Source organism: Exiguobacterium sp. BMC-KP (assembly GCF_001275385.1).
In the GTDB taxonomy this organism is placed as follows: Bacteria; Bacillota; Bacilli; order Exiguobacteriales; family Exiguobacteriaceae; genus Exiguobacterium_A.
Genome location: NZ_LGIW01000015.1, coordinates 1,826,302 through 1,941,644 on the forward strand (window position 1 = coordinate 1,826,302; position 115,343 = coordinate 1,941,644).

Sequence of the window (115,343 nt, forward strand, 5' to 3'; positions counted from 1 at the left end):
CTGCATTGTATGCATGCTGGTATTGAATCATCATCGTCATCTCTTCATCGAGTGAGACCGCTGAGACTGACATTCGGCGTTGATCGGCGTTATCCATTAAAACGCTGGCATTTTTTCCGAGGTCAATCGTTTGGCTTGTCGCTACCCCCATGTCACCGATGATCGATTGATAAAACGAACCGATTGTTGCCCCAAGACCAGAAAGTGTTTTTGTTTTAATGTCGGCAAGCGCCTGTGCACCAGACCCATCCCCGATATTGCCATCTTTTGAGACGATGATATTCGAGAGACTAGACCAAATCTCACTTCCAACAGCTATATTTTTCGCTGTAATCTCAGTACCGCTCGAGGCAATAAAAAACTTATCTGTTCCTTTTGTCGTGACCGTCGCTTTTGTTACTGGATCTTCTGTGACGATAGCGTGTGAACTATGTTGTGTATTAAAGCTTTCAGCAAATTGCTTAGCCATCTTATCCAGATTATCGAGCATCTTAGGATATTCACCTGTCAATGTTGTTTCACCACTGTTTTGGTAACCATGCATTTGTAATAAGGCCCAGAGTTTCCCGTTTGAAAAACCTTTCGTAGGTGTAAATAAAACAGGAGTAGTATCTGTTTGATACCCAGTAATCGCTTTTGTCGTAGGATCCGTTGTGAATTCGATCGAACGTGCTTTTGTATCCGTCTTCATATTGACGACCTCAGAAGTGACTCCGCCAGGCATGATCAACTTTACGTTCACACGACCTTCCGCAATCTTCGCCGCATTCCCCATGTTACCTGAGACGATGTCCGATGCATCGATTGATTCCTTTTCAAAATCCACATATGTCGATAATTCATCGAAGTAACGATCGCGTTCATCGTACAAGTCGTTTGGTAAGACACCAATCGGTTCGATTTCATGAATTTGTGTATTGACGTTATAGATTTTCTGCAGAAGATCATTTACTTTTTTCGTTGAGACATCCAGTTCATTTTTTAAGTCTCCTTGCACCTTCGTTAGCGAAGTCGCTAGATAGTTGAACGTCTTCGATACGGTATCCGCTTGCTGACGAACGACGCTTCGCGCACCTGAGTCTTGCGGATTTTTCGACAATCCCTGTAAAGATGCCCAAAAACTATCGAGTGTTTTCGCAAGACCCGTTTCAGACGGTTCATTGATGATATCTTCCATTCGACCGAATGCTGCTGCTTTCGTTGAATAGTATGCATACTTCGTTGATTCGTCACGATATTGTTTATCGACCATCACATCACGTAATCGCTCGACCAATTCTCCGCGGACACCAGTTCCGAATTGAACGTTTTTTCCGCCGCCTAGGGAGACCGAAAGTTGTTCCGTCGTCGCTTGGACGAGACGCTGTCTTGAAAATCCTGCCGTTCCGGCATTTGATACGTTATTTCCTGTCGCTTGTAACGCCCATTGACTCGTCGTCAGCGCACGGCGTCCCGTTTCAAGCCCCATGAATGTTGAACCCATTCGACTTCCTCCTTATGCATTTCGATTGAAGTGTGTCCGGTCAAACGTCGATTGACCATATGTAAAGTCATCCGCTTCCGGTACGAGCAATTGCAAATGCCATTCGATATAATGTAACGATTGTTCTAATAACTCTGCGTTCAGCGCATTCGCTTTTCGCAGTTGCCCCATCGTCGATAAGAGCGCACGAAGCGTTTCAACATCTTCAGGGTGTGACGCGATCCACTCCGTCATCGTCACTGTTCCCATGTATTCGATGCGCTCTTGCTCTAATGTCGCGATGCGTTTCAGCAAAACGGGTTCTTCCTTGACGATTTTCGAAAGGCGACTCATGTCGTTTTGAATCAATGCCTCTTTTTTTGAAAAGGCGAGCGCTAATAATGCTTCATGCGCCTCCGTCAACTGTCGGATGATTTCCATATCGTGTTTGCTCCTTTTATCATGAGTCCCACTACTTTACTACCTTGCTATCGTTTCATATAAAAAGCGACCCGCGCATCCGTGCCCCGAGTCGCTTCTAATGTCAGTTTCATTCACCTTATTACAAGTTCAAGAAACGTTCCGCGATTTTGTTCGCATCCGGTTTATAGGTTCCATCCTGAATGGCTTGTTTAAGGGAGGCAATTTTATCTGCCCGCGATGAAGTCGTTCCTTCGAAGCGCACGCGTGCTTCTTTTGAAATCGTCACTTCGTCTGTTCGATTCATTCGTTTTGTTTCGGTTCCTTCTACGGGTTGATTTCTTTCATACGTCTTGGGCATGTTCACCCATTTAGTCGAATCAATTCGCATGTGAACACCTGCTTTCTAGATTACGAGATTCTTGATTTAAGTTCGATACGTTCTCGGTTTCGAAGGGTCCACAGAATCTTGCATCGCTTGGGCGAGGTCACGTCGCAATTTTTCACGACAGTCAGCACAAATCGTCCCTTCATGAGAGGTTTTTCCGCAACTCTCACACGTGATTTCCATTTGAGAAATCTCAGAAATCAACAAGCGCCCTTCCTTGATATAACGAAAGACGGTCTCGCGTTTGACTCCTGTTTGTACCTCGACATCATTCGGTGAAGTTCGGACTTTTCGCCGCTCTCGCAAGAATTCGCGTACCTTTTCGAAATTCAGATGATCCTGACGCATACACGTCGGACAGAGATCAGAAGATTGTTTCATGAAAATTTTCCCACAAGATTTGCAGTTTACTACATCCATTTCCTTCACCTCATTCAGAGTATCGGCAGGAATGACGAAATATTAAATACTCCGAAATAAAGTTACTGCAGAAATTTCACTTGCGCCTGCTTCCTTGAGACGCACCATAGCTTGCCGGAGTGTCACTCCTGTTGTATAGACATCGTCGACCAGCAAGATATTTTTTCCTGCAACTTCTTTCGTGACATGAAATGGATTCGATCGTTTAAGACGTTCTTCTCTTGATTTCTTACTCTGTGGTGTTCCTTCGTCGCGCTTTAAAGCTAAGGTGACCTTCCCATTCATTTGTTTAGCGATCTCTTCTGCTTGGTTAAACTTTCGTTCAGACAGGCGGTCACGGCTAAGCGGAATTGGAACGATCCATCCTCTCCTCATTTTTACCTTCTTCAACTCATTGGTAAACATCTGAATTAGGACAGTATCTCCTAAAAATTTATAATGATGCATGAATGTTTTAGCTTCTTCATTGTAGAGATACATCGTACGCGTATGAAGTGCTAAGCCAAGATTTTTCCACCGTTGACAGTCTTGACAGAGGTCTACATCTGGTTTGCCACAATCTGCGCATCCACCACTTTTTACAAATTTCATTTTACAGGGAGTACAAACGCTTTGGCTAGTCCACATATTGCTCAGTTCCCAGCTAGGTATAAAGTCATGCTGACAGAACAAACACTTCATGTGCTAGTCCATCGATTCGCTTTTTGGATCTGATGGACGGCATAAAATAGGGCATCCGACCGATCATTGGCGAAAAATGAGATGTCTCCATTTGGATTAGCCGCATCACGCCCTACACGCCCACTAATTTGAATCAAGGCTTTCGTACTAAATCCTTGATCGGCATCAAGAACCGCCACTTGTACATTAGAGATCGTCACGCCTCGCTCTAAAATCGTCGTCGTTAGCAAAATACCGTTAGTCGTACGAAACGATTGGATTTTCTCAATTCGTTCCGGGTCTTCCGCGTGGACGGTCGTCACATAAATGCCAGCTTTCTTTAATCGTTCTTGCCATGCTTCGAGTGCTGAGATGCGTGGAACGAATACGAGACGCGGTTGCTGTTCATGCTGACGTAGCCAATCCAGAATCGTCTGTGTCGTAAACGGTGACTTCAGGCGGGGAACCGGTAAGGGATGTCCATGATAACGCCGCATCAGTCGTACTGTCGGATAGCGATGATGCCATATCGATGGCGTCGCACTTAATAAAATCAGTGCTGCTTTTGGCGTCATCGCTCGTTTGACGTAGCGATGTAGCGTCCAGTTCAGATGGAAAGGAAAGGCATCGACTTCATCCAAAATGACGACATCAAAACAGGATCGGTAATGAATCAGTTGATGCGTTGTACTGACTGTGATTTCACCTAAGAGAAGACGATCCGCTGATCCACCATATAAAGATACGACGTGAGCAGTTGGAAATGCCTGATTGATATGATGTGTTAATTCACGGACGACATCCGCACGTGGTGCCGTGACGAGGACACGTTTTCCGCTCGCTAATGCTTTTTCGATGCTAGGAAAAAACATCGGTGTTTTTCCTGCTCCGCAAACTGCATGAACGAGTAGTCTCCCACCCCGGATGATTGTCTGCTCGATTGCTTCCGCAACAGTCGTTTGAGCAGGTGTCAATCGAATCGGTTGATGCTGTGCTGGACGTACAGGATCAAGTGGTCGTGTATCGGTGATGAGCTGATCACACGTACGCAACTTCCCATATGCGATACACCGTCGACAATAATAGCAACGCTTTCCGCACGTGCAAGGTCCTTTAACAGGAAAAGCTCCACATCGCTGACACGTTAACGTCACAGCTGGAATGAGTTGATGCGTCGACAATCGGATTTCAATCTGTTTTGCTGAAATCCATCTCCCGCGTATATCCATTGCTTCACTTCCTTCGTTTCCCATTTGCTTCATCTTGACTGACAGATGGGAAAATCAGCAATGTATGCTGTATAAAAGATGTATGTATGGAATACGCGATTTCTCAAAAAAAAGTTTTGCTATCCTATGTATCTAGACAAGAAAAAACACATTGACGATAGACTCCGTCAATGTGTTTTCATCTTATTTTTTGTACCATGTGATACCAATCGCGCCCGGTCCAAGGTGTGTACCAATGACAGGACCAAATACACTCATCTCGATTTTAGCATTTGGAAATTTCGTCTGTAAGGACGCAATTTCTTGTTCTGCTTTCGTAGAGTCTTCTGCATGAATGACGCCGATCGTATACCCAGTTCCGTCTCCGTCGATATCTTCTTGCATCATCTCTTCGATTCGGTTGACGGCTCGCTTGAACGTCCGAATTTTTTCGAACGGAACGATTTTTCCATCAACGAAATGGAGAACGGGTTTAATCTTTAAGAACGAACCCACGAATGCTTGAGCGACACTGAGACGTCCTCCGCGTTGGAGGTGTTCGAGATCATCCACGACAAAATACGCACGAATGCGCTCCTTTAACTCTTCTAAATGATGGACGATCGTTTCCGCCGTGGCTCCTGCATCTCGCAAACGAACCGCTTCTTGGACGAGAAACGCTTGCGGCATACAGGAAATACGTGAGTCGATAGGATGGACGTTCACATGATCAATCATCATATTGATCGTGTGCAACGCTTGATATGTCCCACTGATCCCGCTTGAGAGGGTGATGCCAATGATATCTGTTCCTTCTGGCAGTTGTTCGAACGTCGCAACGAGATCTCCAATATTCGGCTGTGAAGTTGTCGGAAGGCTACCCGTCCGAATCCGTTCATAAAAATCAGCAACCGAAATATCAAACCCTTCCCGATAAGCATCTCCTTCAAAGATGACACTAAGCGGTGCGACATGTACTTGATGTTCTTCACAATACGTTGTTGGCAGATAGGCAGTGCTATCCGTTACGATCACAATCTGACTCATCCGTGATTTCCTCGCTTTTATAGTTCCGTCGTGACATAAGTCTCCATATATCACAATCGTTTATAAGTGTAGCACTTCTGAGTGGATAAAAAAAGGAAGACGGGAGCCCTGCTCCTGTCTTCCTTTTCCGTTCATACGACGACGACCCACCCGCGGCGAATCGCTTCGACGACTGCACCGGTTCGGTCCGGTACATTCATCTTTCGAAGAATCGAAGATACGTGGTTTTTGACTGTTTTTTCACTGATATATAACGTATCGCTAATCGCCCGATTTGAGAATCCATCTGCTAGTAGCTGCAAAACTTCACATTCTCGCCGTGTCAATACATGCAGTGGTGCTTCAGCTACCCGGCGTTCAACGGGCTGAGATGACATCGTTTGTTTCATCTTCATGAGACGTCTGTATTCTTGAAGTAGATTAGGTGTTACTTTCGGATGTACATATCCACCTTCACGATAGACGGAACGAATCGCGTTGACGAGTTCATCCGTCGCCATCTCTTTCAATAAATACCCGACAGCTCCAGCTCCTAAAGCGTGCATGACATACGTCTCATCATCGTGGATCGATAAGATGATGACCCGAACTTCCGGGTGTACTTCCATTAAACGTTTCGTTGCGTCGACACCGTTGACTTGTGGCATGTTAATATCCATCAATACGATGTCTGGTTGGTGTGCTTCGACGAGAGGAATGACATCTACGCCACTCTCTCCTTCCGCTACGACTACGAACTCCTCCTCGAAATCAAGGATTCGCTTTACTCCCTCACGGAATAACTGATGATCGTCAATGATGACTACTTTCACTTGCTCGTTGTTCACAGTGTTTCCCCTCTCGCTTCGGATTCCTCGATCGGAATCTTTACCTTGATGACCGTCCCGCCCCCAGGGTACGTTTCGACCTCGAATTCTCCATCGATCAATTCAATACGTTCACGCATTCCGATCAATCCAAATGACTCGTCATGTGAATCGACGATTGAGTCAAAATCAAAACCGACTCCATTATCCTTTACGTGAATGCGAATGGAATGTTGATATTGTTCTATGATAATACGAATGTCCTTTGCATTGGAATGCTTCACTGCATTTTGAACAGCTTCTTGAACGATTCGGAAGACCGCGACCTCATAGGTGGAATCGATTCGTTCGCCACCGCCTAGATATTTAAATTGAATCTCAATATTCGAAATTTCTTGCATATGTCGTAAATACCGCTCAAGCGTCGGTACGAAACCAAGATCGTCCAACGTCATCGGACGAAGATCATAAATGATCCGACGAATATCCGCTAAGCCATCTCGAATTAAGACACGAAGACGATGAATTTCCTCAAAGGCCGCTTCTGCTCCATTGTGTTGATGAATCTTCTCGATCAAATCTGCCCGAATTAATACGTGCGCTAATGTCTGTGCAGGACCATCATGCATCTCGCGAGATAACCGTCGCCTCTCGTTTTCAGCAGATTGAAAGACTTTTAAGCCCATTTCCTGTTTTTGCATCGCTTTTTCGTACTTTTCGTTCATGACTTGCATATCGTCCGTCAAAAAATTCAAGACGACGGAGACACGTCCAATCAACATATCTGCTCGTTCAATCGTTTCGTCTAACTGAACGAGACGACGTTCCAATTCATCACGTCGCTTCCGACAATTCATCTCATCCCGTTGATTGATGAACGACTCAAGTTGTAGTGAATTCGCCGTTTCATAGGCTTTTCGAACATCTTGTTCCGAATAGCTTTCGAAATTTTTGCTGACGATGACTAGTCGTGTCTTGGCATCCTTAATATGACGTTCTAGTCGCTCGGCTTCTTTTATATAATCATGGACACGAACTTTCAAGTCGCGCAATTCTTGCTGGATTTCAGCATATTGCTCTCTCGAATCCTCCGTGATCCGAACGATTTCTTCGCGACTTTCCTCTACGACACCAATGATGTTTTGTACGATATCATTCAACGACAGTCGCTCCTTCATTTCATGCGTCATCGTGACTCCCTCCGGTCCTTACCACTCAAATGGTTGTCTCTCTCTCTGAACGTCGTTATGCTAGAAAGAACTAGTCAACGAGGAGGACATTAATAGTATGACATTATCTCATTATTATACAGTAAAAGAAAACGGTTTCCACGAAATCATTATTCAAAAGTCTCGATTCATTACATATATTTCTCGCATCTCTTCAGAAACAGAGGCGCAGGACTTCATTGCGCAGATTAAAAAGAAGCATCACGATGCCAATCATAACTGTTCTGCGTATGTCATCGGGGAACAAAATCAAATCCAAAAAGCAAGTGATGATGGTGAACCTAGCGGAACGGCAGGAGTCCCGATGCTTGAAGTACTAAAAAAAAGAAATTTACGTGATACCGTTGTTGTCGTCACGCGTTACTTTGGCGGTATTAAGCTCGGTGGCGGTGGATTAATTCGTGCCTATGGCTCAAGCGTCTCGGAAGCATTGAATGCAATCGGTATCGTTGAACGCATTCAACATCAATTGGTAGAAGTGCACATTGACTATACATGGCTTGGGAAAATCGAGAATGAACTTCGCTCAAGCATTCATCCCATTGATCAGATTCATTATCTGGATCAAGTCCAAGTCGATGTCTTGGTTAAAACGGCAGACGTCCCTGCCTTTATTGAATGGATGACAGACCTGACGAATGCGCAAGCCCAGTTCCAAGAAGGTGCTTTTCGCTACCTCGAACGTGACATTCTTTCCTGACCTGCTATACTGATTGTAAAGATTCCGAAAGTTTTTTAATAATTCTGTTAAGTAAGGAGTACTTGAAATGGATGAACCGATACGATCACGGTCAAAGAAAAAAAAGAAGCGTTCTTGGTTCAAGCGTCTTGTTTTTTTATTTTTGATCATTTTAGTAACCGGCGGTGCAGCATTCGCTTACGTCGCCAATAAGACCCTTCAAACGGCTAATGAGACAAAGGTCGACTTAGCACGCGGAGACAAGTCAGAAAAACGGGAAGCTGCAATCGACTTGACGAAGGACCATTTCTCCGTCTTGCTTGTCGGAACGGATGAACGTCCAGGAGACACGTCTTCCCGCGCTGATACGATGATTATCGCAACGTTCAATAAAACAGATCAGACCGTAGACATGGTTAGCATTCCCCGAGATTCTCTCGTCCAAATCCCTTCTGTCGGATATGAAGATAAAATTAACCATTCGTACGCTTATGGAGGAATCGATTCGACGATCGAGACAGTCGAAACGTTATTTGATATTCCTGTAGACTACTACGCCTCCATCAACTTTAATGGTGTCGTTGCTATCGTCGATGCGCTCGGCGGTATTGATGTCGACGTCAAACTACCGATCGACACGCTCGACTCTTCAGACAAACGAAACAGCATTAAACTCGAGCCTGGTCAACAGACACTTAACGGAGAAGAAGCCTTAGCTTACGCTAGAATGCGTTATGAGGATCCTGAAGGCGACATCGGTCGAACGAAGCGACAACAACAAATCGTTCAAGCGATCATCGAACAGTCGACTTCTTTTGGTTCGATTACGAAGCTCAATGATTTAATGGATGCTACAGGAGACAACTTCAAAACGAATATGTCATTAACGGAAGCCTTCCAACTGCAACCGTTCGTTAAATCACTCGGATCCATTAATCGCATTGATTTAACGGGTTCTGATACGAAAATCAATGGCGTTTATTACTATCAAATCGATCCCCTTTCACTTGCCGAAGCTAAAACGACATTAAAAGAACAACTCAATCTACCTGCTGATGACGCCACCGATATGACGACATCTGAAGAGGCAACAGATGATACGACGACTACGATCAACTGATCATCCGGCTTTGTTAAAACTTCAACGTCTCGCTTATCAAGTCGAGGCGCGTCTACTTGAGACGACAAACTTTCCACCTTTATCGGAAACAATTGATGACATCGAAGCGGAGCAGCCGAAAGGGTTCGTTTATCTCTTGCATGATAACGTAGTCGGTGCAATCACATATGATGATAGGACGATTACTCGCCTCGTTGTTGATCCGGCATACTTTCGTCAAGGCATCGCACAATCCTTACTGCAATATCTGCTCCAGCATGATCATGTGAAGCACGTCCTGACTGGTGCGCGTAATCTTCCCGCCATTACGCTCTACGCTCGTTTTGGCTTTACGGAAGTCCAACGCGAGTGGCGCCAAGATGTCGAACTTGTCTTTTTGACTCGAATCTAAAGCTTCATTAAGCGAAAACAAAGGAGCAGCAGACCCATGTCTGCTGCTCCTTTGTGCAGTTTAAAAGAACAGGAATCCGAGAACGGCTCCAATCAACACGATCCGTAACGGCGACTGTTTATAAAAACGCAGTAAACAGAATAATCCGAAGGCAATCAAGAAATCAAGACCACTCTTAATACTTGAAGTAAAAATCGGGTCATACAGAGCAGCAAGTAAGATACCGACGACGGCAGCGTTGACGCCAATCAAGATCCGACCGACTGCCTGATTTTTTCGAATACGATCCCAGTACGGTAAAACACCGATGACGAGTAAGAAACCGGGCAAGAAAATGGCGAGTGTCGCAAGAATTCCCCCGGAAATACCGGAGATGATCGTACCGAGATACGTCGCGAATGTAAACAGTGGTCCCGGTACCGCTTGTGCTGCGGCATATCCAGCAAGGAACGTATCCGTGTTCATGAGTCCAGGTACGAGCATTTGTTCAAGAAACGGTAAAACGACATGTCCGCCACCAAAGACGAGGGCCCCGGCACTGTACATGATACTTGTCAGCTGGATCGTTCCAGTCGTCACTTGAGCGAGAAACGGGGTGACAGCGAGTAAAACAAAGAATAAGACGAGTGCTGTGACGCTAAGTAAGCGTGGGACGCGAATCGACAAGGACCCACCCTTCTCTGACTCCTCTTTAAACCAGAAGAACGCAAGCAGACCTGCTAGTAATAAGACACCGACTTGCGCTAGTGGATGCGCAATCAAAAGGACGCCTGCTAGCGCCAGTAGCATCAACGTCATCCGTTTGACTCCCGTTGCAAGCTTCATTCCCATACCAAGAACGGCGTCAGCAACGATCGCAACCGCAACGAGCTTCAAGCCATGAATGAATCCAGCTTCTGCGACATCGAACTGCGTTGCAAGAATGGCGAATAGAATCAAGGCGATACTCGACGGTAACGTGAAACCAATGAAAGAAATAATCGCACCTGATACCCCACCACGGATCAGACCAATCCCCATTCCGACCTGACTCGAAGCAGGACCAGGAAGGAATTGACAGAGCGCCACTAAATCAGCATATGCTTTTTCATCAATCCATTTTTTTCGTTTGACATATTCTTCATAAAAGTACCCAAGGTGGGCGACCGGACCGCCAAACGACGTTATTCCGAGCTTAAACGATACAAGAAAGATTTCAATTAAACGATGCATGTTTCACCTCCATCTTTCATTTTACAAAAAAGATGTTAAGTTCCTGTGAACTTCAACGTTTTTTATTACCATATGTTCCTTTTCGCCACAATTTCTCCATGGGACCTTGTGGATGATGCTGGAGATATCTGTTCGAAGTAACCCCTTGTGTAATCAAAAGCAGGAATACAAGTAACAGTCCTTGCCATAACGGCGTCGTTCCATGTTGTCCACTGAAGAAGATGAACACAGTAAAGACGAGCGTATGCATCAAATAATTCGTCAATGCCATCCGTCCGAGTCCAGCAAACCATTGCATACGCCCAGCACGAACGAGTAACGCGACGGCACACGCATAGGTGATCGCAAGTGTGCGTCCGGAAAGCCAGACGTAAAATAGATTGATCGATCCGTCTGGTACGTCAGCATGCGCTTGAATGATTCCTGCGAACGATGGAAGTGTCAGCACTAAACTGATTCCAAGCGTCCACCATAGGAAACGATTCGTTGGGGGTGCTGCACTAAAGCGTTCCATTAAATAAGCTCCAATCAAAAACAACGATAGAATCTCTGGCCAAATGACACCTGAATTCATAAGGGCTTCCGGTAATTGAACCGTCACGTGATGAGACAAAAATCCGAGAATATCGCGCGACGTTACGAAAGACTGGAGTGTCTTATCTAGCTCGACGACGGGCGCATCACCGAATTGACGAGCCCCAAAAAAAATAAGTAAGTAGAGCAGAACAGCATAGATTTGAAATGCTACCGCAAACAACAATTTCGTAATCGGTTTTGCTTTTACGAATAATAACAAGATAAAACCAGTGAACGCGTACGTATGTAAAATGTCACCCTGCCAAATGCATAAGTGTACTAGTCCAATGACAAGGAGAATCCCAAGCCGTCGCGCAAAAATCGTCTTTGGTAATCCTTTTTGCTGCAAACGCTGGATGAACAGATAAAAACCCGCTCCAAACAAGACACTAAACAGCGTATAGAATTTCGTCTGGATGAACAGATCAAACACTAAACGAATCGCTTGATCGACATCCCCCATCATTGCATTCGGTCGATCGCCAAGAAAACTCGGCATGTTGACAAATAAAATGCCACACAAAGCAAATCCCCTCAACACATCCAAGTACTGAATGCGTTCATTCTTATTGATTTCTTGCATTTTCTCATCTCCCTTAAAAAAAGACCGCACATTGAGATGAGCGATCTTTTTAAATCATTTAGTTGTAAGACGTTCTAATAGTTTGAGAATCGGTCGATATTTATCCCCTAGCAATCCTAACGATTCGACTAAAATATCAAGTACGATCAATAGAATGACGAGTGAAATGAACGCACCGAGAGAGTTCGTTTGTGAAAAGAGGATTGCCGTCATTCCGAACACACCACAAAGTCCGTAGATGACTAAAACGGCTTGTCTCATCGTAAATCCTAAATCAAGTAGACGATGATGCAAATGCTCTTTATCGGGTGCGAACGGTGGTCTCCCTTGTAACATACGACGCAAAATAGCGAACAGCGTATCTGAAATTGGGATCCCGAGCAAAATGACCGGTACAGCAAGTGAGAATAAAGTTACATTTTTGAATCCAAGCAGGGAAAGTACGGCCAACATATATCCAAGATACAGCGAACCCGTGTCTCCCATGAAAATCTTTGCCGGATAAAAATTATGAAACAAGAAACCGAGCGTACTCATCAGCAAGAGAATCGCAACGATCGTCACGTAGACGTTCCCTTGAATCACAGCCAAACTAATTAGCGTCAACAAGACGATACTCGATACGCCAGCAGCTAGTCCGTCTAAACCATCAATCAAATTGACGGCATTCGTGATACCGATGACCCACAAGAAGGTCAATGGAACACTCCACCAGCCGAGATACAGCTGTTGATCAAACGGCAAATTGATGAATTCGATTCGAATCCCACCATTTAAAACGATGACTGCCGCTACGATTTGTCCCATTAACTTCAGCCTAGCATTCAGTTGAAAACGATCATCCAACATACCGGTCATGATGATCACGAAACTACCGACTAATATATGAGTCGCATATGGACTCGATGGTTGTAAGATAAAGTATCCGATCATGAATGAGATGTATATCGCAAGTCCACCTAAACGTGGCATGATTCGAACATGTACTTTTCGTGCATCCGGACTATCCACCGCGCCCACTGCAATGGCAAAACGTTTGACAACGGGGGTAATCAGCAATGCAGCGATGAAACAGACAATGGACGCCGTCCATAACATAATAACATCACGCTCCTGCGCGAATTATACCACATTCTTCTTCCAAAAATCGTTCGTTCCCATTCTGTAAACAAAAAGCATTGACTTACGCTTGTGCGACTCGGAATTGTAGAACTTCTTGGTCTTGCCACTCCGTCGCGTCTAGGACGACTTTGATTGCACGTGTCGTTTTAGCTTCAATAGGAGACGTTAACGCTACCTGTAACGTCTGCAAGACTTGCTCTCCGTTTGTAAGTTGTAACGGTAGCGTTCCGAGTTGAATCGTCTGGTCGTATCCATTGCGAATCAAAAACAATCCTGTCATCTTATTTTCTGTTTTATCGTTCCAGACATTCATGACATTGACTTCCTCATTCTTCAACGTCGGGGTGGAATAGAACATCTGACGTACACGTCGCGCTTCCGTATCAAGGAAGTCTGTTGAAACCTCGAGGTCATGCGTCTCTTCTAAACTAAATAAGAGGCGAATGTTTTCCGGAAAGCTTTCTTCTTCTGTTAAGAACAATTCTTCCTCGGAAAAATCTAGCCAACATGGCATACTACTCATCGGTACGAACTCCGGAATATCTTCCGTCGTCAGGACTTTTCTGCCAATCAGACGATTGGCTTCGTCCAACACGAGTATAGGAAGACCGTCTATATGAAAACTGTTTTCTAATGTGTTCCGAAATAAGGCGACGATAGAAATCGGCGAAGATGATAGGTCGACTTGAAGTGCTTCGACGGATAATTGATTTAACTCCAAGTCCGGCAATTGATTGGCATGATAACGGAAAAGGTATTCATCTTCCTTCTCGATCAACATATCTTCCGTAAAGATCAATCGCGGCTTGTACAACCCTGTGTTTTCTGGTGCCTCTGCTTCTAAAATGATTTGTTTTCTGCGATTAAACATCTAACTCCATCTCCTCGATTTCTTCATCTAGCATGATATATTCAGACAGTCGTTGTAATACATAGGCGACAGGATACTCGATTTCAGCAATCGTGTAGTTGAAGATTTCAAAGCCTTCTTTTTCATACATCCGAACCGGCTGTTCCTGACCGTAACTCCGAAGATGAATGCCTTCTTTTAACGTATTCATCGTCGTCAAATGTTCCGTCCAGTGTTCTTCAATGGACGCTAGTAGCTGATCTCGGATCAACTCGTCTACCGCAGGATTCTTTAGTTCTTCCATCAATTGTTCACGACGAGCGGAGACAATGTTGACATAATATGCTTTGACCTCTTCCGGTTGTTCTAACTCCTCCGGAAGCGGCACTTCGTCGTGTAATAATTCATTCATCGCAAATTGGAACTCTTCCTTTGGCCATTCTTCAGGTACAAGTTCTGCAGAAAGGTAACGATCTACGATACGTTCGACCGTCCGCTCGACCATCGGTAACACCATATCTTGAATGTCCTCTGCATCTAGCACTTGGTTACGGATTGCATAAATGACGAGGCGGTGCTGATGAAGGACGTCATCTAGCTTAACAAGTTCCTCTCGAATCGAGTAACCCGTCCCCTCGCATGTTTCTTGAGCGTAACTCAATAACGCTTGCGCTTCTTTTAACGTAACGGGTTCATGCTGACTAGTCTTTACTTTTTTCAAGACTTTCTCGAGTCGATCCTTTGCAAAGCGTCGAACAAGGTCATCTTCGAGTGATACGATGAACTGACTTTTACCCGGATCTCCTTGACGTCCTGAACGTCCTCTTAGCTGGTTATCGATCCGAACCGACTCATGACGTTCTGTACCGATGACGAATAATCCACCTGCTTCTTTCGCAATCTCATCCAATGTAATATCTGTTCCACGACCTGCCATGTTCGTCGCAATCGTGATGCGTCCATGTCGACCTGCATCCCGGATGATATCTGTCTCTTGATCGACCGTCTTTGCATTCAGGATTTGATACGATAACTGATGCGTATCTAAAGCTTCAGCTACAGCAAATGACTGTTCAATGGACGTCGTTCCGATCAATACGGGTTGCTGTCTTGCATGAGCTTCTTTTGTCGCACGTGCCACAGCCTCATATTTTTCCTCTTTTGTCGCATAAATGATGTCAGAAGAATCTTCTCGGAGTTTTGGACGATTGGTCGGGACTTGTACGACATCCATTCCGTAAGTTTTTAGAAGCTCTTGTCTTGAAGTTTGAGCAGTACCTGTCATACCCGAAACGAGTTCGTACATCCGGAAATAATGTTGGATCGTGACTTGAGCCGTCGTTTTATTTTCTTCCGTGATGGCGATGCCTTCTTTTGCTTCGATGGCTTGATGGAGCCCATCCGACAAACTTCGTCCTTCCATGATACGTCCTGTAAATAAATCAACTAGCTCGATTTTTCCATCTTTTACGATGTAATCAACGTCTCGTTTCATGACGATATGGGCACGCAATGCTTGAACCATGTAATGATAAAGCACCTGATGCTCAGCTGCGAAGAGATTATCGATCGCAAAGTTCTCTTCGATGATTGCAATCCCTTTATCCGTCAGCGAGACCGCTTTGATTTCTTCATCGAATTCGTATGCGTCTGTAGGGAATTTTGATACGATCAGCTTCGCGACGGTTTGTAGCCCTTCATGCACCGAACCCTTTCCTGCCATGATGAGTGGTGTTTTCGCTTCGTCGATTAAAATACTATCGACTTCATCGATGATGGCAAAATGATGTTTTCGTTGCACACGGTCTTCTTTCCGATTGACGAGATGATCGCGCAAGTAGTCGAACCCAAATTCTGTACCAACTCCATACGTGATATCTGCGCCATAGGCAGCACGTTTTTCGTCAGGCGAAAGATCGGGAACGTTTAGTCCGACTGTCAGACCAAGAAAACGATGGATTTCTCCGATCTGATCCACATCTCGTCGAGCCAAGTAGTCGTTGACGGTGATGACGTGAACCCCTCTACCGCTTAATGCTTTTGTAAAACTCGGCAGTGACGCTACTAACGTTTTTCCTTCACCCGTCGCCATTTCCGCGATATGACCGTCTAGTAAAGCAAGACCGCCGATCAATTGAACATCATAATGCCGCATCCCTAATGTACGAACACTTGCCTCTCGGACAAGAGCAAATGCTTCCGTCTTCAGTTGATCAATCGTCTCACCAGCTTCGATGCGTTCTTTCAGGTGGATCGTTTGACTTTTTAATTCATCATCCGTCATCGCTTGATAGCGACTTTCTAACGTATTGATTTCTTTTACGATTTTCATATAGTTCTTCAGTCGCTTAGACTGTTCGTTGAATGTATTTTTTACGAGTTGAAGCACTGTTTTTCTCCTCTCCCCACGTCCACGTGACGTCAGGTCCGACAATTTTTTCATCTACGCATACATTATATCAGTTAAAAAATGGAACAGAAGAGATAAAACCCATTTTTAAGAAAATCATTTACTTATTTTAAAAATAAATCTTTATTTTGGAATTCATTCAACAAAAAAAACGCCTTTCTTTAAAAAAGAAACGACGTTTTTTGAAAAAACTACATAAAAATCGGAACTTCTGCCGATGAATCATATGTATAGATTCCACGACCCACTTTTTGAATCGCCGGGTTTGCCTGTTCGACTTTTGCCATGAGTTGATAAATGTTACTGATTTGATGACGATAACGAAGTTCGAGTTCCATCTGAATATCTCGTGCAGACATTGATTCGCGTTCGCGCATCAAATCACTGATTTGGTGTACGTAAACTTCTAGTGGGTACCGCTGATTCACTCTTCGTTGTTTAAGTGGACGTTCTAGCGCAACAGAAACTTCCTGTGCATGATCCTGATTCGTGCGACTTAACTCGGCTACTAAGTACTCTGCTCTTCGTTGAAGACGACGATATTCTTCTTCGATTTCCATCAGCTCTCTGTAAATATGTTCATTCGGATCCATACTATTTACCTTCTTTCTTGGATTGATGACACAATAATATTTCAATTATGTTTCAATTGTATGTTTTTTGAAATAATATTACCATTTATTTACCTTTTTGTTATATGATTTCTATGTTATTTTAATTTTTTTGTAATATTGGCAATTTTTTATGTGTTGCTGATTTCCATTTTTATCTTAACAGAAAGGAGCGAACCTAGAACAGAAAATTATTGTTTTTAATATATAATTTTAAATCTTTCTTCATTTTGTCATTTTTATATCCTGTTTTACAATACTAAATTTAAAAGGAGAGCACACTATGCCTACTAAAACTTCCGTCTTCATCGCAAGTATTGCTTCGGCCGTACTTTTCACGGTAGCCGCCCCAACACCCGAGGCATCTGCTGCTTCTATCGCGAAAGCTACTTATCAAACAACAGATGCATTGAACCTTCGCTCCTCTGCTACTACTTCCTCTAAGAAATTGTTGACGATTCCTAAAGGGAAATCAGTTGTTTCTTCGTATAAAACAGGAAACTGGTACAAAGTCTCTTACAGTTCTAAGACAGGTTACGTCTCAGGAAGCTACTTGAAAAAGAAAGCGGCCGTCAAGGCTAGTACTGTTGGTACATCATTTACCAAAACGAACTATACAACATCGGATTCGTTGAGCTTACGCAAATCTGATTCTGCTACTTCGACTAAATTATTGACGATTCCTAAAGGAACAACACTTTCCTCTTCATACAAAAAGGGAAGCTGGTACAAAGTTTCTTACAAATCTAAAACAGGCTATGTTGCTGGCTCTTACTTGAAAAAGAAAGCGGCCGTCTCAACAAGTTCTGTCGGTACGACATTTGCGAAAACGAACTACATTACGTTGGATGCATTGAATTTACGCACATCGAATTCTGCTACCTCAGCTAAACTGTTAACGATTCCTAAAGGAAAGATCGTTACCTCTTCGTACCGAAAAGATAACTGGTACCAAGTGTCTTACGGTAGTAAAAAAGGATATGTCTCAGGAAGTTACTTAAAGAAAACGACATCTTCTTCCGCTTCTTTACCACCTGTCGGATCTGCAGCTGATTATTCAGGTACGACGATGTATGTTCTCGTTCCTTTTAATGATTCCTTGACATTACGGTCTGGTGCAAGTTCAATCAGTCCTTCTATCGGTACACTGCCACGTGGTTCAGTTGTCACGGTAACGAATGCTTTACATAAGACAAAAGGATTCGTCGCTGTCAAAACATCTGATGGACGTTATGGATATGTCGAAGCGACGTATCTCTCGCTCTTCCAGCCTTCTATGTCTTCTCGTCCACTCGTCGTCTTAGACCCAGGTCATGGTGGTCATGATGTCGGTGCCGCACGATACGGTATTTATGAACGTGATATCGTCATGTCAGTAGCTAAACTCGTAGCCGAACGACTTTCCAAAACAGTCGACGTGAAGTTGACACGTTACACGAATGATTACTACCCTTCGTTAACGGATCGTAGCGTCATCTCAAATGCCCATAAGACAAACATCTTCGTCAGTATTCATATTAATGCTGCGTCTTCAACAAGTGCTTATGGCGCTGAAAACTTCTATTACAGAGGCAACGCATCTGTTGCTTTATCACGAAATCTTCAAAACAATCTCGTTAACTCGATTGGATTACGTGACCGTGGTATTAAATTCGGTAACCTTGCTGTCCTTCGTGGTACGAATGCACCCGCTACGTTAACGGAACTTGGATTCCTATCTAACGCCAATGACCGGGCGAAACTCGTTTCTCCTTCTTATCAGCAACGATATGCGGATGCAGTAGCAAACGCGATTCTTTCTTCCCTTTAACCAAAAAATAACGCTCAGCCGTATGATGCGGCTGAGCGTTATTTTTTTGAAAAAGAAGAGATTCAGGGAAATCACTTCTTTTTCTTACACATAAAAGAAAAGAAAAGAGAGGTTGATCGAGATTCAGTCATCAGGGAATGAATCAATCTCAGTTAGCGACTAGCGAGTATTTGCTCAAGGGAAAGCAAATCTGTCGAATCGACACGATAGTCTGCCTCATGGAGCGCCGATTCCGGTCCTACGCCGACGGCATACATACCGGCGGCATGGATGGCAGTGATGCCCGCTGTCGCATCTTCTACACCGATGCAACGACTCGGCTCGACGTCGAGTGCTTCCGCAGCACGGAGAAACACTTCAGGGTGTGGTTTCGATTGTGCAACGGTTGCAGCATCTACGATGTCATCAAAATAATGTCGAACCTTTAATGCCTCGACGACCATCAGCGCATTTTTAGAAGCGGACGCCATCCCGATTTTCAGCCCAGCGCTTCGGATTTCATCGAGGAATGCAGTGATTCCAGGAAGAAGATCCTGTTCAGAGATATGCTGGATCAATGTGACGTAGTGTTCGTTCTTCTTCGCAGCGAGCGCTAGCTTCTCATCCTCCGAAAAAGCATCCTGTTTTCCACCGAGCGCAAGGATACGCTCGAGTGAATCCATTCGGCTAACACCTTTTAATGTCTCATTAAATTCCCGGTCGAACGGGATATTTAGATCCTCTCCTAATTGTTTCCACGCTAAGTAGTGATACTCTGCTGTATCCGTGATTACGCCGTCTAAATCAAAAATGACCGCTTCGATCGTTGGTGCCATCCGACATCCATCCTTTCATACATCGTCCATGAAAGGCAAGAAATCGAATGACACGTTGTGCAAACGATTGCACTTGCCTCACGAATAATTTTACTAATTCTCTCATCTCTTTGCAAGCGTTATCAAATGTTTTACTTAAAAAGAAAAACACCTTGCGATTTCAGCAAAGTGTTTTTCGTACTGTTATCCTTTTAAGAGACCAATCACTCGGACGTTGATTGCTTTCGGCTGGAACGCTAACATGTTCTCCATGTCTTGTGCAATCCGCTCCTGCACTTTCCCCGCCGTCTTGATGATCGACATCCCGTACTTGATATGAACAGACAAACTGACTGTAATCTCGCCGCCGACATCTTCGACCTTCACGAGTTTAACCATCTGTTTCTCTTGCAATTTTGAATCGTCTGCTGTGAAGGCGATCCCTTCCGTTTCTTGAACGGCTACGCCTGCTATGACCTCGATGACTTGTTGCGAGACGTTCACAACACCGTCTGCGTTATTTAAATTATATGACATTCCTTCCACGCCCTTCGTCTTGTAATCCATCTACCTTAAAGTGTAAAGCATTCCGTCTTATTTTGAAAGGTCTTCCCGCTTCTCAACGATTGGACGAATATCAATCTCAATCAAAGGACGGAGGACACGGACGACGAGCGGGTGTATGATGATACCGACGATCAACAAGGCAACACCGATCATGATTAACAACGCTAGCCACGGTTGCGGTACGAACGCATCCGTCACATACTGGCGCCACGCCATGACGAAGAAGACGTGGAGCAAATAGACGTAGAGGCTGAGTTCTCCAGCGCGCGTGATGAGCGGTAAGCGGCGCATCGGAATCAACATCATGAACCCAAGAGAAGCCGCAATCGATAAGAAATAGATGACGCTGTGTTTGATGACACCTAACCAGGCATCACTATCGTATTGTTCGACATATGGGAAACGATGCTTAAACGCATTCGCGAAGTCGACGATTTCCTGCGGTGTATCGCGCCACGCTTCAAATAATAAGAAGCCCATGACGGCTGCGAAAGTGATACCGCCGATTAGGCGGACGTTCATCCGTCGCTTGAAGTTTTTCGGCATTTCAAAGATCCGGATGAATTCGTGTTCTGATAAATAGTTACCGAGTAAGAAGTACGGATAGAACATAATCAACTTACGAAGTGCTAAGAACCCTGTATTCTCAAGCTCAAAACCATACAGCAGAGCAAACGCGAGACCGAACCAGACGTAGCCGCGTAAATGAACGACGTAAGGTGTCACGATATACCAAACGACCATGACGAACAAATACCAAAGTGCCCAGTAGGGACGTAATAAATGTGTTCCAATATTTTCTCCTGAGAAAATCGGATTTCCTTCTCCCAAAGTCGCCCAAGATCCGATTAAGATTTGCCAGACACAATATACCGCAAAGAGCTGGATGACACGTAAATACTTGTTTTCGCGGAAGAAATAACCGCTTAAAATAATGAATAATGGCATATGAAACGAATAAATCAATAGATAGACCGTTTCGAGTAATTTTCCATCATAATCAAACCGTAAATCCGTCAGCATGTGACCAATGACGACGAAAATGACAAGAAAACCTTTAATATTATCAAACCACGGATTCCGATTCATGTTACACTACCCCTTATACTCCCTCGAAAGGAACGAATGTTTATGAAAAAGACACTCCTGATTCTATCTGTCGTCGTAAACGTCGTTCTCCTTGCATTGTTACTGGGACGTAAACCGCTCGAAATGTTCGAAAGCGTCTTACCTGCAACGAGTACGACTCCAATCACGACCTTCCAATACGATAAGAATCCGAACTATGTCCGTTTGAATAGTCTATTCCATACTTATCAATACCCAAAATCGGCAAACGCTGTCATGTTAGGTGACTCGATGACGAATTTTGCAGATTGGCGGATTTTGATGAAAGATCCTACAATCGTTAACTTCGGTATTCCAGGTGATACGACCGAAGGATTTTTGACACGTCTCGACCTCATCATTGAGATGAAACCAAAGCGTGTTTTCTTGATGGGTGGCATCAATGATATCCGTCACTTCACTCCAATTCCTCAGATTACGGAGAACATGACGACGATCGTGACGACACTTCGAAAAAATAACATCGATGTCGTCATTCAGTCAACCGTTCCTGTGGCACCGAAATATTCGGATTCCGTCCGAATCAACCGAGATGTCGAAGCATTGAATCGAAATTTACAAAATCTTGCTCAGTCAATTGATGTACCGTTCGTCGATTTAAGACCTGTTTTGACAAACAAACAAGGGTATCTTCAAAATCGACTGACGTATGATGGTCTTCATCTTGTCGGTGGTGGGTATCTTCGCTGGAACGATGCGTTAAAGCCATATGCAACGAAGTCCAATCTGACTGCGACAAAATAATCCATATTAAAAAGTGGCTCACTCTCATCGTTAGAGTAAGCCACTTTTTTTCTTGATTAATCTTCTTGGTTTTTAACACCCATATACGCTGCGACGCTCGATGCTGAAAAAACAGCAACGGCAACGATTCCGACAGCAATCCAGACAACTTGATCCATCATGACGTGATATCCCCCTTTTATGTAACCGCTCACTTCTACATTTAGCGTACACGAATTTCGTCAAGAAAGAAACACATTTTCCGTGTCTAATGACTAGACGATTCGGGAAAAGTTAACTATAGTAGAAGGACAACTACAAATTGTCAGAAAATTCGATTATTTAACAAGGAGGTGTTTCTGATGGCCACTTCATTGATTACGCCGAAAGTAACGTTACGACATCGAAGTACGCTCAACTTTGGATATTGGCTTGTCATCGGATGCATAGGGTGGGTAATGCTTGCTCTCGTCACGGATGTTGGCACCGTTCTTGGACGTCTTCCTTTATATGAAAGCATTCCCCTCGCCATCCTTGTACTTGGGCTTACAGGTGTCGTACTGAAAATGGCACGTGACGAGTGGTGGATTCATTATCTTGAACGTCAGACCCAGTATTACATCGGACACGAGACCGTTACGGGTTGGTGTACGACGATTGATAGCATGTGGTTGATTCGCAAGACGATGCGTCGTGAACTTCGTCTGCTCTATCGACAACTTGCCCAGACGAAAGCATCGGAAGAAGTGAAACAAACGCTCGCCCTCCAACTTGTCGAGCGCGGTGTGCTGATTGTCTATTCTCGCCCAAAAAGTGATCACCCTGCTTGAAACGAAAAGAGGACTGCCCCATCGCCTTCTATAAGAGAAGCAGATGGGACAGCCCTTTTTTAGTGTTTTAACCAACCCGTTGCTGCTTCAATCGTTGGCATGACGAGTTGATGACCATAATTCGACCACGTGACGTCGACTGATGCACCGGCCTCCGTCAAGAGTGCTGACAACTCTTCCGTTTCCTGAGCCGGACAAATCGGATCATTGCTGCCAGCACCGATGAAGACACGAACGTTCGATAAGTTAGGTAACGCCACTCCGCGACGCGGTACCATCGGATGGAGTAGAATTGCTTGTTTAAAGAGCGCTTCTTCAAACATCATATTCGCCGCAATATTTGCTCCGTTCGAATAGCCGACCGGGATCAGACGATCAATGGCAAAATCACGTTCTGTTGCTTGCTCGCGTAAAAATTGAATCAATCGTGCTGTTCGTAAAGCGAGGTCTTCTTCATCGAAGACACCTTCAGCGAGTCGTTTGAAGAACCGTGGCATTCCGTTTTCCGAGACTTCCCCGCGAACGGACAAGTAACCTGCTTCTGGGTTTAACAAAGAGACAAGTCCAACAAGATCTTGTTCCGTCCCTCCTGTTCCGTGTAATAATAAAAAAATTGGTGCGTCTGCTGTTTTTGGTGCTTGATATAAATGAATCATACGAGTCTCCCCTTCGGTACAGTAATAGGTGTTACATGATTCGTGATCGCTGTGCGATGGTCTTCGAATTGTTCCGGTAGCTTCAAGTCTTCTCCGAGCGTCTCGAAATTTTCATCGATCGCGAATCCTGGATTGTCGGTCGCGATCTCATGGAGAATTCGTCCGCGATCATGGAAATAAATCGAAGTGAAATAATTACGATCCTTTACTTCGGTCGTCATCAAACCAAATGCGTTAATCTCTTTCATCCAGTCCAGTTGCTCGCGTTGATCGGTCGCCCGCCACGCGATGTGGTGAACAGTCCCGGTCCCCGGACGCCCAGCTGGAATATGATCGTGGACGACGTCGACGACATTTCCGAACTCACCCTCTGCGATGTAACGATCGACGGTTTCCGTCCGTTTGCTAAGTGTCAGTCCGAATGTGTCTGTCAGTAACTTCGCTGTATCCACCGGATCTCGTGACAGTAACGTCGCTCCCGCAAATCCTTTGATTGCGACGTCTCGCGTGATGCCATCGATTTCATAACGACTATTTGGTCCCGCCTCGCGTTCGACGAGTTCAATCTGAAGACCGTGTGGATCTTCAAAGGCAATTTGTTGCTCTTCGAACCGAACCGTTTCTTCAAACGAGACATTTTTTTCTACGAGTCGCGCTTTCCAGAAATCCGCTGCACCGATTGGAATCGCATAAGCCGTCGTTCCGACTTGCCCGGCACCGACTTGTCCTTTCGGCATACCTTCAAACGGAAAGAAGGTAATGATTGTTCCTGGCGCTCCCGACTCGTTTCCGAAGTAGAAGTGGTACGTTCCTGGATCATCGAAGTTGACTGTTTTTTTGACGAATCGTAGCCCGAGAATCGTTCCGTAAAAATCGAGATTTTCTTGTGGATCTCCGACCATCGAAGAGATGTGATGGATGCCTTGTGTTTTCATCTGACGCGTTCCTCCTTTAAGATCGTCTTGTTAACACAATAATAGTAACTAATGTACAAAAAGTAAACTAATAAGCCTTTCATCGTTCTTTTCTGGAACCTTTACCCAATTTAGAGCGTAGGACACTAGGTAACAATGTTACACTTGTCGTGCAACAGACGTCTTTAAAGGAGGTTCATATGTTAGAAATCAAACAAATCACGAAGCGTTTCGGCGATTTTACGGCCGTAGATGCTCTGACGATCGAGGTGCCACGCGGGCAAATCTTTGGTTTGCTTGGTGCGAACGGTGCTGGGAAGACAACAACCTTCCGGATGCTACTCGGTCTACTGCAACCGACCGAAGGGTCGATCACCTGGAACGGAGAGCGCATCCCGACTTCAAAAATCGGATACCTTCCAGAAGAACGGGGACTCTATCCAAAAGTCCGTGTCGACGAACAATTGCTATTCCTCGCAGAACTCCGCGATATGAAACGGAAAGATGCGAAACTAGCATTGACGGAATGGCTCGAATACTTCCAAATTCCACAGTATGAAAAAATGCGCGTCGAACAACTCTCGAAAGGCAATCAACAAAAGATCCAGTTGATTTCTGCCGTCCTACATAAGCCAGAACTTTTGATTTTAGATGAACCGTTCAGCGGACTCGATCCGGTCAACGCGGAACAATTGAAACGTGCTGTCAAAAAGTTGACCGTCGATGGAACGACGATCGTCTTCTCAAGTCACCGAATGGACCACGTCGAAGAACTCTGCGAACACGTCGCGATTCTCGATCATGGAAAACCCGTCGTTGCCGGCTATCTCCCTGACATCAAAGCAAGTTACGGAAAAACACGTGTCCTCTTGACGACAGATGCTCCACCACTCCTCTGGGATAGCTTGCCAGGTGTCCTCCAAGTCGAGTCAGATAACAACGGTCACGTCGTCCAAGTCTCTTCGAAAGAGACAGCTGATCAACTTCTCCAACACATCGTCAGCCAAGGACATCACGTCGATCGATTCGTCTGGGATCAGCTATCGCTACAGGATATCTTCATCGAGGAGGTCGGAAAACGCTATGAACCGTAAATTCCTGACTTTATATCGCTTCAATTTACTCCAAAAATTGCGTGCTAAAAGCTTTTTGATTTCGACAGTCCTGATGGTTCTGTTTCTCGTCGGCTTTGGTAATATCGAGCGGATTCTCGACTGGTTTTCGGGTGACGATCCGAAAGTTGCTCTCGTCAGTGAATTATCGACGGACCTTCGTCCTGCCTTGAAGAAGGCTGGTGTCACTTCAGATATCACGACGAAGAACTATACGGTCGCTGAAGCACGAAAAGCAGTTGATCGCGGTACATTTGATGCCGTAGCAATCGTTCAGGATTCCTATGACGTGACACTCGTCAGTGCTAGTCCTGAATCTGAATTACAAACACAGGTCGCAACGGTCGTCAAACAAGTCCGTGATCAAGCCGTCATCACGGACGCTGAAATCGATCCGAACGTCCTTGCTTCACTCGCTAAACCTGTTCCTGTCAAACAAGAGTTGACGTCGACAGGTGGAAAAAGTGAGGATGAACTCTTTGCTGCTTCTGCTCTTGTCTACGTGTTGTTGTTCTTGATGTATTTCACGATTGCCATCTACGGCGGTATGATCGTCACAGAAATCGCGAATGAAAAATCATCCCGTGTCATGGAGTTGTTGATTTCAGCAGCAAGTCCAATCCAACATATGCTCGCGAAGATTCTCTCGATCGCAACGGTCAGTCTCGTGCAGTTATCGATTCTCGTTGGCGTCGGATACTACAGTGCCCAAAGTAGTAGCTTATTTGATCAGTTATCACTCGATTCCTTAAGTGCACGGACGATCATTTATCTGTTCGTCTTCTTCTTGCTCGGATACTTCCTATATGCCACGTTACTCGCAGCACTCGGTTCACTCGTCAGCCGCGTCGAAGATGCACAACAAGTCACGTTACCGGTCATCTTATTGATCGTCGCTGCCTTCATGATCTCGATGTTTAGTCTGAATGCTCCAACGAACCAAGCCGTCGTCGTCTTATCGTTCGTTCCGTTCTTTACACCGATGGTCATGTTCCTACGTGTCATGTTAACCGATGTACCAGTATGGCAAGTTTCGATTTCGCTCATCTTGATGCTGATCAGTATCACACTTGCCCTGTTCGTCGGAACGAAATTCTATCGGGGTGGCGTTTTATTCTATGGATCGAACCCACTCAAACAACTCCGTCGAATCTTAAGCGGTCGCCGGTAACAGTTTACAAGACGAATCGTTTCCGCTATCGTTAGGTGAGAAAAAGTCCTGAGGAGGAACTACGTTATGCGGTCTCGTTTTTGGGCAGCAATTCTTTTCACAGCTGCTGCCATGGTCTCGTCTCTTGTCATGTTCACGAAATTTCCGCAGGCGAGTGCAACATGGGAACTCGTCCTTGCTTACGGTGGTATGACATTCGTCGCCAGTCTCTTTTGCTGGTCCTTCGTTGCGGTCCGCCGCCAGTCTTCCCGTTTATACGGTAGCTGGATTGGTGTCTTCATCGCTGGGCTGACTGTCCTGCTCGTCTGCATCGCTCGCTTCGTCTTGCGCGGTGATATGATGATGATTTTCAAATGGCAAGCGATGCTTGGTAGCTTGACCCTCAATTTTGGCTATGTCGGTTGGGTACTTGTCATTGCAAATGCGATCATCGGATTCATCATTGGTCGGACACGTATTAAAAATCCACGTTTACGTCAAATGTCACAACATAATACGCGTTAAAAAAAGTCGCTGTCTTCTGAACGTCAATCAGAAGACAGCGACTTTTTATTTTCGGTGATAGCGGGACCGACTTTTTCGATCACTGTAATCAGCGTAATACGTTGAACGAGCTAACGATACACCTTCTGTCATCCGGTCAAGATACTCGTCGAGTTGCATCATGGATGGCAGTTTATCCTCAAACAGTTCATACGTCTCTTCTGCTTGATCCCGTTGTAACTCTCCTGCCTCCATCACAGCTTCGACCAGTTCGTGAAAGATGCGCTGTTCCGTAGCACTCATTGTCTGTTCAATTCGTTTGACGTCTTCATCATACATTAAATCAAACAGACGCATTCGCTCTTCCAGCTGTTCTTCGACCCACGTCCCGTCCTGTCCGAGTGTCTGTTCATAAGCAAGCTTCATCTCTTCGAGCGGCGTTTTCTGTTGCATGATGAATTTCAACGATTCTCCTGTCCAAATATGACGAGCCAAATAACTTGGATCGATGTTCAGAGCATCAGCCAGTGCCTCGATGTATGGTTTTGTTGGATAGACTTCGCTGAGTTCCGTCCGACGAATGAAATACGGTGCGACGCCAAGTCGTTCTGCCAGCTGTTCGATCGAAATACCGGAACGCTCCCGTAGAATACGAATCCGGTCACCGTAACCCCGATATGGTGAGTGGTCTAGCATACGTTTCCCTCCCTTGTTCCTATGGTATCATCATACCCTTGAATTCGGTGTTGGATACATCGAACTTTCGGATGATTTCCGGAAGAGATGGCGCGGGTAGCGTAGCCAAATTGGTAAGACACTCAAAAAGTATCCGAAGGTAACGATACTGATCCAAAAAACGGCAAGATTAAGAAAAGGTTCCATCTCTAGTCCGGCTTGTGTCACGACGACTTGGAATAGCAAAAAGGCATGAAAGACGGAAATCAGATACGGAATGAGCAAGACAGCCCCATACTTCATTAATAAGTAGCGGCGGATGTTACTGGAACCAAATCCTAGTGCGAATAATGTCTTCATTCGTTTTTGTTCTTGTTCCGCTGTCATTTGCATCCACACATGCAAAAAACTCGCATTGATGACGAACAACCAGATGGTGAGGAGAATGACAACAAACGTGACGAGGCGTACGATTCGAATGCCATCAATTTCATCTTCCGTCTCATTGATCAGCTGATACGGAACTGGCTGCTTCTCATCCAGCTTTGCTGCTGATTGGATGTTTCGGACGATCTTCATCCATTGTTTCCAATCTTTCGTTCCATAATCGTGATAGGCTGGTGTATCGAATACGACGATTTGACGAACAGGTTGTTTGAGTGTTTGAAAAGCGGCATCACTGACGACGAATATTGTCTCGATCTGATAGTTGTAGCCGAATACTAAATCATGGGAAGCCGGCGGTAGCAGTTCAAAATCATCTTGTTTCATTGCCTGTTCTGCCTTTTTCATCGTCGGTGTTTTCTCTTCGAGTTGTACCGGACGTGCCGGAACGAAGAAACTCTGTCGTCCCTTGACCGTTCGTTCCTGTAGTTGTAGCTGACGCATCATTTTATTGTAAGCAGAGATTGGCAAAAAGATACGTGTCTTTTCCGCCTTCACTTCAATATCCTGCTGATAGCGATTCGGAAAAGATTCCGTCATCGTCTGTTTGATGTCCTTCAGTCGTTTCGTCGGCTGCGCCGATTCTTCATAATAGACAAGACCAAACTGATTTTGGGACGACAAGTCGAGTCCGATTAATTGAAATAAGAAAACGAGTCCGACAGCTGTTAACGCACACGATGTCAAAATCGTTCCAAGGGCAATCAATGTACTATTCGTCTGTAACTGATTCGCAATCTCCGAAACAATTAGCTTTCGAAGTGACAACCGGCACGGGCGATACAATTTAATTAACCATGGCAAGATATATCGACAGATAAAGAAAGAGCCGATGAAGATGACGAGCGGGAAAAACATATAAAATCCATACGTTCGAACGAACGCAAGGACATATCCGTAAATCAAAAGCAGTAAAGCGGCGACTTGTGTCAAAATCCAAATCCTTCTTCGAAAAAGCGAACGCGAACGGACTGGTCGATCTGGACGAAAGCGGTAGATGGCCAGAACGGTGGCAATCAGTAAAACAAGGAAGGCTCCACCAATCAAGGCGAGAATCGCATAAAACGATAGTTCAAACTCGATCGGCGGCAAGAACATGATTTTGACAACAGATAATAACAACATCTTCGTCAAGACATTTCCAAGTACCATCCCCGCTGTGATGGCTAGACCACCAACGATCAAGACCTCAATTAAAAAATATTTCAGGAAGTGTGACAATCCACTACCGAGTGTCCGCATCGTCCGGAGATCATTCTTGCGATGCTCAAGCATCGTATACGTCGTCGAGTAGATGAACAGGATACTAAAGAATAAGATGATCAGTTCCGCGATGAATACGAATAATATCGTCATCTCGATGACTTGGTTCAATTGACTGAGTATCTTCGCAACGTTTTGAAACGATCCGTTCGTCAACAAGTTCCAATAACTCGTGACGATCGTCATCGCGATAATAATCGTCAAAGCATACCCATAGTACAATCGCTGGTAGCGTCGGATGTTACGTAGGGCGTATTGCAGATAATTGATGCTCATCCCCTCCTAACAGCGATAGTGATTCAATGACGCGTTGGAAAAAGACACGACGTGGCTCATCGCGGAATAACTCGGTTTGCACACTACCGTCTTTTAAGAATAGGACATGATTACAATACGAGGCGACTTGCGGATCATGCGTCACGATCACCATCGTCATCCCCGTCGCGTTTAGCTCAGCTAACACATCCATGACATGTTTCGTCGCTTGGAAATCAAGCGCTCCCGTCGGTTCATCTGCGAGCATCAGACGAGGTGTATGAATCAAGGCGCGACCGATCGCCGTCCGTTGTCGTTGTCCGCCACTGACTTCATCGACCTGCTTATCGAGCAGATCATCAATTTGTAAGCGCCGTGCCAATTCCTCCATCTCTTCGCGTGCAAGTTTTGCTTTCTTCCCAGACAACATCAATGGAACAAGCATATTCTCACCAAGCGTCAAGGAGTCGAGTAAATTAAATTCCTGAAAGATGATCCCAAGCGTCTCGCGTCGAAAACGCGTCATCTCTTTTCGCTTGAATGTCGCCGTATCGACACCATCAATCAGAATCGATCCCCAGCTTGGCTCATCAAGTGTCGCAAGCAAGTTGATTAGTGTCGATTTGCCACTACCGGATGGACCCATGACCGCGACCATCTCGCCTTCTTCGACTCGAAAATTCACATCCGTCAGCGGTTGCTCCGTCACCTTTCCGGGATACACCTTCCCCAATTGTTTGACCTCAATCATGTGTGCGACCTCCTACTAATCGAATCCGGCATGTCGTGCCGACACCTTCCTCACTTTCAAGTTCAATCTCGTGCCCAAGCTTCAAGCAGACTTGCTGTACGAAATACAATCCCATCCCGGTCGATTCGCCGTAACGTCGTCCGTTCTCACCAGTAAAGAACGCATTGAAAACGCGTGGTACGTCTCGTTTAGGGATACCGACGCCGTCATCCCGAATCGAAAGAACGACTTGTCCTTTTATCTCTTCTGCTGTCAGGACGACTTCTCGTCCGTGTCCCGTCGTATACTTAATCGCGTTCGTCACGAGTTGTAAGACGAGGAAACGAAACCACTTTGCATCCGTATAGACATACACATCCTCTGCGATGTCGAGTTTCGGAAAGACCTGATTTTTAACGAACAATCGCTTTTCCTGATTGATGATGCTCGTGATGAGCGGCTTTAATGACAATTGCTCTGCCTTCAAGTCCGTCTCGATTGCTTCTAAACGCGACGAATAGAGCATCTGATCGAGTCCACTGCGCAACCGATCGACCTCTTGCCGTAAATCCGCTTGATAGTTCTCCCCAGGATGTTCGAGGATCAGCTCGATGACGGATAAGGGCGTCTTCATCTGATGAATCCATTGATCCACATACCGATGCCGCTCCTTTTCCTTGCGGCGCTCAGCGAACAAACTGTTCCGGAACAGTGTCTGTTGTCGCTCTAAAAATTGTTCAACGGCAACGGAAATCGGTTCTTCGCTATCACTGCGAATCGGTTCTGCAACCGACTGAACAGGCTGTTGCATTCGTCGAAGCAGCGGTAGCATGCTGAAGAAACGATAACTGAGATAAATCAACAGACCGATACTGTTCAAGAGCACGATATAGAAGAAGGCTGCCGGACGATACAGATCATAGAGCCATAAGACGGCATATAAAATCAGCATCTGTCCGGTAAAGAAGATGATGCCTGGTATCGCGTGCCGTAAAAAGAGCTTCATTGCTCAAGAACCAGTTTGTAGCCGACACCCCGAACGGTCTCGAGACCCCCGACACCAATCTCAGCGAGTCGTTTGCGGACGCGCGTGATATTGACGTTCAATGTATTCTCATCGACGAATGCCTCGTCATCCCAAATTCGTTCGAGTAAATCTCCCCGACTGACGATCCGTGGACTTGCCGTCAACAACATCTCAAGAATCAATCCTTCTTTTTTCGACAGTTCGATCGATTGTTCTCCATACTCGACGATATAACGGTCTAAGTACAGCGTGACACCCTCTTTCGTCACCGTCCGTTCATCCGTTTCATTCGATAAGGTACCATATGCCCGGCGAATCTGACTTTTAATTTTCGCAATGACGACTGCACCTTGGAACGGTTTGACAATATAGTCATCGGCACCATATTCGAGCGCCATAACTTGATCCATTTCCCCGACCCGTGCCGAGATGAACAGAATGGGTGCTCGTGTCTTCATCCGCAATTGTCGGCACCAATAGAAGCCGTCAAACTTCGGTAAGTTGACGTCTAGTAGAATGACGTCTGGATTCGCCTCCTCATACGTCGCCACGACGTCCCCTCGTCCATCTTCAACGACTACTCTAAAATCGTAACGTTCAAGCAGTTCCTTCAATAATGTAGCAATCTTCATATCATCTTCGACTAATAAAATCGTATGCATCGTTCATGTCAACTCCTTCTCTCCTTATCATAACGAACTCAAAAAGGACTGGAAACGATTATTCCGTTTCCAGTTTCTTTGAAGTATCTAGTTGGTTACGTGACGATACGGCGGTACGCGCGAACAGTCACGATGTAATAGATGAAATAGACGATCGTATAACAGATGATCGCAAGCAACGTCGGACGGACGATATTGTAGTTCAACAGTTTCTGCAAGACTTGCATCGCAACTACACTATGAACGAGTCCGAGGACGTACGGTAAAGAGAAGACGAAGCCAACGAGACGACGGATGATACCGGTCTGTTCCTTCTCATCCACACCGATTTTCTGGATGATTGCAAACCGTTGTTTCGATTCTTCCGCTTCTGCGAGCATCTTGAAGTAGATGATTGAACCGGTTGCAAGCAAGAAGACAAGACCAAGGAATCCGGCAGCGAACGCGAGTAAGCCAGTCGTCGCTGTCGTCATTGCATAGACAGGATAGTATGCTGCCATCTCCGTGTCCGCTTGTTTTCCATAAAGTTGCGTCAACTGTTTCATCAGCCCATCGTCATGACGTTCGTCCGAGAACTGATAATTCGTCAGCGTAAAGCCTTTTTCCGGCATCTTCGCAAAGGCATCATCGTTCACGACGAAGGCAAGCCGCTGTTTCTCATAAAGTTGAGCGATCGGTAAATTCGTCGCAGCGGTGATGCGAAAGGACTCATGTACATCCTTGATTTCGACACCAATCGGTGATTTGACTTTCATCTTCAATAAGTCATTTCCTTTGAATGTCTCAAGGACGATCGCTTCGCCTTGTTTTGGCTCTGCGATGACTGATTTCCCATTGGCTTTTGCGAGCTTCACGTAATCCGAGTAATTGACGTAGCTAAATTGTCCTGGCTGATCTTCATAGGCATACGTCTGATAATAGCGTGTAAACATCAGCGGATTCGGAAGTTCCATCTGTTGATCGACGTTCTTGACGTTGACCATCGTCCGACTTTCAATCTTTTGGTCGGACTTGGCAATCAGCTTTTCCGCTTCTGCTTGTTTACTCGCAATCGACAGACTATATGGCATTTGTTCCTCAACAGTCTGATCGATGAAGTAATAGATCGACGTCGCCGTGCCAACTGTCGTCAGTGTCACAGCGGTAATGACTGTGATCGTTGACAGCATGACGGCATTCGATTTGATCCGTGACAAGAGTTGCCCATGTAAAATTAAGTTCGTTCCTTTGAAATGTCGTGCTTGATTACTTAAGAGACGTAATAAGAAAATCGTGAAGTAACTCATCGTCCCAAATGTTCCGAGAATGACACAGAGCATCAAGATCGGTGCAACGATCGTGAAGTGATCCATCAATGGTTGCCCTGTCAAATAGTATCCGACGCCGATCAATCCAACGGATAGCACCGCAAGAATCGGATGCACTTTCGGGAGTGATTCTGCTTGTTGCTCTGCCTTAAACAGTTCAATCAATGTAAAACGATAAATCGTCCGTGCTGAACGTAAGGCGATGATTAGGAAAATCAACAAGAAGACGCCAATCGTCTGACCAACGGAAGCAAAACTGATCGTAAACGTCGCGTCAACTTGCATCACCATGACAGAAGCCAGCAACTGAACGAAATATTTTGAAGCAACCGTCCCGATTGCGATTCCGAGAATCAGACCAATCAGACCATACCCCATCGTTTCAAGGAAAATTAAGCGTGCAATCTGTCCTCGTTCTAGACCGAGCAACGCATAGAGTCCAATTTCTTTCTTACGGCGACGTAAGAAAAAGTCACTCGAATACCAGATGAAGATAGCTGAGAAGAGCGCTAAGATGATGCTTGATCCTGTAAAGACCGTTCCTAATTTTCCGTACATTTCGTTCGCCTGAAGCATTGCTTCATTTGATCGAATCGCAAGGAACGTATAATAAATCAGAATCGCGAATGTGACTGCACCGAGGTACATCACGTTTTGGCGAATGTTCTTTAGATTTTGAAACGCTAGTTTAGACAAGCTCACGGACGGCACCTCCGAGTTCGCGTTGGACTTCCATGATCTGTTCGAAAAACTCTTTCTGTGAACCGAAACGATGGACTTCCTTGAACAGCTCCCCGTCTTTGACGAACAAAATGCGTTCTGCGTACGATGCTGTCATTGGATCATGCGTTACCATCAAAATCGTTGCGCCTTCGTCGTTGAGTGCCTGCATCGCCTCAAGTAATCCTGTCGCCGATTTCGAGTCGAGCGCACCGGTCGGTTCATCCGCTAAAATGAGTGACGGATCGTGGATGATGGCTCGAGCAGCCGCCGTCCGTTGTTTTTGTCCGCCTGATAGTTCGACAGGACGTTTATCGAGTAAGTCGTTAATACCTAGCTGACGCGCGACACGCTCCACTCGCTCGAGAATCATTTTTTTATCGACGTTCGCGAGTGATAAGGGTAATGCGATATTCTCTCGGACCGTCATCGTATCGAGTAAATTGAAGTCCTGGAAGATGAAGCCAAGTTGTTCCCGGCGGAAACGTGCCAATTGTTTTTCCTTCATCGCCGTCACGTCTGCCCCATTGATTAAAATCGATCCGTCTGTCGGCTGATCGATCGTCGATAGTAAGTTGAGTAACGTCGATTTCCCAGCACCAGACGGTCCCATGATGCTGACGAACTCTCCTTCATGGACACTGAGCGTCGTCGGACGTAACGCTTCATGCCGCGCTGTTTTCGTTTGATAGGTTTTTGAGATTTGATTTGCTTGTAAGATTGCTTTCATTTGTAATGCCTCCTGTGTTTGATTCGTTACACTCAGTCTAGTACGAGTGCTCGTTTCTCAAAATGGACTTTACTTTCACTTCTCTTACAAAACGGTAAGACAAGGGAGGAGACAACAAAAAAAAGCCTCCATCCGAAAGGGATGGAGACTAGTCGTATCTTATTTATGTGTTGCTTTGAAGAGCTCTGTGTCTCCTGCAACAACAGAAGTTCCTTCAGCTGGTACAGCTGAAAGCGTGAATTGATCGTGGTTCGTTACGATGATCGGTGTGATCGTCGATGGTGCGTTCGTACGGATGTAGTCAAGATCGAACTCGACGAGGACATCTCCTGCTTTGACTTTATCACCTGACTGGACGTGAGCTGTGAAGCCTTCGCCTTTGAGGTTGACTGTGTCAAGACCAACGTGAATCAACAGTTCAAGACCATCTTCACCTTTTAAACCGATTGCATGTTTTGTTGGGAAGATCGTTTCGACCGTCGCGTTGATTGGCGAGACGACTTTACCTTCTGTTGGTTCGATCGCGACACCGTCGCCCATCATTTTTTGAGAGAAAACTTGATCGGGTACGTTCTCGATGTTGACGATTTTACCTGTAAGTGCAGAAGCGATTTTCGCGTTTCCTGCGTCGTTACCACCAAACAATTTTTTTAAGAATCCCATGATACTATCCCTCTACTTTCTCGATCGTTATTCTTCCAAGTGGAAGTTTCGATTTTTTATAGGAGTAAGCTGTTAGACAGCTCGCTCACGTTCTCACAAAAAGCATACGTTTGTCCCTCTGGTTTTGCAAGTATTTTTGTGTGATAATAGTTAGAAATCAAAAGGAGGCGCTTACATGTTACCATTTTCAGAAATTACATATGTCCGCCCTGATCTTGCCTTACTTGAAACGTCCATGAATCAAGCAATCGCTCGATTAACGGAAGCCACACAGGTAGATGAAGCAAACGCAGCCATCACTGAGATTAATACCCTCAGAAACCAATTTGAAACGGCAAGCCAGCTCGTCGAGATCCGTCATACGATCGATACACGCGATACGTTCTATGAAACGGAGCAAGGGTTCTTCGATGAAGCGAGCGCAATTTATCAAGGATATGTCTCAAGTTATTATCAGGCATTAACGACACATCCACTCCGCAGTGAACTCGAACAGACGCACGGCAAACAGTTATTCTTGATTGCTGAAGCAAGCTTGAAGACGTTCTCGGAAGAGATCATTCCGAAGCTTCAAGAAGAGAACCGTCTATCAAGTGAATATACGAAACTGATGTCTTCCGCTCAAATCGAGTTTGATGGTAAGACGTTGAACTTATCGCAGTTCGGTCCCTACCTTCAATCACCAGACCGCAACGTCCGTAAAGCAGCTTCTGAAGCACGCTACGGTTACTTAAACGAACATGGTGAAACCATTGATACGATCTACGATAAACTCGTCCGTATCCGTACAGAGATTGCGAAAACACTTGGTTTCCCGTCGTTCGTTGAGCTCGGATACGCACGGATGCTCCGCGTCGATTACAATCAATCGATGGTCGAACAATACCGCGAACAGATTCGTGAAACGATCGTTCCTCTCGCAACAGAGCTCAAAGAGCGGCAACAACGACGCATTGGCGTCGATCACTTGTATTACTACGATGAAGGATTTGCCTTCAAGTCTGGTAACGCAACACCTAAAGGGGAAGAGTCGTTCATCATCGAAGGCGGCAAGAAGATGTACGCCGAGATGTCACCAGAGACGAACGAGTTCTTTAACTATATGCTCGACCGGGAAGCACTTGATTTAACGGCGAAGCCTGGTAAAGCCGGCGGTGGATATTGTACTTACATCGCAGACGAAAAACTCCCGTTCATCTTCTCGAACTTCAACGGGACAGCTGGCGACATCGATGTCTTGACGCACGAAGTCGGACATGCGTTCCAAGTCTATGAGAGCCGTCACCTGACTGCTCCAGAGAGTGCTTTCCCGACGTATGAAGCGTGTGAGATCCACTCGATGTCAATGGAGTTCTTCGCTTATCCGTGGATGGAGGAATTCTTCGGCGAAGAGACAGCGAAATACAAGTTCAATCACCTCGCGGGTAGCGTCACATTCCTACCATACGGCGTTGCGATTGATGAGTTCCAACATGTCATCTATAACCAACCTGAACTGACACCAGCGGAACGTCGTCAGGCATGGCGGACGATCGAGAAGAAATACTTGCCACATCGTGATTACGAAGCGAACGATTACCTCGATTCTGGCGCATGGTGGCATCAGCAAGGACACGTCTTCGGCAGTCCGTTCTACTACATCGATTACACGCTCGCTCAAGTCTGTGCTTTCCAGTTCTATGCCTGGATGGAACAAGACCGGGAAGCGGCGTGGAAGTCATATCTCGAACTTTGTCGTGCTGGTGGATCAGAGAGTTTCCTCGCACTCGTCGAACGCGCTGGATTAAAATCTCCGTTCGCACCCGGAACAGTCGAAGCAGCGGTTGCACCGGTTAAAGCGTATCTTGAACAAGCCGACGACCTCGTACTCGACCGTGTCTAATCGCTCGATGACGTCACTGAAGTAAGGACATCCCTTTACTTCAGTGGCGTTTTTTTGTTTTCACGAAAAAAGAATCCCCGTAGCGTAAATTGGCTACAGGGATTCTTTCATTAAGACTGAAGCGCTTCATGATACTTTCCGTACCAGATGCGAAACTCGTCTGCAGGAATTGGTCTCGAATAATAAAAACCTTGGGCATATTCACAGTCAAGCATGCGTAAATGATCCGCTTGTTCGATCTCCTCGATTCCTTCCGCGACGACATCATATTTTAACGTATGTGCCAGTTTGATGATCGTCTCAATCAGCGGTGCGTTCGAACACGCATCTGGACCACTGATGAACGAGCGATCAATTTTAAGTCGTTGAATTGGCAATCGACTCAAATAGGACAAGGAGGAATATCCTGTACCAAAATCATCAATAGCAAGGCGATAACCCATTTGATGTAGTGTTTGTAAGGCATCAAACACACGCGTGTCCGAAAAGACACCGAACGATTCCGTAATCTCGAGCTCCATCCGTTCTTCAATCCCAGGATGAATTTCTCGAATACCAGTCAGGTAATCGACAATCCGGCCAGAGACGAGCTCTTTTACAGATAAGTTCGCTGAGACGCGAAGTACCTCAAGCTCCGTTTCCTTCCACTCCTCGACTTGCCGAACCGTTTCGGCAACGACCCACATACCGATTTCTTCAATCAACATCGATCGCTCAGCAATCGGAATGAAAATCGCCGGACTAATCATCCCACGTTCTGGATGGAACCAACGTAAGAGTGCTTCACAACCGTCTACTTTTCCTGTTGCAAGATTAATTTGTGGCTGATAGAACAGTTGCAATTCATTTTTTTCAATTGCGTCTCGTAATTCCCCTTCGAGAACGACTGATTCTAGATATTCAGCACTCATCCACGGTTCGAACCAGACTGGTCCACCTTCCGTCTGTTGTTTCGCATGTTGCATCGCGATATCGACAGAGGATAATAAAGAGGTGACAGCTATCGCATCGTCCGGATAACGAACCATACTCATACTGATGCTGACATTCACGAATTCTCCATTGATTTCATAAACATGTTCGATGACTTGCTTCAATTGCTGGTAATCAACGATATCCTGCTGCGCGACTAACACAGCGAATTCATCTCCTCCAATCCGTGCCGCTTGTCCGGTTCCGATGAAGTGATGTTTGAGTCGATTCGCGAGATCCTTCAAAATCTGATCTCCTGCCCCATGACCGTAGATATCATTGATTCGGCGGAATTGGCGAATGCTGATGGTAACAAGCTCACCTGGTTGTGGTGCCTTTAGTGCATCTGTCATTTTTTGTTCAAAACCATTTCGATTCAGTAACCCTGTCAACATATCAAAAAGCGCGAGTTGTGTAATGCGTTCTTCTCGTCGAAACTGATCCGTCTCATCATGACAAGACAGATACAAGGCAACACCTGTTTCATCTTCTTTGTTCGGAACGTGAATGATGTTGACGAACATATTTAAAATATCTTCATCAAATAACATTTTACAGCGGATCGTCTGACTGTTTCCTTCGATTGCCTGCTGCAGCGCTCGCCGCATTCGATTCAAATCAGCCGGATGTACCAATTCTTCAATCGTCCAATCCGATGTTGCATGCGTTAACTGTCGAAAACGATCATTTCCACTTAAAATCGTATAATCCGATGATAAAGCAAGAATCGGATCTGTATTTTGAGAAAAGAGTGATTCGATTTCGGCTTTCTTCTGCTTGATCTCTTTTGTTTTCGCATCACTATGATCGAGTAGCCCAGCGATGATGGCTGTCATCGTTCGAAAGGCTTGAACAACCGGCTTGAAATCGTTTCTTTCATGTACATGGTACCCAGATTGTCGCCGATCCTCAGCAAACGTATTCGCTTCGTTTTGTAGTAAGGAAATATCTTTTCGAAAAGCACGTAATAATAACCAATTAAGTATTAATAATGCCGTAATGACAAGAATGATTGTTGCAAATAGCAACCAAGCATTTTGAATGATTTGCGATCCTCGTTGCTCCATTTCTTGTTGTACTTGTTTTAATTTTTGATTGTATATCTTATACATACTTGTTTCATACTGTTTAGACTGCTCAGCTAATTTTGCATAATTTTTATCATTTGATGTACTCAGCAATTCATCTAGCGTTTCTGTGTAATTTCGCATCTGACTTCTCATGTTGGCAATTTCCTGTCGCCCTGCGTCGTCTTTTAACGAAACTACACCATATAAGGCATTCATGAGCGATTGTTGGCGTATTGGCAAGTCGATCCGCATTTGTTGGATGCGTAAGCGATCAATTGAACTGATTTCGTTGTCCCGACGTGCTTCTCGTAGAATCTGTGCCGATTTTCCAAGTTGCTCTTCCATCATGATAAGATGCGAGAACACATCATAATATGAACCGGTCTCTTTACTTAAGACAAGTTGATTAAAAATCACTTCACTTTTAAAGTTCGTAGAGACCGTGAAAAAGCGATGATTGGAATCATATCCTTGACGCTCTAATTTCGTGATTTCTTCCAGCAACTCTTTACGTGCTGGTCCAGTCACTGGTTCTTCCTTTAGTTGTTCATATAAATGGAAGAGGGAAGTTTCTGCTTGTTTTGTTACTTGTGGTTCCTCAACCTTTTTTTCTAAGAAAGCCAGATAATAAGAAGTTAAATCTTGAGTCGCATGATTTGCTGGAATCACGATGTCAATCGCTTTTGCTGCCTCTTCGAAACGTTTTCCTTCTTCGAGTGTTTTGTTCAATTGGTGTAACGCAACGATAATCGCAAGTAGACCGATGACTGCAATCATCCACGAGAACGTTTTATAGTAGGATCGTCTTCGAAAAGCTTCTTCGATGAAGACTGGTGATAAACGTCGCAACACATCGTCCTCCCTAAAATGTCATTATGCTTCTATATCGTCTCTTTTTGCTGTATGTTGAAGTCGATTTAAGTCAATAAAAAGCACTTCTTCTCACATTCCGTGAAAATAAGTGCTTTCTTTACTAGTTTTATATTTTTTAGTAACTGACATTTTCGCGTGCTACTTTTTTCGCGAAATAATCGATGATATCCCGACGACGAATGATTCCGATGAAGTGCTTTCCATCATCGATGACAGGAACGAAGTTTTGGTCCGTGATGACTTCAATCATCTCTTCCATTTGCGCGGTAATCGAGACTGGTTTATAACGAACGCGTTGTTTAATATCCGTCAACCGTGTTTGCAAGACGTGATCATAGTCCGCATGCTCTAGATTAGCCTCAAGCGCCCACAAGACGTCTCCTTCCGTTAATGTCCCTGCATATTTCCCTTTATTATCGACGAGTGGAACGGACGTAAATCGATGATGTTTCATCTTTTCTAATGCCTGTCTGACCGTCGACTCAGGATCTAGATATTTCACCTCATCTTTTGGTAGTAAGAAAAAAGCAATGTTCATTTCTGTTCCTCCCTAGCCACTCTGTGACACCTTCTTCATTTTATCACGAAGCTTCGCTGGATTCATTTCTCAAATGATGAAAATCTCTACATAATTCCTTCATATTTAGTGGTACCCTTCCGATAGTCTGAATAGACAGATTTTAAAGACTATTTAAGATAGGAGAATTCATATGCGCCTCCCGATCACCCGTCGCCTGTTCATCGGGCTTATTTTATTGCCCGCACTTACACTTGGTGTCTCTACTTGGTTTTCTTACAACCAAACGAGCCGAACAGTCGATCAACTTGTTGACTCGACGTCCCAAACTGCTTTAAAGCAACTCGAACAATCGTTTTCCCGTATCATTGATGATACAAAAAAGGATACGACACTTCTTGCCGGACTCCCTTCTAACCGTGAAGACGGTACCCTACCGAACTACATAGATACCACAAAACAACCGTCTGCCTCAGATGCTCCTTCTCAAAAAGCGACAGATATCTATACTACTCTTGAGAAATATGGATCATCTAAAATCGAAAATTCATTCATTCAGTACGCTGATACAAAAGGCGGCTATCTCAACTGGCCGAAACAAGAAGTCACACCAGGATACGATCCACGAAAAGAAACCTGGTATAAACAAGCACTTGAAAATTCAAGTACCGCAGTTATGAGTGAGCCCCATTATGATAGCGCTACAAAGCTATCGATCATTGGTTTCTCTAAAGCGACACTGGATAGTCAGGCGAACATTAAAGGTGTGTTATCCGTCTATAAAAGCGTCAATCGACTTGCCGAAGACATGAAACGGATTGAAATTGGACAAAAGGGGTTCGTTTTCAGCTATACACAAAACGGAAAAATCGTCACTCACCCCAATCGAAATTATTTCTTTAAAAAAATCAATCAACTACGAGAAAATGGGAAGTCATATTTCTCGTCTCCAACCACTATGCTTGAGCAAGAATCCGGAACGAAAATCATGGATGTGGAAGGAAAAAAATCAGTCGTCATTTGGCAAACTTCTTCTAAAACCGGATTTAAGTTAGCAGTTGTACTCGATTATGCTTCCTTGTATGCGCCGAAAGAAGAGATGTTGAGTCAATCCTTAGTGAATTTCGTAATCGCTATTGCTCTTGCTACACTCATTGCTTGGTTGATCGGACGTTCTATCAATCGACCATTATCCATGTTACGCCGAGAAGCATTAGCAATCGCATCCGGGGATCTTCGAACACAAGATCGTCCGAAACGATTCATTAAAGATGAATTGACGGATCTCAGTACGAATTTTGACGCGATGCGTGCTCGTTTGCGACAAACGATTCTAGCGATGACTACATCTGCTACGACGGTTCGTGATGCCTCAGAAGAATTATCTACTAACGCTACTCATGTTCAGAATGCTTCACGCCATATTGGGCAGACAATGGAAGAAATTGCAGCTGCCGGTGAAACACAGACGAAACAGGCTGAGCGTTCTTCACACGCTGTATACGGTGTAAAAGAACGATCAACCGCGATGCAACAAGTTGCTTCTACGACTCTCTCAGAAGTCGCTTCGGTTGCTTCTGCTGCCACACGGGGCAGTAATGTTACGAAGCAAACAATTTCTGACTTATTGAATCATTCCGATTCACTTGAAAAAGAAATCGAAAATACTTCTGATTTCTTAGGTAAACGATCTGATGAGATCGGTAAAATTCTTGGAACGTTACAAGCGATCTCTAGTCAGACGAATTTACTTGCTCTCAATGCAGCAATCGAAGCCGCACGTGTTGGTGAACAAGGTCGTGGATTTGCTGTCGTCGCAAGCGAAGTTCGAAAACTCGCTGAAGAAAGTGACGCGTCTGCTAAACAAATCAAGCAACTCTTAGATAATATCCAGCAAGAGACGCATACAGCAATGAGCGCGATGCATCACGTCATGAGTGACTTAAAAGTCTCTCTTGAATCTGTCAAAACGACAGGAGATGACTTCGAGCGAATCGCAGGATCCGTACACCATGTATCCAGTCGAACAGAAGCATTGACGGGTGACATCGAGGCACTGACGCTCGCAACGGAAGAAGTCTCAGACGCAATGGGAACGATTCTTGCTTTAACGGAAGAGAACGCAGCTGGTCTTGAAACGAGTACGGCTAGTATTCAAGAAACAAACGCGACCCTTGAATCTGTTACAACGGCAGCAGTTCATTTAGCTCATATCGCCGGTAATCTTCACTCACTTACGTTGGATTTCCAGTTAGATGAAGCGGTTTCTACAGAAGACTCTATTGAAGAACAAGAAGAGATCACATCCACAGATGCTGAAATGTTCCCTACAGAGGAGTCTGCTTATGACGAAGTCGCAAGCACCGAATTGACGGAGCACGTACTAGAAAACGATGATCTACCTGAAGCAGAAGAAACTCAAGCGGAAGAAAACACAACCGAGACGTCACATTCTTCTACAAATCATTAAGCATATCGATCCGAAGTCTTGAAGAAAGACTTCGGATTTTTTCATTCCCACTCGACTATCTACTGCAGAGCACATACACTAGATACAATCGATGCATCAATTAGAAAGGAGTCGCTTCATGAATCTCTTGAAAACTTCAGATTTGATACAAATTGCTGAACATTTATTTGGAATGACTGGTTTTTTTATTTCATATAAAAATCAAGAGCATGTGTCAATCGATTTACGTCCTGCTGCGCCAAGGCATCCTGGTAATCTACTCATTGAAGACGAGTGGCCATCCTTGAACAACCGTCCTTTGCTGCATACGTTAAAAGATGGAACGGCCTATCTTTTCGTAAATGTTCCTGCTCAAGGAATGTATCGAATTGGTCCCGTCCTCTTACAGTCTGCTCTTTTTCGTGCTCATATCCAAGATGAGACGTATCACCAATTTTATAAAGTCCTTCCCCGAACGACTGAAAATCGTTTAATTGACTGTGCTCATCTGTTGTATCGACTTCTCCACGGCGAAGGATTACCTTCTCGCGATATTGAGCATGTTTCAGATATACAGGAGGAGGAAATTCCTCTAGTGTCTGATGCCCCTTCACATACAGGTGTGACAGCTTATCGAAAAGCTTGGCAACGTGAACAACAAATCATCGATTGGATTTCGTCAGGACAAAGTGAACGACTCGCTACGACGTATTCTCTTCCTGCTTATGGTGAATTCGGTACGCTAGCACGCCATCAACCACTCCGTGCAGAAAAGAATCTGCTTCTTGGAACAGTTCTTTTAAGCGCACGTGCTGCGATTCAAGGAGGACTTGAACCAGACGAGGCTTTCTCGCTTAGCGATCGAATGATTGAAACAATCGAAGCCGCGACAAGTATCGCGGAACTGAGAAATCGACATGTTCGGATCACGGTCACCTTTGCAGAAGCCGTTAAAGAAATTCAGGCCTTACGTCACTCGCCGCATGTCTTAGCTGCCATTCGATACATTCAGCAACATCTATATGATCCTTTATCGGTCTCGTCCATCAGTCAAGCGATTCACGTATCCTCCAACTATTTATCCGTTTTATTCAAAGATGAAACGGGTTTACCGCTGGCTCGTTACGTCATTCGTGAACGGATTCGAGAAGCAAAAAGGTTGCTCCGTTCATCTGACGACTCTCTATTAACAATTTCAAATCGACTGCACTTTTCAAGTCAAAGTCATTTCAGTCAAGCCTTTAAACAAATCACAGGTGAGACACCGACTCATTACAGACAAAAGACAGATTTTTAGGAACACTGCTACCTTTTTCAGATTTGTGATATCCTATTCAACAGAATACAATTTTGCCGAATCGAATCTTTTTTCGATTCTTTCATCAAAAGGAGAGTCAACATGAATTCAATTAGCGTGATCATTCCAGTCTATCAAACCGAATCTCAAGCGAAAGCTGCGATTCAATCCGTTCTCGACCAACACGTTTCGATTCCTATAGAAATCGTCGTTGTCTTTGATGGACCAAGTTCTTATGTCGATGACATTCGTACACTGTATCCAACGTGTACGATCATCGAACAATCACATCAAGGCGTGTATGCGGCTCGACGCAATGGTGTTCAAGCTGCTTCAGGAGACTATGTCATCTTTTTAGATAGTGATGATATTTTAGCTCCACGTGCACTTTACACATATATCAAAGCTTACGAAAAGTCTCGCGGGGAAGTGATTATCGGAAAGGTATCTCCGGTCTATAATAAAAAGAAATGGTTGATGCCGATTGATGATGATCGCTACTTCTTTTACTCGCGCACGAAGTTTAATTCGCGTCACTTGACGACGATTCATGGATGGATGATCAAAAAAGAATTGCTTCAAATGCTGCCTAGCCTTGAAACGACATGGTTTGCGGATACGCTCATCGCACATACTGTCATTTCGCAGTTAACAAACATTACTTCCGTCAACTACATCGTGTACGGACGGAATTCAAGAAGTACACCACTAGATGGTCAATCGCTCTTCCAACTACGTGACATTACGACACTCTCAGATATCTCTCGGATTTATGGCATATTATCAGCAGAGACAAAAGATGAAGAAGTTCAAAAATTCTTAAATACATGGTATAAGCGATTCATTTCAAAACGTGGACGTACATTACTTGAACGCAGTTCATCTAATACTCAACAAGCAGAAGTCTTCAACCATGTCGCTTACGACCTAAAGCGGATGCCTACAAAGAGTAAATATTTACAAGCATGGTCAACCGGATCTTACGCGATGTTCAAACTGTACATTACTGCTGTCAAAACAAAACGTTCGTTACGTGCGGCGCGCCGTAAAAAAATTAAAAATGGTCTTATGCTGTATCGACTATTCCAAAAAGTGCCGATCAAAGACAATCTCGTCTTATTCGAAAGTTTCTTAGGACGAAGTTACTCGGATAATCCAAAAGCACTGTACCTTCAGCTGAAAGAGAAACATCCGGAACTGGAACTCGTTTGGATTTTCGCTCAGGAACCTTCTGATGAAGTGAAGGAAGCATGCCCGAACTGGGTACTCCGAAACAGCTTTACGTACTATCAATACATGGCTCGCGCGAAGTATTGGATTTTCAACACACGTCAGCCTCTCAGCTTGAAAAAACGCGAAGAAACCATCTATCTTCAAACATGGCATGGTACGCCATTAAAACGACTCGGTCTTGATATGGAAGACGTGCATATGGCTGGAACGAATGCGATTCGATATAAAAAGAATTTCTATAACCAAGCGCAAGAGTGGAACTACCTGATTTCGCCAAACGCGTATTCAAGCGAAATCTTCAAAAGCGCATTCGGTTTCCAAAATACGATGCTTGAAACTGGCTACCCACGAAACGATCTCTTATATGCCGATAATCAAGAGGGTCTAATCAGTGAAATCAAAACACGATTAAACATTCCGGCCGATAAAAAGATCGTCCTTTATGCACCGACATGGCGAGATGATGAGTTCATCGCCCGAGGAAAATACCGATTCGACTTGCAGTTGAATTTAAATGAGATGCAAGCACGTCTTGGCGATGACTACGTTGTCCTTTTACGGATGCACTACTTGATTGCTCAAAATATGGACATCAGTGGTCATGAAGGATTCGCCTACGATGTCTCTTCATATGGTGATATTGCTGAGCTCTATCTGATTAGTGATATCTTGATTACGGACTACTCTTCTGTGTTCTTTGACTATGCACACTTACAACGTCCAATGATCTTCTTTACGTATGACTTGGAGAAATATGCTTCGACGTTACGTGGTTTCTACTTCGACTTCGAAGAAGTCGTCCCAGGACCACTCTTGAAAGAAACCGATCAAGTCATCGACTATATCGAACAAATCGATACGAAATCTGTTGCTTATCAAGAGAAATACGACCGCTTCCTCGAGCGTTTCTGTAGTCTGGATGATGGAACAGCAAGTGAACGTGTTCTTGCTGAGTTGTTCCCGAATGCAGCACGATCGACTAATGAGGATGAAGCAACAGAAACTGAATGATGATTAGTAAAAATGAGAAATGGCTTAATAAAGTCATTTCTCATTTTTTGGTTTCTCATAGAACGAGAATAAAAAATGCCTCCTTCCTTGTGGAAAGAGGCATGAACAATTTAGTTACGGACGAACAAAGCAACGCTCTCGACGTGTGTCGTATGCGGGAACATATCGACTGGTGTCACTTCAACGAGTGTATAACCGAGTTCTGTCAACAGCTTCGCGTCGCGTGCTTGTGTCGACGCGTTACATGAGACGTAGACGATCCGCTTCGGTGCGACATCTGCTGCTGCACGTAAGAATTCTTCGTCACAGCCTTTACGTGGTGGGTCGACGACGATGACGTCCGGCTGAATACCAGCCTTGACGAGTGCTGGCATGACTTTCTCTGCTGCACCGTACTCGAACGTCACGTTCTCGATCCCGTTCGCTTGTGCGTTCCGGCGTGCGTCATCGATCGCTTGCGGTACGATTTCGATGCCGTAGACGTGCTTCGCTTGTTTTGCGAGTGACAATGAAATCGAACCGATCCCACAGTACGCATCAACGACAGTCTCATCTCCCGTTAACTGGGCATACTCGAGCGCTTTCGCGTAGAGTTTCTCCGTTTGTACCGGGTTGACTTGGAAGAACGAATGCGGTGAGATCTCATACGTCAATCCAGCGATTTGATCGCGGATGACAGACGGTCCGTACAAGACGACATTCTTTTTCCCAAGGATGACGTTCGTATCATCTGGGTTAATGTTGTGCTGGATCGACGTGACGTTTGGTAACGCCTTTAAGATCCCTTCGACGATTTTATCGATACCACGAAGTTGTTTGACCTTCGTGACGAGAACGACCATCAACTCGTTTGTATGGTAGCCGTGACGTGCCATGATATGACGGATGACACCTGCTTTTTTCTTCTCGTCGTATGCTGGTACTTTTAAATCAGCAAGGACTTTACGAACCGCTTGAACAGCTTCGTCGTTTTCTTTGTTTTGAATCAAGCAGTAGTCCATATCGATGATCCGGTGACTCCGTTTTTGGTAGAAACCAGCCATCAATTTGTTCGATTGGAATGCAACCGGTACTTGTGCTTTGTTGCGGTAACCCCACGGATCTTCCATTCCGATCGTCTCATGGACTGGAATCTCAAGACCTGCTAGGCGTGCAAAGGCATCACGGACACGGTTGTGCTTGAACTTGAGCTCTGCGTCATATGATAAATGTTGTAATTGGCAACCACCACACTGGTTGTAGACCGGGCAAGGTGGCTCAACACGATCGACACTCTTCGTCTTTTGACGAATGATGCGACCAAACCCGTAAGACTTCGTCGTTTTCGTGATCTTGATTTTAACCTGCTCCGTCGGCAATGCACCTGGGATGAAGACCGTGTAGCCATCAATGCGTGCGACCCCTGACCCTTCATGTGTCAGGTCGACGATCTCGACGACGTGTTCATCGTTCTTTTGTACTGGAATCATGAATATCCTCCTTAAAAACCTCGCTTCACGCGAGGTTCGTTTCTGCTTCTTGTAGTTGTGTATTAATCTGTTCCATCTCTTCGATCCGGAACTTTGGTGTCATGACTTCGAAATGAGAGCGAAGATTCGTCATCTCGCCTTCGCAAATGCCGCCAAACTCACCATCGATGTTCAAACTCATCTCTGATGTGTTCTTCATACGGACGAACGATGTCGTGACATGCTCGATACAAGGATCCGAGAAATGATCCCCTTTTAAGGCAAGGCGCATGACACGAATCAATTCGACGAGGTTACATTTCTTCAGAATAAAGAGATCGAACCGACCGTCATTGAGCGACGCGTTCGGTGACAACTTCTCGAATCCGCCGACGGAGTTCGTATTTGATGTCAAGAACAGCATGACTTCTCCTTTGAATATACCCTTTTCATGCTCAAGTTCGACATATGTCGGTCGGATTTGCGGAAGTTTCTCCATCCCTTTGACATAGTACGCGAGCTGTCCAAGTGCCGTCTTCAGCTTCGAAGGCACTTCGTACGACAGTTCTGTCATGATGCCACCACCAGCGATGTTGATGAAGTAATGGACGCCTGTAGATCCTTCGATCTTACCGATATCGACCGGCATCGTATGACCGGTGCAGATGACATCCATCGCCCCTTCAATCGTCAACGGAATACGCATCGCCCGACCAAAGTCATTCGTCGTTCCAACAGGTAATACACCAAGCTTCGGACGTTTGTTGTAGGCAGCCATACCGCTGATCACTTCGTTCAACGTACCATCACCGCCTGCTGCGACGACTAAATCAAATTCCGCTTCGCATGCTCGTGCTGCTTCATACGTCGCATCGCCGACCGCTTTCGTCGAGTAGACAGATGTCTCATAACCCGCTGCTTCGAGTCGGTCGAGGATATACGGTAAATTTCGTTTAACCATCTCTTTCCCGGAAGTCGGGTTATAAATCACGCGCGCTCTAGGTCTCATAAGATTTTCTCCTTTTTGACTCAACCGTTCATTTGATACATAACTGTTTTATTTTACATGAACTCTCGAGACATTACAAAGCCAAAAAAGACAGCGCCCGATTCCTCAGAGAAGTAAAGGAGGAACGAGCGCTGTTCGATCAGGTACTTATTTTAGTTTTTCAAGCTCTTCGTAGAAGAGTTGATCAAGGAGGGCAGGGTTTGCCATTCCTTTTGTTTTTTTCATGATCTGACCGATGACGAAGCCTTTCTTCCGGTCACGTCCACCGAGTAATTCCTCGACGACGGCTGGGTTTGCTTCGAACATCTCGACGATGAGACCACGCAACAATCCTTCATCCGAAATTTGGGCAAGACCGTTCGCTTCGACATACGCACGCGGTTCAGCACCTTCTTCGATGACGGCTGTGAAGACTTGTTTGGCAATTTTCGATGAAATCGTTCCGCTTGCGATCAAGTCGATCATCTCCGCCAGACGAGCTGGTGTCATCTTGACCGTTTCGAACGTTTCCGTCGACTTGTTCAAGTGACCTTGGATCTCACCAACTGTCCAGTTCGCTGCTGCTTTCGGCTCTGCGCCTGCTGCGAGTGTCGCTTCGAAGTACTCTGCCATCTCACGTGTGACCGTCAATTGTTTCGCGTCATACGCTGAAAGACCGAGTTCTTCTTGGTAACGAACGCGACGTGCATCCGGAAGTTCCGGGATACCGGCACGAATCGCTTCTTTCCAATCGTGATCAAGCACGAGCTTGACGAGGTCAGGCTCTGGGAAGTAACGGTAGTCTGAAGCCCCTTCTTTGACACGCATGAGGACGGTTTGTTTTTTCGTCTCATCGAAACGAAGTGTTTCTTGACGCATCACACCACCCGCAAGCAACAACTTACGATGGCGATCTTCTTCGAACTCAAGACCTTTTAAGACGTTTCCGAACGAGTTCAAGTTCTTGAGCTCCGTTTTCGTACCGAACTTCTCTTGTCCGTATGGACGAACCGAGATATTACAGTCACAACGAAGTGACCCTTCTTCCATCTTCACGTCTGAGACGCCTGCATATTGCAAGACTTCCTTGAGGCGTTCGAGATAGGCGACAGCATCTTTTGGTGAACGCATATCCGCTTCACTGACGATCTCAATCAGCGGTGCGCCTGTCCGGTTGAAGTCGACGACCGAGTGGTTCGCACCCGTGTGATTCATCTTACCAGCATCTTCTTCAAGATGGACACGTTCGATTCGGAAACGTTTCGTTTCGCCATCGACTTCCGCATCGATGAATCCGTCAAAACCAATCGGTTGATCGAACTGAGAGATTTGATACGCTTTTGGCGTATCCGGATAGAAGTAGTTCTTCCGGTCGAATTTCGTTTGATCGGCAACTTGGCAGTTCAGTGCCATCGCTGCACGAACAGCGAGTTCAACGGCTTTTTCGTTAATTTTCGGCAAGACGCCCGGATGTCCAAGACAAATCGGACACGTTTTCGTGTTCGTCTCTGCGCCGTATTCCCGCGCACAACCACAGAACATCTTCGTGTTCGTGCTTAGTTCGGCGTGGACCTCGATTCCGATGATCGTTTCAAAGTTCATGATACATTCGCTCCTTATAATTTCGGAAGCGCGAATCCACCTGTCGCAAGCTCAAACGCATGCGCAGCGCGATAGATCGTCGCCTCATCGAAATGTTTTCCAATGATTTGTAAGCCGACTGGAAGACCGTCGACGAATCCAGCTGGAACTGAAATGGCTGGAACACCTGCCAAGTTGATTGGAATCGTCAAGATGTCATTCGCATACATCGTGACGGGATCATCGAGTTGTGCACCAAGTTCGAATGCTGGTGTCGGCGCTGTTGGTCCGATGATGACGTCATAGTTCGCGAGGACATCGTCGAAATCTTTTTTGATCAGCGTCCGGGCTTGTTGTGCTTTTTTATAGTAGGCATCGTAGTAACCAGAGCTGAGCGCATACGTTCCGAGCATGATCCGGCGTTTGACTTCGTCTCCGAATCCTTGTGAACGGGAATACTTGAAGACATCTTCAAGTGCGTCCGCTTCGGCACGGACACCGTAACGTATTCCGTCAAAGCGTGCGAGGTTCGATGATGCTTCCGATGAAGCAAGTAAGTAGTACGTCGCAAGCGCATATTTCGAGTTCGGAAGTGAGACTTCGTCAACCGTTGCACCGAGTGCTTCGAGTTTTTGGATCGCTTCACGGATGTTGGCTTTGACGCCTTCACTGACACCCTCACCGAAGTATTCTTTCGGAACAGCAACTTTCAGACCTTTGATATCACCTGTCAACGCTTGTGTGTAATCCGTTGCTGCAACGTTTGCAGACGTCGAATCCATCTCACAATGTCCTGCGATCGCACTCAAGAGATAGGCGTTGTCTTCGACCGTTCGTGTCAATGGACCAATTTGGTCAAGCGATGACGCGAACGCTACGAGACCGAAGCGTGAGACAAGACCGTAAGTTGGTTTTAAACCGACGACACCACAATAAGCAGCCGGTTGACGAATTGAACCACCTGTATCCGAACCAAGGCTGAATAAGACTTCGCCTGCTGCGACAGCTGCCGCTGAACCACCCGAAGAACCGCCTGGGACGTGGTTTGTATCCCATGGATTACGGACTGGTTTATACGCCGAGTTCTCGTTTGATGAACCCATCGCGAACTCATCCATGTTCAATTTACCGATCGTGATTGCCCCTGCTTCATGCAGACGCTCGACGACTGTCGCATCATGTGCCGGTACGAAGTTCTCGAGGAATTTCGAACCACATGTCGTCGTCATCCCTTTCGTGACGATGTTATCCTTCACGCCGATTGGAAGACCAAACAATGGATTTGCTTCGTGTTTCGCGACGTCATCCATACGTTTTGCTTGTTCGAACGCTTCTTCATTCAATGAGAGAAACGCACCGATTTTCCCATCGACACGGTCGATTTGATCAAAAGATTCTTGGACGAGTTCAGAAACTTTGACTTCGCCATCCTGAATGAGTGTGTGTAGTGTTTTGACACCATGTTCAAAAAGTGACATCGGGTCATTTCCTCCTTATTCGAACACCGCTGGGACGCGGACTTGTCCGTCTTCCCAATCTGGTGCGAGTCGTTCTACTTCCGTACGCGGAAGCGATGGACGTACTTCGTCCTTACGTAGGACGTTCTTTAAATCGAGGACGTGTGTCGTTGGTTCGACGCCCGTCGTATCGAGTTCATTTAATTGTTCAGCGAACCCAAGAATTTTCTCGAGTTGTCCTGTGAATTGTGCTACTTCTTCATCTGTCACGGCAAGGCGTGCCAAATGCGCCACGTGGCGGACTTGCTCCTCATTAATCTTTGCCATGTCATTCCACCTCCGGAACTTTTGCAATATATTTTACACTATTTCTAATCATAGCACTTTTCGTCCAGACAAAAAAGACGATGGTGCATCGGGGGGAGGTCCGCACCATCGTCCTTATAGGGGTAGCAAAGCTTCCGGGCGGAAAGCTTCTAGTTATGAAATACCCGCTTTAAATCAGACGAAACAAAAATACTGAATATTCATACTAATACATCAATGAGCAGATAGACATTGAAGACAATGACGATTGAGACGATCACCCAGGCCAACGCGTTCATGAACCGACTATTCCGGTGTTCTCCCATGTATCGCTCACTTGCTGTTGCTCGAATCAACGGAATCAGCGCGAACGGAATCCCGAACGATAAGGCGACCTGACTGAGGACGAGTGCGCGCGTCGGATCAAAGCCCGAGAAGAGCAGTAAAATTGCCGGTAACATCGTCACGGTCCGTCGGACGAACAACGGTAATTGAAGATGCAAGAAGCCACGCATGATCGCGTCCCCCGACATCGTACCAACACTTGAAGAAGCGAGACCCGAGACGAGTAAGGCAATCGCAAACAGATACGGCGCGATACCACCGAGCGTGACATGCAGTCCTTCATAGATTTCTTCTAACGAACCGGCTTGGTATGACGTGCCGTAAAAGACACTTGCTGCGATGACAAGCATCGCTCCGTTGACCGCTCCGGCAATCAACATCGCCCCCCAGATATCGAAGCGTTGGATGCGTAACATCGATGCTTTATTCGCAACGTGCCCCATCCGTCGCTTTGTTAAATCGGAATGAAGATAGATCGCGTGTGGCATGACAGTTGCCCCAAGCATTCCGGCAGCAAGGACGATGCTCGATGTGCCTTCGAATCCCGGTATTAGCCCTGCTGAAAAATCACGGAAGACCGGATGAACTTCAAATACTTCAATCGCAAAAGCCGCTGCGATGATCAGGACGAGCACCGCGATGACGGCTTCAAAATGCCGGAGTCCCTTTTGCTCGAACCCGAGGATGACGAAGGACAGTACAGCTGTTAAAAGGGCTGCCATTCGTAAATCGATCGCAAACAGTAAATGAAATCCGAGCGCTGCTCCGACGAATTCCGCGAGATCCGTCGCCATCGCGACGAGTTCGGCTTGTACCCAGTAGAAGAAGCGACTGACTGGCGATAATTCCTCGCGAATTACTTCTGCCAAACTGAGATTACTGACGATCCCGAGTTTGGCTGATAGGAACTGAATGACGACTGCCATCAAGTTCGAGGCAACAATGACCCAGAGCAACAAGTAGCCATACTGGGCACCCGCCGTCATGTTCGTCGCGAAATTCCCCGGATCAAGATAGGCGACGGCAGCGACGAACGCTGGCCCGAGATATGTCCGTTTTCTTGGTAAATCTTGTGTAAGTGGCTGTGTCGCCATCTCCTTCACCTCACTTTTTGTTTTTATTATACGCTTATTTTGCGCATGCGCAACAAATATGTTTATGGTAAATAACAAAGTAGTAAGTAAATAAAAAAGGTGCCTCCTATAATATAGGAAACACCTTTTTTCATTTAGACGATTTTTCGCTCAGGTTCCGCACCTTTTAGCTGTGCTTGAACTTGATCGAACTCGTCATAGATGGCTTGACTTGGTTCCTTCGTCACGAGACTACCGATGACGAGCGCAATCGTCGAAGCGATGAAAGCTGGAATCATCTCGTACATTTCTGAAATGTACGATGGTAATCCAGCGACGTTCTGATTGATAAGGATCCAAGCGATGACGACGACGGATCCCGTAATCATTGAAGCCAGTGCTCCCGTCTTGTTCATCCGGCGCCAGAGCAAACTGAAAAGAACGACCGGTCCGAACGCTGAACCAAAACCAGCCCACGCGTATCCGACAAGCGTTAAAATCGACTTCTGCGCGCCGAACGATAAGAGAATCGCGAGAACCGCAACGACTAGAACCATGACGCGACCCATGACCATCAATTCGCGGTCTGAGGCACTCCGTTTAAAGAAACGGTGATAGAAATCATTCGTTGCCGCACTCGAAGAGACGAGGAGCTGCGTCGAGATCGTCGACATGATTGCAGCGAGTAAGGCTGCTAGCAGTAGCCCTGTAATGAATCCCGGGAAGAGATCACGTGATAATTGAATGAAGACGTTCTCTGGATTTTTTAATCCAGCACTTTGTTGTGTGAAATAGGCATATCCGATTAAACCCGTCACCATTGCTCCGACGATCGAGAATGTCATCCAAATCATGCCGACGCGACGTGCTGACTTCATCTCATGCAAGTTACGAATCGCCATGAAACGAACGATGATATGCGGTTGACCAAAGTAACCAAGTCCCCAGGCGAGAAGCGAGATGATACCAATCGTCGTCGTTCCTTTGAAGAGTTCCAGTTTCGATCCATCCGTCGACCGGATCGTCTCGAGCGTCTCGTTGATCCCGCCACTTAAAGTAAGGGCGACAGCTGGTACGATCAGTAGCGCGATAACCATGATCATCCCTTGGACGACGTCCGTCCAACTGACAGCAAGGAAACCACCAAGGAAGACGTAAGCAATGACGACACCCGCTAAAATCCAAAGACCCGTCGTATATTCAAGACCAAAGACGGCTTCGAACAAACGACCACCGGCGACAAAACCGCTTGATGCGTACATTATAAAGAATATTAAGATAACTCCAGCTGAAACTGTACGCAAAACACCACTTTTATCATGGAATCGTTTTTCAAAGTAATCGGGAATCGTGATCGCATCCCCTGCATGTGCCGTATACGCACGCAGACGCGGCGCGACGAGTAACCAGTTGGCATAAGCGCCAAGTAGTAATCCAATGACGATCCATCCACTGGACAGACCAGTTGCATACATCGCACCCGGTAATCCCATCAACAGCCAGCCACTCATGTCACTTGCTCCTGCAGAGAGTGCCGTGACGACGGGACCAATCGTACGTCCCCCAAGCATGTAGTCATTCATGTTCTTCGTCCGATAATACGCAATGACGCCTAGTGCGACCATCAGTCCGAGATACAGCAAAATCGCGAACCACATTCCGTTCATCCTTGCTCCCCCTTTTTTTCGTGATATAAGAAAAACGGGCATGCAGGTCGCACACCCGTTTCATCTATTAAACACCATTTCAGAACATTTCTGAAGTTGTTTTTGCTTGAAGATGCAAAGTCAAGTAATCTGGTCCGCCTGCTTTTGAATCCGTACCTGACATGTTGAATCCACCGAATGGTTGGTAACCAACGATAGCGCCTGTGCAACCACGGTTGAAGTAGAGGTTACCGACGTGGAAGTTCGCACGTGCGTACTCTTGATTCGTCCGGTCTTGTGTGATGACAGCACCTGTCAAGCCGTATTCCGTGTTGTTCGCGATGTCGATTGCTTCTTTGAAATCTTTCGCTTTCGTAAAGGCAACGACTGGTCCGAAGATCTCTTCTTGCATCAAACGATCTTTTGGTTGAACGTCAGCGACGACTGTCGGTGAGACGAAGAATCCTGTTGAATCATCCGCTGTACCACCTGCGACGATGCGCCCTTCTTCTTTTGCAACGTCGAAGTACGATGTGATTTTCTTGAACGCTGCCGCGTCGATGACCGGTCCGACATTGTTTGCGACATCCGTTGGGTTACCGATGCTGAGTTTGTTCGTGTTCGCGACAACTTTTTCGAGCAACTCGTCATAGACAGAGTCGAGTGCGACGACACGTGAACAAGCTGAACATTTTTGACCGGAGAATCCGAACGCTGCTTTTGTGATCATGTCTGCTGCGTAATCGAGATCAGCTGACTCATCGATGACCATCGTGTCTTTTCCGCCCATTTCCGCGATGACGCGTTTGAGCCAGATTTGACCTTCGTTCAATTTCGATGCCCGCTCGTTGATGCGAAGACCAACATCACGTGATCCTGTGAAGCTGATGAAGCGTGTTTTCGGATGGTCGACGAGGTAGTCACCGACTTCTGCTCCTGAACCTGGTACGAAGTTCAAGACACCTGCAGGAAGACCTGCTTGCTCCATTACTTCGACGAATTTCGCCGCGACGACCGGTGTCGTCGATGCTGGTTTCAAGAGGATCGGGTTCCCTGCCACGATTGCTGCGACTGCTGTTCCAGCCATGATCGCGAGTGGGAAGTTCCATGGTGAGATGATGACACCGACACCAAGTGGAATGTAGTCATAACGGTTATATTCGCCTGGACGACTCTCGACTTTTTTGCCGTCTTTTAAGACGAGCATCTGACGTGCGTAGTATTCGAGGAAATCGATTGCTTCTGCTGTATCCGCATCCGCTTCGTTCCAAGGCTTCCCTGCTTCTTTAACGAGGTAGGCAGAGAACTCATGCTTCCGCTTACGGATGATGTTCGCTGCTTTGAATAGGACGTCCGCACGTACAGACGGATTGACGAATTTCCATGTTTCGAAGGCTGTGACTGCTGCTTGCATCGCTTCTTCTGCATGTTCTTGTGTCGCTTTTGAGACACGTCCGACGATCTCTTCTTTATTAGCCGGATTGACGGAGACGATTTTATCTTCCGTCGTCACATGTTTTCCACCGATGACGAGCGGATAATCTTTGCCGAGTTCTTGCGTGACGAGTGCAAGTGCCTCTTCGAACGCTTTCTTGTTTGCTTCTTGTGAGAAGTCCGTGAATGGTTCGTGTTTGTACGGAATCATCTCTATTCCCCCTTTAATCTCTACTTTAAATCGCTTACATTCTCCATTGTACAGAAGCATGAGTCCGCTTACAATTATTCTAGTCAAAAAAATAAAGGAGCGACCGATTCGGTCACCCCTTGTTTCTCTATTATTCCTTCGCTTGTGAAAAGACGATCTCTTCATGTTCGATCGAGACTTTGACGTCCTGACCTTGGAATAACCAGTCATCTTGATCCGAGACGACGAAATGAATGCCGTCGACGACCTCTTCGACTGCCACTCGTTCGACCTCTTCCATATGAACGCCAACCGAGAAACCTTGTGTTAAATCCGTTGATCCACCATATTTTGCGAAGAAGCGAATCGTATCGCCCGATTTTGCTTCCATCTCATCTTTAAAGTATTGCAATGCCTCATCTGTAATATGAATTTTCATTTCTATCACTCTCCTTTCGTTTAGTGTACCGATATCCTACTCAAAAAAGCGAATTTCCTGTATGGTAGAGACAAGATTAGCTATGGAATCACCATGAAACACTCATCTAGGAGGAATTCGAATGAAACGATCGCTCGTAGTCTTGCTTGCGACCAGTCTCGTACTCGTCGGTTGCGGAAACGATTCCCCGTCTTCTACAGATACCAAATCCCCGAAGACGACGGAAACGAAACAACAGAAGGCAGAACAAGCCGTTCTCGATGTCTATCAAACATATGAAAAAACGCTCGGTCAATCAGGACGAGCAGATGCAAAAAATCTCGCATCGATTGAATATACAGGTGACGCAAAACAACTCGAACCACTCGCCGTTGGTGCGAAGAATTTGAACGTCGTTCCCGGTAAGGTCATCAAGTCGTTCCAAAAGGGCGACGTCGCTTATATTATCCACGAATTCAAGGATGCGAAAGGATCAATTCTCCCGAACCGTGGGTCAAAACTGTTATTAAAGAAAGACGATGAATGGAAAATCGTCCTAACTCCTACGACATTCGATCCGTCCGTCTTCTCGACACTTGGTGACATGTTCGTTGGATTTAATGCTGATGAGTATGGCGTCAATGCAAAAGCCGCCGACGAGATCGGAAAAACGGATGAAAAAGAGCAGGATGCGGTCTTCTCTCGCGTCAATGCGCAAACCGATTATATGGCGCTTGAGATGAACAGTAACATTCTCATGATTTATGGTGAGGCGCTGAAGAACGAAGGAAATCCTGAGACGCTCGCCGATTACTACGAGGATTATGCAGATTGGTATGAGGAAGAACAACCACTTCTCATGAAGACAGCAAAAGCCGGTACGGATTATGAGAAATACTTGATTGCTCTCGATCCATTGAAAGAAAGTCTTCAAAAAAAGCTTGAGAAATATGCGGATCAATTAAATATGGAACTAGGATAAGGAGGATTTTTCATGCAAGCACCTACATTCACCCTTCCGAACGCACAAGGAGACTCGATTTCCCTCGAGGATTATCGTGGAAAAAAAGTCGTACTTTATTTCTATCCGAAGGATTCAACACCTGGTTGTACGACTGAGGCATGTGATTTCCGAGATGCGACGCAAGCGTTTGAAGAAAACAATACCGTCATTTTGGGAGTCTCTGCCGATAGTCAGAAACGACATCAGAATTTTATCGCAAAATATGAATTACCATTCCAATTGTTATCAGATGTCGATCATGAAGTCTGTGAACAGTACGGTGTTTGGCAACTAAAAAAGAATTACGGTAAGGAATATTTTGGGATTGTTCGTTCAACATTTCTAATCGATGAGTCCGGTGAAATCGTGAAGGAATGGCGCAGTGTGAAAGTAAAAGATCACGTTGCAGAAGCACTTCAGTATGTGCAACAACAAAAATAATGCAAAGAACCAGTTGATTGAATCAACTGGTTCTTTTTGTATTCAAACATTCAAAAAACTCCTAATTTTATCCTTAGATAAAAATAATTAAATAAAAAAACCATTGGTATCACACATAAATTTAATAATTTTGAAATAATCTGAAAATATTCTATTGATTTTTCTGAATATTGTATTTATTATTGATAACAAGTTGATCCGGTGCTTTCCACAGCTTAAGAATAAAAGGCGATGACCCCTCTTATTTTTAGTCGGACACCGGATCGCTATCCTATCGGTTCTTATCGTTTCACCAGATATATCTATTTCTTTTGGGAGGGATTTACTTTATGAAGAAGAAAAAAGCACTTGCACTCGTAGGAGCACTGACAATCGCTGGATCAAGTCTTGCTGCATGTTCGACGGCAGATGAAGGTAAAAAAGAAGGCGGTTCGACATCTGGAGAAAAATCTTCAGACAAACAAATCTTAAATTTAACAAGTGCTTCAGATATTCCAGCACTTAGCCCAACAGTCGCAACAGACTCAGTATCCTTCACAGTATTGAACAACGTCCAAGAAGGTCTATTCCGTCTTGATGACAAACAAGAAGCTACACCAGGTGTTGCGGAAAGTGTTGATGTTTCGGAAGATGGACTTACATACACGTTCAAGCTTCGTGATTCTAAATGGTCGGATGGCAGTGATGTCACAGCAAAAGACTTCGAGTATGCATGGAAACGTGTTCTTGATCCAAAAAGCGGTTCACAATATGCGTATATCATGTATCTCATCGATGGTGCTGAAGCGTATAACACAGGAAAAGGAAAAGCAGATGATGTTGCCGTTAAAGCAGTTGACGATAAAACACTTGAAGTTAAGCTAACACAACCAGCTGAATACTTTAAATCATTGACTGGTTTCGGTTCATTCATGCCATTGAAACAAGAATTTGTTGAAAAACAAGGGAAAAACTTCGCGACGAAGCCAGATACATTCCTCTACAACGGACCATTCGTCTTATCAGACTGGAAAACAGAGGTCGGTTGGAGCTACAAGAAAAACGATCAGTACTGGGATAAAGACAACGTTAAACTCGAAGAGATCAACTACAAAGTCGTTAAGGAAACATCGACTGCAGTCAACTTGTACGAAAAAGGTGATATCGATCAAGTTGGTCTGACAAGTGAATTCGTTGATCAGTACAAAGACAACAAAGACTTCGATACACGCCTTGATGCATCGATGTACTATATCCAAATGAACTTCAAGAATGAACTGTTGAAAAATAAAGATATCCGTAAAGCGATTGACTCTGGGTACGATAAAGAGCAGATGGCAAAAGTTCTTTTAAACAACGGTTCAATCCCAGCTTATTACTATGTTCCAAAAGAATTCGCTAAAGGTCCAGACGGTAAAGACTTCCGTGATGGCAACGAAGGATTCGGTTCATTCGATGCGTCTTCTGCGAAATCATCGTTCGAAAAAGGATTGAAAGATATCGGTAAAAAATCAGTCAAACTCGAGCTTCTTTCGTACGATGACGATAACTCGAAGAAAATCTCTGAGTACCTTAAAGGCGAATGGGAGAAAAACCTTCCAGGTCTTGAAGTCACGATCAAACAACAGCCGTTCAAAAACAAACTTGAGTTAGAATCAAAAGGTGAGTTCGAACTATCATTCGCAGGATGGGGACCTGATTACCAGGATCCGATGACGTTCCTCGATATGTGGGTAACAGGTGGACCATACAACCGTGGTAAGTACTCAAGCGATAAGTATGATTCACTCATCAAATCAGCTCAAAAAGAAGTAGACGCTGAAAAACGTTGGCAGTCGCTTAAAGACGCTGAGAAAACTCTCCTAGAGGACGATCAAGCGATTTCTGTCATGTACCAGCGTGGGGCTTCCTACTTACGTAAGCCGTATGTTAAAGGTATCGTCAACCATAAAGTCGGTGCTGATACTTCATACAAATGGGCATCAATCGAAGGAAAATAAGTTACATCAAAAGACCAGATTCGCTGACGAGCGTGTCTGGTCTTTTTTTCCACCTGTGTCCTTTGTCCTATTTTTCTGAATAGCATTAAAATTTCGTGTCATTCTGTTTTCATTTTTATGACTTCGTTTTATACTAGCAAAGAATCCGATTCACTTTTTTTACAATAATTCATTAAATTTATTCATAATTAATGGAAATGAACCGATATATTTACCACAGAGGACTTTTGCCTCAATACTCTACTTTACTAGGAAGGAGGACTCACTCATGAAGCAACGCGTACTTACAAATCAAAAGAGTTATACAGAAGAACAGCTCGAGATGATTGAAGCGATTCGCGCAGTCGGTGAACTCATCCAGGACCGCCCAAGACGAACAGTCTATCGTCGTTATGCCCTCGTCAATGACTGGCCACAGCCAGAAAATATCGTTCGTCAATTTGGTTCTTGGCCAGAAGCTTTGTCTGCAGCAGGTTACGAATGGAACGTTGATCAGCAACCCGAAGAACTCGAGCGTGCACCGAAGTATACAAAAGATGAAATTTTAAAATCATTCAATCGTTATGCTCAAGATGTCGGCTCTACCATCACACTCAAGAAGTATCAAATGTGGCGTAAATCCGTTCATCATGCACCGAGTCACTATCATATCGTCAAGATGTTCGGGTCATGGCATGATGCCTGTACTGCAGCAGGGCTCGAAGCTAGTGTGACTTACTCAAAAGCTGAACTCGCTGCCTCGCTTCGTCAAGCTATCGAGGAAGTAGGATTTTCACTTTCATTTGAAGCCTATCGAGAATGGGCGAAACGAAACAATAAGCCCTCGACGAAAGCTTTATTGCATCGTTATGGCTCATGGTCTGCTGCTATCCATGCCATTGAAAATGAAATTCGTCTTACTAAACAACAACAAGCTCAATGAACTCATTTATCTTTTTAGTCCTTTCTGTCTAGCCGAAAGGACTTTTTTTCATCAAAAAAAGATGACGTCACCGTCATCTTTACTGTTTGAATTAAATAACCTTTTCTTTCCACTCTTGATATGATGCAACACGGTCGCGTCCTTGGAATTTCGCTCCGACATACATCGCGCGGTCTGCATTCCGTATCAAACTCGCTAAATCACCAAGTTCTTTTAGCGTGTCAACACCGATACTCGCTGTAATCTCAAGTGTATGACCTTCCACTAAAATCGGATGCGTGTGCAACGTTTCTCGAATACGCTCCGCAACGATCTGTGCAGATTCCAGATCCGTATTCGGCAGTAAGATAACGAATTCTTCTCCTCCATAACGTGCAACGAGATCCGTTATTCGCGTAGCTTGCATCAAGAGCTTAGCCACTTCAAATAAGACGACGTCCCCAATTTCATGACCGTACGTATCATTGATTTGTTTAAAGTGATCGAGATCAATCATTAATGCGGAGAACGGATAAAGATCACGTTGTTTAATCCGACGATCACCCCACTCTTGTAACGCACGATAATTAGGTAATTTCGTCATCGCATCTGTTCGGCTATCAATCAAAAGTCGCTCGCGTTCATGCGCTCGTTCTACAGCCCAAGATAAGACACGTAGTGCCCGGTATAATTCGTAGCCAAAATCTTTTGTAAACTCTCCACTTGCTTCCGATGCAAGCAATAGTGAACAGTTGATCGTCTCCGTTGCTTCAGGTTGAATAAACAACACGGATTGAATCTCTTCTGGTAAACAGTCATACAGTCGAATATCCCACTCCTGCTGCATACCATAAATCAATACTTCCTCTTTTTCAATGATGTCTTCAATGATTCGTCCTTCGACATGATCAGCTTTTAACTTCCGACCATCTTTTAATGAATAATAGACACTCTGTTTTCCTTCTTCAAAATCAAATTTGATCCAAGCGATATCAGGTTTGACGAATTGATTAAGCTGTCGTAGATAACGTTCGATGATAAACTGCGCATCACCGTCTTTCCATGCTGCTTCTTTTAAACGTTCAATTTGTTCCCAGTGCTCGATCCGATCCGATGCCTCGACAGAGCTACCGAGAGATCGCTTGATGATGAAGAGTGCAAACGCTGCCATTACAAGTCCGCTGTTCCCGTTTCCTTGCACGACGAGCGTACTGAAAATGCCGTATAACAGTTCTGCCGTGATCACAACTGCTTCAAAGCGTAACAGCTGAAACATGACATCACTTGGAATGTTCTCCCCCAAAAGAAATCGTGAAAGCTGATACTGCAGCAATAAAACGATCCATAAAATAATGACCATCGCAAGCAATGGAATGATATTGTCAGTTAATTGAAAGGCATCACCGTGTGTCCCACCTAAGAGATTATAAGCAAGACCTGCCGGCACGATTAAGAAAAGTTCTAGCGCAACATTGAACGGATAATTATGTAGCATCCGTCGCCTTCCGACTGGCGTATGAATCGTACGCAATTGATAAATCAACATAGTGACCTGTCCCACGCAGATGGCAGAGAGCATACCATATGTCAAAAACGTGAACAGCACAAAACCAAAATGAAACGTAAAGCTCATATGTCGACGGCGAACTGGATCGACGACAAAAATAGTGGATAAGGCAGCAATTAATAAAAATGTAAATAAGTCGACGCTGAGGCTATAATCCTTAGACTTCGCAAAAAGATCGATGCCAATCACGATTAAGAAAAACACAACCCAGCTTCGAAGGAGATATTGTTGAAAACGGCGCACTAGACATTCCCCTTCCTCTTTCATTTATCGTCTAAAATTGTAATAAATTGTTAATTTCATTATTCATTTTTTTGAGCAAAATGTCGAACTTGAATCGTTTCTTTTGATACACTCATACATGAGGTGATTTTTTATGACAAAAACGTTTACTCAACATGCTTTTGATACGTTTCACATTGACGGTCTTGATTCACGAATGAGTGCCATTCGCGAACGAATCCAACCAATTTTTCGAGATATCGGTCACGAAGTCGCACCTGACTTGATCATGGCGATAGAAGAAGATATGCACGTTCATATTGCACAACATGCTAGACGCAAAGTAAATCCACCACAAGATACGTGGATGGCTTTCTCACCAGATAAACGCGGCTATAAAAAGCATCCACATTTTCAAGTCGGACTGTTTGATGACCATCTGTTCATTTGGCTTGCCTATATTTACGAGCTTCCAAACAAACAACAGTACGCCTCTCAACTACTCGAACACACGGATTTGCTAACAAAACTCCCGAAAGACTTCGTCATCTCATACGATCATATGAAAAAAGATGCTGTTCTCGTACACGAGACCGACATCCAATCAGGGTTAAAACGCTTCCATGATGTCAAAAAAGCAGAATTCCTCGTTGGACGTCACATTTCAGCAAAACAAGTGAGTACATTAACACGTGAAGAATTGTTAGATGTGATTCGAAATACCTACTCGCATCTCGTACCACTCTATAAAACGATTAAATAAAAAGGATGGCCGAATCGGTCATCCTTTTCATTAGTTATATTTTACTAGAATTGACATGACTTGTGTACGGTCAGAGTTTAAATTTAGATAAATGTTGACCTGTTTTGAGGAAACAGTCATGACATTGAATGTTTTATCGAGTTTTGCTTTCGAGTATGCTTGTTTGACATCTTTGACTGTAACCGTCCGTTTAACCTGTTTTGGATCATAAACGATGGCACTGACTTTCGCTTTTGCATCCTTCACACCGTACGTTGAACAATAATGCATTGCTTGATCCGCTGACGTTAAGCCATTTCCACTTTGGCACCAGTTCGAACTCTTTTCGCCTTTGTACGCTTTATGTACTTGCGCAAGTGTCGTTTTTTCAAGAACGACTTTTCCATCGAGTGAACGTGCTTGTTTCGCTTGTGTCTGAATTTCTTGAAGCCATTTGACATCAGTCTGTTTCGTTGCTTCGACCGGTTGATTATATGAAGTGCCTGACACAATACTGACAGTGAGTGCGGCAGTTAAGATGATTCCTAAGACTTGTTTCATGATGATGTCCTCCTCTGCGCCTATAAAAAGCGTTGATAATAAACTGATTCCCCTATTTCAAAAAATTATTCAGTTTTTATAGTTTTTTTATGGAAGTTTATTTTTACTTTTCTATAAGTATAAACAAAAAGAACCTAGTGTCTCCTGACACTAGGTTCTTCCTCATTTTTTATGCATCTTAAACTCGAGAAACAACTCGTTGTAATGAGCGAGCATCTTCTTACCGAGGTTCTCATAGACTTCAAGCGTATCCGTAACTTGTTTATCAGGATAGAATCGTTCGTCAGTACGAACCGATTTGTCGAGCAACTTCAAGCCTTCTTTGTTCGGTGTCGAATACCCAACGTAGTCAGCATTCTTCGCTGAAATATCTGGGCGCAACATGAAGTTGATAAATTCATACGCACCTTCGACGTTTTTAGCCGTTTTTGGAATGACGACATTATCGAACCAGACGTTTGACCCCTCTTTTGGAATCACGTAGTCAAGGTTCTCGTTTTCGCTCATGATCTCGTTTGCATCACCAGACCAGACGACACCGAGTCCTGCTTCTTCATTCGCGAGGAGTAACTTGATTTCGTCACCAACGATTGCTTTGACGTTTGGTGTCAGACGCATCAAGTTTGCTTTTGCTTCTTGTAATTTTGATTCATCCGTTTCATTCAACGAATAACCAAGACTATTTAAGCTCATCCCCATGACTTCTCGAGCACCGTCAGCGAGTAGAATTTGATTCTTCAGCTTTGGATCCCAAAGATCCTTCCAGCTTGTCGGTTTCTTCCCACCAATCAAGTCTTTATTATAGACGATCCCAACTGTTCCCCAGAAATACGGAATCGAATACTTGTTTTTCGGGTCAAATGATAAATCCAAAAAACGCGAATCGATGTTCTTGAGGTTTGGAATCTTTTGATGGTCGATCGGTAGAACAAGCTTCTCATCGATCATCTTCGCGATCGCGTAATCAGACGGAACGGCAATATCGTACGTCGTTCCACCCTGTTCGATTTTCGTCAGCATCGCTTCGTTTGAATCGAATGTTTGATAGACGACCTTGATGCCGCTCTCCTTTTCAAACTGTTTGATCAGTGCTGGGTCGATATAATCGCCCCAGTTGTAGATGTTCAGGACATTTTTACCTGAATATCCTTGTGTCTCATTTAACTGATTCAAGGTGAAAAGAATGACACCTGAGATCAGGAAAATCGCGGCGAACAATTGAATCAATTTTTTCAACGGTCATTTCACCTCCGGTCGCGAAAGCTTCGTAGCAGCTCGTTGGTTCAAGAAGTAGTAGCCGATGACGAGTAAGAACGTAAACAGGAAGATGACAGTCGACAAGGCATTGATCTTCATCGAAATCCCTTGACGGGCGAGTGAGTAGATCTCTACAGATAGTGTCGTAAAGCCGTTTCCTGTCACGAAGAACGTCACAGCAAAATCGTCCAGTGAGTATGTCAATGCCGTAAAGAATCCGGCGAAGATACCAGGCGTGATATACGGCAAAATGACTTTCGTCAAGACATCCCAGCGGCTCGCCCCTAAGTCACGTGCTGCATCGACGAGCGTTGGACTCATCTCTTGTAACTTCGGCAAAACGAGAATGACGACGATTGGTACTGAGAACGCGATGTGCGACAGTAAGACCGACGTAAATCCAAGCTGGATGCCAAGTAGCGTGAAGAAAATCAAGAACGATGCCCCGATGATGACATCCGGACTGACGATCAAGATGCTGTTCAGTGTCAGTAATGACGTCTCGACACGTTTCTTGCGGACGGCTTGAATTCCAATCGCTCCGAACACGCCAAGAATCGTCGAGATCGCGGCTGACAACAAGGCAATGACAAGCGTGTTCAAGACGATGATCAACAAGCGTGAGTCTTGGAAGACTTCCTTGTACCAGTCCCACGTAAACGAATCGAAGTTCGTCATGTTATCGGCGCTGTTGAATGAATAGAACGCGAGATAGAAAATCGGAGCATACAAAATGATGAAGACACCGATCAGATAAAGATTTGCTAGTTTCAGACGTTTCATCAAGTCGTCGCTCCTTTCTTCCGTTTCGTACTCGTCAAGGCAAGGATGATCGCCATCGCGATAATGAGGAAGACGGCAATCGTTGCTCCCATACCCCAGTTCTGCGTCACGAGGAACTGCTGTTCAATCGCCGTACCGAGCGTGATGACGCGGTTCCCGGCAATCAGACGTGTAATCATGAACAGCGACAATGCTGGAATGAAAACGAGCTGACAGCCTGATTTCACACCGTCAAGCGTCAGTGGGAAGACGACACGACGGAATGTCGTGAAGTTCGATGCTCCGAGGTCACGTGCAGCGAAGACGAGTGACGGACTGAGTTTTTCAATCGCATTGAAAATCGGCAAGATCATGAACGGAATGAAGATATAGACCGATACGAAAACAAAACTGAAGTCGGTAAAGAGAATCTGTTGCCGTCCGATGCCGATCGCTTCAAGCGTTTGATTCGCTAGACCATACGTACTGAACAACCCGATGAACGCATAAGCTTTCAATAATAGGTTAATCCATGTCGGTAAGATGATCAGTAACAACCACAGTTGCTTGTGTTTTGTTTTCGTCAAGAGATAGGCCGTCGGATAACCAATCAAGAGTGAAAACACTGTGATTAAAAAGGCGTACCAAAACGAACTGAGCGTCATCGTCAAATAAGTCGACGTAAAGAAGTTCTGGTAGTTCTCAAACGAGAAATTACCGTCTAGGTCGAGAAACGAATAATAGACGACGAGGACGATCGGTGCGATGACGAACAAGGCGATCCAGAATAGATACGGAATGAGATACCAGTTACGTGATTTCTGCATCATAACACCCCGTCGTAAGATTCCAGACGCTTATCAAATTCTTCCTCTGTCTCGTTCAATCGCATGACGTGGATCGCTTCTGGATCAAATGTCAGACCGATTTGCTCACCCACTGTTGCTTTTTTCGTACTATGGACGAGCCATTCGTTGCCGACTTCATCCATGCAGGCGATCTCATAGTGCACGCCACGGAAAAGTTGCGAATCAACAGTGACTTGCAGTTTCCCTTGTGTCACGTTTGTGATCTCAAGATCCTCCGGACGGATGACGATCTCGACCGGTTCGTTCAGTTCAAGACCCCGGTCAACACATTCAAATTCCTTTTCTGCGAACCAGACCCGGTAATCTTCGACCATGCGCCCTGGAATGATGTTCGACTCCCCGATGAAATCAGCGACGAAGCGGTTGATCGGTTCGTCGTAGATATCTGTCGGCGTACCCGATTGTTGAATGACACCATGATTAAGGACGAAGATCTCATCCGACATCGCAAGTGCTTCTTCTTGGTCGTGCGTGACGAAGATGAACGTGATCCCAAGACGACGTTGCAAATCACGGAGTTCATATTGCATCTCTGTCCGTAATTTCAAGTCGAGCGCTGAAAGCGGCTCATCAAGCAAGATAACTTCCGGCTCATTAACGATTGCTCGGGCAATCGCGACACGTTGTCGTTGTCCACCCGACATCTCCGTGATTTCCCGCTTTTCATAGCCGGACAAGTTGACGAACTTCAACGCATCGGTCACACGTTGTGCGATTTCCGCTTCTTTGACCTTCTTGATTCGAAGACCGAAAGCGATGTTTTCAAAGACATTTAAATGTGGGAAGAGCGCGTAATCCTGAAAGACGGTATTGACTTGACGTTTGTTCGCTGGTACATCATTGATGCGTTTTCCGTTGAAGACGATGTCTCCCTCTGTCGCTTCTGAAAAGCCGGCAATCAATCGTAAGATCGTCGTTTTCCCACAACCCGATGGTCCGAGTAAGGTATAAAACTTCCCGCGTTCGATTTCGAAGCTCACTTGGTCGAGGACGGTCTGATCGTCATATCGTTTCGTGACGTCCTTGAATTGAATGATCGTAGTATCTGCCAATCTAGTTCCTCCTTTATAAGTATGAGTCGGTCGCAGTCACAAGGACCTTCGTCTCTTGTGTGGACTCATTGCGTAGTTGATGGATTTCTGAAGCTTTATAGTAAAGTGTCTCCCCTTGTTTTGCTACGAAAGACTGACGACCAAGCATCAGCGTGACGGTTCCTGCAAGCACATAGACGAATGTCTCAGCACCCGACGGTTCGTATGTCTTGAAGGCTCCACCTGGCGCGAGTGTCAGCAGGACCGGTTCCATCTCTTTTTCGTTCGATTCTGGAATCAGCCATGTGACATGGTATCCTTGCGCTTCATCTGCATACGTCGTGACATCTTCTTCTCCGTAAACAACTTTTTGATTGAGTGTGTCCTCATCAAAGAAATCTTTTGGTGAAATGCCAAGGACTTCAAGGAGGTGAAACAGCGTCTCGATCGACGGTGAACTGATTTCCCGTTCGAGTTGCGAGATATACCCTTTACTCAGGTCTGTTCTTTCCCCTAGTTCCTCTTGGGTCAATCCCTTTTGAAGACGGAGGTTTTTGATTTTTTGACCGATTGAGTACAATCGACGTCCTCCTCTCATCTGCCTAGTTTAGTATAAGATGACTAAAAGTTTACTAATCACGTACCGATTATAGCGTATTTTATTATTTAATCAACTAAAACGTTCGATATTTTTTAATGTTCATTTGACAGCAAGAACGCTTACACCTACAATTATTATCAGGTACTAATTTAAGGAGGAACTTGTTATGCGGATCGCTTGGATCACTGATAGTACAACGATTTTACCGGATACGATCGCTCAGCGTGATGATCTTTCGGTTGTCCCTTTACTCGTCATGAAGGATGGAGAAAGTTTCATTGATGGTGTCGATGTGGATGCAGAAACCGTTTATAGCTGGATTGATGCAAAACACAAAGTGACAACGAGCCAACCTTCGATCGGTAGTTTCACGGAACACTATGAACGATTAAAAGAAGAATATGATGTCGGTTTTGCTGTTCACTTATCAAGTGAGCTGAGTGGAACGTATAGCGCTTCCGTCCAAGGTGCAGAGATTGCTGGTTTCCGCTTGATTGCGATTGATTCCCGTTGTGGGATTTACCCGGCTGGTCAACTTCTTGCGGAAGCCATTGAACTCGTCGAAGCCGGACATTCGATCGAATCTGTCGAACAGATCATTCTTGAGCGTCGTTTCGACCATCATATCGAGTTCACTGTTGCGAATCTCGATCAATTACAAGCCGGTGGACGCATCTCTTCTACAAAAGCATTCGTCGGCAACTTGTTGCAGCTTCGTCCGTTGTTCCACTTCGAGGAAGGAAAGATCGTTCCCTATCAAACCGTTCGGACGTTCAAGAAAGCCCATTCGAAGATTTTCGATCACCTCGTCACGATCATTGAACGAGGACAGGTGACAGACATCTCCTTGTTCCACGCGACAGCCTATGAACTCGCACTGGAATGGAAACAACGCCTTGAATCGCAGTTTGATGTGCGTGTCCGCATTGATGATTTAACGCCCGTTCTCGGTTCGCATACAGGAAACCCAGCCATTGGCATGTCCTTTTTAAATCCAACGAGCCGACCGTGATGACTAATGAAAATGATTTTTGGGTAAACCTTCTTTAGAGAATAAAGGAGGTTTTTTGTTTGAAAAATAATAAATGGATTTGGCTCAACTGGGTCGGCTTCATCTTCACGATTGCCGTGAATGCCCTTGATGGTGGAAAGACAGGACGGATTTCCGACTCGATCATCACACTGTTCAAACCTGCCGGGTATGCGTTCTCAATTTGGGGATTGATTTATACGGTATTACTCATTTGGTTGATTTTGCAATCGATTCCGAAATTCAAGGAACATGAACTCGCGAAAAAAATTGGACCGTGGTTCTTGATCAGTTGTCTGTTCAATGCCGGTTGGATCGTTTCGTTCACATTCGAACTGTTTGTCGTCTCAGTCGTCGTCATTGTCGGTCTATTGCTATCATTGATCGTCATCTATTCAAAAATCGATCGTGAGACGAAAGGGTTACGTTTCAAATTACCATTTTCGCTGTATCTCGGCTGGGTATCGGTCGCAACAATTGCGGACATCTTCTTAACGATCAACGCAGAAGGTGTGACATCTTGGCTCGGAATCGGAGATGCTGGTTGGACGATGATTATGCTCGTTGTTGGTGTCGTCGTCGCTCTTCTCTTCATGTTCGCTAACCGTGATCCGATTTATCCGCTCGTCTTCGTTTGGGCGTATATCGCAATCAATTTCGAGTCCGACAATGGTCTCGTCGATACGACCGTTCTCGGGAGTGTCGTCTTGTTGCTTGCCGGTTATATCTTCCTTCTCGTTCGGATGCGTCGCCAAGTCAGCGTGAGCAAGTGACGTTATTTTCTGCTTCAAACGGCGTATACTAGAGGAAAGGAGTGAATGACTATGAACATCACATTTACACCACCCGCTCAGGAACGGGTTCGCCAATTACGCGGTGAAGTATCCGGCCAACTACACCTCTACTATGATACAGAGGGTTGCGGTTGCGGAAACTCTGGTATTTTCAGCATTCGTATCGTCGATGAAGCGACACCGGAAGACATGACGATCGACTCGAACGTCGGTCCCGTCCTCGTCAAACGGTGGTCGAGCCATTTCCTCGATCAAGAAATGACGCTTGATTACAATGCAGAGAAAAAAGCCCTCATTTTAAAAAGTGATGGTCAATACTTCAATACGAATGTTCTCGTGACGGATCAGACAGGCTGTGTCCTAGCGGTTCGTTCATAAACACAGATGAAAAAGGCAACTTCCATCGTGGAAGTTGCCTTTGTTTGTGTTCGAACAGACAGTTGCTGCGTTGAAAGCTAAATTGCCTGAGTATGATTAAATGTACTGGATGTCTGTCTGCATCGTGCACGAGCTGGTGAAAACCCAGCGCTTTGCGTCCCCCCAGACGTCGCATGCATCGTCCTCGCATGCTTATCTAGTATACGAATGGAAGTCGTATTTGGATTGCCTTATCCGACATTCAGAACGGTATCTTCAATCGTTTGCTGATCTAGATCCTTGACGTGCATCGGTCTACTATAATAGTAACCTTGTCCATAATCACAACCGAGACGTTTCAAGAAGAGATGCTGTTCAAGCGTCTCGACACCTTCCGCAACAACTTCGATTCCAAGACTTTTTGCGAGTTGGATGATCATTTCCGTAATCGCCGTTCCTCGTTCGTCATGCGGTACTTCATCGATGAACGACTTGTCGATCTTTAAGATATCAATCGGCAAATGCTTCAGGTGCGTGAGCGACGATAGACCGGTCCCGAAATCATCGAGGGCAATCGTCAGACTGAGTTGTTTCAGTTCACCCAGCATTGTCATCGCTCGGTCAAGGTTCTCCATGACGGACGTTTCGGTGATTTCGAGCTGTAGTTGCAATTCGCTTCCATTCTTCAAAGAATGATGAACGATTTCTTTAATCATTAAATTATGCGACTCCGACCGGAAGTGCATCGCCGATAAGTTGACAGAAACTTGGCGAATGAAATAATCTTCCTTCTTCCAAATTTCCATCTGAGCAACCGTCTCTTTTAGTACCCACTCGGTTAAACGGTGAATCAGACTATACTTCTCAGCGAGTGGAATGAATTCGGCTGGTGAGATGAAACCGAACTTCGGATGATTCCAGCGAATCAAGACTTCTGCCTGATCAACTTTTCCTGTTGCGAGTGCAATCTTTGGTTGATAGACGAGGGCGAACTCGTTAAAATCGGTCATTGCCCGACGTAAAGAACCGACGATCAATTGCTCTCTTTTATCAGAATGCAAGGAGTCATCATACACGATGAATCGATCTCTTCCTTCGTTTTTGCCGACCCGGAGGGCACTTTCCATTTGGCCAATTCGCATTTCTAACGTTTCTCCCATATCCGGTAGGATGACCCCCATCGTTGCTGTCAAATGGATTGGTTGATCATCTAAGTGAATCGGTTGTCGAATGTCTTCTAAAATTCGTTCGAAAGTAAGAAGTAATTCATCAGTTGGTACTTTTTTGATAAGAAAAAACTGCGTTCCATTATAACGAATACATGCTTCATCTTCTGATAAGGACGCACGCATTCGATCTGCAAACTCACGAATAACGGCATCTCCTTTATCAAAACCAAACGTATCGTTGACCCATTTGTATCCGTCAAGATCGAGTATAGCCATCGCCATCTCGTCTTTAGACTTTCCGTAATGCGTATCAACCTTTATCATGTGATGATCTAACCATCTCCGATTATGCAAGCCGGTTAAATGATCGGTATATGCCATCATTTGTAAAGCACGTCGTTCTAAATGAATATAGAGTCCTGCGATGAAGATTAGAATTAAAAATACAGGAATTGCTACATCGTTTAAAATATTCGATGTAATCGGACTATCTCCAATACGTCCTGCTTGATCGACCGGGATACAAAAAGAGGTTCCAAGCATACCAACGTAATGCATCGAAGAGATAGCAAAGCCCATTACGATTGCAATGGGAATAAGAATTCTTTTTTTATCAACATGTCGTAAACGATGTAAAAGTAATAGTGCAATGTACGCTACAGTAATTGCGATGAGAATAGATAAGGCAAACAAACCCTTTTCATAACGAATCGCGCCACCGAAATCCATTGCCATCATCCCAAGATAATGCATCATCGCAATACCTACGCCCATCAAAGAACCTGCTAAAATGACTTTGTTTCGTGTAATCGTTGATGAGTAGAGCAGATAAAAGGCGATGAAGGCAGATAAAATAGCTGGAATAACGGATAAAAACATTAAAATCCAGTCATAACGAACAGTGACAGATAAAGCGAAAGCACCCATACCGACAAAATGCATTCCCCAAATCGATAGTCCCATCGTCAAAGAAGATAAGAATAACGCTCGTTTCTTTAAAGAAGTTGCCTTAGCCAACCGTCGATTTAATTCAAGCGATCCATACGATCCAATGATCGCGACGAGTACCGACAGTACAACTAAGCCCACTTCATAGTGCTTCGTTAAAATAATCCATTCATTCATTGTATGTGGCCTCTCCTTACAGAACTGACTTTCTTCTTAGTATCGACGGTTATGAAGTATATTTTCAGTCGAAACTTGCATTTCATGTGATTTTATTGATATTTTCTATTTTTTAGTCCTTTTTTTCTTAGTGTAAAACGCACAAAAAAAACGAATTCGCCATAGACGAATCCGTTTATATTTTTTAAATTAGAGTGCAACTGATGCCACGATTTCTCCCGTAGGTTTCGCTAAATCCGGCTCTGGTTCGACAGTAATCGCTACCGCATCGACGTCACCGTTCCCTTTGAGTGGAAATACCGCTGCTGCTTCGCCGTCTTTTTCAATGATACCATTCGCAGTCGGTGTTTCACCTTTGATGGTCCATAATTGATACAGTTCTCCTTCTTTCAAAGGAGGTAGATCTTTCAATTGAACGAGCATATACGATTTATCATTTTGTGTGAACACCATACTAGACCCTTTGATCGATTCGTTACTTTCAAAGTTTCCCATTCCTTTAATTTCATCCATCGCTAGTGTTTCCGGGGTATCTGTACTTTCTTCTTGCGACAGGAAGTAGGCGTTCGCACCAAGTGAAAGAATAAGGGCGGCAGCAATACTCATCAACCAGCCGAGTGGGACACTCTTTTTCTTCGTTTGTTGCTGACGTGCTTGTTTGATGTCTACTGGAGTAGTCATCGGTTCTTCCTTAGGAGACTCCGTCTCTGCTGAACCAAGAACTTCTCCAAGAATACGTGCTTTCATTCCTACAGGAACAGGACGCTCCGGAAGCGATTCAGCGATGGGAAGCATGAGTTCTTCCATTTCTAAAAGCGCTTCGCGACATTCTTCGCACGTCGCAAGATGCGCTTCGAACGCGTCGCGATCTGCTGAAGAGAGTATTCCATTGAAGTAATTGATCAAGTCATGACAACGTTCTTCCATCTCGTTCCCTCCCATCTAATCGTTTTCTTAATGCTTGAATCGCACTTCTGATACGTGTCTTGACTGTTCCGAGTGGTAAGTCAAGTTGATCTGCGATTTGTTGTTGAGTTAGTCCTTGGAAATAGACTAGCTCGATCAAATCCTGTTGTTCCGATTTTAGTTCGCTTACGGCATCACGCACTTCCGCTGCAGTTTCTCGTTGCATGACGGTCCGCTCAACAGGTTCATCATATCCGCCATCTCGTTCTTCAACTTCAATCGTCGGTTGTCGTTTTTCACGACGTAGACAATCAAGAGCCGCGTTACGTGTAATCGTTAAAATCCAAGATGAAAACTTTCCTTTTTGTGTATCAAAATCAACACGACCATTCCAAACTTTCATCCATACTTCTTGAATGACTTCTTCGGACAATCGATCATTATTCGTAAAGCGATAGGCGAATGAAAACAACAATCGCTCGTACTTCTCATACAAAGTCTCGAGTGCCTGTTCATCACCGCTACGCATCAGATGATAAAGCGATTCATCGGATTGAGTATGCATCCTTTTCCTCCTCCTGATATCAGCTTCATCATATAGTATACGAGAGCTAACACCAAATCGTTTTAATTTTCATCAATTTTCTAAGTAAATTCTCCACCACATCCATATTCCCTGATTTCAAGAAAATTATAGCTTAAAATTCGATAGAATTGACAGTAATACCGTTATGGGCATAGCATAAAGGTATTACTCAGACGTTAGTTCTACTATGAAACGGAGGAACACAAATGGATTATGATCGCAAAATGAAGAATCGCGTCAGCCGAATCGAAGGGCAATTACGTGGTATCCTTCGCATGATGGAAGAAGGGCAAGACTGTCGGGATGTTATCACTCAACTTTCCGCTGCTCGCTCCGCGATTGATCGTACGATTGGTGTCGTCGTAAGTTCCAATTTAATTGAATGCGTGAAAGAAGCAGAACAAAATGGTGACGGGCAGACAGAAGAGCTTGTGAAGGAAGCTGTAAATCTTCTGGTTAAAAGTCGCTAATTCGTATAGACAATCAGTCAGAATAGTTTATATCTCAACTCGAAAAAGGGATCAGATTCAATGGAATCCGAACCCTTTTTTACTTTTTAGTATAAAACTTTTAGTTGATCTAAATACACTTTACTTTTAATAGTTGTTCCCTTTTTCGTTGCATCCGTTTCAACAAAATATAGTGATTCGATTTTAATAGGCGTTGGCCATGTCGGATCAAGGGTCGCTTGTACCGTTTTAAATCCTTTCCAATCTACTTTCTTAACGAAATCCACAACATGCCGATTTCCTGAAGCATCTCTGACTTCCGAGCGTAACCAAGGCGCACGTCCATCTCCGTAGACATCAATCGTCAATGCACGGGCAGGAGAAGGAATGATCCATGATGCTTTTTTAATGTACATCGCTCCGTTTTGTTTCTTCCATCCTGAATAATCATATGTCATTTCGAGTGATTGTTTACCGACTGATTTCTGCAAAGAACTGAGACGAACAGAATAACTCGAAACATACGGAGATACTGCTTCATAGACACCCTGTTCGAATGTATCGATGACTTCTTCTTTTTTCATAGCAGAGACGGTAATCGGTAATCGAACCGTCTGCCCCCCGGAGGAGACGATTAATTCTGTTTTCCCGATTTTTTTTGCCAAGAGATTCCCTTTTGTAATCGATGCGGTTGCTCCGTTTGTGACTTGGTAATTGAGTTGCGAAGCAGGGATTACGACACGTCGTCCGTTTAGCCATCCTTCTGATGAAATCGCGAGGCGTTGTCCTACTTTTAACAAGATGGGACGTCCTCCATTGACCGTAAGACCGGTCAAACGATTCGTGATTGGGATCGATACGGTTCGTTTAGCACGATCGACTTGCATCGTACCTGTCCATTTCCCAGGAGTCAGTGGTGCTGTGATTTGCAATCCTTTAACACCTGTCCCTTTCCATGCGATCGATTTCTTTGTCGCATCCACAGGTTGACCATTCGCATCCGTCAGTTTTAATCCAAATCCACTTTTTTCACCCACATATAATTCTTTAGGGGCAGTCAATAAAATGGTCGTCGCTAGATTCGATGGAACATAATGCGTCGCTAAGATTAACCCGTTCGTAATGGAGCGGCTTCTTCCATCTGCTGGTACATTCGCTGTTTTAGGTGAGAATTCTCCTGCGCGTCTAACCATTAACTCAGTCGAACCGCCTCCATCAAATGCGAGAGCTGACGTGACACCTAAACGTTTCATTTGCTCCACTGCTTCAAGCATCGTAATCCCTTTTGAATCAAGACGAGCTTGGTCCACTGTAATGATTTGAACTGTCCCGTTTGATGTTGTACCGATAAGTGTCCGCGCTTTACGAGCAAGCATCAAAAAGCGGTCATGGTTCAATGCTAGGCTGTCTAAACTATATCCAACTCCATTTTGAATCAACCAGTTATATCCAGATACAGCTTCCTGAATATCATTACGCATTTGCAGATTAGATAATTGAACTAGATTTAATTGAGTTGATAACAAACCATTTGATTTTTCTTCTGCTGCTTTAACAAGTGCAAGTAGGGCTGCTTTTTGTTTTCCAAGTCCGACGAGGACAACTCCAGCGTCGGGCAAGCGAATTTCTTTACGGAATGTCGTATCTATTGATTCAACGGTCCATTGATAATTTTTACCGAGTGTGAACGCCGATGTCGCCGATCCTTTTAAATAGACGATCGCGATGTCTTTTTTCATCGCTTCTGACGGCTCAATTAGCTTCAGAATTTTTGAAGCATGATGGGCTGAACTAAAGATACCGATTCGATTTGCTAAGTTCTCGTTACGATTAACTGAATGAATCGTTACGCGCTTCGTATCAGCCATCGCAGATCCGATAATACCGAACGATCCGATTTCTGGTTTTCCTTGTCCATTGATCATGAATGATGGAAATTTTGTTGCAGAATCTTTAACACTATGACTAACAAGTACTTGATTTTGCTGGATTTGAAGTCCAATCGGTAACCCTGAAGCTACTCGATACATATCTGCATTGATTGCCGTTACGACACGTCCCCCGCTTGTTGCCACACGACTAACTTGAGAAGGTAAGGATTCCGTTGCTAATACACGGTCTCGTCCTTTAGTAGTCACCCAGTAGTTACCGGCATCAGGCTGAACCGTTACATGTCGAAATAACTGTGGTGTACCCGAGAGTGTTTCTGATTTCGTCGTATAGGTTACACCTTTTGAAATCGTTTCTGCCTGAATGGTAGAGACAGATTGAAAAAGACATAAAGTTGTTAATAAAATACAAATTTTCTTGAACATAACACACCTCCGTTATATATTATGCCTTTTTTAGTAAATAAATGACATAATTAATTTGGAAGAGGTTTATTTTTATTCATAACAGGTATAGAAAGTAGTTCAATCATTCTTTTTTTTATAATCAGCATGTAAAATCAAGCATACATGACCGTAGGAGGCATCTATCATGACCGTATCTGTATTTATTGATGTCGCGTGTAAGACAGGTGAATCTCCTGTCTACGACGCGAAAACAAAACGTTTTTATTTCGTCGATATTCCGAACCAATTACTCTTTTCATATGATCTTGTCACAGAAGCACTCAAACCGTACACGTTACCAAGTGCCATCACATCGATTGCCTTAACGGATGCACCCGATTTATTACGCGTTACGTCAGAACATGGTTTTGGAACGTTCGATCTCCAAGAAGGTCATCTATCTCTTGAACATCAACTATCGTTACCAGATTCTGACCGGATGAATGACGGAAAACTTGACCCGGCTGGTCAATACGTCGCCGGTAGTATTAATGAAGAAGACGGTAAAACCGCTGGATTATTCCGTCTGCGCCACGATGGGTCCGTTGATGTTTTGCACGAAGACTTAACAAACTCCAACGGACTCGTATGGTCAGAGGATGGTAAGACACTTTATCATATCGATACTCCGACGAAAAAAGTTTATGCCTTTGATTACAGTCCAGACGCCCCTCTTTCGAACAAACGCGTCGCTGTTGATCTCGAAGAGGAAGACGGGTTCCCGGATGGCATGACGAAAGACGCGGAAGGTCACGCTTGGATCGCACACTATGCCGGATCTTGCGTCACACGTTGGAATCTTAAGACAGGTGAAAAACTCGCCCATATCGATTTCCCTGTTTCAAATCCAACATGTCCGATCTTCTACGAGGATCGATTACTTGTTACAACAGCTGCGGACGGGGATGATGCACCACATGCTGGTGCCGTTTTTGCTGTAACATTTGAATGATTCGAGAAGAGGAATCTCCTTTTTACGGGGATCCCTCTTTTTCTACACAATTCATCTAGACGTGTCTAAAAAAACAGACGATACTAAAAAAGAAGCCTATCCTAACTTTTCAAGGAGTGAAGCCAATGCGTGTCACGAAGATCGAACGTTTACATCAACTGCAGACGACCCCATCCTTTTTTCCGGTCAACTGCTACCTCTTTGAAGAAGCAGACAGTTTGACATTGATTGATGCAGGTCTCGGTATCAACGCAAAGGCCCTCTATCACTATATTCGAAAGCAAGAAAAACCGCTCGGTGCAATCATCCTGACTCACGCACATGCTGATCATGTTGGATCGCTCGATTTCCTCGCAAACGCCTTTCCACTCGCTGAAGTCTCTATTAGTTACCGCGATGCTGCCCTGCTCAGTGGAGATGAGACGCTACGAGAAGGTGAAACGACACCACTAAAAGGCGGTATTCCGAAGAACATCAAGACACGTCCGGACCGATTGCTTGAAAGTGGTCAACAAATCGGTAGTCTCAGTGTTATTGCTTCACCAGGTCATACGCCGGGTTCCATCTCGCTTTGGCATGAAGGTAGCCGGACATTAGTTGCTGGAGATGCCTTTCAAACGCAAGGAGGTCTGGCGGTCTCCGGAGATGTGCGTTGGCAATTTCCGTTCCCGGCACTTGCAACATGGGATCCGGACGTTGCACTCCGTTCCGCTGATCAATTAACGGAACTGTCTCCAGATATTCTTGCTGTCGGACATGGTCCACTCTTTCTTGGACCGAGTTACGAAATGCGTCAAGCCGTCGATCGGTTCACCCAAGTATTACAGTCAAAAAAATCATCGCCATTCAAGTAAATGGCTTACACTAAAACATCCGCGAACGTGTTATTGACACGTTCGCGGATGTTTTAGTGTTCAAAGGATTCACCTCTGTTCTGTAACAGTGTATTGATAAATCCGTGCCTCATAGGGACGTAGTTTATTTGGAGCATCTGGATAGTTCGATACTAACAATTTTTTCTCCGGTAAGACGAAAGCGGTCTCCATCGGTTCATCATGAACATTGAGGACGATGCGCCATACCTCTCCGTCTAATTCCCGCTCATAAATATAGAGATACGGATCATGGAGTGCTAAGTCTCGATATGTGCCATAGACCATGATCGGATGATTCTTTCGCATCTGAATCAGCGCTCGATAAAAAGCAAGCACGGACGATGGATCCGCTTCTGCTTGCGCGACATTGATGTCCGTATAATTGGGGTTGACCGCTAACCAAGGCTTCCCATTCGTAAATCCTGCTGCATGTGTACCATCCCACTGCATCGGTGTGCGGGAGTTGTCACGCGCAAGTAACTGCATCGAAGAAAGTACGACCTCTGGGTCCTCTCCGCCAGCAACACGCTCCTCGTAGCGATTTCGAAAGGCGACGTCTTGATAGAGCGACGGATCGGAGAAACGAATCCCTGTCATTCCAATCTCCTCTCCCTGGTACACATATGGAATGCCTGGTAACGTATGCAGCATTAAACCGAGTAATTTCGCACTTTCAACGCGGTATCGTTCACTGCCGAATCGCGTCACTTGTCGCGTATGATCATGGTTGTTGAGAAACTGTGAATTAACACCTAATGGGTATAATACGTCGTACCAGCGTTTTTGAACTTCCTTGAATCGCAAAAGATCCATCGACTCCATATCATCTGCGACTTCGAAGTGAAACAGCGTCCGGAGTTCTTCGCGTTCTTCACTGACATATAACAGACCATCTTCTGGACCAACGAACGGAATCTCACCGACCGTGAACAAGTCTTTCCCGGCAAGAACGTTCGCGTGCATCTCTTGTAGAAAATCATGTACACCAGGTTGATTGCCTAAGTACGATAGATCGAATGGATTCGTCACATCTTCGAGTGTCCGCTTCTTAATCAAATTGATGACGTCCATCCGGAAGCCGTCGATGCCTTGAGCAATCCACCAGTTCATCATGTCGTAAATCGCTTGCCTCACAGCCGGATGTTCCCAGTTCAAGTCAGGTTGCTCTTTCGCAAAGGAATGAAAATAGTATTGTCCGCGCTCTTCACTCCACGTCCAGGGACTCTGTGCAAAGTACGAGCGCCAGTTGTTTGGTGGCATGTCTTTCGTTCCATCTTTCCAGATATACCAGTCTTCCTTATCATTGATTCGGTCGCGCGACTGGCGGAACCAGTCGTGCTGGTTACTCGTGTGATTAACGACTAGATCCAAAATGATCTTTAGTCCACGCGCATGTGCCACTGCAATTAATTCCTGTAGATCCCCCATCGTCCCTGCTTTTTCCATAATCTCGTAATAGTCTGCGATATCATAGCCATTATCGACGTCCGGAGAACGGTAACAAGGATTCAACCAGACGACATCGACACCGAGTGACGCGATATAATCAAGCTTATCGATGACACCTCGTAAATCACCGATACCATCTCCGTTCGAATCCTTAAAACTACGCCAGTAGACTTGATAGACGACCGCCTCTTTCCAGTTAGCTCGCTTCATCTCTTCACTCCTCTCCCTATTCTTTATTCCCGCTCCACTTATCTGTACCTGTATATCAGATAATTTTTTTGAATTTCGAAAAAGTTCTTTTCTTTTGACTGAATATTCGTTATCCTTGACGACAATACCACGAAGGAGGCACACATCTTATGAAACATTTCGCTCCATCCATCGCCATTGACCGGCTTCCTGCTCCCGTCTTCGCTGAACTTGCGAATCGGATTGGTGCTGTGAAAGCTGCCGGACACGATGTCATCACACTCGGTCAAGGAACACCCGATCAAACGACGCCCGTACATATTCTCGACGCTTTGAAACAGGCGATCGATGAGCCAACGAACCTTCAATATCCACCGTTTCGTGGACATGATTTTCTAAAACAAGCTGTCGCGCGATTTTACGCAAGCGAATTTGGTGTCACGATCGATCCGGCAACGGAAGTCGCGATTCTTCTCGGTAGTAAGGCAGGAATCGTCGCCTTACCGCAAACGATCGTTAACCCTGGGGAAGGTGTCATCGTTCCGGATCCCGGATACCCGGATTACCTGTCTGGTGCTGCACTTGCCGGTGCATACCCGATCACCTTACCGTTGCTTGAGAAAAACGACTTCTTACCGGATTATGATTTGCTCGATACGACAGACGTTGAGCGTGCCCGGATGTTGTTCCTCAACTATCCGAGTAATCCAACTGGCGCCACGGCAACAGCGGAAGCCTTCGAACAAACGGTCGCTTTCGCGGATGCGAACGATATTTGTGTCGTCCATGACTTAGCATACGGCGGTATCAGCTTCGATGGTCCGACCCGAAGTTTCTTGCAAACAGAAGGCGCAAAAGACGTCGGCATCGAGCTATTTTCGCTCTCAAAACGCTTTAATATGTCCGGCTTCCGGATTGCCTTCGCAATCGGAAATCCGTCTGTCATCTCAAGCATCGAGACGTACCAAGAACATCTCTACGTCAGTGCATTCACACCGATTCAACATGCGGCGACCGTTGCCTTAACGAGCGAACAGACATGCGTCCGCGAGTTAAGTAATCTGTATGAAACTCGCCGCGATGCGTTGTTCGCAAAACTCGATGAAATTGGATGGAGTGGACCACGTCCAGGCGGTTCATTCTTCGTTTGGCTTCCGGTGCCTGAAGGATACACATCCCAAAGCTTCACCGATCACCTGCTTGACGAAGCGCACGTTGCCGTAACCCCGGGATCGTTCTTCGGTGAATACGGAGAAGGTTATGTCCGAATTAGCTTGATTGCTGATGTCGAACGGTTGGAGGAAGCCATTGACCGAATCGGAACGCTCAACCTGTTCCGGACGCCTGTTGCGGAATAATTCTGAAAAAACATTTGACAGATGGGAATCATTTCCGTTAGAGTAAATCCCAACAGCATAACTACTTATCGAGAGCGACCGAGGGATTAGGCCCAACGACGTCCGGCAACCACCTATTAGGAACGGTGCCACATCCTACAGAATGGATTCATTCTGAGAGATAAGTTACGAAATCTTACACTTTCGTCGCTTTTTTCTGGTTGCTCTGCTACTAGGAAAAAGCGACTTTTTTTGTATGAGGAGATGAGCGGATGATTGAATTCAAACACATTACAAAACGGTTCGTCCGAGACCGGACCCCGATTTTTGCATTACGGGATGTCGATTTGACGATTCAAAAAGGAGAGATCTTCGGCATCATCGGTGAATCCGGTGCCGGTAAGAGTACGTTGCTTCGCCTGATCAACGGACTCGAGCATCCAACACAAGGAACGATCAAGGTCGACGGTGTCTCGCTCGGTGGGATGTCTAAAGCGGACTTGCGCCAACTACGACTGCGGACCGGAATGATCTTTCAACACTTCCAATTGATTCAATCACGTAACGTCGCGGATAACATCGCTTTTGCACTCAAGTCAGCTGGTGTGAAACGCGCCGATTTCCCAGAACGGATTCGTGAGCTCGTTTCGCTTGTCGGACTCGAAGGATTTGAAACGAATTTCCCGAGTCAGCTGAGCGGTGGGCAGAAACAGCGCGTCGGGATTGCCCGGGCACTCGCGAACAATCCGACCGTCCTGTTATGTGACGAAGCGACATCTGCCCTTGACCCGGTCACGACGCTGCAGATTTTGGATTTGTTGAAAGATTTGAATGAACGACTCGGTCTAACGATCGTTCTTATCACCCATGAGATCGATGTCGTCAAACAGATTTGCCACCGCGTCGCCGTCATGTCGCAAGGAGAAGTCGTCGAAGTCGCTTCGACCTATGACTTGTTCAGTCAAGCCAAACATCCGGTCACACAACATTACGTCGATACGGCACTACAGATTGAACTGCCGGAACGCATCTTGCAAGCGACACCCGGAAAAATCATCCGTTTACAGTTCACAGGTGAGAAAACTGGTGAGAGTACACTATCAGAAGCCATTCGGCGTTACGATATCTCGGTCAGTATCTTGCACGGGAAGGTCGACTACATTCAAGACGTCGCCTTTGGTGTCCTGATCGTCAGTTTGACGGGATCATCCGACCAAATCGCCCCTGCCCTTGACTGGCTCGCAACTGAACTTCATGCACTCGAGGTGATTCAGGATGTGGCTTGAACGTATTCAAATGATGTTACCCGAGCTCCTGAAAGCACTCGGTGAGACGGCATGGATGGTCGGAATTTCTCTTACATTCGCATTGGTTGTCGGGATTCCGCTCGGGATTATTTTGTTCGTCACCGATCGTGGTCTGTTCTTTCAAAACGTTGCTATCCGACGTGTCCTTGACTTCGTCGTCAACATCGTCCGGTCATTGCCGTTCATCATCTTGCTGGTTGCCCTTATTCCTTTAACGAAACTGTTACTCGATAATACGATTGGTCCGACGGCCGCGTCCGTCAGCCTCAGTGTCGCAGCAATTCCGTTTCTCGCACGACTCGTCGAAACGTCACTGCGTGAGATTCCACCTGGTTTGATCGAAGCCGCTGAAGCCTGTGGCGCAAAACCGTTACGGATCATCGTCAGCGTTCTCTTACCGGAAGCACTCCCAGGGATTATTCAAGGCATCACCCTGACAACGATCAGCCTGATCGGCTTCTCGGCGATGGCTGGCAATGTCGGTGGTGGAGGTGTCGGTGACCTCGCGATCCGATTCGGTTACTATCGCTACGATAATGTCATCATGATCGTCACGATCGTTGTCCTCATCGTCATCGTTCAAAGCATTCAAGCACTTGGCAATCAACTGGCGCGAAAAACAGATAAACGCTAATCATACATACAAAGGGAGAGTGGAATCATGAAAAAACGATATGCCTTTTTAGCCACAGCCTTACTCGGTGCAGGAGTCCTCGCAGGATGCGGAGACAGCAGTGCGGACGAAAAAGACAAGACAATCAAGATTGGCGCGACGAGCGGTCCGTATAGCGACATGGTCAAACAAGCGATTCAGCCGCAACTCGAAAAGAAAGGCTACAAAGTCGAAATCGTCGAGTTCAGTGATTATATCCAACCGAACATCGCACTCGGTAGCGGTAATATCGACGCCAACTTGTTCCAACACTCGATCTATCTCAAGACATTTTCTAAAGAAAAGAACCTCGACTTAAAAGGCTTGATCACTGTTCCGACGGCACCGATGGGACTGTACAGTAAGACAGTGAAGACCCTCGAAGATGTCAAGACGGGCGCTGAAGTCGCAACGCCGAACGATCCGACGAACCAAGCACGTGCGTTGAACTTACTTGCGGAACAAGGCTGGATTGAACTAAAGCCGGACACTGATCCATTGACGGTTTCTGAAAAGGATATCGTCAAGAATCCGAAAAAACTCGTCATTAAACCACTCGAGGCAGCGCAACTACCACGCGCCATCGAGAGTGTCGATATCTCAGCTGTTCCGGGGAACTTCGCACTTGCTGCGAAATTCGACTTACTCGATGCGTTAGCGCTTGAGACGATGGACGAACAGTACCGTAACCTTGTTGCTGTCCAAACGAAAGATGCAGACGCACAAGTCGCAAAAGACTTGAAAGCCGCTGTTGAATCGGACGCTTTCAATACAGTCATCGAAAAATCATTCAAAGGCTTCAGTAAGCCTGAATGGGCGAACTAATCAAAAAACATCCGGATGTTAGAGAGACGACCTCTCTACAACCTGGATGTTTTTATTAGAATCGATACCACATCAGTTCTTCGTCATGATACATATCTCCGATTTTCAGTGCCCGTGGTTCGATCGCGTATGATTCAAAACCGAGCGATTGATACAACGCTTTAGCAGCTTCATTCGTCTGGACGACCGAAAGATGGACTTGCTCGATTAAAGGATGCTCTTTTAATATCTGTAGGGCTTCTTGTACGAGTCGTCGTCCAATCTGCTGTTTTCGGACGCGTGGCGTGACGTACATCGCAAACAGATTCGCTCGATGTCGCACCTTGACCGGCTCTAGGCAGACGATGGTGACGACACCAACGAGTTCTCCTTCATGAAAGGCACCGAACGTCGATGCCTGTTCGCTTTCAAGACGAGTTGCGTACTGTTCGACCGGTCGATCCTTTTCTGCTTCGTAATCCGAACCGAATGCCTCCGGATGGTTTCGTAAGGCTTCTAACCGCAGTACTTTATAAAGAGCTGCATCTTCTGCACTTAATTGACGTATTTCCATCATTTCCACCTCCTGCTTTTAATATAGAATAAACCAACTCATGAAAAAGAGGACGACATCATTACATGTCGTCCTCTTTTTACGTATTTAAGGTCTCCGGAAATTGATCGTAAAGTATGGCGCATTACTTCGAAACGCCACACCGACATCTGCTTGCTTATACTCTTTTTTCAAAATGTTATCCCGGTGCCCTTTTGAATTCATTAAACCCCAGTGTGATGCGAAAACATTCGGATATCCCATTGATAAATTTTCACCAGCATAGCTGAACGTAATACCTTCACGCTTCATCCGGTCAAACGGATCACGTCCTTGCGGATCCGTATGCGAGAAGAAGTTATTCTTCGCCATGTTTTCGCTATGTCCGCGTGTCACTGGCTTTAATGCCGTGTACGGAGCTAATGGATTCAGCTGATAGTCAGCCCGTTCCCAGTTCATCAAACGAAGCATCAGTTTTTCATCTGTCGTTCGTAACGTATTCGAAGCGGTGCCGTAGAACCCTTTTTTCTTCGCTTCGACGTCTTTTGGAATCGAAAGCGTCGCTTTGACCTTATTGCCGTCATGCTGATCAAAGAAGTATGTCACGTAATTGCCCTTCTTCTCATAAACAGCTGCATGATCTAAATTCAACATATAATTCGTATTCCCTTTACGATAGGACTTCACTGCGGTCCAGCCCTTTTTCTTTAAAGACGATTCCGTATCTTTATTCAAGATCGCACCTTGCGTCGTTATACCGTTTTTAAACCGGTACTTCCCGTATTCTTTCCCGTCTTTCGTCAACGATACGAATTCTTCGCTGGACGTCCGCCTGACTTCCCAGTCATAACCTGGATATTCACTGCTATATCGATCAATCAGCTTGCCACCGCTTTTAGGATAATCGGCTTCTGCCTGTTCCATTGGAATGTTCTCGTAACCGAAAAAAGCTACTGCTGCTACTCCGATGATCAACCATTTTTTCATGTCTTCGTTTCGCCTCCTTTAATCATTACCTTTATTTTAAAAGAAAATGATTCTTTCGAACAGCCATTGGCTCTTAATTGTCTAAATCACATCTTGTGTCCACAAATTCGACACATTTCATGATAACGTTCCCACATTAGTAAAATGCTTTAGTGAAGAGGATTCTTAAAAGCATTTAGTACATATACTAAACCATCTTTCCCTTTTCTTAAAATGTGTGAACATTCTTTTATTTCGTCATTTGAGATTTTTGATTGCTCTCGGAATTCCTACTCGGTATCATTAGAACTCGTAAGCCAAACTTTCAATGCTTTTCCAAATAACATAATGAAATGAAGGAGTTGACCTATGGTTTTACTGTATTTCATTTATGAGTCCATCGCCTTTTTACCAATTCAGCAATACTTATTTTCTGGATGGATGATTCTCGTAGCTTTGACCGTATCGTTTAGTTTAGCTAATGCGCACGAAGATGTCCGACTGAATCAACGCCTCGGTTTCGAATTACTCGTTCCCGGTTCTGGAATGTTACTTTCTAAAAAATTCATTCCCGGTCTTGCCATCATTCTATTTTTGATCCTGATCCATTTCACGTATATGTTCCGCGTTATTCCTCTTCCTATCGCTTTAATCTCAACTCTCTCGATTAGTATGCTTTCTCTTTTCTCACTTTTTGTACCGTCACGCAAAAAAGCGGACCATTAAGTCCGCTTTTCATCATTTCGTCCGATTACTGATATTTTTTCGTTTCTTTTAATTGGCACAGATTAACAAGCTCTAACCAAATCGTTTTACCTTTTTTCGTCTTCACTTGAATGTATGGTCGATCTTGCGATACACGTAGTGCGAGTAACTCACCTTGTTGTTCTCCAGTCGTTCCGCTCGCTTTTAACCAATGACGGCCAAGTTTCCATTCGAGGAAAATATGTTTTCCTTTTTGAACAGCACGCCACTTTCCGTTTTCTGCGATTCCTTTGACTGGTACGACCGTTTCTGCACCTTGAATCGAGATGATCGCCGGATCATGATCACTCGCGCTACCGTCTGCTTCCATATACTCCGAGTTGATATTGACGATATCAGAAGACGTGTATCGTTTTAAGTTATTTGAGATCAAGATGTGGTCAAGTACTTGCGCATTTCCGTTGTAGACATAAGAGTAACGCTCCGATTCCGGAAGATCATCGACCGTATTCCACAGATTCTTTCCTTTTAGGATATCCAACGTTTCTGAGAACTGGAAGTCGTTCAAATCGCCAAGGACAACGACGTTTGAGCCTTTGACTTCTGTCTTTAATTCAGAGACAAATCCTTGGACGATATTCGCGATTGCGTGACGCTGGACTTCACTCTTACGTACAACTGGTTGGTTTTTACCGAAGTCAGCTCCGTCGCCACCTTTTGAGTTGAAGTGGTTGACGATGACATGGTACGAATCACCGTTAAAGAGGAATTCTGCGACGAGGGGTTTCCGCGAACTTGCGAAGTTCGGATCCGTCGGCTGAATGCGACCTGGGTTTTTCGTCAGCTTACCGTTTTCAACCGCAACGGCTTCCGTCGCGCCACCCTTTTCACCTGGCGCGAGTGAGACCCGCGCTGGATTGTAAAGGAATCCGACACGGATGTTTCCGCCTGGCTGTCCGCCATCCTTCTTATCTTCAGGTGCGATGTCCGTATAGGCATACCGAACGCCTGTTTTCGCTTCGATTGCTGCGATTAATGTCTCGAATGATTTCGATGCATCGACTGTTCCGCTGTCCGTTGCACCATCGTTATCCTGCATCTCCGTCAAACCGACGATGTCTGGTGTTTTCAGGAATGTTGCGATTCCTTCTGATACACGATCGACTTTCCCAGCATCCGCTGTTGATGCAAAGTTCTCGACGTTGTACGAAGCGACTGTTAAACGTGATTCACCCGTTTTGATGTTCGTTGGTTGACGATCTGCTTCACGCGCAACGAGTGGCGGAAGGTCAGCCGCTTTTGCAAGTACTTTATAAGCTGAATAGTTGTAGCTCATGACACCTTCGATTGTTCCGTTGAATGTATCACCAGCTTTCGCACGGTACGACGAGCTTCCCATCTCAACGAAAAGACGTTCTGGGTTGACGTTGTCTTTCGTCAGAATCGGTGTTCCTCGTTTCGTGTAGACCTTATCTGCTGTCTGCGTTCGTACTGGAATCGTTCGGTTCGCCTGTGGACCTGTGACGATCGCGTTTGGTAATGCGACACGCATACCTTCTAAGCTTTCATACAAATCGATCGCATCTTCTTTTGGATCAAACTGAGCGAAAGAATCATTGTCGACGACTTGAGTCGGAATCAAGACGCCTTTATCACCAAGGACGATACTCGCCGGTAATCCTTCGTTGAGCGCTCCCTTAACGAGATTGACTGTGCTGATTTCAGTGACGGCAAGATCCGTATCGGCTTTATCGCTGTAACCGCCAAGTAACCACTCTTTGACGTATCCTGTCGTCGCGACCTGTTGTCCAACGGCAGCACCATGATTTTTTGCATAGACGAGAATCCCTTCCGATGTCCGGCTGTCGTTATCTGGATTCGGATCTTGCATATAGAAGTTGTTTGCATCGACGACATACGTGACGACACCTGTCGTCCGGACGAGTTGATCTGCATAAGGGGACGTATGCGCAACACCTTGAATGTTACTGATTTTCGTGATCGGCGGTGCGATATAATACTTGAACGTCGAAACAGCGGACGTTTTACCATCCTTGACGGCAACTGCTTGGATCGTCACTTCGTCATTAATCGTGATCGGTGAAGAGTAAACCGGACTCTCGACAGTTGGTGTTGAGCCATCAATCGTATAATGAATCGTTCCTTCGCCTGACAATGTCACTTGATCCCCACGTTCGACTTCACCGACTGGAGAAGCCGTTGGTGCTGCAAGAATGTCTCCCGCTTCTGTCTGATGACTGCCGAGATTCGTCAAGGTATCAACAGGGAAGCTTGTCCACTGCGACGGCTCGTACGTCTTAGCACCAGACGTGATGCCTGAGTTACGGACGAGTGTCGTATCTTTTGCGAAATCCGTTGATGAACCGATTGGTCCGATGATATCAAGGACGACGTCACCCTTTTTCAATGCGATCGGATCATTTCCATTGAAGTTCAATGACCCCGTCGTCAATTGTGCTTTTGCTTTGATATCCGCGTTCGCACTCGAGTTCGCGATGACGAACGTCTTACCTGGATCGACTTTCCCCGATAGTGTAATTTTCGCTTCCGTTGGTCCACCGTTCGTATATTGAACGAGAGTATAGTCTGCTAAGTCAATGATTTGCCCCGACCCATTGTATAGCTCGATTGCCTTATTATTGCTTGTTCCTTCTATGTACTCAGACAAGATGACGCCTTCGCCTTCTGCCCCGACAAGACCCGCTTGTGGAAGGATTCCTGCTGTTAATACTCCGGCCAATGCCCACTTTCCAAACGTACTGCCGTATTTCATGATGAGACCCCCTATTGAATTTTCTGACACTTCTTTATAATATCAGATTATATTCTCAAGAGTGTATATTTTTCGTAAAAAAAGATACCATCCTTCGTAAATGAAAGAAATGGTATCGCTTACAACTTTTTATTGTTCGTCTTTGTGACTTTCGTACCACTTTTCGGCTTGCGACGTCGCAATCGGAATTGCTCGCCCTTCCTCATACCCTTCTTCTAGTAAAGCGTTCGCGATCTCGATCGCTTTTTTTCGAAGTGGCAGATCGAAGTTCTTGAACGAATCCGGATAGTCGTTTTCATTCCATGGCATGTCGTCACCCCCCTCTTTCAGCTTTACCCGAAAAAAGGCACAAAAAAAACGCCTCATCAGCGTGTCGTTGTTTTTGGTTGTCATGAGAATCGAGGATTACAGGTGATCAAAACACCTGAAACGACGAAAGCCCTACCTCTCTTTCGTTGTTACGGCTCCTTGGCCGCGCCAGCTGAATCAAGCATTTTAGCAAGAATCGTGATGCGTCTGCAATGGACGCATGATACTGGGATTTTTAGAAATAGCTCGGGAATGAGCGGAAAAGTATCGATTGGAAGGTTTATCTTGCTGGGTCAACTTCTCCTCGTAGTATGAAGAAGGACAAAATAAAAGCGATGACTTATGTCTGACTCATTTGTCAGTAGCGGTCTAAAAATCCTGACCTGTCGATTTAATTGTATGATATGGATTGAAGATTCTCACATGAGTGATCATCCCCGATTCATGACTTTTAATAATATAGCACACATTTCTTTATAAAGTCAATCTTTCTTTCGAAAAATCGTTTTCGTTCTGCCTGGAATCGGTATTGCACCTGTCGTCAAAGCCGAGTATCGTGAAGAAGACTTATTACTATAGAAGAAACGAGGGAAATCCATCATGTCGAATCGACTTATCCATGAAACGAGTCCCTACCTATTACAACACGCACACCAACCCGTGGATTGGTATCCATGGGGAGAAGAAGCTTTTCTTGCAGCGAAGGATACAGGAAAGCCGATTTTTTTATCGATCGGTTATTCGACGTGCCATTGGTGCCATGTGCTCGCCCACGAAAGCTTCGAGGATGAAGAAACGGCACGTCTCTTAAACGAACGTTATATCTCGATTAAGGTCGACCGCGAAGAACGTCCTGATATCGACCACCTGTATATGACGGCAGCTCAAGTCATGAATGGACAAGGTGGCTGGCCACTCAGCGTCTTCATGACAGCGGATCAAAAACCTTTTTATATCGGCACATATTTTCCGAAGACACCTCAGTTCAATCGCCCGAGCTTTCGTCAGGTGACGCTACAACTCAGCGAACAATTCCGACGTTCACCGGATAAGATTGCACAAGTCGGACAGAATATGTCACAGACGCTTCATGACGTATTGCAGCCCGCTTCATCGACTAGCACTTGGGATGAATCGATCATTCACGACACCTTTGATCAAGCGATGCGGCAATTCGATCGGCAACACGGCGGATTCGGAGAAGCACCGAAGTTCCCTTCGCCTACCCTACTCCGTTTCTTACTTGATTATTACCAGTTCGCAGAAGATGAGACGGCACTGCACATGGTCATGCGCTCATTGATTGCCATGCGCGACGGTGGAATGACGGATCAAGTCGGCTACGGTCTGTTTCGCTATACGGTCGACGCCAAGTGGGAAATTCCTCACTTTGAGAAGATGCTCTACGATAACGCTTGGTTCGCGACGTTATGTATCGAGACGTATCAAGTGACCGGACAAATCCGGTTCCGCCGCTACGCAGAAGAAGTCCTCTCGTTCACAGAACGCGAATTGACCGCATCAGACGGCACCTTCTATGCTGCACTTGATGCGGATAGCGAAGAGGGCGAAGGTCATTATTATACGTTCACGGCAACAGAACTTTCTGACTTACTCGGACCGGATGCACTGTTCCCGCGCTTCTATCATGCCTCGCCGTCCGGAAACTTCGAAGGACGGAACGTCTTTTACCGGACAGGACGAACGCTCGAAACGTTTGCACGTTCCGTTGACCTGTCGCCTGCTGAGACGGCAGCGCAACTCGAACACGAGCGGCAGCTTCTCCTTCACGCACGAAATGAACGCACGCGTCCGTTCCGTGATGATAAGCGCTTGACGTCTTGGAACGCGATGATGATTTCAGCATTCGCAAAAGCTGGTCGTGTCTTTAGTGAACCTCATTACACGAATGTCGCAACGCGTGCTATGACGTCGCTCGAGAACGTCGTCCGGACTGAGAATCAGCTTGCGGTTCATTACCGCGAAGGACAAGCGACCGGGCACGGATTTCTTGACGACTATGCTTACTTGATCGATGCACATCTTGAACTGTTCCAATCGACACGACAGGCGCTGCATCTGAAGGAGGCTTTAACACTGGCTGATGTGTTACGCGATCAGTTCCAGACAGCAGATGGTTATTTTTATTTAACCTCTTTGCGCTCTGATCAGCTACTCGTTCGTCCGCTCGATCTGTATGACGGTGTGACACCTGCCGGAAACAGCGTTGCCTTGAACGCTTTCTTTACGCTCAGCCGCCTGACCGGGCGTCTCATCTATCAGGAAAGTGCTGAACGAGCTCTCGCAGCCTTAACAGAAGAAGTCCAGCAACAACCGACCGGCTTCGCCTCACTCGTTAGTATCTTCACCTCTCGGCAGATGGAACCGAAGGAGTTGATTATTCTGATTCCGGAAGAGTCAGACATTCCGATCGAAATCCATCAGCTTCAACAGATTCGACTACCGGAAGTCGCTTTGTTGATTGGAACGAAACAGAATCTTCTACCGCTCGCTCCATTTCTCGTAGATTATCCTGAACCAATAAAACCGACCGCATATCTTTGTCGTGACTTTGCTTGCGAACGACCAACAACCGATCTTCAAGAACTCCTCGCACGATTCGATATATGACACTTTACCCTCTTGTTTAAAAAAACAGGAGGGTTTTTCAAAAAACTAAACCCCTTTTTTCAAAAAAATCCAATATTTTCTTCATAAAAATCCGATATGGTCGATAGTAGGAATAGGCATAAGTACGTACACCTTAGACTAGACATCCTAGAAGCCGATTCCGTCCGCTTGGACGAATATCTACTAGGAGGAAAGATACTTTGAATACGACATCCATCTCGAAACCTTTGAAGGTGTTCGCGAGTCTTCTTATCGTGTTTAGCATCATCCTATCATCACTACCGATAGTGAACGCAGCGACGACGAAAGCAACGACTTATCGTCTATCAGCAGATACAGATCTGTATGATAAGACGACATCTTCACGGAAACGCTTGTTGACGATCAAGACCGGAACGATCGTTTCATCCGCATATGATGCTGGAAGCTACAAAAAAGTAACATATGGCGGAAAAACGGGATATGTCGCTTCAAAATATTTAGTGTTGTACGAGAAAAAGCAAGCGATCTCTGGACAACGCTATATCGTCTCTACAAATACGGCGATTAAAAATGCGGCACGCACGACAGCAACAACGATTGGCACCTTGCAAAATAAGGATGTGTATTATACGACACAGCGGGTTACCGATCCATACGGTAAGACATGGTATCGTCTGAATTACGCAGGGAAAACAGGATATGTCCCATCCGGCGCTACTCCTGTTTCGTATCAAAACATCAAGAACGAAACACTTCGAACGACTGATACCTATACATTACGCACCTATGCAGGGACGGGATATCCAAAAATTCAATCGATTCCATCTGGAACAAACGTTGAAGTAGTTGGAAAAATTAATGAATGGTATAGCGTTCGTTACGGAAAAAATAGTGGGTATATGCACCGTGACGCTTTTTTACAAGTCTCTAAACAAAGTGTCCAAACGATTCCTACTGCACGTTTTCTATTGAAGAAATCCGTTGAGATCAAAGCATCTGCCTCTTCAACGAGTAAAACGATTGCTTCTTTAAAAACAGGTGATGCGTATTACACGACGACACTTGCAACGGATTCACGTGGTGGCACGTGGCACAAAATCAAAAAAGACGGTCAAACCGGTTATATCTTAGCAAATCAAGGGACTAGCGTGAATTATGAAAGTCTGACGAACATGTCATTCGTCACAACAGCTAAAACGACGATTCGGTCGTATGCAGGCAGCTCGTATGCAGGGATCAAGTCGATCCCAGCCGGTGCAAAACCACTCGTCTCTGGTCGAATCGGTACATGGTATCGTGTCTCGTACGACGGTGTAACAGGATATGCGTCCGCTGCGACGTTTAAGACAGCAGCCATCGTCCAAAAGATTTCAGGTACACGCTTCGCAGTCACGTCCTCAACGGATGTTTTAGTCGCTCCTGAGGCAGATGCATTTAAAGTCGCTACACTTCAAGAAGGCGATATCTATTACACGACACGTCTCATCACACTTGGTTCTAAAAAATGGTATCAGATCACAAAAGACGGGAAGACAGGCTACATCGCGTATGGCAGTGGAGAAAAAGTCATCTATCAAGCTGATAGCGTGACGATGAAAACTACTAACGCTACAGGCTTGAAGTCTTATGCTGGCGTATCTTACGCTTCCGTCAAGTCCATCCCAAGCGGAACCAAGGTATCTGTAACAGGGTCCATCAATGAGTGGTACCGTGTGACGTATGAAGGAAAAACTGGATACGTTCATCAAGAGGATTTGAACGAATACATCGTAACGTCTACAATCTCACCAGCGCGTTATGTATTAAACACATCAATCGACGTCAAGACAACTTATCAGACCGATGCTGATACATGGAAAACGCTAAAGAATGGGGATGTCTATTACACGACGCGTCTTGTCACGAACGGTCACGGTCAGTCGTGGCATCGTATTTCAGTGGATGGGAAAACAGGATACATCCGAGCAAACCAAGGAAACCCGATTTCATACAGTAAGATTTCAGCCCATCGTTATAAAACGGTACAAACGACTTCTCTAAAGTCATACGCCGGTCCAACATACAGCGAAGTCTCATCGCTTGCGAAAGGAACAGTCGTACAAGTGAACGGTACGATTGGGACATGGACGAATGTGAGTGTTAATGGAAAAACAGGTTACATCGATGGATCCTATTTAACACCTTACACAGAAACGAAAAAGATTAGTGGTGCTCGTTTCCTCGCGAACGAGAATTTAATCATTCGAAATTCACCTTTAGAAGAAGCAACAACACTTACGACATTAGCTAAAGGAAATGTTTACTACACGACTTCACTCATTACATCGCATACGAATAAACAATGGCATAAAGTAACGATCAATGGAAAAACAGGTTATGTCGATACGAAGGCATCCACAAGTAAAATCGACTATATTTCGAAAGACTCGTTATATGTTCGCGCTACAAGTGCTACTCCACTTCGTTCGTATGTCGGAAGTTCATATCAAGTCGTGACGACGATTCCTTCGAACGTAGTCGTCAACGTCACTGGTCAAATCGGACAGTGGTATAAGATTTCCTATCAAGGTAAATCAGGCTATGCGTATAATGGAACACTTGTGACGACATCTTCAAAATTAAATGTCTACAACTCTATCGCGACGCCGTATACATTTGATACCTTCATCAGTACTCAAATGAAGTTAAATCCTTCACCACAAACGGATTTGTATAAAAACAAAATGATGTATGTCAGCTCGATGTATGTTCGGTTTGGTGGATCAGAAGATCCTGTCAACGGTACGCTAGCAACCGTTTCGTCAACGACGCCACTGAATATCCGTTCTGGTGCAGCAACGGATAGCCATATCTATGGACAATTCCAACCGAAACAGATGATTAAGGTCTATCAACGAATCGGTGATTTCTATACGACGTATCCGCGTGTTTATACCTCTTCCACAGGGTACTGGACACTTGGTTGGTTGAATGCACTCGAATCTGATGTCCGGAACGTAGCTGATCCGTTAAAGGTCAGTCGCTCTTCAAAGGAATTCTTCCAATTCCTTGATTTATCGAAGACGACAGGCGCTTCTGCTGCAACGTTAGATAAAATTATCAGTACAAAAGGTATCTTCGGGAAATGTACGACTGGAAGCTGTGGACAAGCATTCATCGATGCTGGAACAGCCTATTCAGTCAACGAAATCTACCTGATCTCTCACGCGCTTCTAGAGACGGGAAATGGAACGTCAACACTAGCAAATGGAGTCATATGGAATGGAAAAATGGTCTATAACATGTACGGAATCGGTGCTGTCGATTCGGATCCAATTAACGGTGGAGCAAGAACAGCCTATGAAAAAGGATGGTTTACACCGGAAGCAGCCATCATGGGTGGAGCCGAATTCATCGGAACCCAGTACATTCACCATGCATACAATCAAAACACACTCTATAAAATGCGCTGGAACCCAATGAATCCTGGTCGTCATCAATATGCGACAGACATGGGATGGGCAGCGAAGCAAACGACTCGAATTTATGATTTATATCAACAAATGGATAGCTATACGGCTGTCTTTGATATCCCAGTATTCGCTCGTTAAGGGATAAAGGAATCAACTCATCTATATGTATGAATAAAAGGAAAGGCTGTTCTGGTAAGTACACCGGAACAGCCTTTCCTTTTTGATGAATGCAGAACAAGAAGAACCACCCTCCATACCTAGATGATTGACTCGTTCTTAACGGACGATTGATACATCGAAGAAAACCCCTGCATTTACGCGGAAGGGCTCCCCTAGCGTTCTAAGTCATCGGAAACGATTTGAATGTCGATGCCACGGACATGACGCATGATTTCATTGATGATCGATCCGCGCCGGATCTCCTGCCACCGGGTCCGCGCGGATTGACCGATAACGATTTGCGTGATGCGATGATGTTTAGCAGCAGCTGTGATCGCTTGGGCAATCGAGCGTTCTCCTTGTATCCGAATCAATACCTCTGCTCCAAACAAGGAGCCACTCTCACGTACCATCGCTAAGACTTCTTTTTGCTTCGCATTCAATTGATTCTCTGCTGCCGGTAGAATCGTCAAGACATACAGTTCTGCTTTTAATCGACTCGCCATTCGGAATCCTCGGTAAATCAACTTCCGGGCATTGTCATTAAGTTGGATACAGACGAGAATTCGTTCTTGTAACGTCGCTGGATCCTTTTCAATCAATAAGCGTGATTGATAGACTTGATCGTCGACTTCGTCGGCGACTTGTCGTAACGATAACTCGCGTAAGCTTGCGAGATTCTGAAGCGAAAAGAAGGAATTTAAACTCTGTTCGATTTTTTCTTTCTTGTAAATCTTTCCTTGTTCGAGTCGTTCCCGTAACGTTTGCGGCGTAACGTCGACGAGTAGAATCTCATCGGCTTCACCAAGAAACGGATCCGGGATTCGCTCCCGAACCTCGACACCCGTCACTTCTTTGACCTTAAAGAGTAGACTCTCGAAATGTTGAATGTTGACGGCCGAGTAGACATTGATACCGGCGTCAAGTAGTGCCGCAACATCTTGATAGCGTTTCTTTCGCTCGGATCCTGGCGCATTCGTATGCGCCAGTTCATCAATCAGAACGATATCCGGGTGACGGGCAATGATCGCGTCCACGTTCACCTCAAGAAACACTTTCTCTTTATAGACAACCTCTAGTAAAGGGACTTGTTCGAGTTGTCCGACCATCTCCGCCGTCTCTTTACGACCATGCGTTTCAATCAGACCGATGACGACATCCTTGCCTTCAAGAGTCAGGATTCGCGCATCGGCAAGCATCTTATACGTTTTCCCGACACCAGGAGCTGAGCCGATATAAAGCTTCAGCTTTCCCCGTGTCATGACTTACTCCGATCAAGTGCTAAGTTTAAACGTAACACGTTGACGTAATCATGTGTCCCCGCTTCTTTCGTGATTAACTTCCGGACCTCGTCACGCGACAAATCGCGGGCGGTTGCGATACGCTTCGCCTGAACCAAAGCATAATCGACTGAGATATGCGGATCGAAGCCAGAACCTGATGTCACGAGGGCATCGTCCAGAAGCGAAGCGCCGTCCACTTGGTTCTGTTTCTGCAATTCCGCCATCTTCGTGCCAAGCTCCGGGTTCGATGCTGCTAGGTTATCCCCAGCAGATGACCCCGCTAATTGATCGACCGCTGATGGACGTCCATGAAAATACTGTTTCGACGTGAACGGTTGGGCAATCAATTCCGATCCGATGAATTTTCCGTTTTCCTGTACGAGCGAACCGGCTGCTTTATCCGGTACAAACAGTTGACCGAATAGCGTCAATAAGGCGGGAAAGATAATCCCACATAATGCCGTGACGAAAATCGTCACACGAATGGCTTGTTTCATGATTCGTTTTCTCCTTAGATGATGCTTGCAAGCAAGACATCGATGATTTTAATGCCTACGAATGGAACAACAACACCACCAAGACCGTAAATGAGTAAGTTCCGTCCAAGCAATTGATCGGCCGTCATCGGTTTGTACGAGACACCTTTCATCGCGAGTGGGATCAACATTGGAATGATGATCGCGTTGAAAATCAAAGCAGATAGAATCGCTGTCGTCGGAGAATCAAGACGCATGATGTTGAGGGCTTCCATCTGCGGAATCGCGACCATGAACATCGCCGGGATGATCGCAAAGTATTTTGCGACATCGTTTGCGATCGAGAACGTCGTCAAGGCGCCCCGTGTCATCAAGAGCTGTTTCCCGATTTCAACGACTTCGATGATTTTCGTCGGATTCGAATCGAGGTCAATCATGTTTGCTGCTTCTTTTGCTGCCTGTGTCCCACTGTTCATCGCAAGACCAACGTCGGCTTGAGCGAGCGCTGGTGCATCATTCGTACCGTCTCCTGTCATTGCGACGAGATGACCGGCTGCTTGTTCTTGCTGGATGACACGAATCTTATCTTCTGGTTTACATTCCGCAACGAAATCATCAACGCCTGCTTCTCGAGCGATCGTTGCTGCCGTCAACGGGTTATCTCCCGTACACATGATCGTCTTGATTCCCATTTCACGGAGTCGATCGAACCGTTCCCGCATTCCTGGTTTGACTGTATCCTTCAAATAGATGACCCCGAGGATTGTTGCGTCAATCGCGACGACAAGCGGTGTTCCACCGAGACGCGAGACCGAATCGATTGTCTCTTGTAAGTCATTTGGAATCACTCCGCCTTGTTCTGCAACCCACTCTTGAATCGCTTGTCCCGCCCCTTTACGAACACGGCGACCGTCCGTTAAATCAAGACCTGACATCCGTGTTTCTGCGCGAAATGGGATGATTTCTGCTCCATCTAACCACTGACGTTCGACTGGCATGTCTCGTAGTTCTGCGAGTTCCAAGACGGAACGTCCTTCCGGTGTCTCATCGGCTAACGAAGCGATGATCGCTCCTTCGAATGCCTGCTCGGCAGAGCGTCCACCGACCGGCGTGATCTCTGACGCCATCCGGTTCCCGAACGTGATCGTTCCCGTTTTATCTAAGATGATCGTTTGGATATCCCCGGCTGCTTCGACCGCCTTACCGCTCATCGCGATGACATTAAAACGGGTGACGCGGTCCATTCCAGCGATTCCGATTGCCGATAACAAGCCACCAATCGTCGTCGGAATCAGACAGACAAGTAAAGCGATTAAAATCGGACCCGATAAATCAAATCCAAGGTAATGCGTAAAGACAGGTAACGTCATGACGACCAGTAAGAAAATCAAGGTCAGACTCGTCAACAGCGTTGATAGCGCCAGTTCATTTGGTGTCTTTTGACGGCTCGCTCCTTCAACGAGCGCAATCATTTGATCAAGGAACGATTCTCCCGGGTTACTCGTGATCCGGACTTCAATTTCGTCACTAACGACGAGCGTGCCACCGATGACAGATGAGAAGTCCCCACCTGCTTCCTTGATGACCGGAGCGGATTCTCCCGTGATTGCCGATTCATCGATCGAGGCAAGACCTTTGATGATTTCACCGTCACCTGGTACATATTCGCCTGTTCGAACAAAGACGATATCCCCTTTACGAAGCGTCGCGGACGAGACACTTTCAATCAATTGTCCGACACGTTTGCGTGCCATGACGTCTGCTTTTGATGCTTTCAGAGAGTCTGCTTGCGCTTTCCCACGTCCTTCGGCGATTGATTCCGCGAAGTTCGCGAACAAGACCGTCAAAAAGAGGATGACGCTGACCGTCAAGTTGAAGCCGCGCATCTCGTCAATGAAGATCGTGTAACCGATTGCGAGTAAACAACCAATCCAGACGACGAACATGATCGGTTGTTTAATCATATTGACGGGATTTAATTTTTTAAAGGCATCGATTGTCGCTTGGCGGACAATCGAGCCGTTGATTGCTGATTTCGATTGCTGATCCGGCTGCCCATTCGGTTGGTGTTCCTCGGGCGTCGGATGCATGATACGTTCCATCATATGCTTTTATCTCCTGTTCACATCGTCAGCCAGTCCGCGACCGGTCCAAGTACGAGCACTGGCAAGAATGTCAATGCACCGACGAGTACGACCGTACCGAGGAAGACTGTTCCGAAGAGTGGTGTGTCTGTTTTAAACGAAAACTCATCTTGCGGCACGGACGGCTTCGCCTTCAGCGAACCGACGATCGCAAGCATTAAAATCAATGGAATGTAGCGTCCGAAGAATAAGGCAAACGACGTCGAGACGTTCCAGTAGACGTTCGCATCCCCAAGCCCTTCAAATCCGGATCCGTTATTCGCTGTCGCTGACGTGAATTCATACAAGACTTGCGATAGACCGTGATAGCCTGGATTCGAAATTCCGGCAACACCTGGTGCAACGTACATCGAGATTGCGGTTCCGACAAGAATCAGGAACGGCGGTACAAGAAGTGCGATCGCGATCATCTTCACTTCGAACGTCTCGATTTTCTTCCCGAGGAACGTTGGTGTTCGTCCAATTAAGAGACCCGTCAAGAAAACAGCGACGAAGGCATAGAGTAAGACGTTCAGGAATCCGGCACCCGCACCACCATAAACGACGTTGAGCATCATGTTCCCTAGTTGAATCAATCCTGCGAGCGGATGAAGCGAGTCATGCATCGCGTTGACTGCACCGGTTTCAGCCGCTGTCGTAATCGAACTGTAAAGTGCTGTACCGACTTGACCGAAGCGTAATTCCTGACCGTGTGCGGTTGGATTTGCAAACAAGCTACCTGCCATTCCGAATGTCATCATGATGAATAAGATCGTCATGACACCGAGGAAAAGACGTCCCTGTTTCGCAGAACCGATGATTTTTCCATACGCGACCGGGAGTGACATCGGAATCAATAACATCAAGAACATCTGGATGAAGTTGACGAATTGGTTCGGATTTTCAAACGGATGTGCACCGTTTGCTCCGAAAAAACCACCGCCGTTGTTACCGAGTTGTTTGATGACTTCAAATGCTGCGACCGGTCCACGGTAAATCAACTGCTTCGCCCCTTCAAGCGTCGTGACGCTGATCGCTCCACCAAATGTTTGCGGCACGCCAAGTAAAATCATCAACATTCCGAAGAAAAATGAAATCGGAAGCAGGATACGTGTGATGAAGCGAACGAAGTCCGCATAAAAGTTACCGAGCGGCTTGTTGGCAAGACCACGAATGACTGCGATACAGACCGTGAATGCCATCGTCGGTGCGACAAATAACATCGTTCCAAGAACGAACGTTTGTGAGAGATACGATAAGGCTTCACCTGAATAGTGTTGTTGATCGGTGTTCGTCATGAAGCTGATCGTCGTATGAAGCGCTGTCGACCACTCAAGATTCGCAGCACCGTTTGGATTAAGTGGCAGACTGCCTTGGAAGCGAAGCAACAAGTAGCCTCCGATGAAAAAGAGTAGATTGACGGCTAATAAACTTTTTGAATAGCCGACCCACGATTGATCTTGTTTCTTTTCATCGACACCGAGTAACGACAGAATGCGTCGTTCAACCTTACCGATTGTATCGACTCGACGCTCTGCGATCGGCGCGAAGTATGTCCCGATGTAACGACCGAGCAAGACTGCTGCACAAAGTGCGATGACGAGTAGGATCCAAAATTGGATCAGGAATTGAGTCCACATGTTTTTCTTTTCTCCCTATGCGATTAGAATTTTTCCGGATAGATCAGACAATAACCGAGATACAAAAAGACGAGACATCCCGTTACTAATAAAAACCACGTCATTTGCGGTCACCTGCTCTCCACTGGACGCGTTCGATCAACTGAATCATCCCGAACGTCGTACCGAAGAAGAAGGCAAGCAGTACAACACTCCATAGCTCTCCCATTATGAAATTTCCCCCATATTATTCAATATTTTTACAATTAAACACGACGAAAAGACGATGTGAGGCAATAAACGGCCCCAGCATCGCCTATATAACTTGGCATACTGAAAAAGAGTCGTTCCCTCCTAAAAACGCCTGCGAGGTTAGCTGTCGGATTCGGGCATACCTAGGATTTCGCCCTACCTTTCCCGATCGGAAAGGATTCACCCCGTGTCACGGTTTGTGACGGTTGGGTCCCCCGCTTCAATCATGAATTCGGCGTACTTTGAGATCGAAGCATTAACATGTTAGTGTTCGTTGATGAGATGGATATTACTCCGATTATTGAGGCTTGTAAATAGAAAAGATGAAAAAAAAATAGTCTGATTTTTTAATGACTTATTTTCTAAAAATAGTGTTTTTCACACCTATGCTATAGAAGAAAAAAAACCGCAGAAATCGATTCCTTCATCTAAAATGAAAACACTTCATTTCAGAGCGAATCATTCTGCGGTTTCATGAGAAAACCAGAATTATGATTGCTGATTCATTTTGGCATGGACCGTCAAAGGAGCTAGCATCGTCACCCATAGGGCAACCACTCCAGAAACAAGAATCACAATATCGCGTTCGAATCCAAGCGTCAGTAATGTAATGCAACTACCTACGAGGACGAGACAAAGCGTCGCGATCATAACGAACCGCGATTGTTTCAACATTTTTCTCATGTGGCATCTCTCCTTTCCTTCCATATTCTTTATTATCGTAACAAAAATTCGTTGAAAAATCGTCGATGATACCCGATTGTGATGTTTCTGTCATCTCATGAGTAGTGACAGAAGACGATAAGAAAACGGATTTGTTACACTAAAAGGGTAGTTAAAAAAGGAGGAATTGATATGTTACAGGATCATTCATTTCAACGTGTTGACGGGACGACAGCGTCCTTGAAAGACTACCCCGCTCAAGCGTGGTTGATCGTCAATACTGCTAGCAAATGTGGCTTGACGCCGCAGTTCGAAGGACTCGAACAATTGCATCAAGACTACCGAGCGCAAGGACTGACCGTGCTTGGTTTCCCGTGTAATCAGTTCGCAAATCAGGACCCGGGGACGGATGAAGAAATCCAGTCATTCTGTCAGATCAACTACGGTGTGACGTTCCCTGTTTTTTCAAAAATCGATGTCAATGGGGAGCAGGCTCATCCACTCTTCGAAGAACTAAAAGCACAAGCGCCAACAACAGATGGTACAACAGACATCGAGTGGAATTTCACGAAATTCCTCGTGACACGCGATGGTGAAGTGACACGGTTCTCTCCAAAAACGAATCCGACCGACTTAACAGCAGCAATCGAACGACTTCTCGTTCAAGTCTAAAAAACAAGCTTCCTTCCTTCTCTCACGAAGAAACGGAAGCTTGTTTTCATGTCGTTCCCGGTTCGAGATGGCGGCTGATCATTTCTTCTGCCAATCGTTTGACGTCATCGATATCGCGCATTTCCGTGAACGGATGTCCCCAGACAATCAACTCTTCGATTTCATCGATGGGCTGTGTCGTATATCGTGTTCCATCCGCGACGAAGTCTCGCGCAATCGTCGATTCAAAAGCAGCGTATTTCAAGAGCCATGGTTTCTCGCTCAAGATTTTTAGCGCATGTTTCGCCTGTTTGAACGTAACATCACCGACAAGGACGACGGGATCAAAGCGTTCATGAAGAGGATGCGTATATTGCACCGAAATCAGCAATCCATGTTGGTTCGATTTTTCCTGTTGCCGGACATACGTCCGCGTTAAAAAATGCGGAACGAGTGACTCGGCACTCTCTTTCGTCTGATGAATACTCAGACCATGCTCCGTTTGAACGACTTCCGGCAAAACAGGCTCATATCCACGATTCGCTAATTGTTGATCAAGCTCTTTAAACAGCAACAGAGTATGTTCGACAAGCGCCCGGACTTGGCGAAACGATAGTTGAATCGATTGATTAATCATAAGACGACCTACCTTCTCTAAAAGTATGGCAATATACAGTTATTTACCCAAACTTTTCCGACTTCACCCCTGTTTCGCTGAAAGTTCTTCTAGCCAACTACGCGCTTGCTCTTTTAAACGAGCATACGTCTGCTCTCGATCCAGTGTGATGGGTTGTCCTTCGTGAATCGAACGACAATCGAGTGTCCCCGGTATCTTTTCTTCGACCACTCCAGCAAGAACAAGACAAGGAACTTGAACGATAGAAGCAACGCGTGCAATCTCACCCGTCACTTTTCCGAGCTGACTTTGTCGATCGACTTTTCCTTCACCTGTCCATACGTAATCTGCTTGCTTCAATCGTTCTTCGACTCTTAAATACGCCAGAATCGATTGCGCACCTGAGGTGATCGTTCCTCCTATGGCATGAATGGCTCCGCCGAGTCCTCCCGCAGCTCCTGCACCTTGAACATGTTCCAACTCAAGTAGAGATCCTATCTCTTTTAGTCGCTGATCCAGACACACGATTTCACCTCGCTGTAACCCTTTTTGTGCTCCAAATAGATAGGCTGGTCCATCCTCACCAGAGTACGGTGAACGCACATCGACAAGTGCCTCTAAAGAAAAAGAAACCTTTTTCCGGATAATTTGTTTAGTCTCCACTAACGGATTCGTTTGAAATTGAATCTGTACACCTTTTTCGTCTTTCAAAGAACATCCCATCTCATGAAGAAAGCCTAATCCTCCGTCCGTCGTTCCCGTTCCTCCAAGAGCGATTCGAATCTTCGTTATTCCTTTTTTACGTAACGTATTGACGAGATTCCCTACACCTCTCGTATGCATTAGGAATGGATCATCGTTTTCATGTCTCATTGTGAGTCCACATATTTGTGCAACTTCAATGATGGCTTCGTCTCCTTTCTGAGCGTACATGACTTTACAAGAGCGTCCTGCTAAATCAATCGTCGTCTCTCTTCGAATGGTATATCCTTCTGAGGCAAACACAGCAAGCGTTCCTTCTCCACCATCTGCAACTGGTGAGCGATCAATGATGGCAAAAGGATCTTGTTGGAGGATACCAGCTGCGACAGCCTCTGCTGCTTTTTCTGAAGTAATACTTCCTTTGAACGTATCTAATAAAATCAAATGCCGCATTTTATCCTCCTTCTTTATAAGTTAATCGGCTAATCTTTGTAACCACTTACATTCCCTTTTATGGTATGTTATTGTGTGTCTAAAATGCTATTAACTTCTTTTCGTATCTTAGGAGGTTTTATCATGAATGTGTCCCATATGCTTTTGAGAATGGCGCGTGCCGGAAAAATCATTTTACCGAAACGTTCTTCTTCTAAAAAGCGTAAGACGAGTAAACAACAACTTACGCTTACTTCTGACGATCATACGTTATCCGTTGCCGGTCATTTGACCGATCCAGATTTAGTCGTCGAGTCGCTTTGTATTTATGATCAGAATCAACTTTTAGTTTGCGAACTCATGAATTATCATGCGTCTTCGACTTTTTTCCAGTTTGACTTCAATCCATCGCATATCCAGGTATTAATTAATCACCTATCCCTTCATCAAGATGCTCATCCAGAAGAAGACCCATCCGAAGAACAATCCCTTACATCTGAGACACTACTACCTAGCGCACGATTTTCCTTATTCTTAAAATACCGTAAACCGCTTTCGGTCATTCCACCGGAGACGATTGAAAAGTGGAAAGAAAACGGTCTTCCTTCACGATCGGTCATTACTAATGAGTCGTATGTACGAGAAATTACATTAGGTCGTTTCTTACGTACTACTATTCCTTCACCACTCTCGCCTCTTTTTGATGAAGCGAAGCAACATCGTATCTTTATCTACCAGGACTTAAAAGGCAATATTCGATTGTTACTTAATAAAGAACCTATCATAAAAACACGACTTCAGATTGATCGAATCGATAAGAAAAGAAAGCACGAAACACAGATCGAAGGGAAACTTTTTTCACGTCATTCCTTTTTAAAAAAAGGACAGCTCATCCTCGTCCATCGAGAAACAGGTGAACGTATCTTCCTGCCTGTCGATTGGTTTTACGATCAAGAGGCGAGTCAACGTCGTTTTGGTCTATATCGCTATACGTATCGTACGCAGATTGATTGGTCAGTCCTACAATCCGAGAAACGATTACACGAGGGAATTTATGATAGCTTTATGGAACTGACATATGAACACCGCCTGACGCCTCGTCTCGTTCGACTCGGCAGAGCCCGCTACATCACTCGCCACTTAACAACGGAAATAACGGGACGCGATGAAACGCATACGATGCATGTTACCCCTTATTTCACCGTCGGACACCGGAATCTTTCTTTTGAATTAAGTGCCTTCACGAATGAAAACTATCGCTATCTCGAGCATATGATGACGTATGCCCCGATCTATCGACTCTTTTCTGATCGAAATACATGGTTGATTGGAGAAAGACCTTATAAGGCACAGGATAACGGCTATCACTTTTTCCGCTTCATGCGCGAGCATCATTCAGATCATCCTGCGTACTACGTGATTGATCCGAATTCTCCCGAGTATGAGAAGGTCGCTGTTCTCGGAAATACCTTACCGTTTCGCTCAAAAGAGCATATCTATCATTCATTCATGGCAAGTAAATTCATCGGGACACATCATGCAGACTATCTCTACCCACTCCGTTCACCACGATTCAAGAAAAAAATGAAGGCGGATCGCATCTTCATTCAACACGGTGTACTGGGTGCGAAGAATATGGAGAATCAATACGGTAAATATGCGTTATCGTTTGAAACGGATCTATTTTTAGTCAGCTCTGAGCGGGAACGTCGATTAGTCATGCAAGACATGGACTATCGTCAAGACGAAATCCGTATTACAGGACTCTCGCGTTTTGATACGTTGTTGAATGGTGATACGCCTGTCAAACGGCAAATTTTAATCATTCCGACATGGCGTTCTTGGTTGCAAACACCTATCCAGTTTTTAGAATCTGAATATTTTGCTCAGTACTCGGCACTTTTAGAACATCCGCGTCTACACGAACTCGCACATAAACATGAGTTAGAGATTCTATTCTGTTTACATCCAAATATGCAACAGTATGCAAGTCACTTTGAACAGTTCCCCGTCACCGTTATTCATCAAGGTGAACGAGATGTCCAAAGTTTGTTAAAAGAGAGTTTACTACTTCTTACAGACTATTCGAGTGTTGCCTTTGATTTCAGTTTCTTAGGTCGACCGGTTCATTACTTCCAATTTGATGCGAGGAGATTCATCGGTCCCGTCGGTTCCCATCTTGATTTAGCGAAGGAACTCCCAGGTACCATCTCGACTACTGTAGATGAGTTATTAACTGATTTAGAAGCAACGGCTAAGCGGGATTTCAAAATGCTCCCTTCTTACAAGGAGCGTGCCGCAGTCTTCTTGAAACCGACAGAACACTCCTACTCAGAAGATATTTATCAGACGATTCTTGACTATAAACAACAGCGTCATTTTTGGGAAATGGTTCAAACTAAAGAATCCTCCCTCGTCTTATTCCGACTCTTCCGTCGAAGCCGCTTCTATTTCCCAACGATGAAGATCGGCTATCGTTTGATGAAGATACTTCCAGTACAAGACAACAAAATCGTATTCGAAAGTGGTCTTGGGAAACAATACGGTGACAGTCCTCGTTACATTTATGAGGAGTTACGCCGCCTCGGTGGTACCCATCAAGTCATTTGGGTTCATAATAAACGCCTTTATCTTGGAGATGATCACGTCAATGTCATCAAACGCTTGTCTCCAAGCTATTTTTATCATTTGGCGACAGCTAAGTATTGGGTGAACAATCAAAACTTCCCCCATTACATCACTCGCCGCCCGGAGACAACCTATATTCAAACCTGGCACGGAACGCCGTTGAAAAAAATGTTATTCGATCTAGATGAGATTCATGGTCGGGACGCCGGATACGTTGAACGTGTCACGCGTTCCATTCAGCAATGGAGCGTTCTTCTCTCACCAAGTAGTTATGCAACGTCCATTTTTAAGAGTGCTTTTCAGTATGAAGGATCGATTCTCGAATCTGGATATCCGCGCAACGATTTGTTCTTTACAGATACCACTAAAAAAATAAAGGACTTACGAGCACAATTAAATATTGCTTCGGATAAAAAGGTCATTTTGTATGCTCCTACGTTCCGCGATCATCATGCCTTAGGAAACGGAAAGTTCTACTTTGATTATCCATTCGAGTTCAGTCGTGTAGCGGAAGCATTCGGCGACGACTACGTCTTCTTGATTCGGACCCATGTACTTGTCACGAAAAAGCCTAATATTCCAAGTGAGTATCGCGAACAATTCATTGATGTCACTAGCTATCCTGACATTCAAGAACTCTATTTGTTAACGGATTTATTGATTACTGACTACTCGTCCGTCTTTTTTGATTTTGCTAACCTCAATCGTCCGATCTTGTTCTATGCATATGACTTAGAACTCTATCGTGATACACTACGCGGCTTCTATCTGAACTATCAAAAGGACTTACCAGGTCCAATCATTGAAGACGAACAATCCTTTTACGAGGCATTAGCAACGATTTCGTCTTGGTCGACGGACTATCAAGCAAAACTCGATCAATTTCGAGAGACGTTCTGTGCGAAAGAAGATGGACATGCAGCCAATCGAGTCGTCCGTACTTACTTTTTAGACGAATCGCCGCTCGAAACAGCAGAAACGACGGAAGGTGTATATGTCACATATCCACAAAAGATTTAATGCACGCAATAGAAAAGAACCCATTCGACGCAATATCGAATGGGTTCTTTTTTCATACTTTGATTACGTTTTCAATTAATGATAAGATGGAAATGATTTCAAGAAATAAGATAACAATAAGAAATTGAATTTCAAACGGTTAGGAGGACTTGTCTTATGGAACGTTGTTCGCTTTGTGGAACACCGCTACGCTACGAGGATGACGTTTGTTCTTATTGCCAGCATCCAGTCATCGCACGTAAGCGTCCTGAAACTGAACCGTCTTCATCCTCATCTCGTCCATTACTGTTATGTCTGATCGCCATCTTCGTTTTGGTGACGTCGAGTGTATTTTGGTACGTGACGAAAGACGCCTCTTCTTCAGAAGTCGTATCTACTCCGATCGAAAAATGGAGCCTTTCTGAATGGTCAGATGAACAAATTGCATATAACCAGACCTATTCGAAGCATGCGCCACCTACATCTTATGACGTGTTGCGTTTCGTCCGTCAGTATACATCAACTGTCCCTGAACTTATTACATTTTCAAAACGTTATGATTCGATCGAGACCTTTGCTTCCATTCAATATATGTCTTCTCGCGTGTTCGAATCCGAACTTCAATCATTATCCGCTCTACGAAAAAAAGCAGATGCCACCTTACCTCCTCGCGTTCATACGGTGGAATTCCATGATTTTTCATCCAATGGATCCCTCTATGACTTACGTACATTAGAAACGTACCAAACGACACAAGAAAATGAATCACTTTTTGTCACATATCACGTAAAATATCGTATTCAATTGCATACAGATCATCTTCAAATTACACAAATTACACGAACCGAGGTAAAGGCATGAAATATACTTGGATTATTCTCTTCTGTGTGATCTTATCTGGTTGCATGGAGAACCCTTCTAACGTTCGAACGGAAATGGAAAACGCTACTTACACACAAGTCGTCGAGCGCGCGGACGATGAACAAGATGTTCAAGCTGCTCAAATGATGGTGGAGCTCGAGCAGCAATTCGCTAGCTATCATTTCAATGAAGTAGTACGAACCGCTCGTGAAATCGAGCAGTTCGACTTAACACCGGATCATCCCATTCGTAAACGTGCGCAGCTGATGAAACATACCGTTCAAGAGAAAATTAAACAAGCCCATCAACTCGAAGGAACATACGAAGTAGAACGGAGCACTTTTGAAAACGAACCATTTGAAGGGAGCGGACGTATCCACGTCTCGTTTGATTCACGCGATACTTTCGTCGCGTCACTTCAATTTGATCATTTCGGAACAGCTGGATCATATCGTGACGACACAGAAGTCATTCGGTTCGAACCTGATTTTTCAGCTCGACTTCCGTTTTCAGAAGGAAGTGTCACTTACCGATTCGTTCGCTCGACACTTCGTTTGACATTCGAAGGTCCCGGCGGAAAACAAACATACCAACTCGACCAGATTACGATTTAATGATTTCTATGATGATTTCACAAGAAGAGCAGGCTACTTACGTAGCGAAAGTCTAGGGCTTTCAGTCAGCTCAGTAGCTGTTGATACACACGATGACAGAGTTCATGTGTTTCTAAGCTATCTGAAGCCGTGACGGATGGGGATTGTTCGCCTGCTATCGTTTTCAAGAATGCATCAACCAACTCAATGAATCCTCTTCTTTTAAGCGTCGACTCCCAATTATCAAGCGGATAGAAAAGCGTCCCTTCATTCGTTCGTCGTTCGTGCATCGTTACATCCGTAGCGATGCGTTTTTCATACGGTCCCATCACTTCTACTCGTTCTTCCGTCACACCATTATTCCGATTCATTACTCCAATCGCAGTAATTCCATTCGATTCGAATTGAATAGTTACGTGATGCAGACCGTTCGTATCTTGTTTACTTCTGACATGCAGATTTTCAATTTCTCCACATCCGGTCAAATATCGAAGCGTATCAGCAACATGAATAAAATCATCGAACAAAAAAGGTTGTGCCTCCTCAACGGAAGGCGTTCGATTCTTTTGCATGATGATCAAGTTAGGGGATTCAACTTCTAGCAGCCGACGATGCGCAGAGGCGAATCGACGGTTGAACCCTGTAATGAAGTGGATCTCCTTCTCCTCAGCTAGCTGGACCAGTTCTCGAATTTCTTCAATATTCATCGAAATCGGCTTATCGACGAACACAGGCACTCCGGCTTCGAGCGATTGTTTCGCTTGTGCTGCATGGACTTTCGTCGCTGAATGAATCATGACAGCATCCATTCCGTTTGATAACGCTTCTTCTAAAGTCGGGAATGTCCCAGCAAAACGATAGATATCTTGCCACTTCTTTGCTTTCTCTTCTTCCCGCGAAATTAAATAGATTTCTACATCTTCTCTTGCGGCATACACAGGTAAGTAAGCTTTTTGCGCGATGTCTCCTATACCTACTACAGCTAACTTCATTCATAATCTCCTCCATTCATCTGATGAATTATTCCCTCTTAACAACTATTTTAGTCGAATACATTGATTTTTTTGAAAACAAGTGAATTTCCTTTTTTTGCTTTATGATGAAGCTATATTTTCAAAAAGGAGGGAATGATTTTTTATGAAACCATTTTTTCGAATGAGTCTGATACTCCTGATCCTGTTTACACTTTGTCTACCTGCTTTACCAGCGCAAGCCGCCAGTTATCAAGTAGTCGTCTCTTCTAAATCTGGAGGCAATATCCGTTCTAAGCCAAGCACCAGTTCCTCAGCGACCATCGTTCGACTTGCTGCTTATCAATCGAAATTCACAGCGGTATCGTATTCAAATGGTTGGTACAAGATCAAAGATGGTGGAATCTACCGTTATTTATCCAATCAAGTCGCAAAAAAAGTGACCGGATCAAGTACATATTCACTCATCGTCACCTCTAAGTCTGGAGCGAACATTCGCTCTAAACCAAGTACATCCTCGAGTAAGACGATTGTTCGACGCGCTGCTTACAAAGCCGTACTTCAAGCAGTCTCGTATTCCAAAGGATGGTACAAGATTAAAGACGGAGGAAAAACACGATACGTTTCGAATCAAGTCGTTCGAAAAAAGACAGCCGCTAGTAAATATCCTGTCGGCTCTTTACGTTATTTCCAACTAGGTTCTGCTTCCTATATCACAACGAAACAGAGTAACGTACGACGCTACCCAGCAAGTACGACGAAGTTATTGACCGCCATCGTTGCTTACGAAGTGGCCGCACGAAACGGAACATTGGATCAACCGTTCACCCTTACGTATCCGATGATCGCTGTACCATATGGTAGCAGTGTCGCTAGCTTACGTTCAGGAGATCGTGTTACGATGCGACAACTCTTGAATGGGATGTTGATTCGCTCCGGTAATGATGCCGCTAAAGCGATTGCCGTTCGGACCGCAGGCTCTGAATCTAAGTTTGTGGCGTTAATGAATGGTCGCGCTCAAGCACTCGGCATGACAGCAAGTCATTTTTCTAATTCACATGGTTTTCATGAATGGAATCATTATACGACAGCTGCTGATATGCAAAAACTCGCGAATACGTATGCAAATTATAGCTATCTAATTACAGTCAGTGGTCGAAAATCATATAAAGCAAACATTAAAGGACCGTATGCCCGTACACTGAAGTGGTATCATACAGACAAAACCTTACCTAAAGAATCCCGTATTTATGCGAGCAAAACAGGATATACTCCTGAAGCGAACAATACACGCGTCTTTTTCCTTAAAAAAGGAAATGTCCGTTATGGATTAGTCACACTAAAAGGTACTCCTACTCAAACGGAAACCACCCTCCGTTCTGTCCTGAACCAATGATCGCTCAATCAGCAACCTGATTCCCAATCGCGGGAGTCAGGTTGTTTTTCATTTTCCTCTAAAATTGTACTTGCGCTGAAAACGAATTCATCTTAGAGTTAACTTTAGAATCAGACGTCTGACGTCTTAATGAAGGAGAGTTTTTACGTGGGAAATGTAAGCTTATTATTCGGGGGCGTCGCGCTCTTTTTAAATAGTTTGACCTTGTTCGGAAAAGTCGATCTTCGCAGTGCAGGTGTCTTCAGTCTTATCACCGGTTTGTTGCAGACGTTTATCGCAACGTATCTCGTCATCGGTGCGGCGGGAGACCCGGCGCTGACGTTCGGTTACGCAAGCATTTATCTGTTTGCTTTTACGTACGTCTATGTCGGGATCACGTTCTTATTTAATCTTGACGGAAGCGGAGTCGGTTGGTTTTCCTTGTTCGTCGCGATTGCTGCGTTGTTTTATGCCTTCGTCAGCTTCACGACGAATGACATCATCGGTGGCGTGACCTGGTTGTTCTGGGCATTGCTCTGGAGCCTGTTTTTCCTCGGAATGGGATTGAATCGACCAATTGATGCGATCACTGCACGCGTTGCACTCGTCTTGAGTTGGTTGACATTGATCGTCCCGGCACTGATCGGTCTTCGGTTCGGCTACTTTAGTTCGGCATACCAGTGGTTATGGAGCGGTGCTGCCGCTTTGACTACTATCTATTTCCTTTATACGATGATGAAATTTTCGATGCTTCGGACGATTCGTTCATCGTAATAGATACATCGCATCAAATCACTAACATAAAAAGAGGTCCTTTCCCGAATATATCCTGGGAAACGGACCTCTTTTCGTTCAATGAATGCAGAACGCTACAATTCATACGCAACTTCTACAGGAAAAGAAAGTGCGGATGATGGTAGCGTTCGTTTCGTTATAAATCAGACCTAATATCTTTATTCTCTCCATTCAAATCATTTCAGTGCTTCCTGCAGACGCGTTTGCACATCTTTCAACGACTTGTCCGTCGGATGCCAGTAATAGATTCCGTCTGACTCGATACCACCTTTTCCGTCTAATGACAACGTCTCGACGTTTCGTAGGGCATCCCGGTAATCCGTCGCGACAGTCCGCACGACAGAAAACGGTACGTTCGTCTTGACGTTTTTACCGAGTGCATCAAGGACCGAGTTGAAACGACGAATCGAGAAGTCCTCTGTCATCTTATCGGCGACTGCCTGAACCACTTG

Annotated in this window: 102 protein-coding genes and 2 riboswitches (2 of these 104 only partly in view); of the genes, 37 read left to right on the forward strand and 65 right to left on the reverse strand. The window is 45.2% G+C overall.

The window, feature by feature from the left end; translation table 11 throughout:
* The 9 genes from flgK to ADM98_RS15290 all read right to left on the reverse strand — a co-directional run.
* A protein-coding gene (gene flgK, locus ADM98_RS15250) for a flagellar hook-associated protein FlgK (RefSeq protein WP_053454216.1) crosses the window boundary here: on the reverse strand, positions 1-1,483 show its 5' portion. It extends 74 nt beyond the left edge of the window; only the first 1,483 of its 1,557 coding nucleotides appear in the window; it begins with the start codon at positions 1,481-1,483; the stop codon falls past the left edge of the window.
* Between the two features lie 12 nt (positions 1,484-1,495).
* Positions 1,496-1,903: a flagellar protein FlgN gene (locus tag ADM98_RS15255; RefSeq protein ID WP_053454217.1), complete on the reverse strand. Its 408-nt coding sequence runs from the start codon at positions 1,901-1,903 to the stop codon at positions 1,496-1,498.
* A 121-nt stretch (positions 1,904-2,024) separates the two neighbouring features.
* On the reverse strand, positions 2,025-2,273 hold the full coding sequence (gene flgM / locus ADM98_RS15260; RefSeq protein ID WP_023469293.1) for a flagellar biosynthesis anti-sigma factor FlgM: 249 nt from the start codon (positions 2,271-2,273) through the stop codon (positions 2,025-2,027).
* 36 nt (positions 2,274-2,309) lie between these two features.
* Positions 2,310-2,651, reverse strand: coding sequence for a hypothetical protein (locus ADM98_RS15265; RefSeq protein WP_152910984.1), 342 nt, complete (start codon positions 2,649-2,651; stop codon positions 2,310-2,312).
* 81 nt (positions 2,652-2,732) lie between these two features.
* Positions 2,733-3,281 carry a ComF family protein gene (locus ADM98_RS15270; RefSeq protein ID WP_235504909.1) on the reverse strand — a complete coding sequence of 183 codons (549 nt, stop codon included), beginning with the start codon at positions 3,279-3,281 and terminating at the stop codon, positions 2,733-2,735.
* 86 nt (positions 3,282-3,367) lie between these two features.
* Complete coding sequence (locus ADM98_RS15275) at positions 3,368-4,579, reverse strand: helicase-related protein (RefSeq protein WP_160315951.1); 1,212 nt, start codon at positions 4,577-4,579, stop codon at positions 3,368-3,370.
* A gap of 183 nt (positions 4,580-4,762) precedes the next feature.
* On the reverse strand, positions 4,763-5,605 hold the full coding sequence (locus tag ADM98_RS15280; RefSeq protein WP_053454221.1) for a DegV family protein: 843 nt from the start codon (positions 5,603-5,605) through the stop codon (positions 4,763-4,765).
* A gap of 131 nt (positions 5,606-5,736) precedes the next feature.
* Positions 5,737-6,432, reverse strand: coding sequence for a response regulator (locus ADM98_RS15285; protein ID WP_053454222.1), 696 nt, complete (start codon positions 6,430-6,432; stop codon positions 5,737-5,739).
* Positions 6,429-7,601, reverse strand: a complete 1,173-nt coding sequence (locus ADM98_RS15290) for a sensor histidine kinase (protein WP_053454223.1) — start codon at positions 7,599-7,601, stop codon at positions 6,429-6,431. The genes ADM98_RS15285 and ADM98_RS15290 overlap by 4 nt, the downstream gene beginning before the upstream one ends.
* Positions 7,602-7,698: 97 nt before the next feature.
* Between ADM98_RS15290 and ADM98_RS15295 the strand changes: the two genes are divergently transcribed.
* The 3 genes from ADM98_RS15295 to ADM98_RS15305 all read left to right on the forward strand — a co-directional run bounded on the left by ADM98_RS15295 (position 7,699) and on the right by ADM98_RS15305 (position 9,830).
* Positions 7,699-8,340 (forward strand): YigZ family protein, encoded by a 642-nt coding sequence (locus tag ADM98_RS15295; RefSeq protein ID WP_053454224.1) that lies wholly within the window; start codon positions 7,699-7,701, stop codon positions 8,338-8,340.
* Positions 8,341-8,407: 67 nt separating this feature from the next.
* Complete coding sequence (locus tag ADM98_RS15300) at positions 8,408-9,439, forward strand: LCP family protein (RefSeq protein ID WP_053454225.1); 1,032 nt, start codon at positions 8,408-8,410, stop codon at positions 9,437-9,439.
* Positions 9,414-9,830, forward strand: a complete 417-nt coding sequence (locus ADM98_RS15305; RefSeq protein WP_053454226.1) for a GNAT family N-acetyltransferase — start codon at positions 9,414-9,416, stop codon at positions 9,828-9,830. The genes ADM98_RS15300 and ADM98_RS15305 overlap by 26 nt, the downstream gene beginning before the upstream one ends.
* Before the next feature lie 60 nt (positions 9,831-9,890).
* On the opposite strand, the gene chrA is transcribed toward ADM98_RS15305, so the two are convergent.
* From chrA to ADM98_RS15335, 6 genes are all read right to left on the reverse strand, one after another.
* A complete protein-coding gene (gene chrA / locus ADM98_RS15310) occupies positions 9,891-11,042 on the reverse strand; it encodes a chromate efflux transporter (RefSeq protein ID WP_053454227.1) in 1,152 nt (383 codons plus the stop codon).
* A 52-nt stretch (positions 11,043-11,094) separates the two neighbouring features.
* Entirely contained in the window at positions 11,095-12,201 is a 1,107-nt protein-coding gene (locus ADM98_RS15315) for a DUF418 domain-containing protein (protein WP_053454228.1), read from the reverse strand.
* A gap of 54 nt (positions 12,202-12,255) precedes the next feature.
* Entirely contained in the window at positions 12,256-13,299 is a 1,044-nt protein-coding gene (locus tag ADM98_RS15320; protein ID WP_053454229.1) for a glycosyltransferase family 4 protein, read from the reverse strand.
* 85 nt (positions 13,300-13,384) lie between these two features.
* Positions 13,385-14,194 (reverse strand): SLAP domain-containing protein, encoded by an 810-nt coding sequence (locus ADM98_RS15325; RefSeq protein WP_053454230.1) that lies wholly within the window; start codon positions 14,192-14,194, stop codon positions 13,385-13,387.
* Complete coding sequence (secA2, locus tag ADM98_RS15330; RefSeq protein ID WP_053454231.1) at positions 14,187-16,562, reverse strand: accessory Sec system translocase SecA2; 2,376 nt, start codon at positions 16,560-16,562, stop codon at positions 14,187-14,189. The genes ADM98_RS15325 and secA2 overlap by 8 nt, the downstream gene beginning before the upstream one ends.
* Before the next feature lie 212 nt (positions 16,563-16,774).
* On the reverse strand, positions 16,775-17,176 hold the full coding sequence (locus ADM98_RS15335; protein ID WP_023469307.1) for a Rok-like winged helix domain-containing protein: 402 nt from the start codon (positions 17,174-17,176) through the stop codon (positions 16,775-16,777).
* 301 nt (positions 17,177-17,477) lie between these two features.
* On the opposite strand from ADM98_RS15335, the gene ADM98_RS15340 reads away from it, so the two are divergent.
* Entirely contained in the window at positions 17,478-19,004 is a 1,527-nt protein-coding gene (locus ADM98_RS15340; protein WP_053454232.1) for an N-acetylmuramoyl-L-alanine amidase, read from the forward strand.
* Positions 19,005-19,156: 152 nt separating this feature from the next.
* Here the strand turns inward: ADM98_RS15340 and pgmB are convergent, their stop codons facing one another.
* The 3 genes from pgmB to ADM98_RS15355 form a co-directional block, all read right to left on the reverse strand.
* On the reverse strand, positions 19,157-19,819 hold the full coding sequence (gene pgmB / locus ADM98_RS15345; protein WP_053454233.1) for a beta-phosphoglucomutase: 663 nt from the start codon (positions 19,817-19,819) through the stop codon (positions 19,157-19,159).
* Positions 19,820-20,002: 183 nt separating this feature from the next.
* Positions 20,003-20,335, reverse strand: a complete 333-nt coding sequence (locus tag ADM98_RS15350) for an Asp23/Gls24 family envelope stress response protein (RefSeq protein ID WP_235504910.1) — start codon at positions 20,333-20,335, stop codon at positions 20,003-20,005.
* 57 nt (positions 20,336-20,392) lie between these two features.
* Positions 20,393-21,454, reverse strand: a complete 1,062-nt coding sequence (locus ADM98_RS15355; RefSeq protein ID WP_053454235.1) for an acyltransferase family protein — start codon at positions 21,452-21,454, stop codon at positions 20,393-20,395.
* Positions 21,455-21,496: 42 nt separating this feature from the next.
* Here ADM98_RS15355 and ADM98_RS15360 point away from each other — a divergent pair, with 42 nt between their 5' ends.
* Both ADM98_RS15360 and ADM98_RS15365 read left to right on the forward strand, forming a co-directional pair.
* Entirely contained in the window at positions 21,497-22,237 is a 741-nt protein-coding gene (locus tag ADM98_RS15360; protein WP_053454236.1) for an SGNH/GDSL hydrolase family protein, read from the forward strand.
* A 341-nt stretch (positions 22,238-22,578) separates the two neighbouring features.
* Positions 22,579-23,046, forward strand: coding sequence for a hypothetical protein (locus ADM98_RS15365; protein ID WP_053454237.1), 468 nt, complete (start codon positions 22,579-22,581; stop codon positions 23,044-23,046).
* A gap of 59 nt (positions 23,047-23,105) precedes the next feature.
* Here the strand turns inward: ADM98_RS15365 and ADM98_RS15370 are convergent, their stop codons facing one another.
* Positions 23,106-23,702 (reverse strand): alpha/beta hydrolase, encoded by a 597-nt coding sequence (locus ADM98_RS15370; protein WP_053454238.1) that lies wholly within the window; start codon positions 23,700-23,702, stop codon positions 23,106-23,108.
* Positions 23,699-24,637 carry a VOC family protein gene (locus ADM98_RS15375; protein WP_053454239.1) on the reverse strand — a complete coding sequence of 313 codons (939 nt, stop codon included), beginning with the start codon at positions 24,635-24,637 and terminating at the stop codon, positions 23,699-23,701. The genes ADM98_RS15370 and ADM98_RS15375 overlap by 4 nt, the downstream gene beginning before the upstream one ends.
* A 179-nt stretch (positions 24,638-24,816) precedes the next feature.
* Here ADM98_RS15375 and ADM98_RS15380 point away from each other — a divergent pair, with 179 nt between their 5' ends.
* The 3 genes from ADM98_RS15380 (at position 24,817) to ADM98_RS15390 (ending at position 27,403) form a co-directional block, all read left to right on the forward strand.
* Complete coding sequence (locus tag ADM98_RS15380) at positions 24,817-25,710, forward strand: ABC transporter ATP-binding protein (protein ID WP_053454240.1); 894 nt, start codon at positions 24,817-24,819, stop codon at positions 25,708-25,710.
* Positions 25,700-26,899: an ABC transporter permease gene (locus ADM98_RS15385; protein ID WP_053454241.1), complete on the forward strand. Its 1,200-nt coding sequence runs from the start codon at positions 25,700-25,702 to the stop codon at positions 26,897-26,899. The genes ADM98_RS15380 and ADM98_RS15385 overlap by 11 nt, the downstream gene beginning before the upstream one ends.
* A 66-nt stretch (positions 26,900-26,965) precedes the next feature.
* Positions 26,966-27,403 (forward strand): hypothetical protein, encoded by a 438-nt coding sequence (locus ADM98_RS15390; protein ID WP_053454242.1) that lies wholly within the window; start codon positions 26,966-26,968, stop codon positions 27,401-27,403.
* Positions 27,404-27,448: 45 nt separating this feature from the next.
* Here the strand turns inward: ADM98_RS15390 and ADM98_RS15395 are convergent, their stop codons facing one another.
* From ADM98_RS15395 to ADM98_RS15430, 8 genes are all read right to left on the reverse strand, one after another.
* Positions 27,449-28,078, reverse strand: coding sequence for a helix-turn-helix domain-containing protein (locus ADM98_RS15395; protein WP_053454243.1), 630 nt, complete (start codon positions 28,076-28,078; stop codon positions 27,449-27,451).
* A gap of 30 nt (positions 28,079-28,108) precedes the next feature.
* Positions 28,109-30,040, reverse strand: coding sequence for an ABC transporter permease (locus ADM98_RS15400; RefSeq protein ID WP_053454244.1), 1,932 nt, complete (start codon positions 30,038-30,040; stop codon positions 28,109-28,111).
* Entirely contained in the window at positions 30,006-30,770 is a 765-nt protein-coding gene (locus ADM98_RS15405; RefSeq protein ID WP_053454245.1) for an ABC transporter ATP-binding protein, read from the reverse strand. Before ADM98_RS15405 ends, ADM98_RS15400 begins: the two co-directional genes overlap by 35 nt.
* Positions 30,763-31,755, reverse strand: a complete 993-nt coding sequence (locus ADM98_RS15410; RefSeq protein ID WP_053454246.1) for a sensor histidine kinase — start codon at positions 31,753-31,755, stop codon at positions 30,763-30,765. Before ADM98_RS15410 ends, ADM98_RS15405 begins: the two co-directional genes overlap by 8 nt.
* Positions 31,752-32,438 carry a response regulator transcription factor gene (locus tag ADM98_RS15415; RefSeq protein WP_053454247.1) on the reverse strand — a complete coding sequence of 229 codons (687 nt, stop codon included), beginning with the start codon at positions 32,436-32,438 and terminating at the stop codon, positions 31,752-31,754. The genes ADM98_RS15410 and ADM98_RS15415 overlap by 4 nt, the downstream gene beginning before the upstream one ends.
* A gap of 95 nt (positions 32,439-32,533) precedes the next feature.
* Complete coding sequence (locus ADM98_RS15420) at positions 32,534-34,447, reverse strand: ABC transporter permease (protein ID WP_053454248.1); 1,914 nt, start codon at positions 34,445-34,447, stop codon at positions 32,534-32,536.
* The gene (locus ADM98_RS15425) at positions 34,434-35,195 is read right to left on the reverse strand and encodes an ABC transporter ATP-binding protein (protein ID WP_053454249.1); all 762 of its coding nucleotides are present in this window, start codon (positions 35,193-35,195) and stop codon (positions 34,434-34,436) included. Before ADM98_RS15425 ends, ADM98_RS15420 begins: the two co-directional genes overlap by 14 nt.
* 159 nt (positions 35,196-35,354) lie before the next feature.
* Positions 35,355-35,858 (reverse strand): PTS sugar transporter subunit IIA, encoded by a 504-nt coding sequence (locus ADM98_RS15430; protein WP_053454250.1) that lies wholly within the window; start codon positions 35,856-35,858, stop codon positions 35,355-35,357.
* Between the two features lie 175 nt (positions 35,859-36,033).
* Between ADM98_RS15430 and ADM98_RS15435 the strand changes: the two genes are divergently transcribed.
* Positions 36,034-37,740, forward strand: a complete 1,707-nt coding sequence (locus ADM98_RS15435; RefSeq protein WP_053454251.1) for a M3 family oligoendopeptidase — start codon at positions 36,034-36,036, stop codon at positions 37,738-37,740.
* 110 nt (positions 37,741-37,850) lie between these two features.
* On the opposite strand, the gene ADM98_RS15440 is transcribed toward ADM98_RS15435, so the two are convergent.
* Complete coding sequence (locus ADM98_RS15440; protein WP_053454252.1) at positions 37,851-40,634, reverse strand: putative bifunctional diguanylate cyclase/phosphodiesterase; 2,784 nt, start codon at positions 40,632-40,634, stop codon at positions 37,851-37,853.
* A 136-nt stretch (positions 40,635-40,770) separates the two neighbouring features.
* Complete coding sequence (locus tag ADM98_RS15445) at positions 40,771-41,193, reverse strand: CBS domain-containing protein (protein ID WP_023469329.1); 423 nt, start codon at positions 41,191-41,193, stop codon at positions 40,771-40,773.
* A 172-nt stretch (positions 41,194-41,365) separates the two neighbouring features.
* Here ADM98_RS15445 and ADM98_RS15450 point away from each other — a divergent pair, with 172 nt between their 5' ends.
* The 3 genes from ADM98_RS15450 (at position 41,366) to ADM98_RS17205 (ending at position 47,162) form a co-directional block, all read left to right on the forward strand.
* The gene (locus ADM98_RS15450) at positions 41,366-43,642 is read left to right on the forward strand and encodes a methyl-accepting chemotaxis protein (RefSeq protein WP_053454253.1); all 2,277 of its coding nucleotides are present in this window, start codon (positions 41,366-41,368) and stop codon (positions 43,640-43,642) included.
* Between the two features lie 118 nt (positions 43,643-43,760).
* Positions 43,761-44,918 (forward strand): helix-turn-helix domain-containing protein, encoded by a 1,158-nt coding sequence (locus tag ADM98_RS15455; RefSeq protein ID WP_053454254.1) that lies wholly within the window; start codon positions 43,761-43,763, stop codon positions 44,916-44,918.
* 102 nt (positions 44,919-45,020) lie between these two features.
* Positions 45,021-47,162: a bifunctional glycosyltransferase/CDP-glycerol:glycerophosphate glycerophosphotransferase gene (locus tag ADM98_RS17205; protein ID WP_082318575.1), complete on the forward strand. Its 2,142-nt coding sequence runs from the start codon at positions 45,021-45,023 to the stop codon at positions 47,160-47,162.
* A 110-nt stretch (positions 47,163-47,272) separates the two neighbouring features.
* On the opposite strand, the gene rlmD is transcribed toward ADM98_RS17205, so the two are convergent.
* The 9 genes from rlmD to ADM98_RS15505 all read right to left on the reverse strand — a co-directional run bounded on the left by rlmD (position 47,273) and on the right by ADM98_RS15505 (position 58,069).
* Positions 47,273-48,631, reverse strand: coding sequence for a 23S rRNA (uracil(1939)-C(5))-methyltransferase RlmD (gene rlmD / locus ADM98_RS15465; RefSeq protein WP_053454255.1), 1,359 nt, complete (start codon positions 48,629-48,631; stop codon positions 47,273-47,275).
* Between the two features lie 25 nt (positions 48,632-48,656).
* Positions 48,657-49,619 (reverse strand): diacylglycerol kinase, encoded by a 963-nt coding sequence (locus ADM98_RS15470; protein ID WP_053454256.1) that lies wholly within the window; start codon positions 49,617-49,619, stop codon positions 48,657-48,659.
* A 147-nt stretch (positions 49,620-49,766) separates the two neighbouring features.
* The gene (gatB, locus tag ADM98_RS15475) at positions 49,767-51,200 is read right to left on the reverse strand and encodes an Asp-tRNA(Asn)/Glu-tRNA(Gln) amidotransferase subunit GatB (protein WP_053454257.1); all 1,434 of its coding nucleotides are present in this window, start codon (positions 51,198-51,200) and stop codon (positions 49,767-49,769) included.
* Between the two features lie 14 nt (positions 51,201-51,214).
* Entirely contained in the window at positions 51,215-52,657 is a 1,443-nt protein-coding gene (gene gatA, locus ADM98_RS15480; protein WP_053454258.1) for an Asp-tRNA(Asn)/Glu-tRNA(Gln) amidotransferase subunit GatA, read from the reverse strand.
* Positions 52,658-52,672: 15 nt separating this feature from the next.
* Entirely contained in the window at positions 52,673-52,963 is a 291-nt protein-coding gene (gene gatC, locus ADM98_RS15485) for an Asp-tRNA(Asn)/Glu-tRNA(Gln) amidotransferase subunit GatC (protein ID WP_023469336.1), read from the reverse strand.
* A 200-nt stretch (positions 52,964-53,163) separates the two neighbouring features.
* Entirely contained in the window at positions 53,164-54,441 is a 1,278-nt protein-coding gene (locus ADM98_RS15490; RefSeq protein ID WP_442855424.1) for an Nramp family divalent metal transporter, read from the reverse strand.
* A 74-nt stretch (positions 54,442-54,515) separates the two neighbouring features.
* Entirely contained in the window at positions 54,516-56,027 is a 1,512-nt protein-coding gene (gene putP, locus ADM98_RS15495) for a sodium/proline symporter PutP (RefSeq protein ID WP_053454260.1), read from the reverse strand.
* Between the two features lie 79 nt (positions 56,028-56,106).
* On the reverse strand, positions 56,107-57,651 hold the full coding sequence (gene pruA, locus ADM98_RS15500) for an L-glutamate gamma-semialdehyde dehydrogenase (RefSeq protein WP_053454261.1): 1,545 nt from the start codon (positions 57,649-57,651) through the stop codon (positions 56,107-56,109).
* 130 nt (positions 57,652-57,781) lie between these two features.
* Complete coding sequence (locus tag ADM98_RS15505; RefSeq protein WP_053454262.1) at positions 57,782-58,069, reverse strand: HesB/YadR/YfhF family protein; 288 nt, start codon at positions 58,067-58,069, stop codon at positions 57,782-57,784.
* Between the two features lie 121 nt (positions 58,070-58,190).
* Here ADM98_RS15505 and ADM98_RS15510 point away from each other — a divergent pair, with 121 nt between their 5' ends.
* The 4 genes from ADM98_RS15510 (at position 58,191) to ADM98_RS15525 (ending at position 62,393) form a co-directional block, all read left to right on the forward strand.
* Positions 58,191-59,030 carry a hypothetical protein gene (locus ADM98_RS15510; RefSeq protein ID WP_053454263.1) on the forward strand — a complete coding sequence of 280 codons (840 nt, stop codon included), beginning with the start codon at positions 58,191-58,193 and terminating at the stop codon, positions 59,028-59,030.
* A 12-nt stretch (positions 59,031-59,042) separates the two neighbouring features.
* Entirely contained in the window at positions 59,043-59,492 is a 450-nt protein-coding gene (gene bcp, locus ADM98_RS15515; protein WP_053454264.1) for a thioredoxin-dependent thiol peroxidase, read from the forward strand.
* A 329-nt stretch (positions 59,493-59,821) separates the two neighbouring features.
* On the forward strand, positions 59,822-61,471 hold the full coding sequence (locus ADM98_RS15520; RefSeq protein ID WP_053454265.1) for a peptide ABC transporter substrate-binding protein: 1,650 nt from the start codon (positions 59,822-59,824) through the stop codon (positions 61,469-61,471).
* Between the two features lie 268 nt (positions 61,472-61,739).
* Complete coding sequence (locus tag ADM98_RS15525) at positions 61,740-62,393, forward strand: homing endonuclease associated repeat-containing protein (RefSeq protein WP_053454266.1); 654 nt, start codon at positions 61,740-61,742, stop codon at positions 62,391-62,393.
* 91 nt (positions 62,394-62,484) lie between these two features.
* On the opposite strand, the gene ADM98_RS15530 is transcribed toward ADM98_RS15525, so the two are convergent.
* The gene (locus tag ADM98_RS15530) at positions 62,485-64,182 is read right to left on the reverse strand and encodes a GGDEF domain-containing protein (RefSeq protein ID WP_053454267.1); all 1,698 of its coding nucleotides are present in this window, start codon (positions 64,180-64,182) and stop codon (positions 62,485-62,487) included.
* Positions 64,183-64,315: 133 nt separating this feature from the next.
* Between ADM98_RS15530 and ADM98_RS15535 the strand changes: the two genes are divergently transcribed.
* The gene (locus ADM98_RS15535) at positions 64,316-64,924 is read left to right on the forward strand and encodes a YktB family protein (protein ID WP_053454268.1); all 609 of its coding nucleotides are present in this window, start codon (positions 64,316-64,318) and stop codon (positions 64,922-64,924) included.
* 30 nt (positions 64,925-64,954) lie between these two features.
* Here the strand turns inward: ADM98_RS15535 and ADM98_RS15540 are convergent, their stop codons facing one another.
* From ADM98_RS15540 to ADM98_RS15565, 6 genes are all read right to left on the reverse strand, one after another.
* Positions 64,955-65,464 (reverse strand): hypothetical protein, encoded by a 510-nt coding sequence (locus ADM98_RS15540; RefSeq protein WP_053454269.1) that lies wholly within the window; start codon positions 65,462-65,464, stop codon positions 64,955-64,957.
* A gap of 162 nt (positions 65,465-65,626) precedes the next feature.
* Complete coding sequence (locus ADM98_RS15545) at positions 65,627-66,700, reverse strand: ABC transporter substrate-binding protein (RefSeq protein ID WP_053454270.1); 1,074 nt, start codon at positions 66,698-66,700, stop codon at positions 65,627-65,629.
* A gap of 3 nt (positions 66,701-66,703) precedes the next feature.
* Entirely contained in the window at positions 66,704-67,504 is an 801-nt protein-coding gene (locus ADM98_RS15550) for an ABC transporter permease (protein WP_029342587.1), read from the reverse strand.
* Positions 67,504-68,313 carry an ABC transporter permease gene (locus ADM98_RS15555; RefSeq protein WP_029342588.1) on the reverse strand — a complete coding sequence of 270 codons (810 nt, stop codon included), beginning with the start codon at positions 68,311-68,313 and terminating at the stop codon, positions 67,504-67,506. Before ADM98_RS15555 ends, ADM98_RS15550 begins: the two co-directional genes overlap by 1 nt.
* Positions 68,310-69,404, reverse strand: a complete 1,095-nt coding sequence (locus ADM98_RS15560; protein WP_053454271.1) for an ABC transporter ATP-binding protein — start codon at positions 69,402-69,404, stop codon at positions 68,310-68,312. Before ADM98_RS15560 ends, ADM98_RS15555 begins: the two co-directional genes overlap by 4 nt.
* A gap of 13 nt (positions 69,405-69,417) precedes the next feature.
* Positions 69,418-69,963 (reverse strand): helix-turn-helix domain-containing protein, encoded by a 546-nt coding sequence (locus ADM98_RS15565; protein ID WP_082318576.1) that lies wholly within the window; start codon positions 69,961-69,963, stop codon positions 69,418-69,420.
* A gap of 187 nt (positions 69,964-70,150) precedes the next feature.
* On the opposite strand from ADM98_RS15565, the gene ADM98_RS15570 reads away from it, so the two are divergent.
* The 3 genes from ADM98_RS15570 to ADM98_RS15580 are packed head-to-tail and all read left to right on the forward strand — an operon-like array spanning position 70,151 to position 72,186.
* Complete coding sequence (locus ADM98_RS15570) at positions 70,151-70,996, forward strand: DegV family protein (protein ID WP_053454273.1); 846 nt, start codon at positions 70,151-70,153, stop codon at positions 70,994-70,996.
* A gap of 59 nt (positions 70,997-71,055) precedes the next feature.
* Complete coding sequence (locus tag ADM98_RS15575) at positions 71,056-71,787, forward strand: hypothetical protein (protein ID WP_053454274.1); 732 nt, start codon at positions 71,056-71,058, stop codon at positions 71,785-71,787.
* A 51-nt stretch (positions 71,788-71,838) separates the two neighbouring features.
* Positions 71,839-72,186 (forward strand): iron-sulfur cluster biosynthesis family protein, encoded by a 348-nt coding sequence (locus tag ADM98_RS15580; RefSeq protein WP_053454275.1) that lies wholly within the window; start codon positions 71,839-71,841, stop codon positions 72,184-72,186.
* Positions 72,187-72,416: 230 nt separating this feature from the next.
* Here the strand turns inward: ADM98_RS15580 and ADM98_RS15585 are convergent, their stop codons facing one another.
* From ADM98_RS15585 to ADM98_RS15595, 3 genes are all read right to left on the reverse strand, one after another.
* Positions 72,417-74,459, reverse strand: a complete 2,043-nt coding sequence (locus tag ADM98_RS15585; protein WP_053454276.1) for a bifunctional diguanylate cyclase/phosphodiesterase — start codon at positions 74,457-74,459, stop codon at positions 72,417-72,419.
* 189 nt (positions 74,460-74,648) lie between these two features.
* Entirely contained in the window at positions 74,649-75,386 is a 738-nt protein-coding gene (locus ADM98_RS15590) for an anti-sigma factor (RefSeq protein ID WP_053454277.1), read from the reverse strand.
* Positions 75,367-75,930 carry an RNA polymerase sigma factor gene (locus ADM98_RS15595; protein ID WP_053454278.1) on the reverse strand — a complete coding sequence of 188 codons (564 nt, stop codon included), beginning with the start codon at positions 75,928-75,930 and terminating at the stop codon, positions 75,367-75,369. The genes ADM98_RS15590 and ADM98_RS15595 overlap by 20 nt, the downstream gene beginning before the upstream one ends.
* Positions 75,931-76,157: 227 nt before the next feature.
* On the opposite strand from ADM98_RS15595, the gene ADM98_RS15600 reads away from it, so the two are divergent.
* Positions 76,158-76,421: a metal-sensitive transcriptional regulator gene (locus ADM98_RS15600; RefSeq protein ID WP_035410294.1), complete on the forward strand. Its 264-nt coding sequence runs from the start codon at positions 76,158-76,160 to the stop codon at positions 76,419-76,421.
* A gap of 86 nt (positions 76,422-76,507) precedes the next feature.
* Here the strand turns inward: ADM98_RS15600 and ADM98_RS15605 are convergent, their stop codons facing one another.
* Entirely contained in the window at positions 76,508-78,715 is a 2,208-nt protein-coding gene (locus tag ADM98_RS15605) for a phosphodiester glycosidase family protein (RefSeq protein ID WP_053454279.1), read from the reverse strand.
* A gap of 166 nt (positions 78,716-78,881) precedes the next feature.
* On the opposite strand from ADM98_RS15605, the gene ADM98_RS15610 reads away from it, so the two are divergent.
* Together ADM98_RS15610 and ADM98_RS15615 are read left to right on the forward strand one after the other, a co-directional pair.
* Entirely contained in the window at positions 78,882-79,688 is an 807-nt protein-coding gene (locus ADM98_RS15610) for an SMP-30/gluconolactonase/LRE family protein (RefSeq protein WP_053454280.1), read from the forward strand.
* A gap of 125 nt (positions 79,689-79,813) precedes the next feature.
* Positions 79,814-80,542, forward strand: a complete 729-nt coding sequence (locus ADM98_RS15615; protein ID WP_053454281.1) for an MBL fold metallo-hydrolase — start codon at positions 79,814-79,816, stop codon at positions 80,540-80,542.
* A 69-nt stretch (positions 80,543-80,611) separates the two neighbouring features.
* On the opposite strand, the gene ADM98_RS15620 is transcribed toward ADM98_RS15615, so the two are convergent.
* Positions 80,612-82,222, reverse strand: a complete 1,611-nt coding sequence (locus ADM98_RS15620) for an alpha-glucosidase (RefSeq protein WP_053454282.1) — start codon at positions 82,220-82,222, stop codon at positions 80,612-80,614.
* A 149-nt stretch (positions 82,223-82,371) separates the two neighbouring features.
* Between ADM98_RS15620 and ADM98_RS15625 the strand changes: the two genes are divergently transcribed.
* From ADM98_RS15625 to ADM98_RS15640, 4 genes are all read left to right on the forward strand, one after another.
* Positions 82,372-83,559: an aminotransferase class I/II-fold pyridoxal phosphate-dependent enzyme gene (locus ADM98_RS15625; protein WP_053454283.1), complete on the forward strand. Its 1,188-nt coding sequence runs from the start codon at positions 82,372-82,374 to the stop codon at positions 83,557-83,559.
* Positions 83,560-83,621: 62 nt separating this feature from the next.
* Positions 83,622-83,726, forward strand: a riboswitch (SAM riboswitch).
* Positions 83,727-83,810: 84 nt separating this feature from the next.
* Positions 83,811-84,824, forward strand: a complete 1,014-nt coding sequence (locus ADM98_RS15630) for a methionine ABC transporter ATP-binding protein (RefSeq protein ID WP_053454284.1) — start codon at positions 83,811-83,813, stop codon at positions 84,822-84,824.
* A complete protein-coding gene (locus ADM98_RS15635; RefSeq protein WP_053454285.1) occupies positions 84,814-85,479 on the forward strand; it encodes a methionine ABC transporter permease in 666 nt (221 codons plus the stop codon). The genes ADM98_RS15630 and ADM98_RS15635 overlap by 11 nt, the downstream gene beginning before the upstream one ends.
* Positions 85,480-85,506: 27 nt before the next feature.
* Positions 85,507-86,322, forward strand: coding sequence for a MetQ/NlpA family ABC transporter substrate-binding protein (locus tag ADM98_RS15640; protein WP_053454286.1), 816 nt, complete (start codon positions 85,507-85,509; stop codon positions 86,320-86,322).
* A gap of 55 nt (positions 86,323-86,377) precedes the next feature.
* Here ADM98_RS15640 and ADM98_RS15645 read toward each other — a convergent pair whose 3' ends face one another.
* Together ADM98_RS15645 and ADM98_RS15650 are read right to left on the reverse strand one after the other, a co-directional pair.
* A complete protein-coding gene (locus ADM98_RS15645) occupies positions 86,378-86,875 on the reverse strand; it encodes a GNAT family N-acetyltransferase (RefSeq protein WP_053454287.1) in 498 nt (165 codons plus the stop codon).
* A gap of 87 nt (positions 86,876-86,962) precedes the next feature.
* Positions 86,963-87,841, reverse strand: a complete 879-nt coding sequence (locus tag ADM98_RS15650) for a CAP domain-containing protein (protein WP_053454288.1) — start codon at positions 87,839-87,841, stop codon at positions 86,963-86,965.
* 348 nt (positions 87,842-88,189) lie between these two features.
* Between ADM98_RS15650 and ADM98_RS15655 the strand changes: the two genes are divergently transcribed.
* A complete protein-coding gene (locus ADM98_RS15655; protein ID WP_053454289.1) occupies positions 88,190-88,546 on the forward strand; it encodes a hypothetical protein in 357 nt (118 codons plus the stop codon).
* Positions 88,547-88,571: 25 nt separating this feature from the next.
* Here ADM98_RS15655 and ADM98_RS15660 read toward each other — a convergent pair whose 3' ends face one another.
* Positions 88,572-91,319: an FN3 associated domain-containing protein gene (locus ADM98_RS15660; RefSeq protein ID WP_053454290.1), complete on the reverse strand. Its 2,748-nt coding sequence runs from the start codon at positions 91,317-91,319 to the stop codon at positions 88,572-88,574.
* Between the two features lie 129 nt (positions 91,320-91,448).
* A complete protein-coding gene (locus tag ADM98_RS15665; protein WP_053454291.1) occupies positions 91,449-91,628 on the reverse strand; it encodes a hypothetical protein in 180 nt (59 codons plus the stop codon).
* Between the two features lie 600 nt (positions 91,629-92,228).
* On the opposite strand from ADM98_RS15665, the gene ADM98_RS15670 reads away from it, so the two are divergent.
* A complete protein-coding gene (locus ADM98_RS15670; protein ID WP_053454292.1) occupies positions 92,229-94,259 on the forward strand; it encodes a thioredoxin domain-containing protein in 2,031 nt (676 codons plus the stop codon).
* Positions 94,260-94,459: 200 nt separating this feature from the next.
* On the forward strand, positions 94,460-97,831 hold the full coding sequence (locus tag ADM98_RS15675) for an SH3 domain-containing protein (RefSeq protein ID WP_053454293.1): 3,372 nt from the start codon (positions 94,460-94,462) through the stop codon (positions 97,829-97,831).
* Positions 97,832-98,025: 194 nt separating this feature from the next.
* Here ADM98_RS15675 and ADM98_RS15680 read toward each other — a convergent pair whose 3' ends face one another.
* The 6 genes from ADM98_RS15680 to ADM98_RS15700 form a co-directional block, all read right to left on the reverse strand.
* The gene (locus tag ADM98_RS15680) at positions 98,026-99,114 is read right to left on the reverse strand and encodes a universal stress protein (protein WP_053454294.1); all 1,089 of its coding nucleotides are present in this window, start codon (positions 99,112-99,114) and stop codon (positions 98,026-98,028) included.
* Positions 99,111-99,632, reverse strand: a complete 522-nt coding sequence (gene kdpC, locus ADM98_RS15685; protein ID WP_053454295.1) for a K(+)-transporting ATPase subunit C — start codon at positions 99,630-99,632, stop codon at positions 99,111-99,113. Before kdpC ends, ADM98_RS15680 begins: the two co-directional genes overlap by 4 nt.
* 14 nt (positions 99,633-99,646) lie before the next feature.
* Positions 99,647-101,713 (reverse strand): potassium-transporting ATPase subunit KdpB, encoded by a 2,067-nt coding sequence (gene kdpB / locus ADM98_RS15690; RefSeq protein WP_235504928.1) that lies wholly within the window; start codon positions 101,711-101,713, stop codon positions 99,647-99,649.
* A 20-nt stretch (positions 101,714-101,733) separates the two neighbouring features.
* Positions 101,734-103,374 (reverse strand): potassium-transporting ATPase subunit KdpA, encoded by a 1,641-nt coding sequence (gene kdpA / locus ADM98_RS15695; protein WP_053454297.1) that lies wholly within the window; start codon positions 103,372-103,374, stop codon positions 101,734-101,736.
* Positions 103,375-103,397: 23 nt separating this feature from the next.
* Positions 103,398-103,478, reverse strand: a complete 81-nt coding sequence (locus ADM98_RS17745; protein WP_082318578.1) for a potassium-transporting ATPase subunit F — start codon at positions 103,476-103,478, stop codon at positions 103,398-103,400.
* A gap of 221 nt (positions 103,479-103,699) precedes the next feature.
* Positions 103,700-103,853, reverse strand: a riboswitch (cyclic di-AMP (ydaO/yuaA leader).
* A 241-nt stretch (positions 103,854-104,094) separates the two neighbouring features.
* Complete coding sequence (locus tag ADM98_RS15700) at positions 104,095-104,289, reverse strand: hypothetical protein (protein ID WP_023469379.1); 195 nt, start codon at positions 104,287-104,289, stop codon at positions 104,095-104,097.
* A gap of 171 nt (positions 104,290-104,460) precedes the next feature.
* On the opposite strand from ADM98_RS15700, the gene ADM98_RS15705 reads away from it, so the two are divergent.
* Positions 104,461-104,940, forward strand: a complete 480-nt coding sequence (locus ADM98_RS15705; protein ID WP_053454298.1) for a glutathione peroxidase — start codon at positions 104,461-104,463, stop codon at positions 104,938-104,940.
* A 46-nt stretch (positions 104,941-104,986) separates the two neighbouring features.
* On the opposite strand, the gene ADM98_RS15710 is transcribed toward ADM98_RS15705, so the two are convergent.
* Entirely contained in the window at positions 104,987-105,556 is a 570-nt protein-coding gene (locus ADM98_RS15710; protein WP_053454299.1) for a hypothetical protein, read from the reverse strand.
* Between the two features lie 63 nt (positions 105,557-105,619).
* Positions 105,620-106,690, reverse strand: a complete 1,071-nt coding sequence (locus ADM98_RS15715) for a glycerate kinase (RefSeq protein WP_053454300.1) — start codon at positions 106,688-106,690, stop codon at positions 105,620-105,622.
* Positions 106,691-106,813: 123 nt separating this feature from the next.
* Between ADM98_RS15715 and ADM98_RS15720 the strand changes: the two genes are divergently transcribed.
* From ADM98_RS15720 to ADM98_RS15730, 3 genes are all read left to right on the forward strand, one after another.
* On the forward strand, positions 106,814-110,317 hold the full coding sequence (locus tag ADM98_RS15720) for a CDP-glycerol glycerophosphotransferase family protein (RefSeq protein ID WP_053454301.1): 3,504 nt from the start codon (positions 106,814-106,816) through the stop codon (positions 110,315-110,317).
* Positions 110,318-110,473: 156 nt separating this feature from the next.
* Complete coding sequence (locus ADM98_RS15725) at positions 110,474-111,157, forward strand: zinc ribbon domain-containing protein (protein WP_053454302.1); 684 nt, start codon at positions 110,474-110,476, stop codon at positions 111,155-111,157.
* Positions 111,158-111,231: 74 nt separating this feature from the next.
* Complete coding sequence (locus ADM98_RS15730; RefSeq protein WP_053454303.1) at positions 111,232-111,771, forward strand: hypothetical protein; 540 nt, start codon at positions 111,232-111,234, stop codon at positions 111,769-111,771.
* A gap of 65 nt (positions 111,772-111,836) precedes the next feature.
* On the opposite strand, the gene ADM98_RS15735 is transcribed toward ADM98_RS15730, so the two are convergent.
* Positions 111,837-112,742 carry a Gfo/Idh/MocA family protein gene (locus ADM98_RS15735; protein WP_053454304.1) on the reverse strand — a complete coding sequence of 302 codons (906 nt, stop codon included), beginning with the start codon at positions 112,740-112,742 and terminating at the stop codon, positions 111,837-111,839.
* 163 nt (positions 112,743-112,905) lie between these two features.
* On the opposite strand from ADM98_RS15735, the gene ADM98_RS15740 reads away from it, so the two are divergent.
* Together ADM98_RS15740 and ADM98_RS15745 are read left to right on the forward strand one after the other, a co-directional pair.
* The gene (locus ADM98_RS15740; protein ID WP_235504911.1) at positions 112,906-114,117 is read left to right on the forward strand and encodes an SH3 domain-containing protein; all 1,212 of its coding nucleotides are present in this window, start codon (positions 112,906-112,908) and stop codon (positions 114,115-114,117) included.
* A 147-nt stretch (positions 114,118-114,264) separates the two neighbouring features.
* The gene (locus tag ADM98_RS15745; protein ID WP_053454306.1) at positions 114,265-114,870 is read left to right on the forward strand and encodes an AmiS/UreI family transporter; all 606 of its coding nucleotides are present in this window, start codon (positions 114,265-114,267) and stop codon (positions 114,868-114,870) included.
* A gap of 197 nt (positions 114,871-115,067) precedes the next feature.
* On the opposite strand, the gene ADM98_RS15750 is transcribed toward ADM98_RS15745, so the two are convergent.
* Positions 115,068-115,343: the end of an LCP family glycopolymer transferase gene (locus tag ADM98_RS15750; protein ID WP_053454307.1), read on the reverse strand. The gene runs 615 nt beyond the window's last position; 276 of the gene's 891 nt are visible here — the last part of the coding sequence; its start codon lies beyond the right edge, outside the window — the gene reads right to left on this strand; it ends in the stop codon at positions 115,068-115,070.

Bases quoted from the DNA above. Each gene is read 5' to 3' on its own strand.
- ADM98_RS15395 (WP_053454243.1), bottom strand. From the start codon at position 28,078: ATGCTAGACCACTCACCATATCGGGGTTACGGTGACCGGATTCGTATT.
- ADM98_RS15450 (WP_053454253.1), top strand. From the start codon at position 41,366: ATGCGCCTCCCGATCACCCGTCGCCTGTTCATCGGGCTTATTTTATTG.
- ADM98_RS15295 (WP_053454224.1), top strand. From the start codon at position 7,699: ATGACATTATCTCATTATTATACAGTAAAAGAAAACGGTTTCCACGAA.
- ADM98_RS15650 (WP_053454288.1), bottom strand. From the start codon at position 87,841: ATGAAAAAATGGTTGATCATCGGAGTAGCAGCAGTAGCTTTTTTCGGT.
- ADM98_RS15410 (WP_053454246.1), bottom strand. From the start codon at position 31,755: ATGAAGCTCTTTTTACGGCACGCGATACCAGGCATCATCTTCTTTACC.
- ADM98_RS15630 (WP_053454284.1), top strand. From the start codon at position 83,811: ATGATTGAATTCAAACACATTACAAAACGGTTCGTCCGAGACCGGACC.
- ADM98_RS15540 (WP_053454269.1), bottom strand. From the start codon at position 65,464: ATGAAACAAGTCTTAGGAATCATCTTAACTGCCGCACTCACTGTCAGT.
- ADM98_RS15735 (WP_053454304.1), bottom strand. From the start codon at position 112,742: ATGAAGTTAGCTGTAGTAGGTATAGGAGACATCGCGCAAAAAGCTTAC.
- chrA (WP_053454227.1), bottom strand. From the start codon at position 11,042: ATGCATCGTTTAATTGAAATCTTTCTTGTATCGTTTAAGCTCGGAATA.
- ADM98_RS15710 (WP_053454299.1), bottom strand. From the start codon at position 105,556: ATGATTAATCAATCGATTCAACTATCGTTTCGCCAAGTCCGGGCGCTT.
- ADM98_RS15645 (WP_053454287.1), bottom strand. From the start codon at position 86,875: ATGGAAATACGTCAATTAAGTGCAGAAGATGCAGCTCTTTATAAAGTA.
- ADM98_RS15725 (WP_053454302.1), top strand. From the start codon at position 110,474: ATGGAACGTTGTTCGCTTTGTGGAACACCGCTACGCTACGAGGATGAC.
- ADM98_RS15595 (WP_053454278.1), bottom strand. From the start codon at position 75,930: ATGCATACTCAATCCGATGAATCGCTTTATCATCTGATGCGTAGCGGT.
- ADM98_RS15580 (WP_053454275.1), top strand. From the start codon at position 71,839: ATGAACATCACATTTACACCACCCGCTCAGGAACGGGTTCGCCAATTA.
- ADM98_RS15625 (WP_053454283.1), top strand. From the start codon at position 82,372: ATGAAACATTTCGCTCCATCCATCGCCATTGACCGGCTTCCTGCTCCC.
- ADM98_RS15590 (WP_053454277.1), bottom strand. From the start codon at position 75,386: ATGGAAGAACGTTGTCATGACTTGATCAATTACTTCAATGGAATACTC.
- ADM98_RS15525 (WP_053454266.1), top strand. From the start codon at position 61,740: ATGAAGCAACGCGTACTTACAAATCAAAAGAGTTATACAGAAGAACAG.
- ADM98_RS15275 (WP_160315951.1), bottom strand. From the start codon at position 4,579: ATGGATATACGCGGGAGATGGATTTCAGCAAAACAGATTGAAATCCGA.
- ADM98_RS15430 (WP_053454250.1), bottom strand. From the start codon at position 35,858: ATGGGATTCTTAAAAAAATTGTTTGGTGGTAACGACGCAGGAAACGCG.
- ADM98_RS15700 (WP_023469379.1), bottom strand. From the start codon at position 104,289: ATGAGAAAAATGTTGAAACAATCGCGGTTCGTTATGATCGCGACGCTT.
- ADM98_RS17205 (WP_082318575.1), top strand. From the start codon at position 45,021: ATGAATTCAATTAGCGTGATCATTCCAGTCTATCAAACCGAATCTCAA.
- ADM98_RS15570 (WP_053454273.1), top strand. From the start codon at position 70,151: ATGCGGATCGCTTGGATCACTGATAGTACAACGATTTTACCGGATACG.
- ADM98_RS15400 (WP_053454244.1), bottom strand. From the start codon at position 30,040: ATGAGCATCAATTATCTGCAATACGCCCTACGTAACATCCGACGCTAC.
- ADM98_RS15535 (WP_053454268.1), top strand. From the start codon at position 64,316: ATGACAAAAACGTTTACTCAACATGCTTTTGATACGTTTCACATTGAC.
- kdpA (WP_053454297.1), bottom strand. From the start codon at position 103,374: ATGTGGACTCAATTCCTGATCCAATTTTGGATCCTACTCGTCATCGCA.
- ADM98_RS15365 (WP_053454237.1), top strand. From the start codon at position 22,579: ATGGCCACTTCATTGATTACGCCGAAAGTAACGTTACGACATCGAAGT.
- ADM98_RS15360 (WP_053454236.1), top strand. From the start codon at position 21,497: ATGAAAAAGACACTCCTGATTCTATCTGTCGTCGTAAACGTCGTTCTC.
- ADM98_RS15730 (WP_053454303.1), top strand. From the start codon at position 111,232: ATGGAAAACGCTACTTACACACAAGTCGTCGAGCGCGCGGACGATGAA.
- ADM98_RS15665 (WP_053454291.1), bottom strand. From the start codon at position 91,628: ATGCCATGGAATGAAAACGACTATCCGGATTCGTTCAAGAACTTCGAT.
- ADM98_RS15445 (WP_023469329.1), bottom strand. From the start codon at position 41,193: ATGAACATTGCTTTTTTCTTACTACCAAAAGATGAGGTGAAATATCTA.
- ADM98_RS15280 (WP_053454221.1), bottom strand. From the start codon at position 5,605: ATGAGTCAGATTGTGATCGTAACGGATAGCACTGCCTATCTGCCAACA.
- ADM98_RS15655 (WP_053454289.1), top strand. From the start codon at position 88,190: ATGGTTTTACTGTATTTCATTTATGAGTCCATCGCCTTTTTACCAATT.
- ADM98_RS15290 (WP_053454223.1), bottom strand. From the start codon at position 7,601: ATGACGCATGAAATGAAGGAGCGACTGTCGTTGAATGATATCGTACAA.
- gatC (WP_023469336.1), bottom strand. From the start codon at position 52,963: ATGGCAAAGATTAATGAGGAGCAAGTCCGCCACGTGGCGCATTTGGCA.
- ADM98_RS15660 (WP_053454290.1), bottom strand. From the start codon at position 91,319: ATGAAATACGGCAGTACGTTTGGAAAGTGGGCATTGGCCGGAGTATTA.
- ADM98_RS15385 (WP_053454241.1), top strand. From the start codon at position 25,700: ATGAACCGTAAATTCCTGACTTTATATCGCTTCAATTTACTCCAAAAA.
- gatA (WP_053454258.1), bottom strand. From the start codon at position 52,657: ATGTCACTTTTTGAACATGGTGTCAAAACACTACACACACTCATTCAG.
- ADM98_RS15510 (WP_053454263.1), top strand. From the start codon at position 58,191: ATGAAACGATCGCTCGTAGTCTTGCTTGCGACCAGTCTCGTACTCGTC.
- ADM98_RS15325 (WP_053454230.1), bottom strand. From the start codon at position 14,194: ATGTTTAATCGCAGAAAACAAATCATTTTAGAAGCAGAGGCACCAGAA.
- rlmD (WP_053454255.1), bottom strand. From the start codon at position 48,631: ATGATTCCAGTACAAAAGAACGATGAACACGTCGTCGAGATCGTCGAC.
- pgmB (WP_053454233.1), bottom strand. From the start codon at position 19,819: ATGGCACCAACGATCGAAGCGGTCATTTTTGATTTAGACGGCGTAATC.
- pruA (WP_053454261.1), bottom strand. From the start codon at position 57,651: ATGATTCCGTACAAACACGAACCATTCACGGACTTCTCACAAGAAGCA.
- ADM98_RS15300 (WP_053454225.1), top strand. From the start codon at position 8,408: ATGGATGAACCGATACGATCACGGTCAAAGAAAAAAAAGAAGCGTTCT.
- ADM98_RS15585 (WP_053454276.1), bottom strand. From the start codon at position 74,459: ATGAATGAATGGATTATTTTAACGAAGCACTATGAAGTGGGCTTAGTT.
- ADM98_RS15670 (WP_053454292.1), top strand. From the start codon at position 92,229: ATGTCGAATCGACTTATCCATGAAACGAGTCCCTACCTATTACAACAC.
- ADM98_RS15715 (WP_053454300.1), bottom strand. From the start codon at position 106,690: ATGCGGCATTTGATTTTATTAGATACGTTCAAAGGAAGTATTACTTCA.
- ADM98_RS15415 (WP_053454247.1), bottom strand. From the start codon at position 32,438: ATGCATACGATTTTATTAGTCGAAGATGATATGAAGATTGCTACATTA.
- ADM98_RS15390 (WP_053454242.1), top strand. From the start codon at position 26,966: ATGCGGTCTCGTTTTTGGGCAGCAATTCTTTTCACAGCTGCTGCCATG.
- ADM98_RS15435 (WP_053454251.1), top strand. From the start codon at position 36,034: ATGTTACCATTTTCAGAAATTACATATGTCCGCCCTGATCTTGCCTTA.
- bcp (WP_053454264.1), top strand. From the start codon at position 59,043: ATGCAAGCACCTACATTCACCCTTCCGAACGCACAAGGAGACTCGATT.
- ADM98_RS15470 (WP_053454256.1), bottom strand. From the start codon at position 49,619: ATGAGACCTAGAGCGCGCGTGATTTATAACCCGACTTCCGGGAAAGAG.
- ADM98_RS15350 (WP_235504910.1), bottom strand. From the start codon at position 20,335: ATGTCATATAATTTAAATAACGCAGACGGTGTTGTGAACGTCTCGCAA.
- ADM98_RS15505 (WP_053454262.1), bottom strand. From the start codon at position 58,069: ATGAAAATTCATATTACAGATGAGGCATTGCAATACTTTAAAGATGAG.
- ADM98_RS15355 (WP_053454235.1), bottom strand. From the start codon at position 21,454: ATGAATCGGAATCCGTGGTTTGATAATATTAAAGGTTTTCTTGTCATT.
- ADM98_RS15740 (WP_235504911.1), top strand. From the start codon at position 112,906: ATGAGTCTGATACTCCTGATCCTGTTTACACTTTGTCTACCTGCTTTA.
- ADM98_RS15620 (WP_053454282.1), bottom strand. From the start codon at position 82,222: ATGAAGCGAGCTAACTGGAAAGAGGCGGTCGTCTATCAAGTCTACTGG.
- kdpC (WP_053454295.1), bottom strand. From the start codon at position 99,632: ATGAAACAAGCCATTCGTGTGACGATTTTCGTCACGGCATTATGTGGG.
- ADM98_RS15305 (WP_053454226.1), top strand. From the start codon at position 9,414: ATGATACGACGACTACGATCAACTGATCATCCGGCTTTGTTAAAACTT.
- ADM98_RS15600 (WP_035410294.1), top strand. From the start codon at position 76,158: ATGGATTATGATCGCAAAATGAAGAATCGCGTCAGCCGAATCGAAGGG.
- ADM98_RS15635 (WP_053454285.1), top strand. From the start codon at position 84,814: ATGTGGCTTGAACGTATTCAAATGATGTTACCCGAGCTCCTGAAAGCA.
- ADM98_RS15405 (WP_053454245.1), bottom strand. From the start codon at position 30,770: ATGATTGAGGTCAAACAATTGGGGAAGGTGTATCCCGGAAAGGTGACG.
- ADM98_RS15680 (WP_053454294.1), bottom strand. From the start codon at position 99,114: ATGACACGGGGAAAGCTGAAGCTTTATATCGGCTCAGCTCCTGGTGTC.
- ADM98_RS15315 (WP_053454228.1), bottom strand. From the start codon at position 12,201: ATGCAAGAAATCAATAAGAATGAACGCATTCAGTACTTGGATGTGTTG.
- ADM98_RS15340 (WP_053454232.1), top strand. From the start codon at position 17,478: ATGCCTACTAAAACTTCCGTCTTCATCGCAAGTATTGCTTCGGCCGTA.
- ADM98_RS15550 (WP_029342587.1), bottom strand. From the start codon at position 67,504: ATGAAACGTCTGAAACTAGCAAATCTTTATCTGATCGGTGTCTTCATC.
- ADM98_RS15705 (WP_053454298.1), top strand. From the start codon at position 104,461: ATGTTACAGGATCATTCATTTCAACGTGTTGACGGGACGACAGCGTCC.
- kdpB (WP_235504928.1), bottom strand. From the start codon at position 101,713: ATGGAACGTATCATGCATCCGACGCCCGAGGAACACCAACCGAATGGG.
- ADM98_RS15555 (WP_029342588.1), bottom strand. From the start codon at position 68,313: ATGATGCAGAAATCACGTAACTGGTATCTCATTCCGTATCTATTCTGG.
- ADM98_RS17745 (WP_082318578.1), bottom strand. From the start codon at position 103,478: ATGACGTGGTTTTTATTAGTAACGGGATGTCTCGTCTTTTTGTATCTC.
- ADM98_RS15370 (WP_053454238.1), bottom strand. From the start codon at position 23,702: ATGATTCATTTATATCAAGCACCAAAAACAGCAGACGCACCAATTTTT.
- ADM98_RS15610 (WP_053454280.1), top strand. From the start codon at position 78,882: ATGACCGTATCTGTATTTATTGATGTCGCGTGTAAGACAGGTGAATCT.
- flgM (WP_023469293.1), bottom strand. From the start codon at position 2,273: ATGCGAATTGATTCGACTAAATGGGTGAACATGCCCAAGACGTATGAA.
- ADM98_RS15720 (WP_053454301.1), top strand. From the start codon at position 106,814: ATGAATGTGTCCCATATGCTTTTGAGAATGGCGCGTGCCGGAAAAATC.
- ADM98_RS15425 (WP_053454249.1), bottom strand. From the start codon at position 35,195: ATGAAAGCAATCTTACAAGCAAATCAAATCTCAAAAACCTATCAAACG.
- gatB (WP_053454257.1), bottom strand. From the start codon at position 51,200: ATGAACTTTGAAACGATCATCGGAATCGAGGTCCACGCCGAACTAAGC.
- ADM98_RS15265 (WP_152910984.1), bottom strand. From the start codon at position 2,651: ATGAAACAATCTTCTGATCTCTGTCCGACGTGTATGCGTCAGGATCAT.
- ADM98_RS15320 (WP_053454229.1), bottom strand. From the start codon at position 13,299: ATGTTATGGACGGCGTCCATTGTCTGTTTCATCGCTGCATTGCTGATT.
- ADM98_RS15615 (WP_053454281.1), top strand. From the start codon at position 79,814: ATGCGTGTCACGAAGATCGAACGTTTACATCAACTGCAGACGACCCCA.
- ADM98_RS15520 (WP_053454265.1), top strand. From the start codon at position 59,822: ATGAAGAAGAAAAAAGCACTTGCACTCGTAGGAGCACTGACAATCGCT.
- ADM98_RS15380 (WP_053454240.1), top strand. From the start codon at position 24,817: ATGTTAGAAATCAAACAAATCACGAAGCGTTTCGGCGATTTTACGGCC.
- ADM98_RS15640 (WP_053454286.1), top strand. From the start codon at position 85,507: ATGAAAAAACGATATGCCTTTTTAGCCACAGCCTTACTCGGTGCAGGA.
- ADM98_RS15255 (WP_053454217.1), bottom strand. From the start codon at position 1,903: ATGGAAATCATCCGACAGTTGACGGAGGCGCATGAAGCATTATTAGCG.
- ADM98_RS15605 (WP_053454279.1), bottom strand. From the start codon at position 78,715: ATGTTCAAGAAAATTTGTATTTTATTAACAACTTTATGTCTTTTTCAA.
- ADM98_RS15335 (WP_023469307.1), bottom strand. From the start codon at position 17,176: ATGGATCCGAATGAACATATTTACAGAGAGCTGATGGAAATCGAAGAA.
- ADM98_RS15455 (WP_053454254.1), top strand. From the start codon at position 43,761: ATGAATCTCTTGAAAACTTCAGATTTGATACAAATTGCTGAACATTTA.
- putP (WP_053454260.1), bottom strand. From the start codon at position 56,027: ATGAACGGAATGTGGTTCGCGATTTTGCTGTATCTCGGACTGATGGTC.
- ADM98_RS15270 (WP_235504909.1), bottom strand. From the start codon at position 3,281: ATGAAATTTGTAAAAAGTGGTGGATGCGCAGATTGTGGCAAACCAGAT.
- ADM98_RS15375 (WP_053454239.1), bottom strand. From the start codon at position 24,637: ATGAAAACACAAGGCATCCATCACATCTCTTCGATGGTCGGAGATCCA.